Below are 115,343 nucleotides of genomic sequence, written 5' to 3'. Positions count from 1 at the left end.
AAATACTACCAAAGCAAACGGACTTCGCCCAGCCTTGTTTAAAACTCGCCCTGCGCGCCCCGTTCCATCATTTTCCACATGGTATCGCGCACCTGCATCACGGATTTGCGTAAATCGGGCGGCAGCTTGCGCCCCATTTTGATCAGCATGTCCATATTCAAGGCATAGATCCACAGCCCGTCATCCTTTTCCACCACCGTCAGGCGGCATGGCATATAAGCCGCCATGTGCGGGCTGAAATCGACCATCTGGCGCGCAATCATCGGGCTGCAGTAGGAATACACCTTGAGGAATTTTTCCGGCTTGCCCGAGCGCAGCGACAATTCTTTCGACAAATAGAATTCACCGACTGCCTTGATATTGTCTTCTGCGGCGACACTGGTGAAAGCCTGCTCCACTTCGGCTATGGTCACGCCATCCTTGACCTTGCGTTCCCAGGTAGTCGCGGCGGCGATATCACCTTCCGAGTCGACCCAGCGGCTCCAGACGCTCATCGCTTCGGCACCGGAGCCGTCTTCCGTATTATGGATAGCGCGCAGCGTACCGCACGCAGTCAAGCTGGCGAGTATGGCGGAGAGTGACAGTAGCTTGATCCAGTGACTTATTTTCATTACGGCTAATCTGACTTGCGAATCTGACTTATTGAAAGGCTGGCGCGGCAGTCTGTGCTGCATTTCGCTTCAGCAGCCGTACTATACCGCGCCTGGCGGCCATTCCCTATCAGGAAATGCAGCACGCCGCGCACAGCGACGAATTGCAAATCCTTCAGGAAGCTACCGGCTTACTGACTCAGGCCGCGTGCATCTATCTCCCAAATGCACTCCACTACATCGCGCCGGTAGCCGACATATTGCTGATACAAATTGGCAGTCGGATCACAATGTCCCGGAATCAGGAACAGGCGTTCGCCCAAGTAATCACGCGTGTCACCAGCCGCAATCTGCAGTATCCCATGCTCATCATTGGCCGCCTTATATTGCAATTGGCCACCATGATCACCCGGCCGCAGCACGGGCAAACCCGAATCCACCGCCACTCCCTTGAGGCCGACATCGCACACCGCCATGCCGGGCTTGCCGGTACTCATGACGGTACTCGCGATAAACAGGCTATGCGCCGGTTTCCAGCCGCCCTGCCAATCCTTGGAACCGTAATCACCATCCATGAAGACATAAGAGCCGGGCTGGATTTCCGTATATACGCCGCTGCTCACATCGAATTCCGCAGTGCCGGTACCGCCGCCGGTGATGACATCGCAAGCAATACCGCGTGCGGCGAGGAACTGTACATACTGTGCTGTTGCCTGTGCCGCCGTTTCTGCCGCCTGCCTGCGCTGCTCCCAACTTGCCAGATGCTGGATACCACCGTGATACGCCTGCAAGCCGCCAAAACGCAAACCTTTATGCGCGACGATACGATCCACCAGTGCCGCCAGCGCATCATTGCCCTTGACGCCGCAACGCCCCTGCCCGATATCCACTTCCGGTAATACGGTAATCGAGACACCCGCCTGCGTCGCGGCCAGCCCCAGCGCTTCCACCTGTGCCACATGATCGACGCAAACGCTCAGGCGTACGTAATTGGCCAGCTCGATCGCCATCGCCACCTTGTCGGCGCCGACGAATTCATTACTGATATGGATGCTCAACACACCCTTGGCCGCGAAAGGATAAGCCTCGCTCATTTTTTGGCAGCACACGCCGACCGCACCCAGTTCCAGTTGGCGCAATGCAATCGCCGTCGATTTATGCGCCTTCGCATGCGGCCGCAGCGCCACACCGTGGCGTCGCGCCAGTTCAGCCATGCGCTGGGTATTGGCATCAAAGGCATCCAGGTCCAGCACCAGCGCCGGTGTACTGACTGAAGAAACAGGATCGCCGATACGGGCAAAGGGGGGTGGCTTCAATGCTGAAACGTCTTTCATGGGTGCTCCTGATTAATAAGTAAGGCTTTTTCATCGATGAAATTTCCGTCTATCAACACTTCCATGAGATAGCCGGGTTTTGTACTCAAAATGCCGTTTTTGCAGCCTTGCGCAAAAAAATCAAAAAAATTTCCGCGATCCGGCATCCAGTAATTGACATTTTTTCTCAAATGTATATTGTATTCAATATTCTAAATGCATAGATCGCAAAATTTGCGCTTCCATGTTTTCGGGACAAATTAGTACGGCTGAAATGAGAAAGGCGCGCCAGACGCATGGCATTTCAGCTGAAAAACGAATTCAGATGCGGGCATCGTTGTGCGCTACTGATGCAGTAGATAGTCAAAAAATGGGCATCAACCCACATACAGGAGACAACATCATGCAGAAAAATATCATTCGCCAGCCTATGAAAGTCGGCCTCTTCCTCACCACGATGTGCTGTGCCCTCAGCGCCTCGGCCTGGGAACCGACCAAACCGGTCGAACTGGTCGTACCTTTCAGTGCCGGCGGTGCTTCCGACCAGATGGCGCGCTCGATCCAGGGCATCATCACCAAGCACAACCTGATGAAGCAACCCATCATCGTGCAAAACAAGGCCGGCGCCAGCGGCGCGGAAGGCTTGCTGGACCTGAAAGCCTCCAAAGGCGACCCGAACAAAATCATCGTCGCATCCTCGTCGATTTACACCACCCCACTCGCTACCAACCTGCCATTCAATTGGAAGGACCTGACACCGATCGCGATGATCGCGCAGGATGCATTCGTACTGTGGACCAATACCCAGGCCGGCTATAAAACGCCTATGGCTTACATCGACGATGTAAAGAAAAAGCCGGAAACCTTCAAGATGGGCGGCACCAGCTCCAAACGCGAAGATCACATGATTACCATGATGATAGAAAAGCAGACCGGTGCGAAATTCCTTTACATCCCATATAAAGGCGGCGGCGAAGCGGCAACCCAGTTGTCCGGCAACCACATCAATTCCGACACCAACAATCCTTCCGAATCCGTTTCGCAATGGCGCGCGGGTGAACACCAGGCACTGTGCGTGTTCTCGGACAAACGCATCAGCTACACCGCCAAAGTCACGGCAACCCAGGGCTGGTCCGACATTCCTACCTGCAAGGAACAAGGTTTGAACGTCAGCTATGAAATGCTGCGTATTTTCATGATGCCGGGCGGCGTCAAACCGGAACAAACTCAGTTCTACGTTGACCTGCTGCAAAAAGTCGTTGCGACCCCGGAGTGGAAAACCTATCTGGAAAAGAACGCACTCAAACCGGAGTTCGTGACTGGTGCCCAGCTCAATGCCTTCCTGACCAAGGATGAGCAGTTGCATCGCGAAATCATGAAAGACGCGGGCTTCCTGCTCACCAAGTAATTCACCGTCATCACCCTGGCCCAATGACCGGCATATCCTGCCGTCGTCGTTGGGCCTCATCACGGACTAACGAATATGAATCCTTCAGACACTCCCGCAGAAGCAGAGAGAGAGTCCTCTCCCACTGTCATTACCATCCGTAACGCAGAGATCCTGGTTGCGATTACGCTCGCTGTTGTATCCCTGGTCACAATCTGGAGTAACTATCAACTCGGCGCAGGCTGGAGTTCTTACGGCCCTGACGCCGGTTACTTCCCGCTGCGCCTCGGTGTAGTCATCCTGCTCGCCAGCATCGTCGTCCTGGTACATGCAATACGCGACAACGACCAGACCCCTTTCCTCGAAATCGCGCAGGCACGCCTGGTTGCGGTCATCCTGGTACCGCTGGTCATTTTTGTTTTTGCCATCGCCTATCTCGGCATCTACGTAGCATCCATCATCTTCATCGCTGCCTTCATGCTCTTCCTCGGCAAATTCCCGTGGTGGAAAGCGGCCAGCGTCTCGATCATCCTGATGCTGGTGTTCTTTTTTGTTTTCGAGATTCAATTCAAGGTGCCGCTGCCCAAGGGTCCGATTGAAAACTGGCTAGGCTTCTGAGGAAAAAACATGGAAGAACTTAACTCACTCATGACGGGCTTCGGCCACGTCCTCAGCTGGCACAATATTGCATTGATGTTCATCGGCATCCTGCTTGGTATCGTGGTCGGCGTACTCCCTGGTCTCGGCGGTCCGAATGGCGTTGCCATCCTGCTGCCGCTGACTTTTTCGATGAACCCGACCTCCGCCATCATCCTGCTGTCCTGTATTTACTGGGGTGCATTATTCGGTGGCGCGATTACCTCCATCCTCTTCAATATCCCCGGGGAGGCGTGGTCGGTGGCCACTACCTTCGATGGTTATCCGCTGGCACAACAAGGCAAGGCCGGACAGGCGTTAACATCCGCTTTCACCGGCTCCTGCATCGGTGCATTGTTCGGCGTTATCGTCATCACCTTCCTGGCACCGGTCGTCGCCAAGTTTGCCTTGCGCTTCGGTCCGCCGGAATTCTTTGCCGTCTACTTCCTGACCTTCTGCAGCTTCATCGGCATGGGCAAGGAACCGAAAGCAAAGATCATCATTTCGATGTGCGTCGGCTTCATGCTGGCGGCAGTCGGTATGGATACCGTCTCCGGACAGTTGCGCATGACGTATGACATCCCTGATTTGCTGCGCGGCTTCGACTTCCTGGTTGCGGTGATCGGTTTGTTTGGCGTCAGTGAAATCCTGATCACGATGGAAGAAGGCCTGGCATTCAAGGGCAAGAAAGCCTCCATCGACCTCAAGGTCGTCTTCAAGACATGGGCACAAATGCCGCGCTACTGGATGACCCTGCTGCGTTCGTCGGTCATCGGTTGCTGGCTCGGCATTACACCGGGTGGCGCCGTCGCTGCATCCTTCATGGGTTACGGCATGGCGAAGAAGCTGTCGCGCGATTCGGCATCCTTCGGCAAAGGCAATATTGAAGGCGTACTGGCACCAGAAACCGCAGCCCACGCTGCCGGCACCAGCGCACTGCTGCCTATGCTGGCACTCGGCATCCCGGGTTCTGCAACGGCCGCGGTCCTGCTCGGCGGCCTGATGATCTGGGGCTTGCAACCGGGCCCTATGCTGTTCGTTGAACAGAAGGACTTCGTCTGGAGCCTGATCGCCAGTATGTATCTCGGCAATATCGTCGGCCTGCTGGTGGTGTTGAGTACAGTACCGCTGTTCGCTGCCATCCTGCGCATTCCGTTTTCCATCATTGCGCCGGCCATCATGGTGATTTGTGCAATCGGTGCTTATACGGTGCACGGTGCCGAATTTGATATCTGGCTGATGGTGATCTTTGGTGTGATCGGCTACATCTTCAAGAAGCTGCAGTATCCGTTGGCACCACTGGTGTTGGCACTGGTACTTGGCGATCGCGCAGAAGATGCGTTCCGTCAAACCATGGTTGGCTCCAAAGGCGCGCTCGGCGTGTTCTGGGGTAGCGGCCTGGTCGGTACCGTCATGACCCTGGCAGTCATCGCCCTGGTCTGGCCTGTCATCAGCAGCATTATCAGCAACCTGCGTCAGACACGCCAAAAGCCTGCCTGATTGGTTTAATGGATAGGGAGCTACCGCTCCCTTCCAACAAACAAAAAAGCCTGGAGAGTGATCTCCAGGCTTTTTTCTTGTCAGGCCTTTTAAGTATCAGCTGTTATCAGGCAGCCTTGCCATTCGCAGCACGTGCGCTCGCATCGCGCAGATCCGCCATCACCGAGTCACGCTTGTCCAGCAAATGCTGGCGCAGGATACCCGCCAGGCGTTTGCCATCGCGCGCTTCCAGTGCCTGAATCATTTCGTCATGCTCATGGATTGCTCGATCCCACTTCTCTTCCTTGAAGTTCGACTTGAAGCGCAACGCCAGCAAGCGACGATTCACCGACAGATAAATTTGGCGCAGCATCGAATTGCGTGCTGCTTCATTGATCTTGTTATGGATAGTCTGGTTGCGGCTGTAATAACCGGGCAAATCATTTTGTGCGCGGCAGACCAGCATCGCCTGATGCAAGACCTTGATGTCGGCGATCTCGGCCGGCGAGATACGTTCGGCAGCCAACTCGCCTGACAAGGCTTCGAGGCCGCTCATCATTTCAAATGCTTCCCAGATCTCGGTGTCGTTCATCTTAGAGACGAAAGCACCGCGATTCGGCACGATATCGATCAAGCCTTCGGACGCGAGCACCTTCATCGCTTCGCGCAAAGGCGTACGCGAGATACCGAGGCGTTCACACACTTCGCGCTCATTCAGCTTCATGCCCGGCGTCAGCACACCTTCAATGATCAGGCGCTGCAAATGCTCTACCACCGCATCATGCAGGCGCTGACGTTCCATCCTTGGCAAGTCAGGACTAGTCATCGGGGTATCACTATCCATCAATGTATTTTGCATACGAAGTCCAAATTAATTTAACTCTATTTTAATCTAATTGTGTCTCTGGTGACGCAGTGCGCCATACAGCCAGGCAATAAAAGCAACATCTCTGCAAGCACAGCCCAAAGCCAATACCAGAAAAGGCTGGCACGCCATGGTGCGAGCGATTCCGCATAGCTATTCCGGCAACATAAATTTCATCTTCAGCAAATTCGTCACGTTTAACTGCAAAAGGCTTTACTAATCAAAAACCCTCTGCTAAAGTATTTTGTATGCAATATTCAATTAATGCGTAGTTTCCTTAGGAGAATGAAATGTTGAAGTTAGACTTCCACCCAGCAGGCCGCCATTTCTTGCAAATTCCAGGCCCTAGCCCGGTGCCAGACCGCATTCTGCGTGCGATGAGCCTCCCAACCATCGACCACCGCGGCCCTGAATTCGGCGCGCTGGGATTGCAAGTTCTGTCCGGCATTCAAAAGATTTTCAAAACCACCCAGCCTGTCGTGATTTACCCTGCATCCGGTACCGGTGCATGGGAAGCAGCGCTGACCAATACCCTCAGCCCTGGCGACACCGTTCTGATGTATGAAACCGGCCACTTCGCTACGCTGTGGAAAAAAATGGCCGAAGCACTCGGCCTCAAACCTGAATTCATCGGTTTGCCAGGCATCGAAGGCTGGCGTCGCGGCGTTCAGGCTGATGCCATCGAAGCACGCCTGCGTGCCGATACCGGCCATGTCATCAAAGCAGTTTGCGTCGTGCACAACGAAACCTCGACCGGCGTGACCTCGAACATCGCTGCGGTACGTAAAGCAATTGATGCAGCGGGCCACCCTGCACTGCTGCTGGTCGATACCATCTCCGGCCTCGCTGCGGCCGACTATCGTCACGATGAATGGGGCGTCGACGTCACCGTTTCCGGTTCGCAAAAAGGCTTGATGCTGCCACCAGGCATCAGCTTCAACGCAGTCTCCAAAAAAGCGATCGAAGCCAGCAAAACCGCCAAACTGCCGCGCGCATTCTGGGGCTGGACTGAAATCATCGAAATGAACAAGACCGGTTACTGGCCATACACACCAAACACCAACCTCTTGTACGGTTTGAATGAAGCGCTGGACATGATCCTGGAAGAAGGCCTGGACAATGTTTTCGCCCGTCACGACCGTCTTTCAGCCGCTTGCCGCCTGGCAGTCCAGGCCTGGGGCCTGGAAGTGCAATGTGCGGATCCGACTGTCTATTCGCCTATTCTGACCGGCGTCATGACACCGGAAGGTTTCGATGCGGATGCGATACGCAAGATTATTTACGAGCGATTCAATATGTCGCTGGGTACCGGACTGGGCAAAATGAAAGGCCGCATGTTCCGCATCGGCCACCTCGGTGAAGCAAATGACCTGAGCCTGATGGCGACCCTCGCCGGTTGTGAAATGGGCCTGAAAATCGCCGGCGTCAAACTGGCGGGCAGCGGTGTAGGCGCGGCTATGGATTTCCTGGCTGAACAAAAAATCCCGCCGCTGAAAATCGCAGCCTGATTCATTACTCGTCATTAATTACCGAGGTCAGCTCCATGCTTGCGCAACACAAGATCGTTAGCAGGCAGCATGACGGATACAGGTGTACCCGGGCGGGTATGCCTGTATCACCCCTTTCGCCATGGAATTCTCCGATGGCAGGCATCAAAGATATGACACAGCACCAACTGTGCAGCATCACCTGAATACTTATTTGTTCCAGAAAAGGACACCACGAACATGCTCGTCAAGCCTATCCACTTCGTTCCTGTAAGCGGCAGTAGTCCGAGTCCGCTGGCCAGCCGTTTGCGCAAGGAATTGCGAGGCGACGTATTGTTCAGCAAGGCAGATCGCGGCCGCTATGCCACCGATGCATCCATCTATCAAATCATGCCGATAGGCGTGGTGGTACCGCGCGACCAGGATGACCTCCTGCTGTGCCTCGACATCGCACGTTCGGAAAAAACCCCTATCCTCGCGCGTGGCGGCGGCACCAGCCAGTGCGGCCAGACGGTGGGTGAAGCACTGGTGATCGACAACAGTAAATGGCTTAATAATGTCATCGAATTCGATCCGATAGAGCGCACGATTACAGTTGAACCGGGCATCGTGCTCGACCATTTGAATGCATGGCTCAAGCCACATGGCTTGTGGTTCCCGGTCGATGTTTCTACCGCTGCTCAATGCACGATAGGCGGTATGGCAGGCAATAACTCATGCGGCTCGCGTTCGATTGAATACGGCAATATGGTGCACAACGTGCTGGCCATCGATGCGGTACTCGCCGATGGCACGCAAGCTCGTTTCGAAACACTGGAAAAGATGGCGGGCAATGCGCGCCTGCAGGAAATTACGCAAGGCTTGCGTCGCATCGCGACCCGGGAACAGGATGAGATCATCGAACGCGTACCGAAAGTATTGCGCCGCGTCGGTGGTTACAACATCGATCTGTTCGATTGCCAGAATCCGCGCGCCTACACTGATGACGGCAGTGCCAACCTGGCACATATCCTGGTCGGCTCGGAAGGCACACTGGCCTTCAGCCGCCAACTGAAACTCAAACTGTCGCCGCTGCCCAAACACAAGGTACTCGGCGTCATCAACTTCCCGACCTTTTACCAGGCGATGGATTCGGCGCAACATATCGTGAAGTTGCTGCCGACTGCAGTTGAGCTGGTCGACAGCACGATGATCAAGTTATCGCTGAACAATCCAGCCTTCCGCCCGGTGATAGAAAAAGCATTGGTCGGTACGCCGGAAGCCATCCTGTTGGTGGAATTTTCAGGTGATGACAAGGCAGCATTGGTGGAACGCCTGTCCGCCTTGTCCGACCTGATGAGTGATCTCAGCTTGCCGGGTTCGGTGGTCGATATGGTCGATGCAAACGAACAAAAATCCTTGTGGGATGTGCGCAAGGCCGGCTTGAATATCATGATGAGCATGAAAGGCGACGGCAAACCGGTTTCTTTCATCGAAGACTGCGCAGTGCCGCTGGTGCACCTGGCTGAATACACCAGCCGCCTGACTGAAGTGTTCCACAAATACCATACCGAAGGCACCTGGTACGCACACGCCAGCGTCGGCACCCTGCACGTACGCCCTATCCTCGACATGCGCCGCAACGGCGCGGCCGATATGCGCCAGATCGCCGAAGAGGCATCGGCACTGGTGCGCGAATACAAGGGCGCGTATTCAGGTGAACATGGCGATGGTTTGTGTCGTGGTGAATGGGTGTCATGGCAATACGGTCCGAAGATCAATCAGGCCTTCAGCGAAATCAAGGACTTGTTCGATCCCGACAATCGCTTCAATCCGGACAAGATCGTGCGCCCACCGAAAATGGATGAAAAAAGCAATTTCCGCTTTGCTCCCGGCTATCGCGAACTGCCACTTAAAACACAGATGGACTGGTCAGCCTGGGACGTCACACGCGATCCGGCCAGCGGTGTGGAAACTGCACCCGGCACCGGTGATGACCGCACCGGTGGTTTGGCCAAAGCGGTGGAGATGTGCAACAACAATGGTCACTGCCGCAAATTCGATGCAGACACCATGTGCCCCAGCTATCGCATTACCAAGGATGAGCGTCACGTCACGCGTGGTCGTGCCAACACCCTGCGCCTCGCAATTTCGGGCCAGCTCGGCGACGACGGCCTGGCCAGTGCCGAAGTGAAAGAAGTCCTCGACCTGTGCGTGTCTTGCAAAGGCTGCAAACGCGATTGCCCGACCGGTGTCGATATGGCCAAGGTCAAAATCGAGGCACGCGCCGCATGGGCCAATCGTCATGGCAGCACGCTACGTGAAAAAATGGTGGCCTTCATGCCGCGCTACGCACCTTATGCCAGCCGCATCGGTGGCTTGCTGGCGATCGGAGACAAACTGCCATTTGTCTCCGGCTGGCTGAAAAAGAGCCTGGGACTCGCACCGCAACGTGCTTTCCCGCGTTTCCGTACTTCCTTCCTGTCGCAACTTGGCACAGGCAGCAAGTCAACAAGCGGCAACAAGGAAGTGCTGTTGTTTGTCGATACCTTCAACAACTACATGGAACCGGAAAACGCGCGCGCGGCACAAGCAGTGCTGGAAGCGGCCGGCTACACCGTGCATTTCAATGTGAAGGAAGGCGAACGCCCGCTGTGCTGTGGTCGCACTTATCTGTCCGCCGGCCTGGTCGATGAAGCAAAGCAGGAAGCACGACGCACACTCGATGCCTTGATGCCCTACATCAATCGCGGCGTCGCCATCGTCGGCCTGGAACCATCCTGCCTGCTGTCATTGCGCGATGAATTCCTCAGCTATGGCTATGGTGAAGAAGCGAAGAAGCTCGCAAGCATGGCCTGGCTGTTTGAAGAATTCCTCGTCAATGAAAAAACGGCAGGACGCTTGCAACTGGACCTGAAGCCGCTGCCGGTCAACAAGGCCATGGTGCATGGTCACTGCCATCAAAAGGCTTTCAATGCAGTACGTCCGGTACAAACCGTGTTGCAATGGATACCGCAGCTGGATGTCGCGCTGATCGAATCATCCTGTTGCGGCATGGCCGGCAGCTTCGGCTACGAAGCGGAGCATTACGAGGCATCGCAAGCGATGGGTGAGCTGAAACTCTTCCCGGCGATACGCGCAGCGGAAGAAAACACATTGTTCGTCGCCGACGGCACCAGTTGCCGTCATCAAATTGCCGACGGGACACAGGAAAACGCCATGCACGTCGCCCGCGTGCTGGCAGACTCCTTGCGCATCCAGTAAGTCTCTACACAGCCGTCAACAAAAAGCCTGCCCGGCTTCCGGACAGGCTTTTTTCATGTCAGGCTGATAAGAAAACCGGATATATCCGGAACCAATCCTCCTCTTGCAACTCCGACAAATGTAAGCAAGCAAGATATTTCAGGGCTTTTGACATGGATCAAGCAAGCGCTTTACTGTCATCCTAGAATCAGAAAGAGCAGCGTCCCCTACCCAGCGAAGGAGTACATCATGTTCAAAAAAATCCTCATCCCTACTGACGGCTCACCACTTTCAGACAAGGCCGTCGATGCAGCCATCGAGTTTGCGCAAAAAATGGGCAGCGAACTGCTGGTACTGTCGGTCGCCGAACCTTATGTGTATATGGGCCTGATGGAGGGTGCCGGTGTATTCCCGACCGATCCGGTGATGTATGACGACAAGGTCAAGGAAATGGCGCAAAAGCACCTGGACAAGGTCGAAGCCGCTACGCGCAACAAGGGCGTCAGCTGCAAAACCGTGGTTTCCGTCGGCCTCAGCCCATATGAAGAAATCGTACGCGTTGCAGAAGAGCAAAAATGTGATGCCATCTTCATGGCCTCGCATGGCCGCAAAGGCCTGAACAAACTTTTTATCGGTAGTGAAACGCAAAAAGTGCTCGCCCACACCAGCCTGCCGGTACTGGTCCTGCGCTAAAGCACAGCTCGCACCACCCCTGCGGGGCGACACTCGTCGCCCCTGCTGTTTCCGGTCGCAACTGGCGACCCGGCTGATTTTGTCCCCGTGGTATCATTGCGCTTCGAAAAAATGCACAGGATACAGGCGTATCCACCTCTGCCAGCCAGATCGCATCTCACCTTTTTCACCCTGATCGTCGTCATCTAGCCCAGAACGGAATTAGCCATGCGGATACAAACTTTCCTGCTCAGCTGCGCCCTTGCTCTTGTGACATTAACGGCACAGGCATTCGACCGGCCCTTCCCGGACACGGTCAAACGCGGCGTGATGACACCTGCGAACTATCCGGCCATCATCATCGATGAAAAGACCCGCACCTTATCGGCCGGAGCGCGCATCTGGAACCAGGACAATATGATAGAGATGCCGTCGGCCTTGCGCGGCAGCGAATTCGCCGTGAATTACACAGAAAGTGATAGCGGTGATATTGACCGCGTCTGGATACTCACAGCAGATGAAGCGAAACGGACTTTGCCGCTGGTGCCGTTGAAGCCGCCTGTGACCAAGCCGGCGCCACTGCCGACACCTGTAACCGCAACTAAATAATTAAACCAGCAAATCAGCCACACCATGCAGAAGAAGATATACATCAAGACTTTCGGTTGCCAGATGAACGAGTATGACTCGGACAAGATGGTCGACGTCCTCAATGCCGCCGAAGGCTTGATTAAAACCGACACACCGGAAGATGCCGATGTGATCTTGCTGAACACTTGCTCGGTGCGCGAAAAAGCACAGGAAAAAGTATTCTCCGACCTCGGTCGCCTGCGTGAACTGAAATTCGCCAATCCCGATCTCGTGATCGGTGTCGGCGGTTGCGTGGCTTCACAGGAAGGCGATGCCATCGTCAAGCGTGCGCCATATGTCGACCTGGTCTTCGGCCCGCAAACCCTGCATCGATTGCCGGAAATGCTCAAGCAAAGACGTTCGACCGGCCGCTCGCAAGTCGATATCAGCTTCCCGGAAATCGAAAAATTCGACCACATGCCGCCGGCCAAGGTCGAAGGTGCAACGGCCTTCGTCTCCATCATGGAAGGTTGCAGCAAGTATTGCAGTTACTGCGTCGTGCCTTATACCCGTGGTGAAGAAGTCTCGCGCCGTTTCGAAGATGTACTGGCTGAAGTTGCCGGCCTCGAAGCGCAAGGCGTGAAGGAAATCACCCTGCTCGGCCAAAACGTGAATGCCTACCGCGGCGAAATGGCGGATGGCGAGATCGCCGACTTCGCATTGCTGATCGAATATATCGCGGAGCTGGAAGGCATAGAACGCATCCGCTTCGTCACCAGCCATCCGAAGGAATTCACGCAACGCCTGATCGATGCCTACGCCAAGGTGCCGAAGCTGGTGAATCATCTCTACCTGCCGGCGCAGCATGGCTCGGATCGCATCCTGGCAGCGATGAAGCGTGGCTACACTTCGCTGGAATACAAATCCATCCTGCGTCGCCTGCGTGAAGTGCGACCGAATATTTCGATTTCATCCGATTTCATCGTCGGCTTCCCGGGTGAAACCGATGCCGACTTCGAAGCAATGATGAAACTGATCAACGATATCGGTTACGACAATAGCTTCAGCTTTATCTTCAGTCCGCGTCCGGGCACACCTGCCGCCAACCTCGAAGACGACACCCCGCATGAAGTCAAACTGCAGCGCCTGCAACGCCTGCAGGCAGTGATTGACCAAAACACGCGTCGCTATAGCGATGAAATGGTCGGTACCGTGCAGCGCATCCTGGTGGAAGGTCCATCGAAAAAGGATCCGGATGAACTGCAAGGCCGTACCGAGAACAACCGCGTCGTCAACTTTGCCGCAGGTGCCAATGCGGCACGCCTGATCGGCCAGATGGTCGATGTCAATATCGTGCAATCCTTCGCCTATACCTTGCGCGGCGAAATCATCGTCAAGCAATAATCCAAACCCGACCTTATCGCGCCCTTACTTAACTTAACGCTTACTCAAACCACTCAGCCAATTGAAAACAAAAACTGCCGTCCAACCACTGTATTTCATCCCCGAACCGCTGGATAACAAGCGCCTCGCGCATCTGTGCGGCCCCATGGATGAAAACCTGCGGCAGATTTCCGCCGCACTCGACGTCACCATCTTCCGGCGCGGTGAAAAATTCATCGTGGGCGGCGGCAATGGTGCGCGGGCGCTGGAAATCCTGGAACAGTTTTACCAGCAGGCCGACAAGATCGTGTCGCTGGAAGAAGTACAGCTGGCACTGGTAGAGCAGCGCGCCGCACTGGCCGAACCGGAACTGGTGTTGCCGGCTGCCGCCAAACCATCGAAGAAAAAAGCGGTGGAGTCGGTGACGGATGCACCGGTTTTGAAAACCCGCCGCCATGATTTGCGCGGACGCACGCCGCATCAGATCCAGTACATCAAGGCCATCATGGAGCACGACATCACCTTCGGTGTCGGTCCGGCCGGTACCGGCAAAACCTATCTGGCCGTCGCTTGCGCGGTCGATGCACTGGAACGCGATGCAGTCAAACGTATCGTGCTGACCCGCCCTGCAGTGGAAGCCGGCGAACGCCTGGGCTTCCTGCCCGGCGACCTGTCACAAAAAATCGATCCCTATCTGCGCCCGCTATACGACGCCTTATATGATTTGCTGGGCTTCGATCGCACGCAAAAAATGTTCGAAAAGCAGGCGATTGAAATTGCGCCGCTGGCCTATATGCGCGGCCGCACGCTGAACCACGCGTTTGTGATCCTGGATGAAGCGCAAAACACCACGCCGGAGCAAATGAAAATGTTCCTGACGCGCATAGGTTTCGGCAGCAAGGCCGTGATCACCGGCGACATCACGCAAATCGATTTGCAACACAATCAAAAGAGTGGACTGGTGGAAGCCATAGACGTACTGAAAGATGTGCGCGGCCTGGCCTTTACCCGTTTCTCCAGTGCCGACGTGGTGCGTCATCCGCTGGTGGCACGCATCGTCGATGCCTATGACGGCGCCAGTCAACTTGCCAAACCCGCTGCAAAGAAAACTGTAGCCACTAAAACCACAACCAAACATGCTGCAAAAAAATAAGCTTTCCCTGTCCGTCCAATATCCGGATAAACGCCTGCAAGACATCATCACCCGCCCCAAATTGCGTAGCTGGGTGAAAGCGGCTTTGCTGGCACCGGCACAAATCACGCTGCGCTTCGTCGATGCGGCGGAAGGCAAGGACCTGAACCGCAATTATCGCGGCAAGGATTACGCCACCAATGTCCTGACCTTTGCTTATACCGAGGACGAAGACAGCGAAACCACGCAAGCCGATATCATCCTGTGCACCGATGTCCTGCAACTGGAAGCGGCCGAGCAGGAAAAGAGCGTGGAAGAGCATGCCGCCCATCTGGTGGTGCACGGCGTCCTGCATGCGCAGGGCTACGACCACGAATCGGATGAAGAAGCGGAAGAAATGGAAGCGCTGGAAATTGAAATCCTGGCCGAGCTGGGTTTCCGCAATCCTTACATCAACCTTTGATTTTATTGGCCTTGCGCGTAGGCAAGCACTCGCTTCCACGCGCCTTCCGGCGCATTTTTGGCGGTGCGCGGCATTTGTTGTATCCTAATATCCATCGCAACTACCCCCGCAACGGCTTTTCGCCATATGCAAGACATTCCCACTAGCGGCAAATCCGGCGATGCCAAACCGCATCGCTCCATATTTGAACGCCTGACCGCACTGATCGCCCCCGAACCCGAAAGTCGCTCCGAGTTACTGACCATATTGCACGATGCGCATGAGCGCAACCTGATCGATGCAGACGCGCTGGCGATGATAGAAGGCGTATTCCAGGTGTCGGAATTGTCGGCACGCGACATCATGGTGCCGCGCGCCCAGATGGATGTAGTTGATATCACCAAACCAATAGAAGAATGGCTGCCTATGGTTTTGAGCACCGCCCACTCGCGCTTCCCGGCAGTGGATGGTGAACGTGACAAGGTGGTCGGCATCCTGATGGCCAAGGATTTGCTGCGTTATTACGCGGAAGAATCCTTCGACATCCGCCGCATGCTGCGCACAGCAGTCTTTATTCCCGAATCAAAACGCCTGAATGTCCTGCTCGGCGATTTCCGCGCCAAACACAACCATATGGCGATCGTAGTCGATGAATATGGCGGCGTCGCCGGCCTGATCACGATTGAAGATGTACTCGAACAAATCGTCGGCGATATCGAAGATGAATATGACTTCGACGATGACGAAGACAATATATTGTCGATCAAGGCGGGTGAACACGGCCCGCGCTGGCGCGTCAAGGCGCTGACCGAGATCGCGCAATTCAATGAAGAAATCGGTGCTTCGTTGTTTAATCCGGATGTCGATACCATAGGCGGCTACATCGCCGATCATCTGGGACGCATGCCGCATAAGGGTGAAGTCCTGGACATAGACGATCTGCGTTTCGAAATCCTGCGCGCCGATGCGCGTCATATCCATGTCGTGCTGGTGGAAAAACTGCCGCCTGCCGTGAGTGAGGATGAGCTTGCTAGCTGATTTCGCTCCGTATCACGCCCATCCAATGCAGCACCGCCCCTCCGTGTGCCGCAATTGACTTCCTTCCGCCTGAAACCCACCCAAGCTGCCATCGCTGCCCTGCTCGCAGGGGCCTGCAATGTATTTGCCTTTGCACCCTTCGGGTTCTGGCCATTGCAAATCCTCGCGCTGGCGCTCTTGTTCCACCTGCTATTGCAGGCACAGTCGGTCAAAGCCGGCGTGCTCTTGGGTTGGCTGTATGGCTTCGGTTGGTCGGCCGTGTGCGTCTACTGGCTGTACATCAGCATGCATCAATATGGCGGCATGCCGGCACCGCTTGCCGCACTGGCAGTAGCCTTGCTGGCGCTGCTGCTGGGCGCCTTCCCGGCATTGGCGACCGGCCTCGCGACACGCTTCCGACTGGGCCACACGGTCCCCGCATGGATCATGCTCTTGCTGGTATTGCCGGCCCTGTGGATGTTTTCCGAATGGTTGCGCGGCTGGGTGCTGACCGGTTTCCCGTGGGCGATTTCCGGCTATGCGCACACCGATAGCCCGCTGACCGGTTATGCGCCGCTGATCGGTGTGTATGGACTGGGCTGGCTGGCGGCGGTGCTGGCGGCTTGCCTGGCGCTGCTGCCGGGCAAAAAAGCCGCTGCCGCCCTGTTCCTCGCCATCCTGCTGCTCGGCCTGGGCTTGAAATCCGTCAGCTGGACCACGCCGAACGGCCAGGCCATTTCAGTGCGCCTGCTGCAAGGCAATGTCCCGCAGGAAATCAAATTCGATGCTGAACAAACCAATTTAACACTGACGCTGTACGAAGACTTGATCCGCGCCGCGCCGGCCGACCTGATCGCAACCCCGGAAACCGCGCTGCCGCTGCTGGCGCATCAATTGCCGGTGGATTACCTGCCGCGCCTGGCCGAATTCGCCACCGCTTCGAATAGCCATCTCGCCATCGGCATCCCGATCAGCGATGGCCCGCAACAATATGCCAACAGCGTGATCGGGATCTCGCCGACGCCGGCCAATCGTGCCACGCCCAAGCTATATCGCTACGACAAGCACCATCTGGTGCCCTTTGGCGAATTCGTGCCTTTCGGCTTTCGCTGGTTCGTCGACATGATGCATATCCCGCTTGGCGATTTCAGCCGTGGCGATGCCTTGCAGGCCCCGTTTTCGGTCAAGGATCAATGGGTATTGCCGAATATTTGCTATGAAGATTTGTTTGGTGAAGAAATTGCCGGCCAGTTACGCGCCAGCGACGCGGCAGGTAGCCCGGTCGCATCGCTGTTGCTGAATGTTTCGAATATCGCCTGGTTCGGCGATTCGATCGCCTTGCCGCAACACTTGCAAATTTCGCAAATGCGCGCGCTGGAGACCGGTCGCCCGATGCTGCGCTCCACCAATACCGGTGCCACCGCCATCATCGGCCCGGACGGCAAGGTGCAGGCACAGCTCAAACCCTTCGAGCGCAATGTGCTGACGGCCTCGGTGCAAGGCTATCGTGGCATTACCCCGTATGTCGCCGTGGGCAATGCTTTCATCGTCTTGCTCGCGCTGGCCCTGCTGCTGGCCGCCTGGTATCTTGCGCGCAGAACCCCTAGTAGCCGCTAAAACCCGGTAAAATCTAGGGTTTTGGCAACGCTGCCCTCGCCCGCCCCGGGTGATGCAAAAATTCAAACAAGATGCTCACATTTCAACAAATCATTCTGACGCTCCAGAAGTACTGGGATGCGCAAGGCTGCGCACTGTTACAACCATACGATATGGAAGTCGGTGCCGGCACCTCCCACACCGCCACTTTCCTGCGCGCTATCGGACCTGAGCCCTGGCGTGCCGCCTATGTGCAACCGTCACGTCGCCCGAAAGACGGCCGTTACGGCGAAAACCCGAACCGCCTGCAACACTACTATCAATATCAGGTGGTATTGAAACCGGCACCGGCCAATATCCTTGAGCTCTACCTCGGTTCGCTCGAAGCACTCGGCTTTGACCTCAAGGCCAACGATATCCGCTTTGTCGAAGACGACTGGGAAAACCCGACGCTGGGCGCCTGGGGCCTGGGCTGGGAAGTCTGGCTCAACGGTATGGAAGTCACGCAATTCACTTACTTCCAGCAAGTCGGCGGCATCAACTGCAAACCGATTACAGGTGAAATCACTTACGGCCTGGAACGTCTCGCGATGTATTTGCAAGGCGTCGATAATGTGTACGACTTGCGCTGGACCGACAAGCTGTCCTATGGCGATGTCTACAAGCAAAATGAAATCGAGCAATCGACATACAACTTCGAACACAGCGATGCCGACTTCCTGTTCACCGCTTTCGGTGCGCACGAAAAGCAGGCACTGAACCTGATCGACAACAAACTGGCCTTGCCTGCTTACGAACAAGTATTGAAGGCGGCACATACCTTCAACTTGCTGGATGCACGCGGTGCCATTTCCGTCACGGAACGTGCCGCCTATATCGGTCGCATCCGTAACCTGGCGCGCAGTGTCGCGCGCAGCTACCTGGACAGCCGCGCACGTCTCGGCTTCCCGATGGCAAAACCGGAACATGCCGCCGAAGTGCTGGCCCAGATTGAGAAGGAAGCGGCATAAGTATGAGCACCAAAAATTTATTACTCGAACTCTTCGTCGAAGAACTGCCGCCAAAAGCATTGAAGAAAATCGGCGAGGCATTTGCGCAAACGCTGCAGGCATCATTGCAGGCACAAGGCTTGTTATCCGCTGACAGCGTACTGACCGCCTTCGCTTCGCCACGTCGCTTGGGTGTGCACCTGAGCAAGGTACTGGAACAAGCCGACGACAAAACCGTCATGCAAAAACTGATGCCGGCTGCAGTCGGCATCGGCGCAGATGGCAAGGCCACCCCGGCACTGCTGAAAAAATTAGCGGCATTGGGCGCGGATGAATCCGCAGTTGCAGGCCTCAAACGCGAATCCGATGGCAAGGCTGAAGTCCTGTTCTTCAACAGCGTCGTGACCGGTGTCATGTTGTCGGATGGTTTGCAAAAAGCACTGGAAGAAACCCTGGGCAAGCTGCCTATCCCCAAAGTCATGGCTTATCAATTGGCCGATGGCTGGGAAACCGTCAACTTCGTTCGCCCGGCGCATGGCCTGGTTGCACTGTATGGCGCCGATGTCCTGAATATCTCCGTACTCGGCCTGCGCGCCGGCAACACGACCCACGGCCATCGTTTTGAAGCAGGTATCGATCCGGTCTACATCCGTGATGCAGATAGCTATGCAACGCAAATCGCCGCCGAAGGTGCGGTCATTGCCAGCTTTGCCGAACGGCGCGCAGAAATCGTACGCCAGCTCGCCACTGCGGCAGCCGAAGCCGGCAGTAATCTGACCCCGATTGAAGATGAAGCATTGCTGGATGAAGTGACCGGTTTGGTCGAACGTCCGAATGTATTAATAGGCCAGTTTGAAGAAGCCTTCCTCGAAGTACCGCAGGAATGCCTGATCCTGACCATGAAGGCAAACCAGAAATACTTCCCGCTGCTCGACAGCACAGGCGGCCTCAGCAATAAATTCCTGATCGTCTCCAACATCCGTCCGGCCGATGCCAGCACCGTGATCGGCGGTAATGAACGCGTCGTGCGTCCACGCCTGGCCGATGCAAAATTCTTCTTCGACCAGGATCGTAAGAAGACCCTGACCTCACGCGTTGCCGGCCTGGATAAAGTCGTTTATCACAACAAGCTGGGTACACAGGGCGAACGCATTGCCCGCGTACGCGCCATTGCACAGGCAATCGCCGGCAAGTTGGGCGTTGATGCGCAACAGGCGGATACCGCTGCACAATTGGCCAAGGCTGATTTGCTGACCGATATGGTCGGTGAATTCCCGGAACTGCAAGGCATCATGGGCCGCTACTATGCATTGCATGACGGCTTGCCTACAGCAGTCGCAGACGCCATTGAAGACCACTACAAGCCACGCTTTGCCGGTGATGAATTGCCGCGCAATCCGGTCGGTATGGTGGTCGCACTGGCGGACAAGCTCGAAACCCTGGTCGGCCTGTTCAGCATCGGACAAGTCCCGACCGGCGACAAGGATCCGTTTGCCTTGCGTCGCCATGCGCTCGGTATCATCCGCATGCTGATCGAAGGCAAGCTGGATATCGGCATCAATGATTTGATCGCTGCTGCCGAAAAGCCATTCAATGGTTTGAGCGCAGAACATCGCAGCGCGCTGCTGAACTTTATTTTCGATCGCCTTGCCAACGCCTTGCGTGAACAGGGTTACAGCGCGCAGGAAATCGATGCCGTGCTCGCCTTGCAACCGCAGCGCCTGGCCGATGTGGCCGAGCGCCTGGCCGCAGTACGCGCGTTTGCCGCATTGCCGGAAGCGGCCAGCCTGGCCGCAGCCAACAAGCGCGTCGGCAATATCCTGAAAAAAGTGGAAGGCACGGTAGCCGCACAAGTCGATACCGCCTTGCTGAAAGAGCCTGCTGAAATCGCCTTGAACCAAACTTTGACTACGGTCAAACCGCAAGCGGAAGCAGCGTTTGCGCGCGGCGACTATACCGCTTCATTGCAGGCACTGGCCGCCTTGAGAAATCCGGTCGACGCCTTCTTTGACGGCGTCATGGTGAATGCGGAAGATGTCGCACTGCGGAATAATCGCCAGGGCTTGCTCGCTACGCTGCATCAGGCGATGAACCAGGTTGCCGATATTTCCAAACTGGCGTCCTGATTGAAACCACTTGCCTGCTTCGCCAAATTGCAGCATCGTATCGGAGATGCTGTATGCCAGCCACTCTGAAAGGTGATCCGATGAAACTGGTTATCCTCGATCGTGACGGTGTCATTAACCAGGACTCGGACACCTTTATCAAAACACCGGATGAATGGATACCCATTCCCGGTTCGCTGGAAGCGATTGCACGCCTGAACCAAGCCGATTATCGCGTGGTGGTGGCAACCAATCAGTCTGGCATTGCGCGCGGCGTCTTCAACATCATGGCGCTGAATGCGATCCATCAAAAGATGCATTCCGCCGCACAGTCGGTCGGCGCTGAAATCGATGCAGTGTTCTTTTGCCCGCATGCACAAGACGATCACTGCGATTGCCGCAAACCCAAACCCGGCATGCTGCACACCATTGCCAAACGTTACGATGTCAGCCTCAAGGGCTTACCACTCATAGGTGACTCATTACGCGACCTGCAAGCAGGCTTTGTCGTTGGCTGTGCGCCTTACCTGGTGCTCACCGGCAAAGGTGAAAAGACTCGCGAAAAAGGTGGCCTGCCACCCGGCACCACGAGTTATCCCAGCCTTGCCGCTGTGGTCGATCATTTACTGAAAGCGCCTGCGCTCAGTTACGCCGTTTAAACTATTGCTGTTATAAAAATCTGGAGACTTGATGTCACGCGCCATTTTGTTTTTGCGTTCCCTGTTGTTTGCACTGATTATGTTGGTCGCTACGCTGATCTGGGCGCCCATCTGCTTCCTGGCTGCACCGCTATCGTATAACCGACGTTACTACATCACGTCACGCTGGAATGTCTTCATCATCTGGCTGGCTAAAGTCCTGTGCGGTATCCGCTATGAAATCAAGGGCTTCGAAAACCTGCCGGACCAGCCTGTGATCCTGCTGTCCAAACATCAATCGGCATGGGAAACGATTTTCCTGTTGTGCAATATGTCGCGCCCGCTGGTATTCGTTTTCAAGAAAGAATTGCTTTACGTCCCCTTCTTTGGCTGGGCACTGGGCTTGCTGCGCATGATCCCCATCGACCGCAACAACGGCAAGGATGCCTTTGCGCAAGTCGTGGTGCAGGGCCGCAAACGCCTGGCTGATGGTCAATGGATCATCATGTTCCCGGAAGGCACACGCATCCCGGTCGGCGAACGCGGCCGCTACAAAGGCGGCGGCGCGCGCCTGGCGGTGGAAACCAATACGGTGGTCGTGCCTATTGCACTCAATCCCGGTCATTGCTGGCCGAAGAATTCCTTCATCAAAAAACCGGGCCTGGTCACGGTTTCCATCGGCAAGCCCATGTCGCCGGAAGGATTAACTGCAGTCGATTTGATGCAGCAAGTCGAAAATTGGATAGAATCTGAAATGCGGGTGATTTCGCCAGCCGACTATCCTGCTACCAGCACGCAAAAAACCGAATCCATACAATAACGGCCGACTATCCTTGAAGCTGCTACGTCAATCATCGCCGGATCCACAACAGCTCGCGCTGCAACTTGATTTCTTTTCGTCCGATTTTTCATCGCAACCGAAAGTAGATCATCCTGCACCCGAGCGTACCCCTGGCTCGCTGCTACCGAGCCTGCCGCTGTCGAATGGTGACGCGAACGCACCGATACCGCATGGCAAGCGCCGCGTGCATGTCGGCGAGCACATCCTGGATTACACACTGGTTCGCTCCAAGCGCCGCTCGATCGGCTTCATGATCGATGACGATGGTTTGCGTATCACCGCACCTAAATGGGTGACGCTGACCGAAATTGAAAATGCGATTTGCGAAAAGCAGCGCTGGATTTTTACCAAACTCAACGAGCGGCGCGAACATTCCGCACGTCGTTTGCAACCGCAAATGGAATGGCGCGATGGCGCCACCCTGCCGTACCTGGGACATGACATTACCTTGCGCATCCTCGGCACGCAGGCGGCCGGGATTGCCTACAATGCCGACACCAAAGAGCTGACGGTCTGCCTGCCCGGTGCGGCCGCCGAACGACAATTGAAAGACCGGGTACAAGGTTGGCTGCAACTGGAAGCCAAGCGGATTTTTGCCGAGCGCCTGCCAGTCTATGCAGAAAAGCTGAACGTCAGTTATCAATCCTTTGCGCTGTCATCAGCGATGACGCAATGGGGTTCTTGTACTGCGGATGGCAAGATACGCCTGAACTGGCGCCTGATCCACTTCGCGCTGCCACTGATCGATTATGTGATCGCGCATGAACTGTCGCACTTGCGCGAGATGAACCATAGCCCGCGCTTCTGGGCCACGGTGCAATCGGTCTTCCCCGAATTTGTCGCGGCGAAGAAAGCCTTGCGCGACCACGCCCCCGAGACCCTGCCGATTTTCTGATAGGTTTTGACTCATGCATGCAGGCGCATGCATGCGCTGTCACTGCCTTAAAACTTGTCGGTGCTTGCCCATTCCTTGCGTTCGATCAGTTCGACCTTATAGCCGTCCGGATCGGTCACAAAAGCAATCACGGTACTACCGCCCTTCACCGGACCTGCTTCGCGCGTCACATTCCCGCCACCGGCTTTGACTTCGGCGCAAGCCTGGTAGGCATCCGCCACACCTATCGCGATATGACCGTAAGCGGTGCCCATTTCATATTCATGCTGGCCGTGGTTATAGGTCAACTCCAGCTCCGCATGTTCCGGATTGCTGCCGTAACCGAGGTAGGCCAACGTGTATTTGTATTCGGTGTTTTCCACCTGGCGCAGCAATTTCATGCCCAGCAGCTTGGTATAAAAATCGATCGAACGTTGCAGATCGCCGACGCGCAACATGGTATGAAGAAGGCGCATGTAGTTCCTCGTGGATGAATAAAGTAAAGTAGCAATTTTATGCCTATCAGGCATAGTTTGCCCGCGGCAGCAAAGACCCGATTTTGTTTACAGGCGATTGGCCAGTGCGACGTATTGCGCCAGTGGAATTGTTTCCGGGCGCAATTGCGGATCGATGCCCACTTCCAGCAAATCGCTTTCGGTAAACATTCCCGCCAGGCAGTTGCGTATGACTTTGCGGCGTTGGGAAAAAGCTTTCAATACCACCTGTTCCAGCTTGGCCTGGTCGCAAGGCAATGGTTGCGCCAATGGAATCATGCGCACGATGGCGGACTCCACGCGTGGCGGCGGATCGAATGCGGTCGGCGGTACCACGAACATTAACTCCATGTGATAACGCCATTGCAGCATGACCGACAGGCGGCCATAGACCTTGCTGCCAGGCTCCGCCACCATGCGCTCCACCACTTCCTTTTGCAGCATGAAATGCTGGTCCTGCACATGCGGCGCCATCTCGGCGAGATAGAATAACAAAGGACTCGAAATGTTGTAGGGCAGATTACCGACTACGCGCAACTTGCTGCCGGCCGGTACCGGGATCGTCGAAAAATCGAATTGCAGGGCATCAGCCGAATGGATGATCAGGCGTTTCGGATCGAAGCTTTTCTTCAGCCGTTCCACCAGGTCGCGATCCAGTTCCACCACATGCATTTGCTGCACACCTTCCAGCAACAAGCGCGTCATCGCTGCCAGGCCCGGGCCGATTTCAACCATGGTGTCCTGCGGCTGCGGATCTATCGCGCGAATGATGTTGTAGAGGACGGTGTCGTCGGTCAGGAAGTTCTGGCCAAAGCGCTTGCGCGGAATATGTTTCATGAATTAAACGCTTCTGGCCGTATCGGGACGGCCGGTTATTTCTATCAGGAGGACGAACGCAGGTTCGAATGTGACGCTGCCGCCATCTGGGCGGCAATCCGCATCGCTTCCAGCATGCTGCCGTGGTCGGCCTGTCCCAAGCCGGCAGCTGCCAGGTCAAGTGCAGTGCCGTGATCCACGGAAGTGCGTATCAGTGGCAAGCCCAAAGTAATATTCACGCCGAGGCCGAAGCTCGCGTATTTCAGTACCGGCAAACCCTGGTCGTGGTACATCGCCAGCACGCAATCCGCATCTTCCAGATATTTTTGCTGGAACAGCGTATCCGCCGGATACGGACCGCGCACATCAAAACCTTTGGCTTGTGCAGCTTGCAGTACCGGTGTGATAACTTCGATTTCTTCGCGTCCCAGATAACCGCCTTCGCCCGCATGCGGATTGAGGCCGGCAACTAGGATGCGCGGTTGAGCGATACCAAACTTATTTTGCAAATCTGCGTGCAGGATATCGAGGATGCCGGCCAGGCTATCGATGGTGATGGCCGCAGCAACATCCTTCAAAGCCAGATGCGTCGTTGCCAGCGCGACACGCAAAGGCTGCGGCGTCGCATTCGTAGCAAGCATCATCACCACTTGCGCGGTATTGGTTTTATCGGCCAGGTATTCGGTATGGCCGGTAAATGGCACACCGGCGTCGTTGATCGTACTTTTTTGCAATGGAGCGGTAACGATTGCATCAAACCAGCGCTGCTGTGCACCTTCAATGCCGATATCCAGTGTCTGCAATACATAGCGGCCGTTTTGCGCATCCAGCTTGCCGGGCACCACATGTGCCGCGAGCGGACAATCGATGACGGCGATCTGGTCGCGGGAAAAATCCGGCACACCGCTATTGCGTACAGCCTGCAGCGACAGCGCAGACAAACGTATCGCAGGATTGATAGCGGCCGCTGTCATCGCCAGAAATGCGGCATCACCTATTAGGATGCTTTTTACATCGGCACGCAATTCCCATGCAGCCCTGATTGAAATTTCAGGGCCTATACCGGCAGGCTCGCCACTTGTGATGGCGATGGTCGGTCGCTTACTCACGGCATGGGAACAGCGAAGCTGTCATTGTTATTGATCATCCATACGGTATTCGACATAAGCGCGATCACGCACCTGGCGCAACCAATCCTGCGTCGCTTCTTCCACTTTTTGTTCACGTATCGCCTGGCGTGCAATCATGCGTTGACGCTCTTGTGACACATCATCGCTCTTGCGCTCGGTGACCAGAATCAAATGGTAACCAAACGGCGATTCTATCGGCTCGCTGACCTGGCCGATCGGCAATGCGTCCATCGCACGCTCAAATTCCGGCACGGTATCACCAGGATAAATCCAGCCCAGGTCACCACCTTTTGCTGCCGAAAAATCATTCGAATACAACTTCGCCAATTCTTCGAAAGTGGCGGCCTTGTTGTCCAGGCGCTGCTTCAATTCAAGCAGCTTACGACGCGCTTCCGCTGCCGATACAACCTGATTCACCTTGATCAGGATATGGCTGGCGTGCGTTTGTTTTACTGCGGCCGGAGCAGGCGCAGCAGGTCCGCCACTTCCATCGGCACGCAATACACTCTGTGTACGGCGACCGAGCAACTTCAGGATATGGAAGCCATTGCCGCTTTTTACGATGGGTGCAATCTGGCCATCCTGTAGATTCGCTGTCGCATCAACAAACAACTGCGGCAGACGCTCTGCACTGCGCCAACCCAATTCGCCGCCGGTCAAACCATCGGTGCCATCGGAATAAGCAGTCGCCAGCTTGGCGAAATCAGCACCTGCCGCCAATTGCGCAACCACTTCATCCGCACGACGCTTGCTATCAGCCAATTGCTTCTGCGTGGCATTTTCCGGCACGCGGATCAGGATTTGCGCAATGTGTAATTCCTGTGGTGCAGTTGCCGCAGGTGCATTGTGCGCAGCCATATAGGCGTCGATCTCTGCATCCGATATCTGTACCTTGTTATCTACTTCACGTTCGCGCAAGCGCTGGATCGCCATCTCATCGCGAATTTCATTGCGGAATTTCGAATACACCAGGCCATCTTCTTCCAGGCGCTTGCGGAATTCCGGCATGCTCAATTTATTTTGCTCGGCAATACGTCCCATCGCACGATCCAGCATGGTGTCATCGATCTTGATGCCGGTTTCTTTCGCTTGTTGCAATTGCGCGCGCTCAACAATCATCCGTTCCAGCAGTTGACGCTGCAATTGTTCGCGTGGTGGCAAATTGCCGCCCTGGCTTTGCAAGCGACCCTCGATCATCTTGTAACGCTCAAGGAAATCGTAGCGTGTGATCACTTCATTATTTACCACGACGATGATGGCATCGGCCAGGCGCGGCTGCGCGGCAGCCTGGCCTTGTGCCTGCGCAGTGGCCATCACGCCGCCAGTCAGACCCAATAAAATCAACGCATGCTTCGCATATTGAAACGATTTTTGAATAGTAAACATAGGACGGATATGACTCATGATTTAACTTAGTATTTCGCTTCTTAGTAACTACTAGGGTTGGGAGTATTTCCCAATGTCTGATAACCAGGAATACTGGTACGCAAAGCTTCCATAGGATCGGAGCCCAACCTGGTCAAACCGCTTAACTCAAGCTGGAAAAAGAGCGTGGAATTTGATTTGCCGGTAGCGGTAGGCAAACGTTGTGCGACCACGCGGAAGATCCAGCAATCTGCTTTGTATTCAAGACCCAGCAAGCCCTCGGACAGACCACGCGCCGGTGGGGCAGTCAATGGAGCAAAACCAGGACGGTTAGCATAATCGTTAGGCAAAGAATAATTCAAGCGGCCTACGCCATACCAACGGTCAGCTATCGGCCATTGCCCGGATACGTCAACCTGGCGCAAGGCATTCGGCACGTCGACACGGTAGGTCAGGTTCAATACCTTCTTTGGTTCCGGCCGCCAACTCATACCCGCATTGCCGCGACTAACGGTTTTTTGATTGGCGCTGTATTGCAAATTACCTTCCGTTTTCAAGGTATCGGAAATTTGGAAGCTGCCGGAAGCCAGCAAATCAGGCTTGCTCTTGCCCGGCGGAGTAGTCAACGTGACTCTTTGATCTTCAAAATAATACCTTTGCGCCAATGCCACACGTAAACGCTCAGCACCGCTGTCCTCGATGTAACGTGAGACCATCGCGGCAGTCAACTGGTTCGCATCACTGATCCGGTCATTACCGATAAAACGATTTTCACTAAAAATCTGCGCGAAACTCAAATCCGCTTCTGCGGTATCAAAGACCGGGAACTGGCTTTGATCGCGGTAAGGGGTTTTCACATAGAACAAGCGTGGTTCCAGCGTTTGGGTTGCTGCTTTGCCGAAAAGATCAGTCTCACGTTCAAATACCAAGCCACTATCCAACGAAAAAGTTGGCAATGCGCGGCTGTATTTGGAATTGATATTGGTAAGCGGATCCTGCACATTATATGCAGCAGCATTCAACGACACCTTCGGCGTAATAAAATAACTAGGACGAACTATCGGGTAAGAAATACTCGGATTGACGACGTAACGTTCGCCACGCACCATATCCGGATGCCAGAAACGCGTGGCCTCCAGGGTTGCTTTCCAATCGAAGCCGTTCACATCCTGTCGCGCCGCATTCAAAGTGAATTGCGGCAATCTGTCATAAGGACGGGTAATAGGCGAAGCCGGGTCTTGCAAGACCTGATAATTCGATGCACGTGCCGTCGCATTCCAAAAGGTCTGGGAATAGTTAAAGTACAGATCGCGCAATAAAAGCCGCTGTGTACTGATAGCCAGATTTCGCGAAAAATCGCTGGGGTAATTATTGTCTGATGCAGAATTGATATTCCAGGCAAAGGCAGCCTGGTCATTGATATTTTGCGTATGTTTCGATGCTATCGACCAGCGGTTCGTATTGGTCTGGCTATCATTCGGCAGGAATTCCGCTTTGGTCTCGCCCGCATACATGCGATCCATATAGCGCGCATCCGCGCCCAGCATCATGCCGCGACGAGCGATATACCTTGGCGTCAATGTCAAATCGCGATTCGGTGCGATATTGAAATAGTATGGTACCGCCACCTCAAAACCACCCGTGCTGGTGGTGCCTTGTGTCGGCGCCAGGAAACCGGATTTGCGCGCGCCGGACAAAGGGAAGGACATCGATGGTGCACCGATAATAGGTACACCCTTGAAATAAATAATCGGTGCTTCCGCATCACCAACTTCACGTCCGGTATCCAGTCGCAAAGTATTTGCCTTCAGGTACCAGTCAGGATTCGGGCCTTCGCACGTGCTATAAGTCCCGTCCGTAATCAATGCCCGGTCTTCCGATTCGAAATCAATCCGTTCCGCCTTGCCCTGTCCATTGCTTTCCAGCATATGGTAAGTTGGATTCGTGACATAACCGACGCCCGAATCCATCTTCAGCCGCATCTTGTCGCCGGTATAACGGTCACCAAAACGCTTCATCCGGATATTTCCGCTTAACTCAACTTCGTCATCCGCAGCCCAGTAAGTAGCATGGTCGGAATTGACGATGGTCTCGCCGCGGATAATTTCAACATCCCGCTCCAGTACCAGCTCCCGATCCGGACGCCCGGTCATTTGCTCCGAGCTGATCCGTGTTTCCTCCGCACGGTCTCCCGCTTTGGCTGGCTTATCGTTGGTTTGTGCCACAGCAAAGGACGGCACGGAAGCCGTCGTTATCACTGCGACCACGGTTGAGAACAAGCGCTGAGGGCGGCGTAAAGGGAAAGGCCAGGTCATGAAAATATAGTTTTGAGTACCATCGCTGGCGATTTTTCGAATTTAATCCCTTATTATATGGGAACTCACCGCCCATCAACCGGATTACCTAGGCTTGCTTCATGTCTTTACATACAACACCTGCTTCCGCTGACGACTTGCGTCTGCCGGAACTGAACAAATGGCTCGCCTCCTTACCAGCCCCCGCCCTCAAACTGGATACGCTACGCCCGGCTTCCTCGGATGCAAGTTTTCGCCGCTATTTCCGCATAGATAGCCCCGACGGCGCGACTTTTATCGTGATGGACGCCCCGCCGCCACAGGAAGATGTACGGCCTTTTATCCATGTTGCCGGGGTTTTTGGCGAAACCGGCGTATCAGTGCCGGCCATTCTGGCACAGGATATAGAGCAGGGTTTCCTGTTGCTGAGCGACCTCGGCTCCACCACCTATCTGCAATTGTTAAATCCGGATAATGCTCATAAGTTGTATATCGACGCCATTGATGCGCTGGTACACCTGCAAATCCATAGTAAACCAGCCGTTTTACCCGAATATGACCGCAGCCTCCTGTTGCGCGAGCTGATGCTGTTTCCGGAATGGTATGTCGGCAAGCATCTCGGCCTGACCATGACGGAAAAGCAAACCGCCTCACTGAATCAGGTGTTCGAGCTGCTGCTGGCGAATAACCTGGCGCAGGCGCAAGTCTATGTCCACCGCGACTACCATTCACGCAACCTGATGGTCCTGACGCAGGGCAATCCCGGCATCCTGGATTTCCAGGATGCGGTGTTCGGTCCTATCACCTACGATCTGGCTTCACTGCTACGTGACGCCTATATCCAGTGGGACGAAGAAATCGTGCTGGACTGGGCCATCCGTTACTGGGAACGTGCGAAACGCGCCGGCCTGCCGGTCAATCCGGATATCGACGCCTTCTATCGCGATTTCGAATTCATGGGCTTGCAGCGCCACCTGAAAATACTCGGCATCTTCGCCCGCCTGTATCACCGCGACGGCAAGGATGCGTACCTGAAAGACCTGCCACTGGTGATGGAATACACGCGCAAAGTGGCCTATCGATACAAAGAGCTGGCACCTTTGGTGAAACTGCTGGATGAGCTGGAAGACAAAGCACCGCAAGTCGGCTATACCTTTTAAACAGCTGTCAGCAACATCAGCCCCGTACTCCCCGGCCTGCAGGCAGCCCCTGGCTACGCAGGCCACTCCTGGAACTATTAGCGAAATGCGAACACCATGAAAGCGATGATATTCGCAGCCGGGCGTGGCGAAAGAATGCGCCCGCTCACAGATACCTGCCCCAAACCCCTGCTCACGGTGCGTGGACGTCCTTTGATCGTCTGGCATATCCTGAACCTGGTGCGTGCAGGCATCACCGATATCGTGATCAATCACGCACACCTCGGCAATTTGATAGAAGAAACGCTCGGTGATGGCACCCAATTCGGTGCCCGCATCAGTTACTCAGCCGAAGGCACTGCACTGGAAACCGCCGGCGGCGTTGCCAAGGCACGCCATCTGCTCGGCGACGAACCCTTCCTTGCCCTTGCAGCCGACATCTACTGCCCCCACTTTAATTTTGAGCAAGTAAAAACCGTACTGGAAGACGCCGATGTCTGGGGTAATCCCTATCCGGTCGACCAGCGCGATGTGGCCTGGCTGTACCTGGTAAAAAATCCGGCGCATCACCCGCAAGGCGACTTTGCCTTAAACAGCTTTTCCGTTGCCAATGAAGGCGAGCCGAAACTGACTTTTTCCGGCATAGGCGTATATCGCCCGTCGATGTTCGATGCAATTGCCGCCGGTGAATCCGCCAAACTGGTCACCTTGCTGCGCGAGTACGCAGCCCGCGGCCAGGTTGGTGGCGAGCTGTATCATGGTGACTGGACTGACGTAGGTACGGCGGAACGATTGGCAGAACTGAATGCACCTTTGACAGGACATTACAAATGAAACCCTATAGCGATAGACGCGCGTCACTGATTGCACAAATGCAGACCAAGGGCGGTGGCATTGCCATCATCCCGACCGCCCCCGAAGTCATGCGCAATCGCGATGCAGACTATCCGTATCGACACGATAGCTACTTCTATTATTTATCCGGCTTTACTGAACCGGAAGCCGTCATCGTGCTGGTCGCCGGCACAAAGAATCAGGCGATCCTGTTCTGCCGCGAAAAAAATATGGAACGTGAAATCTGGGATGGTTTTCGTTATGGTCCCGATGTCGCACGCAGCACTTTCGGTTTCGATGCAGCCTATCCGATAGAAGCGCTGGATACCGAACTACCCAAGCTGATGGCGAATGCTCCCGCCCTGTTTTACGCACTCGGTAGCGACAGCAAACTCGATACACAGGTACAGGGCTGGTTGCAAAGCGTTCGTGCACAGGCGCGTGCCGGCGTCACACCGCCGAATGCTGCCTACGATATACACGTATTGCTGGATGAAATGCGCCTGATCAAGGATGCAAATGAAATCGCCATCATGCAACGTTCAGCGGATATCGCCGCTGCTGCACACAGGCGTGCTATGCGCATTTCGCGTCCGGGCTTGCGTGAATATCACCTGGAAGCGGAAATCCTGCACGAGTTCCGCAACAACGGTTCGCAGTTTCCGGCTTACGGTTCCATCGTCGCCACCGGTGCCAATGCCTGCGTACTGCACTATCGCGCCAGCGATGCTGAACTGAAGGATGGCGACCTGGTCCTGATCGATGCCGGTTGTGAACTGGATAGCTACGCTTCGGATATCACGCGTACCTTTCCGGCCAACGGCAAATTCAGCAGTCCGCAAAAAGAATTGTATGAAATCGTGCTCGCATCGCAAGACGCTGCGTTTGCAGAAACACGTCCGGGCAAACGCTTCATGGATGGCCACGATGCAGCCGTCAAAGTGCTGGCGCAAGGCATGCTGGACACCGGCCTGCTCGATCGCAACAAGGTCGGTTCGCTCGATGATGTGATCGCAAATCGCGCTTATAGCCAGTTCTATATGCATAGAACCGGCCACTGGCTGGGCATGGATGTACATGACGTCGGCGAGTACCGCGATGCTGCAACTGCAGGTGCGGACAAACCATGGCGCACCTTGCAAGAGGGTATGGTGTTGACGGTTGAACCGGGCATCTACGTACGCCCGGCAGAAGGCGTACCGGAAAAATACTGGAACATCGGCATACGCATAGAAGATGATGCGCTGGTAACGGCAAATGGTTCACACATCCTGAGCGCAGCCGCACCAAAAACCGTGGCCGATATTGAAGCCTTGATGAAGCATTGATGCGATTGCCATGCAGACTGATTTCGACATTGCCATTTGCGGTGCCGGGCCGGTAGGGCTGGCGCTTGCAGCGCTGCTGGTCCAACAGGGCAGGCAAGCCGAACGCATCGCATTGATAGATGCAAAAACCATAGAACAAAGCGCGCAAGACCCGCGTTCGATTGCGTTGTCCTATGGCAGTCAGCAATTACTGGAACGTATAGGCGCATGGCCGATTGCAGCCACCGCCATCCATCAGATCCATGTGTCGCGACGCGGTCATTTCGGCCGCACCCTGATAGACAAGGCTGAATACAATCTGCCTGCGCTAGGACACGTCACGCGTTATGGCGCTATCGTTTCTGCCTTGCATGCTCAAGTCCTTGCAACAGGCGTCAACATGATCCGTCCGCATACGGTGACCAGCCTCACGGAAGACGATGGCATGGTGCTGCTGAATTTCACCGACCATGCCCCGCTCTCCGCACAGCTCGTGGTGCAGGCTGAAGGTGGCATCTATAACGAACAAAGCAAAAAGACCCTGCATCGCGACTACCAGCAAACTGCCATCGTCGCCCACGTCAGTACCGATGCAGCGATACCGCATCGCGCCTTTGAACGTTTCACGGATGAAGGGCCGCTGGCGCTGTTGCCACAGGAAGATGGCTACGCCCTGGTGTGGTGTGTGCGGCCGAAAACCGCCGATTACCTGCTGACTTTATCGGACACTGCATTCCTGCAAGAACTGGGACCTGCCTTCGGTACACGCCTGGGGAATTTCACGGCTTGCAGCAAACGCAATGCCTTTCCGCTCGGCCTGAATGCAAAACCAGAGACCTCGGAACGACTGATCGCCATCGGCAACGCCGCGCAAACCTTGCATCCGGTCGCCGGCCAGGGATTGAACCTCGGCTTGCGCGATGCAGCGGTACTGGCCCAACTGCTGGGCACGCATACGCTGCCGGAAGCATTAAGCAAATTTGCGGAAAAACGGCGCACGGATCGCAACGCCACCATACATTTGACCGACCTCATGGCCCGCATCTTTGCCGACAATGCGCGTGGCATCGTGTCGCAAACGGCACTTGGAGTGACTTTGGGCCTGGTGGATGCGATCCGGCCGGCCAAGAAATTCCTCGCGGAGCAAATGATGTTTGGTCGTCGCCCCTGAGTCGAGCAAGGCCGAATAAGCACATATGAGCAGAAAGACAATACGTTTTATTGTCAATTAATACACAAAATAGATATTTAGATTTCCGCCGGGCATACAATTTGCATTGTTGATATCGTCATAGTCATAGGCGGACATATCCAAAATGCGAGTCGAATTGCAAAAAGTGCGATCTCTCCTTAAAATGCTGGAAATGCGTCATATTTATGTGCTTTTACTCTTAGTATCTTTGCCACTCCAATGGGTGTGGGCAAATTCGGTCGCTTGTCGAACCGAGGCACAGTCGTCTTCAGCATATTCGAGCACCAGCACCAAGCCGCAAATGGGTACTGCGCTGCACAAAATCAGTTCAGAGCAAGCGCAAGCACTGGGCCACGACCAGCAAAGCCCACCATTGCCTCAATCTATCTTTATTGAAGAACCCACCGTCGAAAGTGAAATGGCGCGCTGGGAGTTCGAAGTAGAGGGAGAATTTGGCAGTGCAGCACAAATGCTTGCACCTGATTGGGGCGACACAGCGGATAACCTGTCTTGCCGCCCTCCTGGCCACAATTTCAACTCGGCAGCACAAACCGCAGATCCGTATGAAGCGGATCTTCCCCTGCCGCTGTCATTAGCCTGCCTGACATTGGGCGACACTATTTTCGTAGCGCAACAACACCCTCCTCTCCCGGTGCCTATCGTCCGCACCGAGCGTCCGCCTATCCAGGCGATCTGACAAGTTAATCTTTCCGGGACGGCTGCTTTGGCCGTCCGCATGTCGTGCGGCATTTCGTCCGCGGCATGTACTCGCTTTAACTAAAATCATGAAACCTATCACACTACTTATTACGTCAGTGTGGCTGGCTGGCATGTGGTCGCCCGCGATCGCCGCCCAGCCCTATACACTGGAACAATTATTGTCCTTGGCCTCCCAGGGCAACAAAGGGGTGCAAGCCGCCGCCGCCGGCGTCGAAGCTGCGCGTGCCGGCGTCACTACGGCTGGCGCATTCCCAAATCCCGAAGTCGAATACACCAGCGGCCGCGTATCCGCACGCGTCCCTGGCGCCGCTACCGGTAACGGCCAAACGGTCTCCATCACGCAGCGCCTCGATTTGCCGAGCCAACGCTTCCTGCGCCAGGAAGTCGCGCGCAAAACAGTGAGCGCAACGATCGCCGGTCAAGATGTATATGCGGCCGAACTGGTGGCCAAGGTCAAGCTCGGCTACTACGAAACACTACGGCGCCAGGCTGAATTTGAAGCAGCACAGGAAGACCTGGCGCTGACGCAACAGTTATATGACCGCGCCCAAGTCCGGGTCGATGTCGGCGAAGCGCCGCGCTATGAAGCCATCCGGGTCTCGACCGAACTGCTGAATGCACAAAAGAATAGCCACAGCTCCCTGCTGCGGGCGAACCAGGCCAAGTCCTCGTTACGTCAACACGTGGGCGACATTTTGCCGGCCAGTTTTGCCATCGCCGGCTCCATGGGCAACGTCCCGCATATGGCACCGCTGAACACCCTGCGCCAAACCATGCTGAGCAATAATCCGGAACTGGCACAGTACCGGATGGAACTGCAACGCGCGTCAGTGGCGGTCGATTACCAGCGCTCCCTGCGCCTGCCTTCAATCGCATTGAAAGCGATCTCCAATCGCGATCCCGAAGTGCGTGACACGCAATTCGGCGTGGTCATGAGCATTCCCTTGTGGGACCAGAATCGCGGCCCGATCAATGAAGCCAGCGCCAGTGCGATGCGCGTGCGCTACCTGCTGGAAGCACGTGAATTCGAACTGACCCAACAGCTCGACTCCGCGTATCAACAATCGCAGATTGCCGCCTCACAAGTCGAAGCACTTGAGTCCGGCATCGTACGCCAGGCCGAAAGCGCTTTGCGTGTAGCGGAAGCTGCTTACCGTTATGGCGAACGCGGCATCATCGATTACCTCGATGCACAGCGTGCATTACGTACCGCGCGCAATGACCTTATCGCCGCCCAATTTGATCTGCAAGTAGCCGCTATCGAAATCGAGCGGCTGTTAGCCAATTCTTCTACAGGTAACAAACCATGATGCCCCGAATCTCTTCCACCGCCACACTGATCGCGCTGTGCCTGACCCTGGCCGCCTGTGGTGACAAGGCCAAACCACAAGCCGAAGAACCTGCAAAAAAAGTTGATCCCAACGTCGTTATAGCGCCGGAAGCGCTACGTGAACGCGTCAAGATCGGCACCGTTGGCGTCGCACCTTTCAGTGACGTACTGCGTGTCCCCGGCCTCATCGATTTTGATCGCCAGCGTATGGCACGCATAGGCGCACCGGTCACAGGCCGCATCACCGACATCAGTGCCAACCTCGGTCAAAGCGTGAAACCGGGTGACGTACTGGCACGCCTGCACAGTACTGAACTGGGCAGCGCGCAACTGGCATATCTGAAAGCCCGCGCGCAAGCCGAGCTGCAACAAAACAATCAGACGCGTGCACGCCAATTGTTTGCCGCTGATGTCATCGGTAAAGCTGAATTGCAACGACGTGAAAACGAATCTGCAGTCGCTGCAGCAGAGTCGCGTGCCGCCGCCGAACAACTGAAAGTACTCGGCATGTCCTCCTCTGCTATCGCACGTATGGCGCAAAGTGGCGAGATCAGTTCGTATGCACCCGTTGCGTCAACCTTGAATGGTTCCGTGGTGGAACTCAAGGTCTCGCCTGGCCAGGTGGTACAGCCAGCCGATGCCTTGTTCACGGTTGCTGACTTGTCACACGTATGGGCAGTTGCGGAAGTTCCTGAACAACAGGCGGATATGGTTGCAGTTGGCCAGACGGTCGATATTGAAGTACCTGCACTGGGCAATCTCAAGTTGTCGGGCAAGCTGATTTACGTCGGACAAATCGTCGATCCGGCGACACGGACCGTACATGTACGCACCGCGATCGACAACAAGGATGGCCGACTGAAACCTGCAATGCTGGCCACGATGTTGATTGCGAGCCGCCCGACCGAGCAACTGGTGATCCCGGCTGCCGCGGTCGTACGTTTCGAAAATGTAGACCTGGTCTATGTTGAAACCCAACCGGGCCATTTCCGCGCTACCAAGGTAAAACTGGGGCAGTCAAACAACGACACACTCGTGGTGGCGTCCGGGCTGAAAGCAGGTGATCGCATTGCCGTAGATGGCGCGTTCCACCTCAACAACCAGCGTACCGGTATCGCACAGGAGTAATGCCATGTTAGAGAAGATAGTTCGCGGTGCCCTGGCACAGCGACTGATTATTGTCGTCCTGGCTGTGATTGCCCTGATAGTGGGTATCGATGCCATGCGTAAGTTATCGGTCGACGCTTTCCCTGACGTTACCAACGTTCAGGTACAGATTGCTACCGACGCCACTGGTCGTTCGCCTGAAGAGGTCGAACGCTTTGTGACCGTTCCGATTGAAATTGCTATGACCGGCTTGCCCGGCATAGAAGAAATGCGTTCGCTCAACAAACCTGGTTTGTCGCTGATCACGCTGGTCTTCACCGATGCCACCGATGTGTACTTCGCGCGGCAACTGGTGATGGAACGTCTGATCGAGATCAGCGCACGTATGCCGACCGGCGTGACACCTGTATTGGGTCCGGTCTCTACCGGTCTCGGCGAGGTCTACCAGTACACGCTCGACAAACCCGATGATGGTGATCGTGAATTGACGCAGAAGGAGTTGACCGAAAGACGTATCGTGCAGGACTGGATGGTGCGACCACTGCTGCGTTCGATTCCGCAAGTCGCCGAAATCAACTCGCAAGGTGGCTACGTCAAGCAGTATCAGGTGCTGGTCAATCCTGATCGCATGGCCCACTACGGCATCTCGCTCAAGCAAGTGTATGAGGGGCTGGCACGCAACAACGCCAACTCAGGCGGTGGCATCTTGCCGCACTATGCGGAGCAATACCTGATCCGAGGTGTGGGCCTGATCGAGAATCTGGATGACATTAGCAACATCGTCTTGAGTGAATCCAACGGCACACCGGTGTATATCCGCGATCTGGCACAAGTCACCCTGGGGCACGATGTGCGTTATGGTGCGCTGGTCAAGAACGGGGTCACTGAATCCGTCGGCGGTATCGTGATGATGATGCGTGGTGGTAATGCGAAGGAAGTGGTATCACGCATCAAGGACCGGGTTGCAGAAATCAACAAGGCAGGCATGTTGCCAGATGGCTTGCAGATCGTGCCGTATTACGATCGTAGCGAACTGGTGGATGCCGCTTTGTGGACCGTCGCCAAAGTGCTGCTGGAAGGTGTCGCGCTGGTGGTTGTGATCCTGCTGGTGTTCCTCGGTGATATACGCTCGTCGGTGATCGTGGTCGCTACCTTGATACTGACGCCATTACTCACCTTCTTCGTCATGAACCAGTTCGGTATCTCGGCGAATCTGATGTCGCTGGGGGGGCTTGCTGTCGCGATCGGGCTCATGGTGGATGGCTCGGTGGTGGTGGTCGAGAATGCCTTCGGCCATCTGGGTCGACCCAATAAGTACGGTAAGCGCAAGGTACACATTATCCTGAAGGCAGTGGTTGAAGTGGCGACACCGGTAGTATTCGGTATCGGCATCATCATCCTGGTGTTCCTGCCCTTGATGACCTTGAAGGGGATGGAGGGCAAGATGTTTGCGCCACTAGCCTTCACCATTGCGATCGCGCTGGCAATTTCGCTCTTGCTGTCGCTGACACTGACGCCGGTGCTGACTTCTTATCTGCTCAAGGGTGGTGCCGAGCATGATACGCGTCTGGTCGGCTTCCTCAAGAAGCACTATCTGCGCATGCTCGACTGGGTACTGGCGAATGCCAAGAAAACCGTGCTGTTTTCGGTGCTGGCATTTGCTGCAGCAGTTGCCATGTTGCCGCTGCTGGGGACAGCTTTCATTCCTGAGATGAAAGAGGGATCACTGGTACCGGGTATCAATCGTGTGCCGAATATTTCGCTGGAAGAATCCATCGCGCTGGAGAAACAGGCGATGGGCATCATCATGAAAGTACCCGGTGTGAAGTCGGCGATTTCTGGTGTTGGTCGTGGTGAAAGCCCGGCTGATCCGCAAGCGCAAAATGAGTCGACGCCGATTGTCAGCCTGAAGCCACAAGATGAATGGCCGGATGGCTGGAATCAAGACACGATCGCGGCAGAAATTAAGAAACGACTGGAAGTTATACCAAGTGCGCAAATCATCATGGCTCAGCCTATCTCTGATCGGGTCGATGAAATGGTGACCGGCGTGCGTTCCGACGTCGCAGTCAAAGTGTTCGGCGAAGACCTGGATCGCTTGCTGGCAAAAGCCCATGAAATTGCACGTGTGGCTGAAACAGTAAAAGGTGCGCGCGACATCCGGGTCGATCGTGTGAGTGGACAGCAGTATCTGTCCATCAATATCGACCGCCAAGCCATTGCACGTTACGGCTTGAACGTCTCCGATATCCACGATGTCATCGAAGTAGCCATCGCTGGCAAAACGGCGACCGACATCTACGAAGGCGAACGTCGCTTCTCGGCAGCAGTCCGTTTGCCTGCAAGCTTCCGCGGCAACGTGCAAGCGATCAAGCAAATCATGTTGACCACACCAAATGGCGCACGTGTTCCACTCGATAGTCTGGCCAAGATCGAAGTGCGTGATGGCCCGGCGCAAATCAGCCGCGAAGGCGGTAAACGTCGGGTGGTGGTGGCGATCAACGTACAGGATCGTGATTTGGGTGGCTTCGTAGCCGAGCTGCAACAGGTAGTGCAAGGCAAGATCCAACTGCCGCCTGGCTATTACCTCGAATGGGGTGGTCAGTTCCAGAATATGGAACGCGCATTGGGTCACTTGGCATTCATCGTACCGGCTACAGTAGCGGCGATTTTCTTCCTGCTATTCCTGCTGTTTAAATCGGTGCGTTACGCGACGCTCATCATCACCGTTCTGCCTTTCGCTTCGATCGGCGGCATTGTTGGCCTCTTTGTGACCGGCGAGTATTTGTCGGTACCAGCCTCGGTCGGCTTTATCGCCTTGTGGGGTATTGCGGTGTTGAACGGGGTGGTGATGGTGTCGTACATCAAAAAGCTGCGCACTGAAGGCTTGAGCATAGCCGAGGCCGTAGTAGAAGGTGCGACCCAGCGTTTCCGTCCAGTCATGATGACGGCGACCGTGGCGATGTTGGGACTGGTGCCCTTCCTGTTCGCAACCGGTCCGGGTTCGGAAGTACAGCGTCCGTTGGCAGTGGTGGTGATCGGTGGTTTGATCACATGTACCCTGCTGACTCTGCTGGTACTGCCGACTCTGTATCGCTGGTTTGATGAGGAAGAACGAGAGGCCTGATAGACCATCCGGAGCTGGCCTTGCCGCTGCAGGCAAAGCCAGGATTCCCAACCGAATACTAGGAGTCAGACTATGAAAGAAATCAAAGCCATCATCCGTCCGGTACGTCTGGACGATGTGCGTCAAGCGCTGGGACAGGTCACGGGATTTCCCGGCATGACGATCACTCAGGTGGAGGGTTGCAGTTCACCGGCACGGCATCAACCGCAAAACTTTAAGGAAGAACTGCTCGACTATTCACCTAAGGTTCGTATTGATATTGTGATTGATGACCAATACGCGGACGCGGTATACGCAACGATTAAAAGTGCAGCATCCACCAAACATATCGGTGACGGCATCGTCTGGATGAATACGATAGATCAGTTCGATTACATCTGGCAGCCAGAGAGTTGAACTTGCAACAGTGAATTGCAATGACGAAATAAAAAAGCCCGCATATGCGGGCTTTTTTACGCAGTTCAGCCTAAGCTAAGACAGCAATATCGGGTATAGCTAAACTGAATCAGACGCCTACTTCGGCACGCTGGAATTCAGCCCAGTTGACGCTGGATGCTTTTTTTGCACCACCATTGGTCATGGTTTCATAGCAACGTTCTTTAGTCGCCTGAATTGCATCGATCAGGAAGTCCGCGTCATATACCTTGAGCAAATGCGATTGGTGCGTTTCCATATACTTCTTGATGCGATCCCGTTCACACGACATACGCTGCAACGCATGGAATGTTTCATCATCCCAGTGCCAGCTCAGGCCGAGCTCATAGAAAGCTGCATTGTAAGCGGCAAGATGGCATTCAACTGCTGCACCAATCGGACATTGTTCAAGTACGGAACTGATCATTGCACTTCTCCTTCTGTATGTGCACGTCACTGCGGAATCCAGTCTGACGACCTTTTCGCAGACTTCGAACGTATCGTAAAGGCTAAAAACGATTAGTGATAGTTAAAGTATTTAATAACAATCATTACTTATTGTTTATGGATTGATTCCGGGGAAATCAGCTATTTCCAGCTTTATGGCGATTCTTGACAGTAGTCATAGGCAAATTCCGCGCCGGCAGGATATCGTTACGCCTTGGCCCAATACCGGCCTGGTCTGCAATCCGCAGCGCTCAGTCGCAGTCACGCTCGCAGGCATACAACAGCAATATCTCGGGATTGATCGCGACATGAAAGTCATCGTTTTGGGTTCGGGCATCATAGGGACGGCCTCTGCCTGGTTTTTGAATAAAGCCGGACACGAAGTCACCGTCATCGAACGCCAGCCCGGCGCCGCACAGGAAACCAGTTTTGCCAACGGCTGCCAGATCTCGGTCTCGCATGCCACTCCATGGGCGAACAAAGGTGCGCCGCTGACCATACTCAAAGCACTGGGCAAGGAAGACGCGCCGCTGTTATATCGCTTTCGTGCCGAATGGCTGCAGTGGAAGTGGGGCATGAATTTCCTGCGCGAATGCACACCGCAACGCACCGTGCGTAACATCCACCAGATTGTTGCGATTGCCGAGTACAGCCGCCAGACACTGCAAGCCGTCCGCAAAGAAGTTGATATTGATTACGATTGCCTGACACGCGGCATCCTGCACTTCTACACCCAGCAAAAAGACTTCGATGAATCACTGGCATCGGCCAGCGTGATGCGCGAACTCGGTTGCCCGCGCGAACCGCTGACGGCGGAACAGGCGGTGCAACTGGAACCGGCATTGGCACATATCCGCAAGCAGATCGTCGGTGCCGACTTTACCGAAACCGATGAATCCGGTGACATCTATAAATTCACCACCGGCCTGGCACGCAAGGCACAGGAGCGCGGCGTCCACTTCGAATTCAACACGACGGTGACACGCCTGATTACCGAAGGCACAGGCGCTGCAGCACGCGTGACCGGGGTTGAAGTTATCAATCCGGAAGGGCGTCACCTGACCTTGCATGCAGATGCATTCGTGATGGCGATGGGAAGTTTTTCGGTACCCATGCTCAAGCCTTTGGGTATCAATCTGATGATCTATCCGGGCAAAGGATATTCGGCGACCTACCCGATTGTGAATCCGGACCTGGCCCCTACGGTGTCACTGATAGATGATGGCTACAAACTGGTACTGTCGCGTCTCGGCGATAAACTGCGCGTGGCAGGCACCTGTGAATTCAACGGTTACTCACGTGAACTGAATGCGACCCGTTGTGAGGCGATTACGCGCAGGACGCGCGAACTGTTTCCGGACGCCTGTGACTATTCAAACCCGGCTTACTGGGCTGGTTTGCGGCCGTTAACGCCGTCGAATGTGCCGTATATAGGCAAGACCAAATTCAGCAACCTGTATTTGAACACCGGCCATGGTTCACTTGGCTGGACCATGGGTTGTGGCTCCGGAAGAGCCATCGCCGACATTATCTCCGGCGTCCAGCCTGAAGTGAATTTTGCGTTTACCGGGATGGCAGCACGCAAGTCGCATGCTCAAGGGCTAGCGGTGACAGAACAGGATCAGCAAGCCGCCTGAGCAAACCCACTGCCACTTCATCAGGCGTTTTCCGCAACCGCCAGATCATCAAAAATGATTCTGTCCGCACCGCTCAGCAGCAGGAAATGCTTGCCGCTGCAGCGTGCGAGCAAAGACATATTCAGGCGCTCTGCGACCATATGTCCCATCTGGGTAGCACCCGAGCGTGACAGCAAAAACGGTATCCCCATTTGCGCCCCCTTCATCACCATCTCTGACGTCAGGCGACCGGTGGTATAGAAGATTTTGTCAGCGCCGGACACATCATCGAACCACATCTTGCCGGCAATGGCATCGACCGCGTTATGGCGGCCTACATCCTCAACAAAATGAATCAATTCGCCGCTGGCGGAAAACAATGCGCAGCTGTGTACCGAGCCGGCTTGTTTATACACGGAGCGATGTACACGTATCGTCTCTATGATTTTGTACAGGGTGGATTGCATCAGGCGCGCATCGGCAGGCAGCGTGATCGAATCAATTTCATCCATCAAGCCACCGAATACGGTGCCTTCGCCGCTCCCGGTCGTGACCGTATATTTGGCGGTACGCTCTTCGATATTGTCTATGCCATTGCGCGTAACGACTGCCGCTGCATCGACATCCCAATCGACCTGCACCGAGAGGATATCTTCGATATTCTTGATAAAGCGCTGATTGCGCAGATAGCCCAGTGTCAGTGCTTCCGGCGCTCCGCCCAGGGTCATCAATGTCACCAGCTCGCGCTTATCCACATAGATAGTCAACGGCTGTTCGGCCGGTATCGCAATAGTCGACGCGCGACCACGCTCATCCATGACTTCCACTTCATGGGTCAGCTTGCGGACGGCATTGGATAAAACTGGACGAGCACTCATAGGACAAATACACTGGTGAAAAACATAAAACGATTACCCGGATTATCTCATCACTGGGTGACTCCCGTGCGCTTATAGCACCCGATGAGCGCAAGCATCCGGCAGTACAGGTATCATGAAGGCAAGTTTACTTACCTGCCCTCGCATGACGCATCCTGCCCACCCTCATTCCGCATGAGCATATTTGTACTGAGCCTGGTGCTGTTTGCCGCGTTGCTGCACGCGTCCTGGAACGCATTATTGAAGAGCAGCGCCGATCCACTGGGTGCGCTGGCGGTCATGACCATAGGCTCCGGGCTGGCAGCCCTGCCCCTGATACTCTATCTGCCGCTACCCTTGCCGGAAAGCTGGCCCTACATCGCCTTGTCCGCCGTACTGCATACGGCTTATAACCTGTTCCTGATACGCGCCTACCGTATCGGCGACTTCAGCCAGTCCTACCCTATCGCACGCGGCTCATCACCATTGCTGGTCACGCTCGGTGCCGCACTGTTGGTCGGCGAACAAATGAGCTGGATGACACTGCTTGGTGTGATCCTGATTTCAGTCGGCATCATCAGCCTCGCGCACATCAGGAACCGGCTCCATCTTGCCGGGCCTGTCGCCGCGTTTACGACTGGCGCTTTCATCGCCGCCTACACCATTACCGACGGCCTGGGCGCTCGTGCGGCGGGTAACGCCTTGTCGTATTGCGGCTGGCTGTTCGTACTCGACAGCATACCGCTGCTCCTGATCTACCTGCGCCTGCACAAACGCCTGCCGATGGCATTCGGCAGCAAGGAAACCTGGGTGGCATTGGGCGGTGGCCTCATGTCCTTACTCGCCTACGGCATTGTGATCTGGGCCGTAACACTGGCACCTATGGGTACCGTATCTGCACTGCGTGAAACCTCGGTTTTGTTTGCAGCACTGATCGGCTGGCTCTTCCTCGGCGAGAAACTAAGCATGCGCCGGATATTGTCCTGCCTGCTTATTACCGTCGGCGCCATCATATTGGGCTTGCACCTGTAAACCTCGTTAGCCAAATAAAAACCGGCACTTGCTGCAAGAGCAAGTGCCGGTTTATTTTTACGCCAAGCCAGTTGGCGTAACAGTCTTAGTTGACTGCCAGGCTATTCGTCAGATTAACCAAAGCCTGACCACCACCGTAGCTGGTTTGCACCGGAGCAGCACCACCGAGGGTAATGCGGATTGCGCAGTATTTAAACTCTGGAATCTTGCCGAACGGATCCAGCGCAGCATTCGTCAGACGGTTAATCGCCGCTTCGTAGTAGCAGAACGGTACGAATACCGCACCACGTGGCGAACCATCATCAGCACGGGCATACAGGGAAACTTCACCGCGACGCGATTGCAGCGTGATGATGTCGCCTGGCTTGCCGCCCATGTTTGCCAGATCCAATGGGTGGATCAGCGCGATTGGATCAGGTTCGATCGAATCCAGCACGGTGGCACGACGGGTCATACTGCCGGTATGCCAGTGTTCCAGTTGGCGACCTGTGATCAGGACCATTGGATATTCCGGATCAGGACGTTCAGCCGCAGGAATGATATCTGCAGGGACGAAACGTGCACGACCGGATTCACGTGGGAAGCTGTCCACGAACACAACCGGCTCGCCTGGATCGCCTTCTTTTTCGCATGGATAGGTCACGGAGTCTTCACGCTCCAGACGATCCCATGTGATACCGGCAATGCTAGGCATGGTGTGGCGCATTTCGTCGAACACTTCCGACACATGCTTGTACTGCCAATCCAGGCCCAGGCGATTTGCCATTTGCTGGATGATCCACAGATCCTGCTTGGCTTCACCTGGTGGGTTCAAGGCTTGACGGCCCATCTGCACGGTACGGTCGGTATTCGTGAAGGTACCGGTTTTTTCCGGGAACGCACTTGCAGGCAAGATGACGTCAGCCAGATACGCGGTTTCGGTCAGGAAGATATCCTGTACGACCAGGTGGTCCAGCGCTGCCAATGCTTCACGTGCGTGGTTTGCATCCGGATCCGACATCGCAGGGTTTTCACCTTGCACGTACAGGCCGCGGATTTTGCCGTCGGTGATCGCATGCATGATCTCAACCACGGTCAGGCCTGGTTCCGGATCCAGTAAATCAACCGACATATTCCATGCTTTTGCGAAGTTCGCACGGATCTTCGGATCGCTCACGCTTTGGTAATCCGGATACACCATAGGAATCAGGCCGGCGTCGGAAGCACCTTGCACGTTGTTTTGACCGCGCAATGGATGCAGACCTGTACCTGGACGACCGATTTGACCGGTCATCAGTGCCAATGCGATCAGGCAGCGTGCATTGTCGGTACCGTGGATATGCTGCGATACGCCCATGCCCCACAAGATCATCGAACCTTTCGATGTTGCGTACAGACGTGCAACATAACGCAGGGTTTCTGCATCGATACCGCAGATAGGCGCCATCAATTCAGGTGTGTAGCCTTCAACGTTTTTGCGCAGTTCTTCGTAACCGATGGTACGGCTTTCGATAAATTCTTTATCGACCAGGCCTTCAGTCACGATGACGTTCATCATCGCGTTCAGCATGGCGACGTCGGTATCCGCCTTGAATTGCATGAAGCGATGCGCGATACGCGACATCTCGGTACGACGTGGGTCGCAGACGATCAGCTTGGTGCCGTTGCTGACTGCATTCTTGATCCAGGTAGCAGCGACAGGATGGTTCACGGTCGGGTTCGCACCAATGATGATGACCACTTCGGCCTTGGTCACGTCCATCACTGGATTCGATACCGCGCCCGAACCGATACCTTCGAGCAAAGCAACAACTGAAGATGCATGGCACAAGCGTGTGCAGTGATCGACGTTATTGCTGCCGAAGCCGGTACGTACCAATTTCTGGAACAGGTAAGCTTCTTCGTTACTACCTTTGGCCGAGCCGAAACCAGCCAGCGATTTCTTGCCGTGGGTGTCGCGGATTTTTGCGAAGTTGCCACCAGCCACTTCCAGCGCCTCTTCCCATGTCGCTTCGCGGAATACTTCCATGACGCGATCCGGATCCATGATGAAGTCGCCACTCTTAGGCGCATCAGCACGACGGATCAGCGGTTTGGTCAGGCGGTGTGGATGGTTTGCATAATCGAAACCGTAACGACCTTTGACGCACAGGCGCTCACGGTTGGCAGGACCATCGCGGCCTTCTACGTAGAGGATCTTGTTGTCTTTGATGTTGTAAGTCAGTTGGCAACCGACGCCGCAGTATGGGCAGACGGAGTCAATCTGTTTATCAGGGACGTTCAACGCGACATCACGGGCCGGCATCAGTGCGCCGGTCGGGCATGCCTGTACGCATTCGCCGCAAGCGACGCAAGTGGACGCGCCCATCGGGTCATCCATATCGAATACGATCTTCGCATGGTCACCACGGAATGCGAGGCCGATCACGTCGTTTTCCTGTTCGTCACGGCAAGCGCGCACGCAACGGGTACATTGGATACATGCGTCCAGGTTAACGGCGATAGCAGGATGCGAGTAGTCATAAGCGACTTTTGCACGTGCTTCGAAACGTGGTTTGCCGACGCCCATTTTCGCAGCCCATTCGTCCACTTCATTGTGGCGCGTATAGTCGGCTTCCGGCATATCGGACTGCAACAGCTCCAATACCAATTTTTGCGATTTCACTGCACGTTCGCTTTCGGTATTTACTTTCATACCGTTAGTCGGGTTACGGCAGCAGGAAGGTGCCAATACGCGTTCGCCATTGATTTCAACGACGCATGCGCGGCAGTTACCTGCTGTGTCCATACCTTCTTTAAAGCAAAGGTGCGGGATTTCAATGCCTTCGCGCTTGGCGACGGTCAAGATCGTATCGGTTGCACGGCCGGTTACTTCACGACCATTCAACTCAAACGTAACTGTAGGCACTTCGAGTTGTGCCAATTCGCTTCGGGTAATTGCGTTCATTATCTATTCACCTTAATCCGGGGCTACTTGCTTAAGCCAACTCATGCGGGAAGTACTTGACGACACAGTCGATAGGATTAGGCGCAGCCTGACCCAAACCGCAGATCGACGAATCACGCATCACTTGCGACAGATCTTCCAGCAAACCGACGTCCCACTTCGGCTTCTTGATCAACTCGGCTGCCTTGGCGGTACCGACGCGGCATGGTGTGCACTGGCCGCAGGATTCATGTTTGAAGAAGTCCATCATGTTGCGTGCTGCCTGTACTGCAGTATCTTTATCCGACAGGACGATAACCGCAGCCGAACCGATGAAACAGCCGTATGGTTGCAAGGTATCGAAATCGAGTGGAATCGTGTTCATCGACGCCGGCAGGATACCGCCCGATGCACCACCTGGCAGGTAGCCGTAGAAGGTTTGACCTTCCAGCATGCCGCCGCAGTGTTCGTCGATCAATTCCTGGATCGTGATACCGGCCGGAGCCAGTTTGACGCCCGGGTTTTTCACACGGCCGGAAACCGAGTACGAACGCAAACCTTTACGACCGTTACGGCCATGCGAAGTGAACCACTCGCCGCCTTTTTCCAGGATGTCGCGCACCCAGTACAGGGTTTCAAAGTTGTGTTCCAGTGTTGGACGACCAAACAAACCGACTTGCGCCACATAAGGTGGACGCAGGCGCGGCATACCGCGCTTGCCTTCAATCGATTCGATCATCGCGGATTCTTCACCGCAGATGTAAGCACCGGCGCCACGACGCAGGAAGATTTCCGGCATGTTGGCGATAGGCGGATTGGCTTTCAGTTTTTCCAGTTCCGCTTCCAGCATGGTGCGGCAACCGTGGTATTCGTCACGCAGGTAAATATAGATAGTCTGAATGTCGACTGCCCATGCAGCGATCAGCATGCCTTCGAGGAAACGATGCGGATCTTTTTCCAGATAGACGCGATCCTTGAATGTACCTGGTTCGCCTTCATCGATGTTGACTGCCATCAGGCGTGGACCTTTTTCGCCACGCACGATGCGCCATTTGCGACCGGATGGGAAACCTGCGCCACCCAGACCACGCAGGCCCGAATCTTCCATGGTTTTGATAACGGACTCAACATCACGCTCACCGGAAACACATTTTTTCAGCAGCGCATAGCCGCCTTCATTTTGATATGCGGAGAAGTCAGTGATGCTGCCCTCTGCCTGCACGATTTCTTTTTTCTCTACGGCTGCTTGTACCGCTTCGCAACTTGCGTTGATGATCGGATTCTGCCCAACCACTGCAACCGGAGCCTGTTCACAACGACCGACGCAAGGTGCGGCAATGACGCGTACTTCCTTGCCCAGGATCTTAGGCAATTTCGCCAACAGGTCTTTTGCACCAGCCATTTCACATGACAAGCCGTCGCATACGCGAACGGTCAATGCCTGCGGTGCAATGTCGCCTTCTTTAACGATATCGAAGTGATGGTAGAAGCTCGCTACTTCATACACTTCGGTTTGGGCCAGACGCATTTCTTGCGCCAGCGCAGCCAGGTGGCTGGAAGCCAGATGACCGAATTTATCCTGGATTTTGTGCAGATGTTCAATCAGCAGGTCAGCCTGGCGCGACTCGTCGCCCAGCAGTTCGCGTACTTCAGCCAATGCAGCAGGGTCGACCCGACGGCCTTTAGGCGCTTGACGCTTGCGTTCCTTCGTATTGACTACTTCTTGCACTGCAATTGGAATGACTTTGTGGTTCATGATTGTTCCTAATCAGCTTAAATACCCTGACAGTTATCAGGGTCTTCTCATCGTGTCGTTCTTTGCTACGCTTTACCGCATCGCGAAGGCCCGTCTTTCTGCTTCAGACCGCTCGACTTCCGCCATCTAATTCACTACCTATTTCTGCCCGCCGCGATCGCTTCAATTCAAGCAATCGTTGTTGCACGCATTCCGTCCGAATCAAATTCCTGCGCATCGAAAGAACGCGAGCAGCAAACCATGGCCTCCGCCTTCATTGGAAACGTACTTACCAACGATGCTTATGCTCAGGTTTGCCTATTCATTTACTCCTGAAGAAGCACATATATGCTTTTTTTAGCATAACTAAGCACTTTTCAGATGGGCGTATCTTATCGACGCGCCCCCACCTCCGGCATTGACCAAGGTCAATTTTTCACATGATCTAGAGTACATATGCACTCACCGGCCACAAAACCCAGGGAAAAATCCTTCTTCTTCCTTTATTTTCACCGTAAAAGGAATCATTCTCATCTGAATGAGGCCTTTTTTGCTCATTTCCGAGCCGCCAGAGCAAAATTATACCTCGCCCTCTTTAAGACCACATCATCGGCTGAAATAAACATATAGTAAGTCGCGCCACCATCCTTGCAAGGCAAACAGATATGCTCTGAACGACACAAAAGCGCCAGGCAATAAAAAAAGCCCCTCCCGTGAGGGAGAGGCTTTTTGCAAAACGGTCTTCGTAGACCGTTTTAGATTTGCGCTTTAGATTTGAATTACGAGATGACTTTTTCTGCACGCAAAGCTGCGATGTCTTCAGCGCTGTAGCCGAGCTGACCCAGAACTTCTTCTGTATGCTCACCCAGCAATGGCGAACGTGTCACATCGGTAGGGCTGTCCGACAGTTTGATCGGGTTACCGACTGTCAGGTATTTGCCGCGTACTGGATGATCCACTTCAACGATGGTGCCGGTTTCACGCAGCGACGGCTCTTCAGCGATTTCTTTCATCGACAGGATCGGACCGCAAGGGATATCGAACTTGTTGAGGATATCCATGGCCTCGAACTTGGTCATGGTCTTGGTCCACTCTTCGACCGTTGCGAAGATGTTTTTCAAGTGTGGCAAGCGCGATGCTGGTGTTGCGTATTCTGGATCTGTCAGCCATTCCTCTTTACCGATCACTTTGCAGATCGGTGCCCATACTGCACCTTGCGCGATGAAGTAGATGTAGGCGTTAGGATCGGTTTCCCAACCTTTACATTTCAGGATCGAACCTGGTTGGCCGCCACCCGATGCATTACCGGCGCGTGGCACGGAATCACCAAACGGAGTATCCGGATATTGTGGGTACTCTTTCATGACGCCGGTGCGTTCCAGACGCTGTTGATCGCGCAGCTTGACGCGGCACAGGTTCAACACTGCATCTTGCATAGGCGCCAAAACTTTTTGGCCGCGACCGCTTGCATGACGTTGCAACAAAGCTGCCAGGATACCCAGCGCCAGATGCAGGCCGGTACCGCTGTCGCCGATTTGCGCGCCGGTCACCATTGGTGGACCGTCATCAAAACCGGTGGTGGAAGCCGAACCGCCGGCGCATTGCGCGACGTTTTCGTACACTTTGCAGTGCTCGTATGGGCCAGGACCAAAACCCTTGACCGAGGCAACGATCATTTTTGGATTGAGTTCGTTAATACGTTCCCAGGTGAAGCCCATGCGATCCAATGCGCCAGGTGCGAAGTTCTCCACCAGTACGTCGCATTCCTTGATCAGTGTCTCGAGGACTGCTTTCCCTTTCGGGTTTTTTGTATCGAGTGTGATCGAACGCTTGTTGTGGTTGAGCATCGTGAAATAGAGGCTGTCTGCCTCAGGGATGTCACGCAATTGACCGCGTGTAGCATCGCCTTCACCTGCACGTTCAACCTTGATAACATCCGCGCCAAACCATGCCAGCAACTGGGTACATGTCGGGCCTGATTGCACGTGTGTGAAATCAAGAATGCGATAGCCGCTTAATGCCTTACTCATCAACTACTCCTATCTTTTACAAAAAAACGCGAGCAAGTCATGCCGACTCGCGCAGTACCTAGACAATAAAAATTTATTTGCACATCGTTTGAGTCATCATATCCGGGGCATACACACCAGGATCTACCCGGATAGAGATGACTGCGGACTTACGTGTTGTCTGCATTGCCTCATGCGCGCGCTGTAACGCGCCTGCAATGTGCGATGGATCGAGGACTCCTCGTCATCATCTGATAACACGCCATTTCCTTTTCCCGGATTACGTGGACGAACCGCTTGTGCCGATATCGTCACGACATCACCACCATCACCGATGTAGATAGTGTCTTTGCCGGGGAATTCATTCATTACATACGCAACACAGATACAGCGGGGAGCGGCTCAGTCTGAACAGCCGCATCAAGCTACCGCGGCCATTGCTTTAACCGTCGGCAAGGCTGGCACCCATGTTTTACGTTTTGCTTGCGCCTATCTGTAGCCAGGGCCCGATATCGCTTGCAGCACAATCCGCAAGGATAGCATCCGGACCGGCCAGCAGTCCAAATTGCCCCCGCGTTTTTCTCTGCTGTACGATAGTCCAGCCCTATCCGGACTATTTTTTGCAAATCCTGCCCAGGCGCTGTCACCAATCATTCCGGATACGGCATGAGCCCCGGCGACCTGGCCACTGCAACCTTCTTCTGTAAGGTATCTTTGAAAACCCTTGCTATAGGCTTTTAGAGATACCCTGCCAACTCCGCATTAGCTATAGCTAATACAAGTGGCCGTATCATATCGACCCGCTCGCGCTTCCATCATTGACCCCGGTCAATTTTCACAGCATGATATGCGCGCCATCCAAGCTTCCCTGCCCGACTGATTTGTTGCGGCCGCTTCCAAGCATGTAGTGCATCATTTTCAGCATCTTCCTGCCCGTTTATCGCCGCTCCAAACACATCATCCCTGCGCTGCTGTTAAGCGCAAATCTGTACACCCCCGGCACTCGCATACCGCAGCGCAACATGAGCTGCAGCAACAGTTGTCGACATCGCCATTACGTCATATGCGCAGACGAAAAAAAACGGCGTCCATAAGGACGCCGTTTTTACTTACTAAAACGAGTTTAAGGAATTCTTAAACTGCTTTAGCAGCGTGCAATGCAGCGATCTGCTCTTTGGAGTAACCCAGTTGAGCCAGAACTTCATCAGTGTGCTCACCCAACAATGGCGAACCAGTGATTTCTGGTTTCATATCGGAGAATTTGATTGGGCTACCAACGGTGAGGTATTTTTCACCACGGTCTTTGTGCTCAACTTCAACGATCGAACCGCTTTCGCGCAACGATTTGTCTGCAGCCAATTCTTTCATCGACAGAACTGGTGCGCATGGGATGTCGTACTTACGCAGAATGTCGACAGCTTCAAATTTGGTTTTGTCTTTGAGCCATTCTTCGATAGTTGCGAAGATGTCGAAAATCTTGTCTTGACGAGCTTCTGCAGTTTTGTATGCAGGATCATCAACCCATTCTTCTTTACCCAATGCTTTACAGATTGGCGCCCAAGCGTGACCTTGGATGGTGAAGTAGATGTATGCGTTAGGATCGGTTTCCCAACCTTTACATTTCAGAACCCAGCCTGGCTGACCGCCACCGCCAGCGTTACCGCCGCGTGGTACTACGTCAGTGAATTTGCCGTGTGGGTACTGTGGATACTCTTCCAGGTAACCGATTTTGTCCAGACGTTGTTGATCGCGCAGTTTAACGCGGCACAGGTTCAGAACAGCATCTTGCATCGACACTGCAACTTTTTGGCCTTTACCGGTTTTTTGACGACCCATCAGAGCTGTCAAGATACCGATTGCCAGGTGCATACCGGTGTTGGAGTCACCCAAAGCAGCTGCCGAAACAGTTGGTGGGCCGTCCCAGAAACCAGTGGTCGAAGCAGCGCCGCCAGCACATTGGGCAACGTTTTCGTAGACTTTCAAGTCTTCGTAGTGGTGGCCATCGCTGAAGCCTTTAACCGACGCCATGATCATGCCTGGGTTCAATTCTTGAACACGTGCCCAAGAGAAGCCCATACGATCCAAAGCGCCTGGACCAAAGTTCTCAACCATTACGTCGGATTCTTTGATCAGCTTTTCCAAAACTTCTTTACCTTCTTGAGTTTTGGTATCCAGTGTCAGCGAACGCTTGTTGCTGTTCAGCATCGTGAAGTACAGAGCATCTTTACCTGGGATGTCGCGCAATTGCGAACGGGTAACGTCGCCAGAACCTGGACGCTCAACTTTGATAACGTCAGCACCGAACCAAGCCAACAGCTGCGTACATGCAGGACCAGCTTGTACGTGGGTGAAATCGATGATCTTAACGCCTGCTAATGGTAATGTTTGACTCATGATTGGTAGATTTCCTTATCAATCGTTTAACTTGACTCCTGAAATCAGAATACTTTCAGGAAGTGAAAAACCACTCAGAGAGTTCTGAGTGGAATCGCGCCATTTACATGGCTTTAATCCAATACTACTTGGAGTTCTTTAACGTTCTAGTCTAGTGCCGCAGCACAAGCAGTGTCAAGTGCATGGCACGGTCGCACTACTCTGACCGTGCCACACAAAGCCATGACTTGCGCCTTGGCCTATTCCAGTATTACTTCTTCTTACCGATCGTGCTGACGATGTTCAGGTTACCGATACGGCCGGATTCAACACCAGCTGCTGGATCGATAATCGCATCGATGATGGTTGGCTTGCCCGATTTCAGCGAAGCTTCCAGTGCTTTGGTCAACTCTTCTGGAGTTTCAGCACGAACACCTTCGCCGCCCAGGGCGATACTGAATTGGTCGTACTTGGTTTTCGGATTGAAAATCATGCACGATACTTGGTGTTCTGGGTTCGCTTCGTCACCGCGGTAGATACCGCCGTTGTTCATGATGATGACGGTTACTGGCAGGTTGTAACGGGTGATTGTTTCGTATTCCATTGCGCTGAAACCGAATGCGCTGTCGCCGCAAATTGCAACGACTGGTTTGCCGGTTTCTACTGCAGCTGCAACAGCCGAACCCATACCGATACCCATTACGCCCCATGTACCTGTATCCACACGTTTGCGTGGCAGGTATTGGTCGATGACCATACGTGCGTTGTCGAGGGTGTTTGCACCTTCGTTAACCAGGGTGATGTCTGGGTAGTTTTTCAACACGTCACGGATTGCGCCGAGCGAGTTGAAGTAGTTCATGACTGGAGTAGCTGTGCTCAGTTTGGTAGCCAGTTTAGCTTTGGTGCCGGTAGCACGTTCAGCAATAGCGCCCATCCATTCTGCTGGTTTGGTCATGCCTTTCAGGCCAGCGCGCAATGCGTTGACGCAAGACTCGATGTCACCGATCAGTGGTGCAGCGATAGGTACGTTGCTGTCGATTTCGTTAGCTTGGATATCGATTTGTACGAATTTCTTCGCACCGCCCCATGTTTTGCCTTTGCCGTGTGCCAGCAACCAGTTCAGACGCGCGCCGATCAGGACAACAACGTCGGACTCTTGCAGAACCATCGAACGAGCAGCAGCTGCGCATTGTGGGTGAGTATCGGATACCAGACCTTTTGCCATCGACATAGGTGTGAATGGGATACCGGTTTCTTCGATCAGTGCTTTGATGTCTGCGTCGCATTGAGCGTAAGCAGCACCTTTGCCGAGCAGGATCAATGGCTTTTTAGCGCCTTTGATCAGTTCAACAGCGCGCGAAACAGCCGATGGTGCCGGCAGTTGTGCTGGAGCTGGGTCAACTGGAACGAACAACGATTTTTGGCCTTCTTCAGCGCTCATGGTGGTGCTGAACAGACGTGCTGGGATGTCCAGATATACGCCGCCTGGACGACCCGACAATGCGGTACGGATTGCACGAACAACTGCAACGCCGATGTCTTCGGTACGGTTGATACGGAACGAAGCTTTGCAATGTGGACGAGCGATGTTCAACTGATCCATTTCTTCGTAGTCGCCTTGTTGCAGGTCGACGATTTCACGTTCCGAAGAACCGGAAATCAGAATCATTGGGAAGCAGTTGGTGGTCGCGTTAGCCAGTGCGGTCAAACCGTTCAGGAAGCCAGGTGCGGAAACAGTCACGCAAACGCCTGGTTTTTTGGTCAGGTAACCAGCTACCGAAGCTGCATAACCTGCATTTTGTTCGTTACGGAAGCTGAAGAACTTGTTACCACGGGCTTGCCACATACGACCGATTTCGGTAACTGGGATGCCGAGCAGACCATAGATGTTGGTGATGCCGTTCATTTCCAGCGCTTCCATCAGCAGATGGAAGCCGTCTGTCAGCTCTACGCCTTCTGCTACTTCTTGAATGTCGTTTTTCATAATGAAATGTTCTCTTCGTTAATTTCAATAAAGGTTGAGCAGTCTTGCCCAATACCGTGGTTGCCGTGCTCTTGCCGCGGCTAGTTGTTACACTTGTAAGGCACCTCTAAAAACCAGACCGGTTGGTTTTTAGAGATACCCTTCAGTCAACGCTTTTATGCATAGACCATCCAAGTGGGCGTATCATATCGATCTGCCTGCGCTTCGATCATTGACCCCGGTCAATTTTCATCGCATGATATCGACCCCGCCCACCCTTCTGTCTTTTATATCTATATATCTTGTAAATGCCGACCGTAGATAACCACCCGGAACGAAATGTCATTCGTGTTCAGCTCAAGCAAAATCTTGTCTTAAAAGACATGACTGAGAGCGAATGGGCGGAGCTGGAACCGCATTTGCTCGTTGTAGATTGCCCTAAAGGCGACTTCTTGCTGCACCAGGGCGTCCATGAAATGGAACAGTATTTCATTCTGGACGGCATCCTGAAGCGCGTTGTTACCAATCAGCAAGCAAAGGAAATGATTCTGCGTTTTGCTGATGAACGTAGCATGGAGACAAGTTATGCGGCGTGGCGACTCAAAACCCCGACTCCTTACAGTATTATCTGTGTGACAAAAGCACGCGTAGTGAAGTTGCCTTTACTACAATGGATCGCCTTCATCGACAAGCATGAACACATCAAGCAGGCGTTCGAACATGACGTCATGCTGCTGATGAGCGAAATCATGGCGCACACCATCACCCTGCACTTACTCGACGCTCCTGGCCGCGTACAGCGCTTCGTACGCAAGCATCCGGAGCTGTTTGATCGCATCCCGAAGAAAGAGTTGGCGTCTTACCTGAATCTTTCGCCGGAAACCCTGAGTCGACTCAAACATCAAGGGAAAATCTGACCCCATAGTCAAATGAGGTCAGGGCTGCAGTAAATCTATACTACAAAACCATAAAATCAATACTTGCCGGAAGAATACAGTTTCGAATTAGCCATCAGGCGCAACTGGTTATCCACACTCTTCACCCCCGGCACTGCTGTCGCCACTTTCTCTGCCGCAACGTGCTCGTCTGCATGCAGCACGATCCCGCTTAATACAACACGACCTGCATCCGCCTCAATAGTCACTCTGACATCACTGGTTGCAACCGCACTGCGCAAAGCCGCCCGTACATGGGCTTCAAGCGTCATGTTTTGCAGCGCCGCTTGTGACGCCTTGGTTTCCTTGAACTCCGGCCGCGTAGTCAAATTCAGGATTTGCGATACGCAACTCTCGATCGACAGGCGATCAGTATTCAACACTAGGTCGTAGAGCACAGGATCGCCCCAGGTGACGCCGAATTGCTGATGCATACGCGCAGCATGCGCCGCATCGCTACGGCGGATTTCTGCTTCGGCAAAATCCGCATCATCGGTTTCCAGGTGGCCCATCAACCATTCGACGCGCTTCTTCATCGAACGCGTAATGCGCACCGTCACCACATGCGGCACCGAACGCAGCAAACAGGTTGCCCCCCAACCGCGCAACACCACATTGCCCTTGTTCGCCAATTCGAACACTTCTTCCGCGGTATAAATCGCCATGCCCTCTTCATCTGCCGTCAGGCGATCGACAAAGCCGGCCTTGCCTTCGCGCAAGCGGCGAATCACGCTTTTGCTCATATCCATCTTTTCGGCAAGATGCTCTATCACTTCATGGCGCATCACTGCGAGGTTTTGTGTCTGCGCAAGATGCACTGCTACATCCTTGGCAAGCGAACCCATTTCCTGCGTCATTGCGATCACTGGCATAGCTGTCTCCTTGGTTATGGTGAGGACTACATGCTCGGTCTATCAATAAATACTTCGCTTCAGGCCGACTACCTGATCTGGCAGGGTAACCATACCATCAAAACCGCGGCCCAAAAACAACGATGCCCCACGAGGCTATTCACCGCGTGGGGCATACAAGATCAGATCAGCATGAGAGCCTGATCATTCGACATCCCGTTGTGCGGGACGCCGGATCAAAGATATTACACAGGCCTATCAATCTACTGGACGCTCATCAGCGAACTCGTCAACTTTTGGTGGACGAACTTTTGCGATCAGGCGCGAGATCAGTGGCCAGAACAACATGATCAATGCCAGGCCGGTGATGGTGCCTACCAGTGGGTTGGAGAACATGACCGATACTTCGCCTTGCGATGTCAACATCGCTTGACGGAAGGAATCTTCAGCCTTGTCGCCCAGGACCAGAGCCAGGACCAACGGAGCCAGTGGGTAATCAAGTTTCTTGAACAGATAACCAATGACACCGAATACGATCATCAACCAGATATCGAACATCGCGTTGTGGACGGTGTAAGCACCGATCGCGCAAATCACGATAATCACTGGAGCGATGATCGAGAATGGAATACGCAGGATCGAAGCAAACAGTGGCACTGTGGTCAACACAACCAGCAGACCAACCAGGTTACCCAGATACATACTGGCGATCAGGCCCCACACGAAGTCTTTTTGCTCAACGAAGAGCAATGGACCAGGTTGCAGACCCCAGATCAGCAAGCCGCCGAGCAGAACCGCTGCTGTTGGCGAACCTGGGATACCCAGTGCCAGCATCGGCAGCAATGCAGCTGTACCGGCAGCATGCGCTGCAGTTTCAGGAGCAACCACGCCTTCGAGCTCACCGGTACCGAACTTGGAACCGTTCTTCGACATTTTCTTGGCCAGACCGTAAGCCATGAACGATGCAGGAGTCGCGCCACCTGGTGTAACACCCATCCAGATACCAACCAGCGAGCTGCGTACCGAAGTAACCCAGTATGCCGGCAGTTTTTTCCAGGTTTGGAATACGACTTTTGGATCGATCTTCGCGGACTTGCCGGAGAACGCCAGGCCTTCTTCCATCGACAACAGGATCTCACCGATACCGAACAAACCGATAACAGCGATCAGGAAGTCGAAGCCGCGCATGAATTCTTCGAAGCCGAAGGTCAAACGCAACTGACCGGTCACAGTATCCATGCCGACTGCAGCCAGCGCGAAGCCGAGTGCCATCGAAGCCAGGATCTTGAACGGCGAACCCTTACCCATACCAACGAAGCTACAGAAGGTCAGCAGATAAACCGAGAAGAATTCCGGAGGACCGAAACGCAGCGCGAATTTAGCAACCAGTGGAGCCATGAAGGTGATCATGACAACAGCAACGAACGCACCGATGAATGAAGAAGTGAATGCGCCGGTCAGAGCTTCACCAGCATTCCCTTTTTGCGCCATCGGATAGCCGTCGAAGGTCGTCGCAACAGACCACGGCTCCCCGGGAATGTTGAAGAGGACGGATGTAATCGCACCGCCGAACAACGCACCCCAGTAGATACAGGACAACATGATAATTGCAGATGTCGGAGACATCGAGAACGTAAGCGGCAGCAGAATCGCTACACCGTTTGCGCCACCCAGGCCAGGTAATACGCCGATCAAAACACCCAATACAATGCCGATAACCATCAGCAAGAAATTCATTGGGGTCATGATGACCGCGAACCCGTGAAATAATGAATTAATTTCTTCCATTTTACTTAAAACTCCTTGAATTCCAATCTAACTCGTTAGCTAGCACATCGATGCAATCGACATGCACAAGCTCTAGTAACCGAGGAAGCTCAAAAGATCGATAGACCCTTTGTACAGGGGCACTTTGAACCACACTTCAAACATCAAGAAGAAGACTGTATTGACGGCCAGTGCAGCAATAATCGCCTTGACTGGCGAGAACTTACCGAGAAGAACCATGAACAGTGCGATGTAGACGGCGGAGGAAACATAGATACCGAAAACCTGGATCGCGCCAACATAAATGATTGCTGGGATCAAGACTTGCAGTACGCGCTTCAGCTGCTCGCTATCGACAAATACTTCCGTGTTTTTTTCTTTACCAAAGAGGGATTGAAAAAGTGTGCCCAGTCCCGAGATACAAATAACGAGGCCGATATAGAACGGGAAGTAACCCGAACCAGGACCGTCTGTGGTCCACTCTGCACCTAGGCCCCAGCTTGAAACAACAACTGTAATACCCAGCAACAGCAGCAGAGCAGCTACAACTGCCTCGACAACATAAGTGGCAACGCCAGTGCGAACGCCACCGCTGGATTCTGAATTCTGATCCATGAGGAATGCTCCTGAAAATTTTTACAATGTAGTTGGGACAGGCGAGCAGAAGCCAGCACTACCGTTAGCCGGTAGCGCTGCTTGCTGCCTCTTACTGCCTATATCCCGATGTTGATTACTTCTTCGCCATGAAGCCGGCTTCTTGCATCAGAGTAGCGTGCTGCTTCTCTGCTGCTTCCAGCCAGACTTTGAAGTCGTTACCAGTTTTGAAGGTCGTGTTGAACGCGCCTTTTTCCATGTAGTCTTTCCATTCAGGTGTTTCACGCACCTTCTTGAACAGGTCCACATAGAATGCCAGTTGATCAGGTGTTACACCTGCTGGCATAAAGATACCGCGCAACATGGTGTAGTCGGTAGGGATACCGGCTTCTTTACATGTTGGGATGTCGTTCCACGATTGAGTTTCGGTAACCTTGGTTTTGTACGGCATACGCTCATGATCGAATACGCATTGCGCTTTCAACTTACCTGCACGCCATTGCGAAACTGCTTCGATAGGATTGTTAACCGTTGATTGCAAGTGGTTACCAACCAACTGCACTGCAACTTCACCACCGCCTTTGAATGGGATGTAGATGAATTTGGTGCCGGTTGCTTTTTCCAGGCCAACAGTAATGATTTGATCTTCCTGTTTGGAACCTGTACCGCCCATTTTGAATTTATTAGGGCCGGCTGCTTTTACCGCATCGATGTACTCTTTTGCGGATTTGTATGGCTGTTCTGCATTGGTCCACAGAACGAATTGATCCAGTGCCAACATCGCTACTGGAGTCATGTCACGCCAGTTGAACGGAACACCGGTAGCCATAGGCGTGGTGAACAGGTTCGACAAGGTGATAATGATTTTGTGCGGATCGCCTTTGTCATTTTTAATGCCAAGGAAGCCCTCAGCACCGGCACCACCCGATTTATTGACGACGATCAGCGGTTCTTTCATCAATTTGTTTTTGATGATCACGCCTTGGATCAGACGAGCCATTTGGTCAGCGCCACCGCCTGTACCTGCTGGAACTACGAATTCGACTGGCTTGGTTGGTTCCCAAGCGGCGAATGCTGGAGTTGCAGCGAGAGCTACTGCGGCAAATGCACCGGCTGTTGCCATTGCCATGCCGCTTTTCGAATGCGAAATGAAATCCTTGATCATTGCTTGTCTCCTGTTAATAATAATTTTACCTACGGTACTACTTGCCGCGTCAGGGTGCCTTGTGAGCACTAGCACCGTGCGGCCAACGATGCCTTCTACGTAACTTGAAGTTACTTTCGTTTTCCGAGGATAGTGTGACCATTCCTCCAAAAACTTCTTGACCTAGGTCAAGTTTCCGGACCGCGACCTCCTTTGATCGCGTCACTTGTTTGCTATCCGAGCCACTCTCGCGAGTTAATGAGATACATATACGGCCTCCTTTAACCATACCTGCATCACAACGAACATCTTTCAACGTGCCTGTCTTATTTACGGCTATCAGTGAACGATATTTCTTTGCTCTGATCCAAACACTGCATTTTTGATTGCATTGCGACATCAATTCATCGCTTTGCATCAGTGTGCCATCCTTAGGGCGTAAGTTGGTGAAAAATTTATATACGTATTTATACGTATTTCTTTTCATTTTCTTGAGTTTGCGAGAACTCGGCCCAGCTTTCCTTGATGCCGGTTAAGAATTAACATTTTTAATGCATTAAGACCTATCTTGCCGCACATCCCGCCCGTTACACCCGTCAAAACCGCTTGTACACAAGAAAAAAGCCCATGAAGATCAATATATCTTCATGGGCTTCATCATCTTATCGATGGCGCAAACGTTGAATTAAGCGACTTTTTGCAGTTTGACCTGCCCGGTCTCTTCATTCATGGTCTTCGCCAGCAATTTGACCAAGGCATATACCGTATCAATGTGCGGTGTAGGGGTTTCAGTCAAACGACCCAGCTCTGCAACTGAACCTACCAATGCATCGATCTCTGGATCGCGGCCGGCTTCTACGTCTTGCAACATCGATGTTTTGTGTTTGCCGACTTTTTCTGCACCGGCGATACGCTTCTCGAGCGTGACGCGGAATTCGATGCCGAGTTTGTGCGCGATGGTTTGCGCTTCGGTCATCATTGCAGCAGCCAGTTCACGCGACAGCGGATATTGGCAAATGTCTTGCAGTGTCGAGTGCGACAGCGCGCTGATCGGGTTGAATGTCAGGTTGCCCCACAATTTCAACCAGATTTCCGAACGGATGTTGTCCAATACTGGCGATTTGAAGCCAGCGTTGGTAAAGCATTCCGATACGCGGGTTGCGCGTTCGCTGGTCGAACCGTCGAGTTCGCCGATAGGGAAACGATCACCTTCGATGTGCTTGATGACGCCTGGCGCGATCAATTCCGATGCCGGGTACACGACGCAGCCAAGCACGCGATCCGCAGGAATCTTGGCAGTGATCTTGCCGGTTGGGTCTACGCTTTCTACGCGTGTACCAGCCAGCTTGCCACCGTGCTTGTGGAAGTACCAGAATGGAATACCGTTCTGCATCGTCACGATGACAGTCTCTGGTCCGATCAGTTTTGGCAGGTCGTCAGCGATGGCTTCGAGTTGATGCGCCTTCATAGCCAAAACGATAACGTCTTGATGACCGGCTTCGTCGTAGTTGTTGGTTGCCTTGACGTTGGATGCGATGTGTTCGGAACCATCGTGCATGATCAGCTTGGCGCCGTTTTTGCGGATGGCTTCCAGATTCGCGCCACGAACGATGAAAGTAACATCTTCACCTGCCAACGCCAGCTTCACGCCAACGTAACCACCAATAGCACCTGCCCCAATAATTGCAATTTTCATATCAATACCTCGCCACTATTATTTAAAATCATTTGTGAGCTTGCCAATGCCGGCAATCTCAACTTCCACGACGCTACCTGGCTTCATCGAGCCGACACCTACCGAGGTGCCGCACAAGATGATGTCGCCCGGGAACAGCGTCATATCGGCGGAAATCATGCTGACCAATTGCTGCGTGGAGAAACGCATATCGCTAATTGGATAGTTTTGACGAACATCGCCGTTGAGGACAGTTTTAACAACCAGTGTGGTCGGATCCAGGTCGGTGGCAATCGTTGGGCCGAATGGGCAGAAGGTATCCAGACCTTTTGCGCGCACCCATTGTGCAAACGATTCATCACGATTCAGGATAGTTGCAACGGTAACGTCGTTGGCAACGGTATAACCAAATACATAATCCATCGCGTCCGCTTCCGACACTGCTTTAGCAGTTTTGCCGATAACGATACCAAGCTCGCCTTCGAACACGACTTTGTCGTCTGTAGGCGGCTTCTGGATGGTTTCACCCGGGTTCAGGTAGGAGTTAGGTGCCTTGATCAGGTACAGCGGCTCTGCTGGATCTGCCAGGTTCAATTTCTTCGCCAGTTCGTGGAAGTTGTTCCACATGGCGATGATTTTGGTAGGTTGTGCCGGCATCAGGACTTTAACGTCATTGATATTCAACACGGTGTCTGTTTTAACCGGGTTAGCGTACATGTCGCCGGTATGAACCTGAATGTTGTCGCCTTCAAGCGTACCGAACTGAGTGTTACCTGCGTGACTAAACCGTACCCAACGTTTTGACATTTTTTGCTTTCTTAAGATTTCGAAACTTGTACTGTCAGCAAAGGCAAGCAGCAGAGGCAGACCAGCGCCATGGCGCGATCACATTCCGGTGCGCATAGCGCACTTGCTGCATTTACTTCATTTGCATTTGCCAACTATCTCTAAAGCAAACACCGGGTATTTGCTGTAGGGATAACACTCCCCATGCATGGGGAGTGTCAGTACTACTTATTACAGAACCGATTTCAACAAACGGCCCATTTCAGCTGGATTGCGCGTGACTTTGATGCCGCACGCTTCCATCACAGCCAGTTTCTCTTGCGCTGTACCTTTGCCGCCGGAGATGATCGCACCAGCATGGCCCATACGTTTGCCTGCAGGAGCGGTAACACCAGCGATGAAGCCGACAACCGGTTTTTTCATGTTGTCTTTGATCCAGCGTGCGCAGGTTTCTTCTGCGTCGCCACCGATTTCACCAACCATGATGACTGCGTCGGTGTCAGGATCGTCATTGAACATGCGCAGCACGTCGATGTGCTTCAAACCGCTGACTGGATCGCCGCCGATACCAACCACGGTCGATTGACCCAGGCCGAATTCAGCCAGTTGACCAGCTGCTTCGTAGGTCAATGTGCCGGAACGCGAAACCACGCCGATACGGCCTTTCTTGTGGATGTGACCTGGCATGATGCCGATCTTGATTTCATCAGGTGTAATCAAGCCTGGGCAGTTAGGTCCGAGCAACAGGGTTTTCTTGCCTTCCATGCGTTGCTTGGTGCGGATCATGTCGCGTACCGGGATACCTTCGGTAATGCAGATAACCAGATCAACGCCGGCATCAACAGCTTCGTCGATTGCAGCGGCAGCAAACGGAGGCGGAACATAGATAACCGAAACGGTTGCACCTGTTTCAGCTTTCGCTTCAGCGACGGAACCGTAGATAGGCACGCCTTCGAACGATTCGCCTGCTTTTTTAGGGTTCACACCTGCTACGAAACAGTTTTTACCGTTTGCGTATTCGATACACATCTTGGTATGGAACTGACCGGTTTTACCAGTGATACCTTGGGTGATAACTTTAGTGTCTTTATTGATCAGGATTGACATGCTTATTTCCCCTGTGCTGCGTTGACGACTTTTTCAGCCGCTTCAGCCATGTTGTTTGCCGTGATGATAGGAAGACCCGATTCAGCCAGGATCTTCTTGCCCAGTTCTTCATTGGTACCAGCCATACGAACGACCAGTGGAACTGTCAGATCAACTTGTTTTGCTGCAGCGATCACGCCTTGCGCAATCACGTCGCACTTCATGATGCCGCCGAAGATGTTAACCAGGATCGCCTTGATGTCCGGGTTCTTCAACATGATCTTGAATGCTTCAGTTACTTTCTCAGTCGTAGCACCACCGCCTACGTCGAGGAAGTTGGCTGGCGAACCGCCGTACAGCTTGATGACGTCCATGGTTGCCATAGCCAGACCAGCGCCGTTCACCAGGCAGCCGATATTGCCGTCGAGCGAGATGTAGGTCAGGTCGAATTTCGATGCTTCGATTTCAGCTGGATCTTCTTCGTCCAGATCGCGCATTTCCTGGATTTCAGGATGACGGTACATGGCGTTCGAATCGAAGTTGAATTTCGCGTCGAGTGCAACGATACGGTCGTCGCCGGTTACGATCAACGGATTGATCTCAGCCAGCGATGCATCGGTTTCGTCGAATGCTTTGTACAGGCCTTGCATGAATGCACGTGCCTGGCCGATCGAACCTTCCGGTACGCCGATTTTGCGGGCGATGTCATCAGCCTCGCTATCGAGCAAACCTTTGACTGGATCGATGAATACCTTGTGGATTTTCTCAGGAGTGTGTTCAGCGACGTGCTCGATGTCCATGCCACCTTCGCTGGATGCCATCAGGGCAACGCGTTGGCTACCACGGTCAACAACCATACCGACGTACAGTTCTTTTTTGATGTCTGCGCCTTCTTCGATCAGCAAACGCTTAACCAGACGGCCTTCAGGACCGGTTTGGTGTGTTACCAGCGTCATGCCGAGGATGTCGTTTGCGTATTTACGCACTTCATCCAGCGATTTTGCGACCTTGACACCACCGCCTTTGCCACGGCCACCTGCGTGAATCTGTGCCTTCACAACCCAAACTTTACCGCCGAGTTTTTCTGCAGCCTGAACAGCTTCATCTACGGAAAAACAGGGGAAACCTTTTGGTGTCGTAACACCGTACTTACGCAGTATTTCTTTTCCTTGATACTCGTGGATATTCATGATCGTCCTTGTTGATAATCAATTTTTGGCAGCTTTACGCTGCGATAAATTTTCTTTTGCTTGAATCCACGCAAAAACCGTCGATGCTCCCAGCAAAAAAGCTGCTATTTTAACTGCTGCTATATCGAAATTAACGGTGACGTGGATTGTCCGAGAAGAGTATCCCGTTATCCTTGACCACGGTTAAGATTCGATACTTGCCGCACCATAATCGACCATACTTATGCAAAAATCGATTAAGAAAACGGCGATCGCGCGAAGATTAATTCGCTATCAGTTACAACAAATGGAGTGAGCTGCAAATTTGACGCGGCGCAACATCGAACCGATAGATTGATGTACACAGTCAAATTGCCTTGCATCCACTGCGATTGCGTCAGGTCATGACACAATCCACAAGGATACCGTGCTCAAACGCCTACTTCGCCCCGTTGAAACTCAGCCCAGTTCACCGAGCGTGTTACGCGGGTTCCAGAGGCAGTCATGGTTTCATAGCAGCGTGCTTTGGCGGCTTGAATTGCTTCGACCAGGAAATCGGCTTCATACACTTTCAGGAGATGCGCTTGGCAAGTTTCCAGATAATGTTGAAGACGCTTGCGACCACCTGCGGCGACGGCAAGATCATCGTCGGTGTTCGCATCCCAATACCAGCTCAAGCCGAGTTCGTAAAACGCTGCGTTATAAGCGTTACGATGTAGATCCGCTGCATCATCTGCAGAATATTGATCCAACGCGGCTGTGAACATAGTAAGTCTCCTGTCTAAATTTTGGTACTCATTTAGCGTTGTTTTCTAAACTTAAATGCATCTTAGGGGCAAAAAATGATTAGGCATAGTTAAAGTATTTAATCATAATGATTCCTTTTAGCTTATACATCGACTATTCCTGCCATGAAGAACGCGACACTCCGGCAATTGAAGGTTTTTGAGACGGTTGCCCGCCATCTGAGCTTTTCGCGCGCTGCGGAAGAGCTGCACCTGACGCAACCGGCCGTTTCCACCCAGGTCAAGAAGCTGGAAGAACACGCCGGCCTCGCCCTGTTCGAGCAACTCGGCAAGAAAATCTACCTGACGCCCGGCGGCTCGGAGCTGCTGCATTACAGCCGCACCATCATCCAGCAGTTCCAGGAAGCGGAAGATGCGATGACCCAGTTCAAGGGCATCACCGGCGGCAAGCTGAACGTGGCCGTTATCAGCGCCGGCGATTACTTCTTCCCGCGCCTGCTGGTGGAGTTTGCGCGCAGCCATCAGGGTGTGACGCTGAACCTGTCGGTACATAACCGTGAAGGTTTGCTGAACCAGATGAGCAGCAACCTGACCGATATTGCGATTATGGTGCGTCCGCCGACCGATATGGACACCATCAATGAAGCCTTTGCACCGCATCCTTACGTGATCGTGGCAGCACCGGATCACCCCCTGGTATCGCAGAAAAACATTCCAATGAGCAGGCTGATGCAGGAACCGTTCGTAGTACGTGAAAAAGGTTCGGATACCTGGCATTCAATGGAGGACGGCTTCGGCGAACGTATCAACGACATCAACGTCGCGATGGAAATCCGCAGTACCGAGACCATCAAACAAGCGGTGATTGCCGGCATGGGCGTGAGCTTCCTGTCCGCCCATACCATCAGCCTGGAATTGCAAGCCGGTAGCCTGGCCGTGCTGGACGTAGAAGGCTTCCCGGTCATGTTGAACTGGTATATCGTGCACCGGAAAAACAAGCGCCTGCCGCCGGTCGCACAAGCCTTTAAAAACTTCCTGCTGACCGAAGGACCGGAACTGATCGAACGCCTGATCCGTTACAACCCGAAACCTGGCAAGCAGTTGAGCAACCTGCCGCCGAAAGCATTGGGCAAGAACAAAAAGTAATTCCTTTCATCGCCCATGAAAAAAGCCCGCTAGTCTCTGCAGACTGGCGGGCTTTTTTATCGCGTATAGCGCTGTTTATACCTTCAAAATAATTTTGCCGATGTGTGTGCTGGTTTCCATCAGCGCATGCGCTTGTGCTGCTTCTTCCAATGGGAAGGTTTGGTAGATGACCGGTTTGATCTTGCCTGCTTCGATCAGCGGCCACACACGTTCACGCAATTGTTTCGCAATCGCAGCCTTGAATGCCACCGGACGCGGACGCAAAGTCGAACCCGTAATCGTCAGGCGACGCAACAGGATTTGACCCAGGCTGACTTCTGCCTTGTTGCCACCCAGCAGCGCGATGAAAACGAGACGGCCGTCATCCGCGAGGCAGCGGATTTCACGCGACACGTAATCACCACCGACCATATCGAGAATCACATCGACACCTTTGCCACCGGTCGCAGCTTTGACTACTTCGACAAAGTCTTCAGTCTTGTAATTGATGCCGCGTTCGGCCCCCATCACTTCGCAAGCGCGGGCCTTGTCATCGCTGCCAGCGGTTGCAAACACGCGATGACCAAGCGCCTTGGCGATCTGTATCGCCGTGACGCCGATACCGGAGGTACCACCTTGCACCAGCAAGGTTTCATCACCGCTCAGACCGACGCGGTCAAACACATTGCTCCAGACTGTAAAGAATGTTTCTGGCAGTGAAGCGGCTTCGACTGCATCCAGGCCTTTAGGAATAGGCAGGCATTGCTCGACCGGCGCCGTGCAGTACTCGGCGTAACCACCACCCTGTGCCAGCGCGCAAATCATGTCGCCGATTTTGAAACCACTACCCGCCAGGTCACCGCCGACGATTTCACCGGCCACTTCCAGGCCTGGCAAATCCGACGCGCCCTTAGGCACAGGGTAATTACCCGTGCGTTGCAGGACGTCAGGACGGTTAATACCAGCGGCATGTACTTTGATCAACACTTCGCCAGCCTTGGGCTCAGGCATGGGACGCTCGCAAAGCTTCAAGACATCTGGTGGGCCTGGCTGAGTAATCTCGATCGCGCGCATGGTAAATCCTTTAATTGTGTAGACGTTGAAGGCAGCAAGGATATTCGATAATCGATTTATCTGCCAATCCCATGCGCAAATCGCTGCAACCTCGTTAAACCACGCGTCCGGCCATCGGTGACGATGGGGAAGCGGCGAATTTACGGGCGATACGACCTGCCAGGTAAGCATTGCGTCCGGCTTCTATACCCAGTTTCATTGCATGCGCCATGCGTACCGGATCTTGCGCACCGGCAATCGCGGTGTTCATCAGCACGCCATCGCAACCCAGTTCCATCGCAATCGCGGCATCCGAAGCGGTACCGACACCCGCATCGACGATGACCGGGACTTTGCTTTGTTCGATGATGAGCGACAAATTCCACGGGTTGAGGATGCCCATGCCGGAACCGATCAAGGACGCCAGCGGCATGATGGCGGCACAACCGATATCTTCCAGCATGCGCGCCTGGATCGGATCATCGCTGCAATAGACCATCACATCAAAGCCATCCTTGACCAGCGTTTCTGCTGCTTTCAGGGTTTCCGGCATATTCGGGAACAGGGTCTTTTCATCGCCCAGTACTTCGAGCTTGCAGAGCTTGTGGCCGCCGAGGATTTCACGGCCCAGTTGCAAGGTGTAAACCGCATCAGCGGCGTTGTAGCAACCGGCCGAGTTCGGCAACAAGGTGTATTCGGATGGCGGCAGCACATCGAGCAGGCTCGGTGCATTCGGGTCTTGCCCGATATTGACGCGGCGAATCGCGACGGTGACGATTTGTGCGCCGCTGGCTTCGCTGGCAGCGCGGGTCTGTTCGAGGTCTTTGTATTTACCGCTGCCTACCAAGAGGCGGGAGCGATAAGTGGTGCCGGCGATCGTCAGTTGCTCGTCGGCGAAATGTGGACTACTCATGGTGTAACTCCTCTGGAATACCTAAACAGCAAATAAAAGGCAAGCTCGCGCTTGCCTTCTATTTGCTTCATTCATTAACCGCCACCTATGGCGCGCACGATATCAATGGAGTCCGTCGCCAGCAAACGACGTTGCGGCCAATCGCTATCCGACAGGACTTCGCGATTGATGGCGACGGCTATGGCCTTGCCGGTCAAGGACAAGGATGCCACCAGGTCGCTCACGGTGGAGCCGTCCTCGACCTGATATGCGCTGCCATTCAGCTGTAGCGTGATCATCATTGCTTTTGATAAATCTCGGCACCACTCTTCACGAACTCGATTGCCTTCACTTCCATGCCCGCTTTCAAAGCCTGGATTTCCGTGATGCCCTGCTTCGCTGCATAGTCACGCACTTCCTGAGTGATTTTCATCGAACAGAAATGCGGGCCGCACATCGAGCAGAAATGCGCGACCTTGGCTGAATCCTTGGGCAAAGTTTCATCATGGAATTCGCGCGCCTTGTCCGGATCCAGACCGATGTTGAACTGGTCCTCCCAACGGAATTCGAAACGCGCTTTCGACAAGGCATTGTCACGAATCTGCGCACCGATATGACCTTTCGCCAGATCGGCGGCATGTGCAGCGATTTTGTAAGTGATGATGCCGTCCTTGACGTCGACCTTGTTCGGCAAACCGAGATGCTCTTTCGGCGTGACATAGCAAAGCATCGCCGTACCATACCAACCGATCTGCGCCGCACCGATACCGGAAGTAATGTGGTCATAGCCCGGTGCAATATCGGTCGTCAACGGCCCCAGCGTATAGAACGGCGCTTCATGGCATTGTTCCAGTTGCAGGTCCATGTTTTCTTTGATCAGGTGCATAGGGACATGACCAGGACCTTCGATCATCACTTGCACATCATGCTTCCATGCGATCTGCGTCAGCTCTCCCAGCGTTTTCAATTCACCCAGTTGCGCTTCATCATTCGCGTCATAGATGGAACCCGGACGCAAGCCATCGCCCAGGCTGAAGGACACGTCATAGGCTTTCATGATTTCGCAGATGTCTTCGAAGTGTTCGTACAGGAAAGATTCCTTGTGATGTGCGAGACACCACTTCGCCATGATGGAACCGCCACGCGACACGATGCCGGTCATGCGCTTCGCCGTCAGTGGCACATAGCGCAGCAAGACACCGGCATGGATGGTGAAGTAATCGACGCCCTGCTCTGCCTGTTCGATCAGCGTGTCGCGGAAAATTTCCCAGGTCAGGTCTTCGGCCTTGCCATTTACCTTTTCCAGCGCCTGGTAAATCGGCACGGTACCGATAGGCACGGGCGAGTTGCGGATAATCCATTCGCGTGTTTCATGGATGTGTTTGCCGGTCGACAGATCCATTACATTGTCGCCGCCCCAACGTATCGCCCAAGTCATTTTTTCGACTTCTTCACCGATCGAAGAAGTGACCGCCGAGTTACCGATATTCGCGTTGATTTTGACCAGGAAGTTACGCCCTATGATCATAGGTTCGATTTCCGGGTGATTGATGTTGGCTGGAATGATGGCGCGGCCGCGCGCGATTTCACTGCGCACAAATTCTGCAGTGATCTCTTGTGGAATCGCAGCACCGAACGATTGCCCCGGGTGCTGACGTCCCATCAACTCGGCCAGCTTCTCACCTTTAGGACCGGATTTTTTCAGTTCTTCCAGGTAGGCGCGACGATTCATGTTTTCACGGATCGCAACGAATTCCATTTCCGGCGTGATGATGCCCTGACGTGCGTAGTGCATTTGCGAGACGTTTTTACCAGCCAATGCACGACGTGGTTTGCGATGCAGGTTGAAACGCAACTCGGCCAGCTTCGGATCGTTCAGGCGTTCTATCCCGTATTCCGACGTCGGGCCTGGTAGTTCTTCCGTGTCATTGCGTTCGAGTATCCACGGCAGGCGCGGCGTATCCAGGCCGGAACGTATATCTATCTTCGCCGCAGGGTCGGTGTAAGGACCCGAGGTGTCATACACATAGATGGGTGGGTTCTTTTCAAAACCGAACGAAGCTGGCGTATCGGACTGCGTAATCTCACGCATAGGCACGCGGATGTCGGGACGCGAACCTTCGATATAAATTTTGCGGGAATTCGGCAGCGGCTGGATTGCTGCTTCGTCTACTGTCGCAGTGGCGGACAGGAATTTGGGATTGGCATTCATTTTGGCTCCTTGGCTAACTACAGTGGCTTGGAGCCAGCTCAGGAGGTTTCGAGGACAGCTATCGTTTCAAGGAGGGCATCGTGGGGCGATGCAATGCGGATTCCTGATGCGACATCGTTCTCGTTAGCTTCCCTTCGCTGGCATTATCCAGATCAGGTTCAAGGGTTTTTCTCACCCGGCGGGATGCGGTATGCATCTGCCTAGGACCCCTAGCTTTTTACTTCTACAACGGGTGCAACAAACTACAACGCGAGTCTATGCAATAAAACGACTACGTCAATTGACCCGGGTCAAACTTTTACATCTGACATGAATGGCTTGCTTGCCTACCGGAAAACAAACCATTCATGTCAGTTCTGGAAAACGGCAAGGATGCTGTTTTCCAGAAACTGTTACAACTCAGCTATTACTTAACTGTTGCGATGTGCAACAAGTTGGTTGTACCCGATTCACCGAATGGCAAGCCAGCCGAGATAGCGATGTAATCACCCTTCTTGGCAAAACCTTCATGCACAGCGGCCGCCACTGCTTCGCTGACCATATCATCAACAGACTTAACATCCTGGCCACCAACGATCGAGTGGATACCCCAAACCCATGCCAGACGACGTGCGGTCTTCAGTTCTGGAGTGATGCTCAGGATCGACGTGGTCGGACGTACACGCGCAGCGCTCATGCTGGTGCTGCCGGATTTTGTGTATGTCACAGTAGCGACAGCTTTGATCGCAGCCGTGGTGTCACGCAAGGCGTTGCAAATTGCATCTTCCGCGGTTGGACGTGGTGTCACTTGCTGTGCATCCAGCAGTGTGCGGTAGACCGGATCGCTTTCCACTTCCTTGATGATGCTGTCCATCATTTGAACGGCACGAACAGGGTTCTTGCCGCTGGCCGATTCCGCAGACAACATCACGGCATCTGCGCCTTCATAAATGGCGTTGGCTACGTCCGATGCTTCTGCACGGGTTGGCATAGGCGATTCGGTCATCGATTCCAACATGTGTGTTGCAACGATAGTTGGACGGCCGTATTTACGCGATACACGGATGATTTCTTTCTGAGCGCGCGGCACTTGCGAGATCGGCAGTTCAACACCCAAATCACCACGAGCAACCATGACGGAGTCAGAAGCTTTGCAGATCGCATCGATGTCGAGCATTGCTGCTGGTTTTTCGATCTTCGATTGAATCAGAGCGCGGTCGCCGATGATCTTGCGTGCATCTTCGATATCGGAAACTTGTTGCACGAACGACAGAGCTACCCAGTCCACGCCCAACGACAATGCGAATTCCAGATCAACCAGATCTTTCGGTGTCATTGCAGGGATAGGCAGAATTGCGTCTGGCACGTTGACGCCTTTGCGGTTCGAAATCTTACCGCCGGTAGTCACACGTGTGACGATGCGGTCACCCGAGTTGCTTTCGATCGAAACACGAATTTTGCCGTCATCGAACAACAGGTTTTGACCAGCTTTGACAACTTCGAACAGTTCAGGATGTGGCAGGTAAACGCGTGTTGCATCACCTGGAGTCTGATCGCGGTCGAGCACGAATTGCGAACCTTCAGCCAACACAGCGGAATCGCCATTGAAGGTACCCAGACGAATCTTCGGACCTTGCAGATCGCAGAGGATGGCAACCGGACGGCCGTATTTGGTTTCCAGGCTACGCACGATTTCGTGACGTGCGCGGTGATCTTCGTGCGAACCATGGCTGAAGTTGAAGCGGAACATGTCCACTCCAGCTTCAAACAATGCGCTGATGGTTTCCAGATCGCCACTTGCTGGGCCCAGGGTAGCAACGATTTTTGCTTTACGATTACGTCTCATGACAGATCTTCTTCTTAAATGAAAAATGAAAAATGAATACCGCTATGACTGGATCACAGACACAGCGGGAAAATAAATTACAAAATCAGGATGGCCCGGAAGTCATTCACGTTGGTACGTGTCGGACCACTGACGATCAGGTCACCGAGTGCACTGAAGAAACCATAACCATCGTTGTTCTCCAACATGGCTTTGGCATTCAGGCCTTGCTCAGCGGCACGGGTCCATGAATCTGGTTGATAGATGGCACCGGCGTTGTCTTCCGAACCATCGATACCATCGGTGTCGCATGCCAACGCATGTATACCGGCAGTACCTTGCAGGGACACTGCCAGGCTCAACAGGAATTCTGCATTGCGGCCGCCACGACCTTTGCCGCGTACGGTGACAGTCGTTTCACCGCCGGACAGGATGACGCACGGCTTGGCAAACGGCTGGCCATATTTCGCAACCTGCTTGGCCAACGCTGCATGCACCATACCGACGTCGCGCGACTCACCTTCAAGGTCATTGGACAGGATGTAAGGCGTGATACCGGCAGCGCGCGCTTTGGCCGCAGCGGCTTCCAGTGCATGCTGTGCGGTTGCCATCACATGGTGTTCATTGCGTGCGAAACGCGGATCACCCGGCTTCGGTGTTTCACCAGCGCCGGATTCGAGATGCTTCAGGATATTGTCCGGAATTTCGATGCCGTATTTTTTCAGGATCGCCAGGGATTCCGCACAAGTCGTCGGATCAGGCAGGGTAGGACCGCTGGCGATCACACCAGGATCATCGCCCGGCACATCGGAGATCAGCAGCGTCACGACACGTGCCGGGGCACATGCCAACGCCAGGCGACCACCTTTGATGGCGGACAGGTGCTTGCGCACACAGTTCATTTCGGAAATCGTTGCGCCGCTTTTCAGCAGGGCTTTATTCAATGCTTGCTTTTGCTCAAGCGTAATGCCTTCACCCGGCAAGCTCAGCAAGGCGGAACCGCCGCCAGTGATCAGGCACAAAACCAGATCATCTTCGGTCAAACCCTTGACCAGTTCCAGCATACGGCCAGCTGCCTGACGGCCAGCTTCATCCGGGACCGGATGTGCCGCTTCTACTACTTCAATTTGTTTGCAGTCAGCGCCGTGACCATAACGCGTCACGATCAAGCCTTCTACTTTGCCTGGCCACGTATCTTCAACTACCTTGGCCATTGCTGCAGCACCTTTACCGGCGCCAATCACCAGGGTACGACCCTTGGCAGATTGTTTAGGCAGATAGGCAGGCATGCACTTCTGTGCGCTCACGGCCTCAACTGCGGTGGCATACAGGTCATTCAAAAACTGACGTGGATCAATCGACATGGGGCAAGCTACTTTTAAAAATTTTGAATCAAACCGGCATTGCACCTGAATGCAATGCCGGCAGCAGTACTCAAATCAGTCGAACGAATTACGCCTTGGCGATTTCGTGGTTCGACATGATTTCGATCGCGCGGCACAGTGCCGAGTGATCCAGACCGCTCATGCCATTTGCTGCGCATGCGTTCATCAATTCCTGGGTGTTTGCAGTGTTAGGCAACGATACGCCCATTGCTTTTGCACCTTGCAATGCCAGGTTCAAATCTTTTTGATGCAGTTCGATACGGAAGCCTGGGTTGAATGTACGTTTAACCATACGTTCACCGTGTACTTCCAGAATACGCGAGTTAGCAAAACCGCCCATCAGAGCCTGACGGACTTTTGCTGGATCTGCGCCTGCTTTCGATGCGAACAACAGGGCTTCGGAAACAGCCTGGATGTTCAATGCAACGATGATTTGGTTTGCTACTTTGGTGGTTTGACCGTCGCCGTTGCCGCCAACTAGGGTGATGTTTTTACCCATCAGTTCAAACAAAGGTTTGACTGTGTTGAACGCTGCTTCCGAACCGCCGACCATGATGGTCAGTGAAGCTGCTTTAGCACCGACTTCACCGCCGGATACTGGTGCATCCAGGTATTCGCAACCCAGTGCATTTACTTTTTTCGCGAATTCTTTGGTAGCGATAGGCGAGATCGAGCTCATGTCGACCACGATTTTGCCTTTAGCCAGACCAGCCGCAACACCGTTTTCTGCGAACAGAACTGCGTCCACGTGCGGGGTATCCGGCACCATGGTGATGATGATGTCTGCGCTCTTGGCAACTTCAGCGCCCGATTTGCAAACTGTTGCGCCGCCGTCGATCAATTCTTGTGCTGGTGCTTTTTGATCATGCAAAAACAGTTGGTGACCACCCTTTTGCAGGTTCAGCGCCATTGGTGCGCCCATGATACCCAAACCAATAAATCCAACTTTTGCCATGACTGACTCCTGATTATATTTAAGTGTGAACTACGTACTCAGTAAAAATACTAAGCGGCCCGATGTCGGACCGCTCAGTATGCTTAGAGACGCTACATTATAGGCCGTGCGCTGCGCGCCAGCCCAATCCTTCTACCGTACCAGCTTTAGGCTTGTACTCACAACCGATCCAGCCCTTGTAACCAATTTCGTCCAGGAACTTGAACAGGAAGGTGTAATTGATTTCGCCTGTACCTGGTTCAAAACGACCTGGATTGTCTGCCAGTTGCAGATGAGGAATAACCGCGAGGTTGTTCTTCATCGTGTTGGCCAACTCACCTTCCATGCGTTGCATGTGATAGATGTCGTATTGGAAAAACAGGTTGTCGGAACCGACTTTGGCAATGATGTCCAGAGTCTGTTTCGTACCGGTCAGGAAGAAACCCGGGATATCGAATGTGTTGATCGCTTCGATCAACAGTGGGATACCTTCAGCTTTCAATTTAGCAGCCGCATATTTCAAGTTCGCAACCAGGGTTGCTTCTGCTTGTTCATGCGTTACGCCTGTAGGCACGATACCGGACAGGATGTTGACCTGTTTGGTACCGAGCACTTTGACGTATTCAATTGCTTTGTCCACGCCGGCTTTGAATTCTTCTACGCGATCCGGATGGCAAGCGATACCACGCTCACCACCAGCCCAGTTACCGGCTGGCAGGTTATGCAACACCATTTCCAGGTTGTTTTCTTTCAATTTCGCTGCGACATCAGCCGCAGGGAAATCGTATGGAAACAAGAATTCAACGCCTTTGAAGCCATTCTTTGCAGCTTGTTCAAAGCGGTCCATGAATGGAACCTCATTGAACAGCATCGTCAGATTAGCAGCAAGTTTCGTCATCTTAAGCACCCTTAACGTCGAGGATTTCTTCGAATTCGTTGATCGCGTTGATCTCGGTACCCATCGCGATATTGGTTACGCGTTCGAGGATGATTTCAACAACGACTGGTACCTTGAATTCTTTGATCCACTCTTGCGCTTTTTTCAGTGCAGGAGCGATGTCGTCAGGGTTGTAGACGCGAATTGCTTTGCAGCCCAGACCTTCGGTAACTTTAACGTGATCAACACCGTACGAAGCGTTTTCGGTCGAGTTGATGTTGTCGAATGCCAGCGATACGCAGTAGTCCATTGTGAACATACGTTGTGCTTGACGGATCAGGCCCAGGTAGGAGTTGTTCACCAGAACGTGGATGTATGGCAGGTTGAATTGCGCGCCTGCAGCCAATTCTTCGATCAGGAACTGGAAGTCGTAATCGCCTGTGATAGCAACGATTTCGCTGGTTGGATCAGCAGCCCGGACACCCAGGGCAGCTGGGATAGTCCAGCCCAATGGACCTGCTTGACCGCAGTTGATCCAGTTACGTTCTTTGTACACGTGCAGGAATTGACCCGCAGCGATTTGCGACAGACCGATGTTCGAAATGTAGCGTGCGGTTTTGCCGAACACTGCGTTCATTTCTTGGTAAACACGTTGTGGTTTGATCGGTGTTACGTCGAAATCCGTTTTACGCAACATGGTGCGTTTGCGTTCTTGGCACTCAGCCAACCATGCATCACGGTTTTTCAGTTTGCCGGCAGCTTTCAATTCTTTCGCTACTTCGATCATCAGTTTCAGTGCTGCGCCAGCGTCAGAAGTGATGCCGAGGTCTGGACCAAACACGCGACCGATTTGTGTCGGTTCGATGTCGATGTGTACGAATTTACGGTCTTTGGTGAAAACGTCGATCGAACCGGTGAAACGGTTAGCCCAACGGTTACCGATACCGAATGCGAAGTCCGAAGCCAACATGGTCGCGTTACCGTAGCGGTGCGATGTTTGCAGGCCAACCATACCAACCATCAGCGGGTGATCGTCAGGTACTGTGCCCCAGCCCATCAGGGTAGGAACGACAGGAACATTGACCAGCTCAGCGAATTCGAGCATCAACGGGGTTGCGTTTGCATTGATAACGCCGCCGCCGGAGATCAGCAATGGGCGCTCTGCAGCGTTCAACATTGCGATTGCAGCTTCGATTTGCTTGCGAGTTGCTTGTGGTTTGTACACTGGCAATGGTTCGTACAGATCTGGATCGAATTCGATTTCAGCAACTTGTACGTCGAATGGCAAATCGATCAGCACAGGACCTGGACGGCCGGAGCGCATGATGTGGAATGCTTGTTGGAATACTTGTGGAACCAATGCTGGTTCACGAACCATAACCGACCATTTGGTCACTGGTTTCGAGATCGATTCGATATCAACAGCCTGGAAGTCTTCTTTGTGCAAACGTGCACGTGGCGCTTGACCAGTAACGCACAGGATAGGAATCGAGTCAGCGATAGCCGAGTACAGACCGGTAACCATGTCTGTGCCGCCTGGACCCGAAGTAGCCAGAGCAACACCGATATTGCCGGACTTGGCACGGGTGTAACCCTCAGCCATGTGGGTCGCGCCTTCTACGTGACGCGCCAGAATGTGTTTGATGGTGCCTTGCTTTTGCATGGCGGAGTAAAACGGATTGATCGCTGCGCCTGGAACGCCGAAGGCTTGATCAATACCCTCTTTTTGCATTACCCAAACTGCTGCTTGGGCTGCTGTCATCTTTGCCATTACATAATCTCCATTGAAATGAAATTTTCCTAAGCTGCATAGTAATTCATGTGGATTACTTTTAGAATAGGACTATTAATTAACCAATTAAATACTTCAGGTATCGAATGGACAAGCTCAAACAGATCGAAGCATTTGTGATGGCGGTCGAGCATAACAGCTTTGCCGCGGCGGCTTTAGCCTTGCAGGTCACGCCTGTGATGGTCGGGCGCCGCATTGATACCCTGGAGAAACGCCTCGGCGTCCGCCTGCTGCATCGCTCCACCCGGCGCCTGGCCCTGACGGAAGAAGGCTCAGTATACCTCGAGCACTGCCGCAAGATGCTGAGCGAACTGGAACACGCGGAAAGCGCGCTGTCCGCCGGCCATAACAAGGTTACCGGGCATTTGATCGTTTCCGCCCCGGCCTCCTTTGGCCGCCAACACGTCGCACCTTACGCCCAGGAATTCCTGGAAGCGCATCCCGGCCTCAAAATGTCATTCAACCTGACCGATCGCGTCGTTGATCTGGTGCAAGAGGGTTACGACATGGGTATACGGATCGGCGGCAATATCGACCCCAACTTCGTGGCCATCAAACTTGCCGCCAATAAACGTGTGGTGTGCGGCACGCGGGAATACTTCAAAAAACACGGCAAACCCAAGACACTGGACGATCTTGCTAATCATAATTGCCTGTCCTTCAATCTTCAAGGTGGACAGCAACGCGGCTGGTATTTCAATTACCGCGGCAAAACCGTCTCAGTGCGCACCCAGGGCAGCCTGGACTGCAACGACGGTGAATTGCTGCATCGCTGGATGACGGAAGGCCTGGGCATCGCCTGGCGCTCCGTATGGGAAATCCAGAGCCAGCTGGAGAGCGGCATGCTGGAAACAGTGCTCGACGATTACGCGATCCCTGAGTACGACATCATGGCGGTCTATCCGCAGCAGCGGAATGTACCGGCCAAGGTGCGCCTCTTCATCTCACATCTGAAGGCCATGTATAGCCAGCCGGGTTATTGGAGCAGGTAAGCACACACTGACTTACGCCTCCTTGCAGCACCCATAAAAAAAGCCCGCATCAGCGGGCTTTTTCATCAACATCAGCTTGCTATCAGGCAGCAGCTTTCAAAGTTGTCAGGACGTCGTCCAGCATCTTCTTCGCATCACCAAACAACATGCGGTTGTTTTCTTTGTAGAACAATGGGTTATCAACACCAGCATAACCGGAAGCCATCGAACGCTTCATGACGATCGAAGTTTCTGCTTTCCAGACCTCGAGCACTGGCATACCAGCGATCGGGCTGTCCGGATCTTCCTGCGCATCCGGGTTCACGATGTCATTCGCACCAATCACCATCACGACGTCTGTATCAGGGAAATCTTCGTTGATTTCATCCATTTCCAGCACGATGTCGTAAGGCACTTTAGCTTCAGCCAGCAACACGTTCATGTGACCAGGCATACGACCTGCAACCGGGTGGATCGCAAAACGTACCTTGGTGCCTTTAGCGCGCAACAGCTTGGTGATTTCGTTCACGGTGTGCTGTGCTTGCGCCACTGCCATGCCGTAACCAGGCACGATGACCACGCTTTTTGCTTCACGCAGCAGTTCTGCCGTTTCTTGTGCCGAAACAGGGGTCGCTTCACCAACCTGCTCTTTCACAGCGCCGCCAGCCTTCGGAGCACCGCCACCGAAACCACCGGCGATCACGCTGAAGAAGTTACGGTTCATCGCCTGGCACATGATGTACGACAGAATCGCACCGGAAGAACCGACCAGCGCACCAGTCACGATCAGCAAATCGTTGCCGAGCATGAAACCGGTAGCCGAAGCAGCCCAGCCAGAGTAGCTGTTGAGCATCGAGACCACGACCGGCATATCAGCACCACCAATTGCCATCACCATGTGTACGCCAAACAGCAAGGCAATCACGGTCATGATGATCAATGGTGTCATGCCGCTGGCAACGTCAGGGGCATTCACGAACTCACGACCAAACCAGATCACCAGCAACAAGCCGATCAGGTTGATGAAGTGACGTGCCGGCAACAGCAATGGCTTGCCGCCGATTTTGCCGTTCAGTTTGCCGAACGCGATCAGGGAACCCGAGAACGTTACCGCACCGATGAAGATACCAACGTAGATTTCAACTTGATGGATAGCCTTCTCAGCGCCTTCCAGATGGATGGACGGATCGATGTAGCTGGCAAAACCAACCAGTGCAGCGGCCAGACCGACGAAGCTGTGCATCAATGCAACCAGCTCCGGCATTTCGGTCATTTTGACCTTCTTGGCAGCGTACAGACCGATCACACCGCCGACCAGCAGCGCCAGGATGATCCATGCATAGCCGTCTGCAGTAACGCGTGGGCCAAAGATGGTAGCGAGCACCGCGATGCCCATACCGATCATGCCGTACAAGTTACCGCGGCGCGATGTTTCCGGATGCGACAAGCCACCCAGGCTGAGGATGAAGAGAATGGTTGCTCCGATGTAGGAGACAGTAGCCAGATTTGCAGACATAGGGGTCTCCTTAATTCTTACGGAACATATCAAGCATGCGACGGGTGACAGCAAAGCCACCGAACATGTTGATTGCGGTCAAAGCGATGCCAGCAGCGGCGAGGCACTTAATCAGCAACTCGGGACGCGCCATGCCATCAGCCAACGGAGGAGCCACCTGTACCAGCGCACCGATCACGATGATCGACGAGATGGAGTTGGTAACGCTCATCAGAGGCGTGTGCAATGCCGGGGTAACATTCCAGACCACCATGTAACCAATGAAGCAACCCAGTACGAACACGGTCAAGTGACCGAGGAAAGCGGTAGGCGCACCCATGCCTATCAACGCAAACAACAGCGTTGCGAAGACAAACATTGTGACCACCCGCTTAGGTGAGGAAACAGTGGTGCTTGGGCCATGACCGTGCGCAGGAGCAGGTGCCTGCACTGGCTTGGCAACCGGAGCAGCCACTGGCTTCGGCGGTGGCGGCGGCCAGGTGATATTGCCGTCCTTGATGACGGTCAGTCCACGAATGGCTTCGTCTTCCATATTGACGTTGATGATGCCGTCAGTCGTCTTTTTACCTTCAGCGTCCTTGCACAGCTCTTCGGTCAGGCGCAGCAGGTTAGTTGAGTACAGCGTACTGGCCTGCTTAGGCAAACGGCTCGGCAAGTCTGTGTAACCAACGATGGTCACGCCATGTTTTACTACAACCTTGCCGGGTTCTGTCAGTTCGCAGTTACCACCCTGCTCGGCCGCCATATCGACGATCACGCTGCCGGGTTTCATCGACTGAACCATTTCGGCGGTTATCAGTTTCGGAGCCGGTTTGCCAGGGATCAGCGCGGTGGTGATGATAATGTCGCATTCCTTGGCCTGCTGGGCATACATCTCACGCTGCGCAGCCTGGAAACCTTCGGACATGACCTTGGCATAGCCGCCGCCGCCCGAACCTTCTTCGTCATAATCGACCTTAACGAATTCGCCGCCCAGCGATACCACTTGATCGGCCACTTCGGCACGGGTATCGTTGGCGCGCACGATGGCGCCCAGGCTGGCAGCCGTACCGATCGCAGCCAAACCGGCCACGCCAGCACCTGCGATAAATACTTTTGCAGGAGGAACCTTGCCTGCAGCCGTGATCTGGCCGTTGAAGAAACGACCGAAGGCATTCGCAGCCTCGATGACGGCGCGATAGCCACTGACACCGGCGGTGGAGGTCAAAGCATCCATCTTCTGCGCGCGCGACAGCGTGCGTGGCAGCGAGTCCATAGCCAACACGGTGACACGCTTGGCGGCAAGCTGCTGCATCAATTCAGGATTCTGTGCCGGCCAGATGAAGCCGATCAGGGTGCTGCCTTCGCGAATCAGACCGACTTCTTCGGCACTTGGAGCGCGCACCTTAAAGACGATATCGGACGTGGACCACAAGTTGGCAGCGCCTTGCACGATCTGTGCACCGGCGGCGCGGTAGGTATCGTCGCTGAAGTTGGCGTCGTCACCAGCACCAGATTCCACACTGACGGAAAAGCCAAGTTTGATTAGCTTTTCGACGACTTCTGGCACAGTCGCCACCCGTTTTTCCCCGGGGAATGACTCCCGTGGCACCCCTATAACTAAAGACATATAACATCTCTCATAGTTTGTTTAAATTCTGTATCGCCGCGATCAGCAAATGGATAAAAACCCGGTTCTAGCTGCCCTGAACGGCGCGACCGGGTTTCTAAATTGTTACGACTACTAATCGCTATTTCTTCAGTCCGGCGAATTTATTCTTTTCATCAACGAAGACAATCTTCGGTACATAAGTCTCGACTTCTTCGTCTGTCATCGAACCGTAAGTGCAAATAATCAGCAAATCACCCAATTGCGCGCAGCGTGCGGCAGCACCGTTGAGCGAGATTTCGCCGCTACCTTTGGCGCCCTTGATGGCGTAGGTGGAGAAACGCTTGCCGTTATTAATGTTGTACAGCTCAATTTTTTCGCCGACACGAATGTCAGCGGCAGTCAGCAGGTCTTCGTCAATACCGCACGAACCCTCGTAATGCAGGTCAGCCTGAGTCACCGTTACACGGTGGATTTTTGACCTGAGCATGATACGTTGCATTTTTATTCCGTTTCGTTACTTAAAACTTTGCCTCGACGCCAAAGCCCGGCGAAGGCAAATCTATTAATGTGTAGTTCCTGGCACTGCGCTTCCACGGTATGTGAGGCAGTAAACCATATGTTCCTGCAGCGGAATTCCCGCTCAGCGGCAGGGTATTTACCCGGGTCGGGCTAGCGCCTGCCAACTTCCGTAGGGGTTTTACAAGGAAGCGAACTGATAAGCATAAGGCCAAATGCCCAGCATAGCAAAGACAAAAATTGAGCAATCTTGACCTGACTCATTTTATTACAATATTTTCTGCCGGGGAAACATTGCGGGCAACTTTCCCGGGTGCGCGCTAAAATAGCGGGTTATTCCGAGGGACCATATGCCTGATATCTGGAAACCATCTGTTACTGTTGCTGCCATCATCGAGCGTGATGGGCACTTCCTGCTGGTAGAAGAAGAAACCAGTGAGGGCGTTCGTTTCAACCAGCCGGCCGGCCACCTGGACCCGCACGAATCGCTGGAAGAAGCAGTTGTACGCGAAACCCTGGAAGAAACCGCACACGACTTCACCCCTACCGCCCTGGTCGGCATGTATATGTCGCGCTATGTTTCTGCGCGCACCGGGCATGATGTCACTTATTTAAGCTTCACTTTTTGCGGCGAAGTCGGCGCAAAACACGACCAGCCGCTGGATGTCGGCATCCTGCGCGCGGTCTGGATGAGCTATGACGAGCTGGTCGCAAGCCGGGAAAAACATCGTAGCCCCTCGGTATTGCAACGAGTCGATGACTATCTGGCCGGCAAGCGCGCCCCGCTGTCGCTGCTGATCACGCATCCATCCGTCTATGAGGTAATTGAAAATGGCTAAAAAACGCGTCGTCATCGGCATGTCCGGCGGTGTTGACTCGTCTGTTTCAGCCTGGCTCCTGAAAGAACAAGGTTACGAAGTCATCGGCCTCTTCATGAAGAACTGGGAAGACGATGACGATTCTGAATACTGCTCGACACGCCAGGACTGGATAGATGCAGCCAGCGTGGCTGACGTGGTCGGCGTCGACATCGAAGCAGTCAATTTCGCTTCCGAGTACAAAGACCGTGTCTTTGCCGAATTCCTGCGCGAATACCAGGCCGGCCGTACGCCGAATCCGGATGTACTGTGCAATGCCGAAATCAAATTCAAGGCCTTCCTCGATCACGCCATGCTGCTCGGCGCCGATATGATCGCCACCGGCCACTATGCGCGCGTACGTGAAGTGACGTCCGGCCCGGATGCCGGACGCGTCGAATTATTGAAAGCGGTCGACGCCAGCAAGGATCAAAGCTACTTCCTGCACCGCCTGAATCAAGCCCAGCTGGCCAAGACCCTGTTCCCGCTCGGCGAAATCCGCAAGACGGAAGTGCGCAAGATTGCAGAACAGTTACAGTTGCCGAACGCGACCAAGAAAGACTCCACCGGTATTTGCTTCATCGGTGAACGTCCGTTCCGTGAATTCCTGAATCGCTACCTGTCTTATCAACCGGGACCGATGAAAACACCGGAAGGCGTCATCGTTGGCGAACATGTAGGTTTGAGTTTCTACACGCTGGGGCAGCGCAAAGGCATAGGCTTGGGCGGCATGAAGTCGCACAAAAACACCGACGGCAATAGTGAACCCTGGTATGTGGCGCGCAAGGATGTCGCGACCAACACGCTATATATAGTGCAAGGACACGATCACCCCTGGCTGCTGTCATCAGAATTAAGCGCCGGCCAGATGAGCTGGGTTGCCGGCAGCCCGCCGAACGAAGAACTGGTATCTGCCAAAACACGGTACCGCCAGGCCGACGTCGCCTGCAGCCAGCATAGCGATGCAGATGGTTTCTCACTCGCATTCGCCACGCCACAATGGGCCGTCACACCGGGTCAATCGGCCGTGCTTTACCAGGGGGATGTCTGCCTGGGCGGCGGCATCATCAATACTTCTGCAGTTCCTGCTTAGTTACGAGCCTTCCCTGGATAACAACTCATCCAGGGCAAGCGTTCTACTCCGTTGCCGACGATTGCCGTGGCAACACCCCTGATAAATATGTGGGAGCGTTGTACACTGTCCCGCAATTGATCTGCCACGCGGCAGGCATTCTGTCTGGAGAAAAAATGCGTTTGTTCCCGATCGGCTATCTCGCCCTCGTAGTCTCCGGACTCCTTTTCATCCTCTCACTGCTCTTTACACCGCAACACGATAACGCCTGGTGGCTGGTCGCGCTCTTTGGCTTCCTGACCGTGGTCGGCATCAGCGATGTACTGCAAGCCAAACGCGCGGTACTGCGCAACTACCCTATCCTCGGGCACTTTCGCTATATGCTTGAATCAGTACGTCCCGAAATACGCCAGTACTTCCTGGAAGACGATGCCGCGCCAAATCCTTTTTCGCGCAACCAGCGTTCGCTGGTGTATCAGCGCGCCAAACAGGCGATCGATAAGCGCCCGTTCGGTACGCAGATGGATGTCTACCAAAGCGACTACGAATGGATCAATCATTCGATTGCACCAGCCAAAGTCGGATCGCACGATTTTCGCATCACGATCGGCGCAGAGCGTGCGCAGCCATACTCGGCGAGTATCTTCAACATCTCTGCAATGAGCTTTGGTGCACTATCGGCGAATGCGATACGCGCCCTCAATCAAGGTGCGCAAAAAGGTGGCTTCATGCATGACACCGGCGAAGGCAGCATCAGCCGCTATCACAAGCCGGAGAATCCAAACGATGCCGGCGGCGACCTGGTGTGGGAGATAGGCTCGGGTTACTTCGGCTGCCGCAATGACGATGGCAGTTTTTCAGCAGAGAAATTCGCACTCAATGCGCAACTGCCGCAAGTGAAGATGATAGAAGTGAAGTTATCGCAAGGTGCCAAGCCAGGTCATGGCGGAGTTTTACCCGGTGCCAAGGTCTCGGTAGAGATTGCCGCCGCACGCGGCATACCGCTGGGCATCGATTGCGTGTCACCGTCGTCCCATTCGGCCTTCGACTCGCCTATCGGCCTGCTGCAATTCATAGAACAACTGCGTAATCTCTCCGGCGGCAAACCAACCGGCTTCAAACTGGCGGTCGGCCATCCATGGGAATTCTTCGGCATCGTGAAAGCGATGCTGGCGACCGGCATTACGCCCGATTTCATCGTGATCGATGGCGGCGAGGGTGGCACCGGTGCGGCACCGGTTGAGTTCACCGATCATGTCGGCGTACCGCTGCAGGAAGCGCTGCTGCTGGCGCATAACACACTGGTGGGTGCCAAACTGCGCGACAAGGTCAAGATAGGCGCATCCGGCAAGATCGTCAGCGCCTTCGATATCGTGCGTACCCTGGCACTGGGCGCGGACTGGTGCAATTCGGCACGCGGCTTTATGTTTGCACTCGGCTGCATACAATCACAAAGCTGCCATACCGATCGCTGCCCGACCGGCATCGCAACCCAGGACAATCTGCGGCAGCGCGCATTGGTCGTGCCGGACAAGGCCGAGCGTGTCGCCAATTTCCATCGCAATACATTGAAAGCACTGGCGGAATTAATTGCTGCAGCTGGCCTGCATCATCCGTCAGAACTCAAACCACATCACCTGGTGCGCCGTGTATCGGCCAATCAAGTCAAACTCGCCTCTGCACTGCTGCCTTATCTAGAATCCGGCCAGTTGCTGAGCGAAGCAAATCCGGAACGTGAGTTGCCGGAAGTGTTCGGCAAGTACTGGCCTATCGCGCAAGCTGAGTCCTTCAGCCCGATACACTAATCCCCTTCCTTTATCTGCGGCAATCAAGAGCATTGCCGCAGGATTCCCCCCTGTTAAGAATCCGTTTAATTCCGCCTGCGCGATATCCAGCAGGCAACTTTCCTCGCCCGGATCGCCACAAATTCCATCTATCTTGACCCCGGTCAGTCAAAGCCGAGCGAAAAAACTTGCAATCTCTCGCCAAATGTCCAATAATCTAAACACGAATTGTTCTCATTTACATGAAAAGGTTGAACATGGCGATCTCGGCACCACGTGAAGCACTGGAAAACAATCCTGCTCTACGTAATAACGCTGCAATGGAACAGCCAATAACTCGCATTAATAGTCGCGATTTGTTCCGGCAAATGCGTGAAGTGGAAATAGCACACGAAGGGCGAATTTACCGCCTCCGTTTAACGCAGTTGAATAAATTGATTTTGACGGCATAACTAGCAGCATCGATTTGCAACTGAGCCAGCCCGTGCGCAACATTGCACCAGCCAGCCAAACCAACCCAAAAGGAGAGTTTGATGGCAATCGAAAAAGCGCAGCAGGCCTTACAGGAGCCTAACGCAGCACCGGCACAACCGGAGTTACTCGTTTCAGCAGTTTTACATTTGATGTCGCATTACACCGCGAATAATCAAGAAAGCAGTTCGTGCATCAAGCTGGCCTCGGTTATAGAGCGACACTTGAAGGCACTGGCCGATTTGCCCGATCTGGCGCCAGTGTTACGAGCGACCTGCCAGCAGTTATCAGAACAATGGGCAATGGTGGTGGAGCGAGCGATGCCGCCGCCGGAGAAATTCAAGTTGTTTACGCGTCTTGTTGCTGGAGCGCGTGTGAATTAAGAACAAAACGCCGGGCAACCGGCGTTGAACACATTAAGAACTGTCGTTTTTTGTATTTTTAACCTACAAAGAAAGTCACACGAGGCATCGATGATTGTTTGTGTTTGCAGCAATATTTCCGAAAGGAAAATTCGTCAGGCAGTTGATAACGGCACAACTTCGATGTCGCAATTGCGCAATGATCTGGATTTAGGCACCTGTTGTGGCAAATGCCACTCCTGTGCCAAACGCGTGCTGCGCGAATGCCTTGCCGACGCTCGCCCAACTCAAACTATAATGTTTCACCCTAACGCATTGGCCGCATAAGCATTTTCTTTATGAACGCAATAACAACCCAGTCGTCAGCTCCGCTTTTACCGCCTCACATATCACAGCAACTCAGACGATTCGGGCCTCTGATCGCTATCATTGCGATCCACATCGCTTTGTTCTACGCGCTACGTAGTGGTCTGGTCCACCAGGTCGCCAAGGTATTGCCGCGTGAAATTTTTGCCGATTTCATCACTGAACAGCCAGCACCTGCACCTGCACCAAAACCAGCAGAGCCAAAAACAGTGCCGGTCGTGAAGAAACAGTTAACCCGCCCGACACCCAAGCCGGTCGTGACTGAAGCACCATCGCCACAAGCCATTACCGAAAACGTCGCGCCGTCACCACCATCGAATGAGCCACCGTCGCCGCCTGCACCTGCCGCACCGTCTGCGCCATCGGTACCAGCGACACCAAAATTGATTTCCGGCGTTTCCTACATCAATGCACCGCGCCCGGTTTACCCACCGCTGGATGCACGCATGGGTAATGAAGGCACCGTCACATTACGTGTGCTGATCAATGAAAAAGGTCGCGCCGAAAAAGTAGAAGTTCAAAAATCTTCAGGCTCATTGCGCATGGACGATGCAGCACGGGATGCCGTGATGCGCGCATTATTCAAGCCTTATTTGGAAGACGGGAGACCAGCTCCTGCCTTCGCTATCGTACCAATTAATTTCACGCTAAATAGATAAGAAGGAATCATCATGGAAGTCAGCCCGTACGGTTTAGAAAGTCTGTGGTCGCAAGGTGACTTTGTCACCAAAGGCGTCGCAGTATTGCTGGTCGCTATGTCGATCGCGTCGTGGTACGTCATCGCCACCAAAGCACTGCAATTGATGCAGTATCGCCGCGCTGCACGTGCTGCCGGCCACGAGTTCTGGGATGCCACCAGCCTGACAGAAGGCACAGCCACCCTGGGTAACGGCAATCCATTTGCCGACATCGCTGAAGCAGGCGTTACCGCCATGCGTCACCATGAAGCGCACAAAGGCCACTTGCACGATCAATTGTCGGTCAGCGACTGGATCACGCTGTCCCTGCGTCAAGCGATTGATGAAACATCGGCCAAATTGCAAAGCGGCATGGCAGTGCTGGCATCGGTCGGTTCCACCGCGCCGTTCGTCGGCCTGTTCGGTACCGTTTGGGGTATCTATCACGCGCTGGTTGCCATCGGTACTTCGGGTCAAGCCAGTATCGATAAAGTTGCCGGCCCGGTCGGTGAAGCGCTGATCATGACCGCACTCGGTCTGGCTGTCGCGATTCCTGCAACCTTCGGCTACAACGCACTGGTTCGCGGCAATAAATCGGTCATCGCCAAAATGAATAAATTCGGCTTCGACCTGCATGCATTGTTCGTCACCGGCTCCCGCGCCAATGACACCAATACACCAGGTGCAAGCGGCGCCAAACTGGTTGCCGTCGGAGGTGCATGATGGCAATGGGATCCTTGTCGGATGAAGACGACTTCAATCCAGAGATCAACACCACGCCGCTAGTCGACGTGATGCTGGTATTGCTGATCATCTTCATCATGACCATCCCGGTGATGAATCACGCAGTGAAGCTCGATCTGCCACACGCAGCAAACCAGCCTAACGACGTCAAACCGGAAACCATCAATGTATCGATTGATGCGGCAGGCCAGGTTTACTGGAACAATGAAATACTGGATCAATCGCAAATGCTGTCACGCATTGCAGATGCGGCCAAAGTAACACCACAACCAGAATTGCATTTGCGCGCCGACCGTCTCACGCCTTACGAGAAAGTCGCGCAAGTCATGGCAGCAGCACAGTCAGGCGGACTGACCAAGATGGGCTTCGTCACCGAAGCACCGAAGTAAGCAGTACCGGTTTGCGGGCAGTCCCAATCCTGCCTTTACAGACCGAAAAAGAACGCGCTCAGCATCTCGCTGCAGCGCGTTTTTTCTTGCCCCGTTCCGCACCGCAAACAAATCAGGCAACTCCCCGCAAAGCCGCGCCCAGCTTCGCTTTCGCAATCGAAACACGAATGATTCCAGTTAGCAAAATGAAGGCAAAATGACCATAAATTGGACATCCTGGGCTATCATGTGCGTTCTTTGCTGACCGGCGCTTTGACAATTGATCGTCAGATGCGCAACAGCCCGTCTTCCACATCACTTTCGAGGCCGCCATGAAAGGTGACAGCAATATCATCAAGCTGCTCAATGCACAGCTTACAAACGAACTGACCGCAATCAACCAATACTTCCTGCATGCACGCATGTACAAGCACTGGGGTTTTGAAAAAATTGCAAAGAAAGAATACGAAGAGTCCATCGGCGAAATGAAACATGCCGACAAATTGATCGATCGCATCCTGATGCTGGATGGCTTGCCTAACCTGCAAGCACTGCACAAGCTGATGATCGGTGAAAACACGCCGGAAATGCTGGGCTGCGATTTGAAACTGGAAAAGCTGGCGCAAAAAACCGTCAAAGAAGGCATCGCAGCATGCGAAGCCAGCGGTGACTATGTATCGCGCGAACTGTTCCAATACATCCTGGACGATACCGAAGAACATATCGACTGGCTGGAAACCCAACTCGACCTGATCGAAAAAGTCGGTATCCAGAACTATCTGCAAGCACAAATGATCAGCGAGTAATTCGCCGTTCAGGTAATACTGTCGATAGCGATATCGACATCAGAAAAGGACGTTCGCTGCGTCCTTTTTTCATTTCAAGAATCATCCCAGCTCCTTCCTGATCGCAAGGCCTCCTTCCCGCGCTATTATCGACGCCCCTGCAAACTAGCTAGTTCGACATGGCAATAGCGAATGTCGATCAAGCTGCTCTTACATTATTTTTTGAGGTTTGAATGAAAGGTGACAGCAATATCATCCGGCTGCTGAATGCGCAGCTCACCAACGAACTGACTGCGATCAACCAATACTTCCTGCATGCACGCATGTACAGGCACTGGGGCTTCGAGAAGATCGCGAAAAAGGAGTTGGAAGAATCGATCGGCGAAATGAAACATGCCGACAAATTAATCGACCGCATCCTGATGCTGGATGGCCTGCCGAATTTGCAAGCACTGCATAAGCTGCTGATCGGTGAAAACATCCAGGAAATGCTGGAAAGTGATTTGCAATTGGAAAGGCTGGCGCAAGCAACCGTCAAGGAAGGCATAGCCGCCTCGGAAACCAATGGTGATTATGTATCGCGCGAACTGTTTCACTACATCCTCGACGATACGGAAGAACACATCGACTGGCTGGAAACCCAGCTCTCGCTGATCGAGACGATAGGCCTGCAGAATTATTTGCAAGCGCAAATGATTAGCGACGAATAGGTAGATATTCGACTACTTAAAGAAAAAAGGGACGCCTATGCGTCCCTTTTCCAATGTGCAGCGTGCTTACTTGGTCGGTACCGTTTCCTTGAAGGAAGGACGTTCCGACAGTTTTTCCAGCAGCTTTTCCAGGTTTGGATAGTCGGTACGCCATGTGATCTCAGGGAAGCGGAAAGACAGCCATTCCAATACGCAACCTACCGCCACGTCAGCCAGCGTGTACTGGTTCCCGGCGCAAAAGGCGGTGTCCTTCAAGCCTACCGACATCGCCTTCAAGCCATCGTGTACCTTCTTGCTTTGGCGGTCTATCCAGGCTTGGCTACGTTGTTCTGCAGGGCGCAAGGTGTGCTCAAGGCGCAATAGCATCGCGGCATCGGCCACACCATCGGCCAGCGCTTCCCAGCATTTGACTTCGGCGCGTTCGCGACCATTTGGTGGAATCAGCTTGCCAACCGGCGTCAGCGTATCCAGGTATTCGACGATCACGCGTGAATCAAACATCGCGCCGCCATCTTCCATCACCAGGCACGGCACTTTGCCGAGCGGATTGGATTCTTGTATCGTGGTTTCGGCACCCCACACGTTTTCAAGAACGAAATCATAATCGATCTTTTTTTCCAACATGACAACACGTACTTTACGTACGTAAGGGCTGGCGAGAGAACCAATCAGTTTCATAGATGCTTTACTTCTAAAATCGGAAGGCGATTATAACATCGGCCCCAGGCGAAAACCCGCCATCTCCCACCTCACATAGATGGCGCTTTCGGGCTATAGGGGCGCTGAAGTGGTAGAATGTCGTCTTCCTCAATTTATGCCGTTTTTTGTATTTTCGGCAGCTTTTTCAATCACGTCATAGCGCTTGTCGCCCCTCATCATGCCTCTTTCCACGCTCTCAGCCCTGTCTCCACTCGATGGCCGTTACGCCAGCAAAACCGATAAATTGCGCCCTATCCTGTCCGAATCAGGCTTCATGCACCATCGGGTAAAAGTGGAAATTGCATGGCTGCAAGCATTGTCTGCTGCCGGTTTTGCTGAAATCAAACCGTTTTCGGCCAGCGCCAATGCCTTGCTGAACAAGCTGACCACCGATTTCACCGAAGCCGATGCACAACGCATCAAGGATATCGAAGCCGTTACCAACCATGACGTGAAAGCTGTCGAGTACTGGCTGAAGGAACAGGTCAAGGACGTACCGGAACTGGTCGCGGCAACGGAATTCATCCACTTCGCCTGCACTTCCGAAGACATCAACAATACCTCGCACGGCATGATGCTCAAGGCCGCACGCGATACGGTGCTGGTACCAGCACTGCAGGGCCTGATCAGCAAACTGACACAACTGGCACATGACAACGCTGCGCTGCCGATGATGTCGCGCACCCACGGCCAGCCGGCCAGCCCGACTACGCTCGGCAAGGAAATGGCAAACGTGGTGGCACGCCTGAAGCGCGCAGTTGAGCGCATAGCTGCAGTTGAAATCCTCGGCAAAATGAATGGTGCCGTCGGCAACTTCAATGCGCACTTGTCGGCTTACCCGAATACAGACTGGCAAGCGTTCTCGAAAGAAGTGATCGAGAAGCGCCTGGGCCTGACTTTCAATCCATACACGATCCAGATCGAACCGCATGACTATATGGCGGAATTGTTTGATGCGATCGCACGCACCAACACCATCCTGCTGGATTTGAACCGCGACATCTGGGGCTACATTTCCCTCGGTTACTTCAAGCAATCGACCAAAGCCGGCGAAATCGGTTCTTCGACCATGCCGCACAAGGTCAACCCGATCGACTTCGAAAACTCCGAAGGCAACCTGGGCATGGCCAATGCCGTACTGAAACACATGGCAGAGAAGCTGCCGGTGTCGCGCTGGCAGCGTGACCTGACCGACTCCACCGTCTTGCGCAATATCGGTGTCGGCTTCGGTTATGCACTGCTCGCTTATGACAGCTGCCTGCGCGGCCTGAACAAGCTGGAAGTCAATCCGGTCCGTATTGCACAAGACCTGGATGAAACATGGGAAGTACTGGCGGAACCGGTGCAAACCGTGATGCGCCGTTATGGCATCGAAAATCCATACGAGCAATTGAAGGATTTGACCCGCGGCAAGGGTATTTCGAAGGAAGCGCTGCAGGAATTCATCGCCACCCTGGCGATTCCGCAAGAAGCCAAGGATCACTTGCTGGCGATGACACCGGCAAACTACATCGGCTACGCCACCAAACTCGCCAAAGAGATCTGACTAGTGTCCCAGCCACTGGAGCCTATTAAAACAGGCTTCAGCACGCTGGGAATTATTTTGCTATATTAGTTCTAATTTGAACTAATAAGCAAAACACTATCTATGCGCCGCTACACCCTGACTGCAATCGCGCTGCACTGGCTCATGGCGATCCTGATCATCGCCGCCTTCCTGCTCGGCCTGACCATGGTCGACATTCCCGGGCTTACCCCCACCAAACTCAAATACTTTTCCTGGCATAAATGGCTGGGCGTGACCGTCTTTGGCCTTGCTTGCTTACGTTTGCTGTGGGCCCTGAGCCATCCGGCACCGGCACACCCGCCCAGCATGGCGGACTGGCAAAAGAAGGCTGCGCGCGTTTCGCACGGCCTGATGTATGTCCTCATCTTCGCGGTACCGCTATCGGGTTATTTTTACAGCCTGGCAGCAGGTGTGCCGGTGGTCTACCTGGGCATAGTACCGTTGCCTGTCTTTATCGGCCCTGACCAGGAATTGAAGGCCTTGCTCAAGCAAGTGCATTACGCCTGCAATGTCACCCTGCTTATCGTTTTTTTCCTGCATATACTGGCAGTCATCAAGCATCAACTCATAGACCGCGACCGCACGCTGCAACGCATGCTGCCGTGAATTCATTTTTACCGAAAGGATTACCCATGTTCGTTCGCTCCATCTCCGGCAAAACCACACGCTGGCTCGCCATTGCCGGCATTTTCCTGGCACTTCCTGCGCTTGCCGCCACCGCACTTAAAACAGACCCGGCCAAAAGCAAAGTCACTATCGTTTTCAAACAATTGAATGTGCCGGTTGAGGCGACCTTCAAGAAATTCAACGCGCAAATCACTTATGACGCGGCCAAACCAGAAACCTCCAAAGCCAACGTCGATATCGACGTCAACGGCTTCGATCTCGGCGATCCGGAATACAACCGTGAAGTATTGAAAAAAGAATGGTTTAACGCCGCCCAATTCCCGAAAGCGACCTTTGTTTCCAGCCAGATCAAACCTGGTGCAGCAGGCAAACTTGATGTCACCGGCAAGCTCACCATCAAGGGTAAAACCAGCGATGTCAGCTTCCCGCTCACCGTCAAAAAAGAAGGCAGCAACCAAGTCTTTGAAGGTGTATTACCGATCAAACGCCTGACCTACAACATCGGTGAAGGTGAATGGAAAGACACCAGCATGGTGGCTGATGAAGTCACGATTAAATTCCGTGTCGTCACGGCGCAATAGCAGTTCCCGTAGCACCCCAAATAAGAAGTAATTAATTAGCCCACACAACCCAGGAGTTATTTGAATGAAATCCAAACTTGCACTGATCTGTTTGCTGGCCGCTGGCGCGAGCTCTGCATTTGCACAAACTTATACAATCGATCCTAGCCACACCTATCCTAGCTTTGAAGCTGACCACATGGGCATTTCGGTATGGCGTGGCAAGTTCGAAAAAACCAGCGGTACCGTGGTACTGGACCGTGCGGCAAAAACCGGTTCGCTGGAAATCGTGATCGATACCAACTCGATCGACTTCGGCCATGCGAAGATGAATGAACATGCGAAAAGCAAAGATATCTTCAACGTCGAAAAATTCCCTACCGCCACCTACAAAAGCAAATCGATCAAGTTCGATGGTGACAAGCCGGTTTCGGTTGATGGCGAGCTGACCCTGTTGGGCGTGACCAAACCAGTCACCCTGAACATCAACAAATTCAAATGTATCCAGCACCCTATGCTGAAGCGTGAAGTGTGTGGCGCCGATGCATCTGCTGAATTCAAACGTAGCGATTTCGGCCTGAACTACGCTTTGAACTACGGCTTCTCGCCTGACGTCAAACTGGCGATCCAGGTTGAAGCCGTCAAAGCAGACTGATTAAGTCAAGCGATTGTGCAATCACAAAAGCCGGCGTTATACTGCGTCGGCTTTTTATTTTGATGGGTAGCGACTGGCTTTATGGCTGAACGATATTTACGCAGCATTCGTCTTCTGGCCGAGTGCTTTCATGCATTCGAACGCCAGTCGGGCGCCAATATCCGTTGCCGCACCGGGCTGACGCCATCCCAATTCGATATCATCGCCACCCTGGGCAATACCTGTGGCATGAGCTTCAAAGAGTTGGGTGAAAGAACCCTGATCACCAAGGGTACGCTGACCGGCGTGATAGACCGGCTGGAAGAAAAAGGCCTGGTAGCACGCGTCACCCAGATCGAAGACAGACGCAGCACCCTGGTCAAGCTGACCGCTGCCGGCGACGCTGAATTCAAGCGCGTATTCAGCCAGCAAATCGCCTTCGGCAAGCAATCATTCGTCAATTACGACGCACAGGACTTCGATGCATTGGACAAGGAATTGACCAAGCTGCATGCCAACCTGACCGGGAAAGAACCAAAACAAAAATATTGAGTACTTACTCATGGACATAAAAAAAGCCGGCAGATGCCGGCTTTTTTATTATGCGCAGTGCTTAAACCACAGCACCATCATGTTCGTCTTTTTCCTTGACCGGCTTCAGCAAGTCTTCACGCTTCACACCCAGCCACATCGCCAGCGCAGCAGCAACGAAGACCGAAGAGTAAATACCGAAGCAGATACCGATGGTCAGTGCCAGTGCAAAGTAATGCAGGGTAGGACCGCCGAAGAACAGCATGGACAAGACCATTAACTGGGTCGAGCCGTGGGTAATCACGGTACGGGAAATCGTACTGGTAATCGCATGGTTCAGTACGTCGGCAGTTGCCATTTTTCCGAAGCGGCGATCACGGAAGGTTTCACGCACGCGGTCAAATACCACCACCGATTCATTGACCGAATAACCGAGTACCGCCAGCACCGCCGCCAACACTGTCAGCGAGAATTCCCACTGGAAGAAAGCAAAGAAGCCGAGAATGATCACCACGTCATGCAAGTTAGCCAGGATCGCCGATACCGCATACTTCCATTCGAAGCGAATCGCGAGATAGATCATGATGCCGATCACCAGCATGCCCAGCGCCATCAGGCCATCATGCGTCAACTCGTCCCCGACCTGCGGTCCGACGAACTCGACACGCTTCAGCTCCACCGTGCTGTCCTGCGCTTTCAGGGCGCCAATCACACGTTCGCTGATTTGCGCCGAATCGGCGTTTTTCTGTACCGGCAAACGGATCAATACGTCTTGTGCAGTACCGAAGCTTTGCACTTGCATATCGACATAGCCAAGGTCGGTCAACTTGCCGCGCACGCCTTCGATGTCGGCCGGCTGCGAGTAGGTGACTTCCATTACCGTACCACCGGTAAATTCAATCGACAGATGCAAACCCCGGTGCAACAAGAAGAATACGGCAGCGACAAACGTCAGCGCGGAAATAACGTTGAAGATCAACGCATGGCGCATGAACGGGATATCTTTTTTGATGCGGAAAAACTCCATCACTTCCCTCTCAGTGCGACCGCCTGTCGCTTAAGTCATCAGGCGGTCTGTCTAAATACAATTCAAATAGCTGCAACTTAGCTACATCCGAAACGCCGCTCCGGCGCTTCGCATTTCAATATCAGTCTGCAGGTTTCCAGACCTGGCCGATGGATACTGTTGTCAGTTTCTTCTTGCGGCCGTACCAGAGATTAACCACGCCACGTGACACAAACACGGCGGAGAAAATCGAAGTCAAAATCCCCAGGCAGTGCACCACGGCGAAGCCACGCACCGCACCGGAACCGAAGATCAGCAGCGCCAGGCCGGCAATCATGGTGGTGACGTTGGAATCAAGAATGGTCGCCCATGCACGTTCAAAGCCCATCGAAATCGCTGTTTGCGGTGAATGCCCGGCACGCAACTCTTCGCGTATCCGCTCATTAATCAGCACGTTGGCATCAATCGCCATACCCAGTGTCAGCGCAATCGCGGCGATACCCGGCAGTGTCAAGGTTGCCTGCAACAAGGACAACAAGGCAATCAGCAACATCAGGTTGACCGCCAGCGCAAACACGCTGAAGAAACCGAATGCACGGTAGTAAATGATCATGAAGATGCCGATGGCGATGAAACCGTACAGCGTGGCATCAAAGCCCTTGGTAATGTTTTCAGCACCAAGTTGCGGTCCGATCGTACGTTCTTCGATGATTTCCATCGGTGCCGCCAGCGAGCCAGCACGCAACAGCAGAGCGAGGTCGCTGGCTGCTTCGGCCGAACCCATGCCGGTGATCTGGAAGCGTGCGCCCAGTTCGTCGCGAATAGTCGCAACGGTCAGGACTTCACCCTTGTTCTTTTCAAACAGCACAATCGCCATTGCCTTGCCGACCCGGGTACGGGTTGCTTCACGCATGCGACGACCACCGTCGCCGTTCAGGTCGATGCTGACCGAAGGCTGGTGGTTTTGATCGAAGCTGGCCGAAGCGCTGGAAATGTATTCACCGGTAATGATCGGATCCTTGTACAGGACGACAGGTGCGTTCTTGCCGACTTTGAACAGTTCTGAACCGAATGGAATCGCGGCAGTTTCTTCGGTACCGCGGGTGACTGTTTCATCCACCAGGCGAACTTCCAGCGTTGCTGTTTTACCGATGATGTCCTTGGCGCGCGATACGTCTTGCACACCCGGCATTTGTACTACGATACGATCCGCACCCTGGCGCTGGATCAGCGGCTCGGTCACACCCAGTTCATTCACACGCTTGGACAGGGTAGTGATGTTTTGCTGGACTGCGTCTTCTACCGTTTGTTTCAATGCTGTCGGGTTCAATGCACCCACCAGCTTCAGGTCTTCACCGCTACCGGCATCGGTCAGTACCAGTTCGCGCAATTCATTGCTCAGTACGGTACGCGCCTTGTTACGGGTATCTGCATCACGGAACAGGATTTCCACATTGTCACCACTACGCGCAATACCGGCATGGCGGATATTTTTGTCGCGCAGGATGCTGCGGGCGCTGGCTTGCAAACCGAGCACGCGCTTGTTCATCACCGCTTTGGTATCAACTTGCATCAGGAAGTGCACACCACCGCGCAAATCAAGGCCGAGATACATAGGTGCCGCATTCAGGCTTTGCAACCAGCCTGGCGTATTCGGCAACAGATTGAAAGCCACCAGATAGGTCGGATCTTCCGGATCGGTGTTCAAATCTTTTTCCAGTATGCCCTTGGCCTTGAACTGGATATCGGTATTAGGGAAACGAACACGGACGGTACCTTGCGTACCTATCGTTTCATAGACTATCCCGTCGTATTGGATACCGTCTTTTTTCAGGGCCTGCTCGACCTGACTCATCAGGGAGCTGTCCACCTTGACGGTGGCTTTGGCACTGCTGATTTGTACCGCTGGCGACTCGCCGAAGAAGTTCGGCAGGGTATACAACACACCCAACAGCAGTGCGACAGCGATAATAATGTACTTCCAGAGGGGATAGCGATTCATATTGATTCAGGGTTCGGGGTGGAACGTCAGACAAAAATCAACCCCACGTCCGACCAGCGGAGGTGGGGTGTTTAACCCATTACAGCGATTTGATCGTACCCTTAGGCAACAAGGTAGTCACTGCGCTTTTTTGAATCACGATCTCGGTACCGTCTTGCACTTCCAGCGACAGGTAGACATCGGAAACCTTGGTGATCTTGCCCAGTACACCGCCTGCTGTTACGACTTCATCGCCACGTGTTACGGCTTCAATCATCGCCTTGTGTTCTTTTTGACGTTTCATCTGTGGACGTATCATCAGGAAGTACAGCACAACGAACATCAGGATGATAGGCACGAATTGGGTCAGGTTGCCCAGGACGCCGCCAGCGGCAGTTGCAGCGTAAGCGTTGGAAATAAACACGGGTATGCTCCAGGTTGTAATAATGGTTGAATAAATATGGGTCGGTTATTTTAGCACTGGAAAATCGCTTTTCCGGTGCTGACTGATTTTCATTAAAGAAAGATCAGCTTCCGCGTGCACGATCCGCATGGAATTGGACCACAAAGAGCTGGAATCGCCCTTCGCTGATCGCTTCCCGCATCTCGCGCATCAGGTCCAGATAGTAGTGCAAGTTATGTATCGTATTCAGTCTGGCACCCAGAATTTCGCCGGTACGATGCAAATGATGCAAGTAAGCACGGGAAAAATTGCGGCAGGCATAGCAGGAACAGCTTTCATCCAGCGGTTTCTTGTCATCCTTGTAACGCGCATTCTTGATCTTGATATCGCCAAAGCGGGTAAACAACCAGCCGTTACGAGCATTGCGCGTAGGCATCACGCAATCGAACATATCTATCCCGCTCGCCACACCTGCCACCAGGTCTTCCGGCGTTCCGACACCCATCAGGTAATGCGGCTTGTTCGCCGGCAGGCGCGGACCGACGTGTTCCAGCACGCGCATCATGTCTTCCTTCGGTTCACCGACCGACAGGCCGCCGATCGCCACACCGTGGAAATTCAATTCTTCCAGGCCGGCCAGCGATTCATCCCGCAGGTTTTCAAACATGCCGCCCTGCACGATACCGAACAAGGCATTCGGGTTTTCTTCGCGCTTGAACTCATCCATCGAGCGTTTCGCCCAGCGCAGCGACATGCGCATCGACTTGGCTGCTTCTTCGGTGGTGGCCGGACGGCCGTCGATTTCGTATGGTGTGCATTCGTCGAACTGCATCACGATGTCGGAATTCAGCACGCGCTGGATCTGCATCGACACTTCCGGCGACAGGAATAATTTATCGCCGTTGATAGGCGACGAAAAATGCACGCCTTCTTCGGTGATCTTGCGCATCTCACCCAGCGAAAACACCTGGAAACCACCGGAATCAGTCAGGATAGGTTTGTTCCAACCCATGAATTCATGCAGGCCGCCGAACTTGGCGATGATGTCATTGCCCGGGCGCAGCCACAGGTGGAAGGTATTGCCGAGGATGATTTGCGCATCGATCTCATTCAATTCCAGCGGTGACATCGCCTTCACCGAGCCATAGGTACCGACCGGCATGAAGATAGGCGTTTCTATCACGCCATGGTTCAGCGTCAGTTGGCCGCGACGCGCATTGCCGTCGGTTTTAAGTAATTTGAAATTTAACATGTGGGCATTCTGGTCAAAAACATCGCATCGCCGTAGCTGAAGAAACGATAACGTTGGGAAATGGCGTGTTGGTAAGCAGCACGTATGGTGTCATAACCGGCAAAGGCCGACACCAGCATCAGCAGTGTCGACTTCGGCAAATGGAAATTGGTAATCAGGCGCGTGACCGTTTTAAAGGTATAGCCTGGCGTAATAAACAAGCGCGTATCGGCGCTGCCTGCCTGCAGCACACCGCTTTGTGAAGCCGATTCCAGCGCGCGCATGCTGGTAGTACCTACCGCCACGATATTGCCACCTGCAGCCTGTGTGGCTTTGACCAAGTCCACGGTTTGCTGCGAGATGGTGTACCACTCGCTATGCATATTGTGCTCGGCCAGGTTTTCATTGCGTACCGGCTGGAAAGTGCCAGCACCCACGTGCAAGGTTATGTAAGCGAGCTTTACGCCTTTCGCGGTCAGTGCATCCAGCAAGGCCTGGTCGAAGTGCAAACCGGCAGTCGGTGCCGCGACCGCACCCGGCGTCTTTGCGTAGACAGTCTGGTAACGCGTTTCATCGTAGGCATCAGCCGCATGTTCGATATACGGCGGCAAAGGCAGACGGCCATGTGCCTCGATCAGCTCGAAGACATCGTCGGGGAATTGCAATTCATAAAACTCACCGGCGCGCTCACCGACGATGACATCGAAAGCATCGGCCAGGCGGATACGCATGCCAACCGTGGGGGACTTGGAGGCACGTATCTGCGCATGTACATTGCGCTGGTCTATCACGCGCTCAACCAGTACTTCAACCTTGCCGCCGGTTTCCTTGACGCCAAAGAAACGTGCCTTCAACACGCGCGTGTCATTGAATACCAACAAATCGCCGGGTGACAGCAAGTCGACGATGTCGGAAAAATTGCGATCCGTCATTTGTTCGGGAAGTACTTGCAGCAAGCGCGAAGCACTACGTTCGGCCAGGGGTGTTTGCGCAATTAATTCTTGCGGCAAATCGAAATCGAAATCGGAAAGTGAATACATACAGCTATTGAGGTTTGAAAACGTCGTTAAAAATGCCATGCATATCGCATGACGGCTTCGGTTTTACTGTCCGAGGTGTGACGCAGACAAATTTGTTTGCAGCAATCGCGCGGCAGAACTGCTATGGTTGCAATGCTTGCAGTCTCGGCCTTACATGTGTTGCCACACGCAAGACACATGAAGTCATCGCAAAACCTGCTATTTTACGCCCTGCCGCCCATTTTCGGCCCGATATGCCTGTACTGAAGAAAAAGCCCGCCACTGTTGCCAAAAAGACTAGCAAAACGACCAAGTCGGCGGCACCCACACGCGCGGAGAAAATCGACGACAAACTGATCAAGCTCGGCCTGCGCTCCGACATGGATAAGGTCTTGCATTTGCCGATGCGCTACGAAGACGAAACCGAGATCAAGAGCATCGGCGAAGCCGGTTTCATTTTCGGCCGTTCGGTACAAGTCGAAGGCGTCGTGACTTCCTGTGAAGTCGCCTTCCGGCCACGCCGCCAGCTGGTCGTGACCATCTCCGACGACACCGGCCAGCTGGTGATGCGCTTCCTGAATTTTTACGGCAGCCAGGTCAAGCAAATGGCCGAAGGCAATCGGGTGCGCGCCCGCGGTGAAGTGCGACATGGCTTCTTCGGTGCGGAAATGGTGCACCCCAGCTACAAGATGGTGCTCGAAGGTGCGCCGTTGCCCGCCGCGCTGACACCGGTTTATCCGGCTGGTGAAGGCCTGTCGCAAACCATACTGCGCAAGACCATCATGGACGCGATGACGCGCATCGAATGGCGCGATACGCTGAACGACAAGCTGCGTGGCGAACTCGATTTGATGTCTTTCGAACCGGCGGTACGCCTGTTGCACAATCCGCCGCCCGATATCGATGAAAGCGCATTGGCGGATCGTTCACATGCGGCCTGGGTGCGGATGAAATTCGACGAATTGCTGGCACAGCAGTTATCGATGAAGCGCGCGCAAATGGCACGTCGCGCCAAAGGTGCAGCCGTGCTGCCGACCATAGGCAAGCTGTCGAAAGCCTTCCTCAAGCAATTACCGTTTTCACTGACCGGCGCACAACAACGCGTACTGGAAGAAATCCGCGCCGACCTCAAGCAATCCTTCCCGATGCAGCGCCTGTTGCAAGGTGATGTAGGCAGCGGCAAAACCGTAGTCGCCGCATTGGCTGCAGCACAAGCGATAGACAGTGGCTTCCAGGCAGTATTGATGGCGCCGACCGAAATCCTGGCCGACCAGCACTTCCGCAAAATCGCCGGCTGGATGGAACCGCTGGGTGTGAACGTCGCCTGGCTGACCGGCAGCCTGAAGAAAAAAGAAAAGCTGGAAGCCAAGGAACGTATCGAAGCCGGCACCGCACAACTGATCATAGGCACGCATGCGCTGATCCAGGAAGATGTGCAGTTTGCCAAACTCGGACTGGTCATCGTCGATGAACAACATCGCTTCGGCGTCGGTCAGCGCCTGGTACTGCGCAACAAGGGCGTGGATATTAATGCGAGCGCGCAGCAGCAAACCATCCCGCACCAATTGATGATGTCCGCCACGCCTATCCCGCGCACGCTGGCAATGACCTATTACGCCGACCTCGAAGTCTCGGTCATTGATGAACTGCCGCCGGGACGCACACCCATCGTGACACGCGTCATCGACCAGAACCGTCGCGATGAAGTAATCGAACGCGTGCATGCCGCCGCACTGGAAGGGCGCCAGGTGTACTGGGTCTGCCCGCTGATCGAAGAATCCGAAGCATTGCAATTGCAAACCGCGACCGATACGCATCAAACCCTGGTTGAAGCCTTGCCGGATTTGCAGGTCGGGCTGGTGCATGGACGCATGAAGCCGGCCGAGAAACAGCAAGTGATGGATGCCTTCACACGCGGCGAGATTCACTTGCTGGTTGCCACTACCGTGATTGAAGTCGGCGTCGACGTACCGAATGCTTCGCTGATGGTGATCGAGCATGCAGAACGTTTCGGCCTCTCGCAATTGCATCAATTGCGCGGCCGCGTCGGACGTGGTTCGGCCGCCAGTGTCTGCCTGCTGCTCTACCAGGGACCGCTCGGAATGATTGCCAAGCAACGCTTGCGCATCATGCGCGAATCGACCGATGGCTTTGAAATTGCGCGCAAGGACCTGGAAATACGCGGTCCCGGTGAATTCCTCGGGGCGCGTCAATCGGGCCAGGCCATGCTGCGTTTTGCCGACCTGGAAACCGATCAATGGCTGCTTGATCGCGCCCGCGACCTGGCGCAAACCCTGCTGCGCGACGACATGGCGACAGTCGATGCACATCTGGCGCGCTGGCTGGGCGCACGTGAGGACTACCTGAAGGTATAGAATAAGCCCTTAGGCTCAGCATAAACTCAGGTATCGACCCGAAGGCAAAGACTCCATCATGACGCTTACCGAACTCAAATACATAGTTGCCGTCGCACGCGAAAAGCATTTCGGCCACGCGGCAGAAGCCTGCTTCGTCGCACAACCGACCTTATCCGTCGCCATCAAGAAACTGGAAGATGAGTTGGGCGTCACCCTGTTCGAACGCGGTGGCAGCGAAATTTCGATGACGCCCCTGGGTGCGCAAATCGTGGCGCAGGCTGAACGCGTACTGGAACAGACCGCCGCCATCAAGGAAATCGCGAAACAAAACAAGGACCCGCTGGTCGGCCCGTTCCGCCTCGGCATTATTTACACGATCGCGCCCTACCTGTTGCCGCCGCTGGTCAAGACCATCATAGAACGCGTGCCGCAAATGCCGCTGGTGTTGCAAGAAAATTTCACCGTCAAATTACTGGAACTATTGCGCCAGGGTGAACTGGATGCGGCCATCGTTGCGCTGCCATTCCCGGATCAGGGCTTGCTGGTGCAACCGGTGTATGACGAACCCTTTGTCGTTGCCGTACCCAAGCACCACAAGTGGGCCAATCGTGACAGCGTCAGCACCGATGACCTGAAATCGGAAACCATGCTCCTGCTCGGCAACGGCCACTGCTTCCGCGACCAGGTATTGGAAGTCTGTCCGGAAATGTCGCGCTTCTCGACTTCCGGCGACGGCATCGCCCGCACCTTCGAAGGCTCTTCGCTGGAAACCATACGCCATATGGTGGCGTCCGGCATCGGCATCACGGTCTTGCCACAAGCATCGATCCCCGATATGCAAGCCAAGGACGGCATGCTGCGCTACATCCCGTTTACACAACCCGGTCCTTCACGCCGCGTCGTGCTGGTCTGGCGCAAAAGCTTTACCCGTGGTGCCGCGATCGAAGCCGTGCGACAAGCCTTGCTGTCTTGCGACCTGCATGGTGTCACCATGCTGCCCGATGAACCACTATCCGAAGCCTGATGCATTTGCATCGGCTGGTTTTCCTTCTCCTGTATAAGAAACACTGTTAGATGAATCGCCTCCAACTGTACTTCCGCCTGATCCGCCTGCATAAACCTATCGGCATTTTGCTGCTGCTATGGCCCACCCTGTGGGCGTTGTGGATGGCCTCGGACGGCAAGCCGGACTGGACGCTGGTCGCCATCTTTACGCTGGGTACGGTCCTGATGCGTTCCGCCGGTTGTGCTGTCAACGACTACGCGGATCGCGATTTCGACAAACATGTACAACGCACGGTGGACCGGCCGATCACCAGCGGCAAAATCAAACCGTATGAAGCGTTGCTGGTCGCGCTGGTATTGACCCTGCTCGCCTTTGCGCTGATCTGGCCGCTCAATACGCTGACCAAGCAATTGTCGATAGCAGCTGTCATCATTGCTGCCACCTATCCGTATTTCAAACGCTTCTTTGCCATCCCGCAGGCTTACCTTGGCATTGCTTTCGGCTTCGGCATCCCGATGGGTTTCGCCGCCGTGCAAAATACAGTGCCGGCCGCTGCGTGGTGGCTGCTGGTGGCGAATGTCTTTTGGTCGGTGGCCTACGATACTGAGTATGCGATGGTCGATCGTGAGGATGACCTGAAACTGGGCATGAAAACCTCAGCCATCACCTTCGGCCGTTACGATGTGGCCATCATCATGTTTTGCTATGCGATGACGCTGGGCATCATTGGTGTCGTCGGCTGGCAATTCGGTTTGCGTATCTGGTTCGTCGCCGGCCTGCTGTTGGCGGCGGTATGTGCGGTGTATCACTACACACTGATACGCAGCCGCGAACGTGCCGGCTGCTTTGCCGCTTTCAACCACAACAATTGGCTGGGCGGCGCCATCTTTGGCGGTGTCGCACTCGACTATCTGCTGCGCTGATTACAAGCCCACACCATGTCGACCATCCCACCCAATGCAAACGCGACCGACGAAGCCAAAGTCAAACGCTATTTGCCCTGGGTGGTAGCAATTGCACTGTTCATGGAGCAGCTCGATTCAACCATTATCAATACCGCCGTACCGTCGATGGCGGCCAGCCTGCATGTCACGCCACTCAGCCTGAAGGCAGTCGTCAGTTCCTACATCCTGGCACTGGCGGTCTCCATTCCTATCAGCGGCTGGATGGCGGATCGCTTCGGTACGCGCCGCGTCTTCAGCGTCGCAGTCGGCCTGTTTACCTTTTCTTCCATCCTGTGCGGTTTGTCGGTGAACGTCCCCATGCTGGTAGCAGCGCGTATCCTGCAGGGCTTCAGCGCCGCGATGATGATGCCGGTCGGACGCCTGACCGTGATCCGCACCTTCCCGAAATCCGAACTGCTGGCGGCGATGAATTTTGTCATCATCCCGGCTTTGATCGGCCCCTTGCTGGGACCGACAGTAGGCGGTTTGATCGTGCACTGGCTGCCGTGGCAGGCGATCTTCTTCGTCAATGTACCGATAGGCCTGGCAGCGCAGTGGATGATCCATCGCCATATGCCGGACTACCGTTCGGATTCGCCACGCCCGCTGGATGTCATCGGCCTCGTGCTGTTCGGCTCCGGCGTTGCCCTGCTGTCGTGGATCCTGGAAATCTTTGGCGAACACTATCTGGATGCAACGTCCACCACCATCCTGTTCATCATTTCGCTGGCCCTGCTGGGTACCTATGTTTTGCACGCACGGCGCACGCTGCATCCGCTATTGCAACTGGCATTGTTCAAAACGCGCACCTTCCGCGTCTCCGTGGTCGGCGGTTTTATCACGCGCCTCGGTGTAGGCGGCCTGCCGTTCCTGTTGCCGCTGCTGTACCAGCTCGGGCTCGGCCTGCCCGCGTGGCAGTCAGGGCTGATGATGATGCCGACCGCCGCCGCCGCGATGGCGATGAAACTGATTTCAGTGCGGGTGCTCGGTCACTTCGGTTATCGCAAGGTTTTGATCGTCAATACCGTGATGATAGGCATCACGATTTCCCTGTTTTCCATCATCACACCGAACACGCCTGTCGCCGTGATCCTATTACTGGGGCTGGCCCAAGGCTTCTTCAATTCGCTGCAATTCTCCAGCATGAATTCGATGGCTTACTCGGATATCAATCCGGAAGACTCCAGCATGGCCAGTACAATCGCCAGTTCGATGCAGCAAATGTCGATGAGTTTCGGCCTCGCCTTCGGTTCGATTATCGCGGCCTGGTACCTGGGTGATTTGCCGCAATCCGACCGCGCCGCCGTCGGCAATGCCCTGCACCATGCATTCCTGACATTAGGTGGATTAACCATCATTTCATCGTTGTCGTTCTGGACCCTGCGGCCCAACGATGGCGAGAGTGTCAGCAAGGCACACACGACAAGCTAAACCGAAAATTTCATTCAACGATTAACTCAGGAGCAGACTATGGAACGCAAGCGTGTAGGCATCGTTATTTTTGATGATGTGGAAGTCCTGGATTTTTGCGGCCCGTTTGAAGTCTTTTCCGTCACACGCATCAACACCGAGCGTCGCCGCGAAGAACCTTCGCCGTTCGAAGTGGTACTGGTGGCCGAACATGACAAGACCATCGTTACTACCGGCGGCATGCGTGTATTGCCGGACACGACCTTCGCACAGTGTCCGCCACTGGATATCCTGCTGGTGCCTGGCGGTTGGGGCACACGCAAGGAAATGCACAATCCGGCGCTGCTGTCCTTTGTCACCGAACGCGCCGCACAGGTGGAAACCCTGACTTCAGTTTGCACCGGTGCACTGGTGCTGGGCAATGCCGGCTTGCTGGATGGTTTGCGCGCCACGACGCACTGGCGTTCACTGGACTGGATGCAGGAGCTGTTCCCGAAGGTCACGGTGGATTCCGTGTCGCAGGTGGTCGAACAAGGCAAGGTGCTGACTTCTGCCGGCATCTCGGCCGGTATCGATATGGCTTTGATCGTGGTGCAACGTTACTGCGGTGAAGAGGTAGCGCGCGCGACTGCACGCCATATGGAATATCCATTCCCTGAATCGTCGGTCCGGCGTGTTCCGTTGCTACCCACAACATAAAGCAATCTGATTCATGCTCATACGCCCTGAACAAGCTACTGACGCCACTGCCATCGAAGCATTGACACGCGCTGCATTCGCCGACCATCCGCATAGCGATCAATGCGAACACTTCATCATTGCCGCTTTACGTGCAGCAGGCGCACTCCCGATATCGCTGGTGGCAGAGGTTGAAGGTGAAGTCGTCGGCCACGTCGCATTTTCACCGGTCGATATCTCGGATGGCAGTCAAAACTGGTATGGCCTGGGACCGGCATCGGTACTGCCAGGATGTCAAAATCAGGGGATAGGCAAGGCACTGATAGAAAACGGCCTGGCTCTATTGCGCGCAGATAAAGCCCGGGGCTGCGTCGTGGCAGGTGATCCCGCCTATTACCAGCGCTTTGGCTTCAGATCTCATGAAACACTGTCCTACCCTGGCTTGCCGGCTGAATATTTTATGGCTTTGCCGTTTCAGGCTGAATTGCCGAGCGGAACAGTCAGCTACCATCCGGCATTCTCCGCCCAGGCATAAAAATGCCGCTGGCGATAACAGACGGAAACATCTGGTAACACGCCTTACCAAAGCATGCTGGATGCAAACGTCGTTTTCATGTGTAATCAATGTGCGGCATGCCAACGCTGATACAGCAGTGGATATTGCCAGGCACATTCGCCACTACAAGGAGCAGAGATGAACAGTAAAATAATTATTTCGTCGATCATGACGGTGACTCTGTTGGCCAGCAGCGCCGCATTCGCGCAAGGCTATAACGGCGGCGGTGATCGCGGTCACAACGAACAAATGCAAAGAGGCGGCCCGGGGAACGACCACGGCAAGCCCGGCAATAATAAATACGGCGATAAACATGGAAACAAGCACGACGGCAGGCACGATAACCGTCGCTCCGTGCATCATGACGGCCGTGGTGCCGGACCAAACCACAATTACTACAAAGGCGGCCATCTGCCACGTGAATACCGTGGCCACCAATACGTAGTCAACGACTGGCGCGGTCATCACCTGTCGGCTCCACCGCGTGGTTATAACTGGGTACAAACCGGCGGTGATTATGTGCTGATCGCAATTGCCACCGGCGTCATCGCACAAATCATCCTCGGCAATTAATTCCAGCTGTCGCGTTTAACGCTGCTGATATGAAAAGAGGCCGGATGTTTGCAAAAACATCCGGCCTCTTCACATCTGAACCCCTTACTTAGTCCTGGCCGAATTCCTCACCCAGCGCCTGCCCACGTGCCGCCGCTGCTTTCATTGCATTGATGATCGATTGTTTGACGCCACTGGCTTCCATGCTGCTCAAAGCCGCATAAGTAGTGCCGCCCTTGGACGTCACGCGTTCACGCAATACCGCGACCGGATCACTGGCTTGTGCCGCCAGTTGGGCGGCGCCGACAAAAGTCGAAATAGCGAGTGCATTACCCTGCTCTGCGGTCAGGCCCATTTCCTGCGCGGCCTGCTGCATCGCTTCGATAAAGTAAAACACGTAGGCTGGTCCGCTACCGGATACAGCGGTCACCGGATCTATCAGTTTCTCGTCATCCAGCCAAACCGTTTCACCCACTGCCCGCATGATGGCATCGGCCGCTGCACGCTGCTCCTTGCTCACACCTTCGGTGGCAACCATACCGGTAATGCCCTTGCCGATCAGTGCCGGCGTATTCGGCATCGTACGCACAATCGCGTTGTGTCCTTTCAGCCAGCGCGACAAATCAACCGCGCGTATACCCGCGGCAATCGACAGCACCAGTTGCCCCTTGATATGCGGCACCAGTTGCGCCACCACACCTTTCATCTGCTGCGGCTTGACCGCCAGCACGACGACATCGCTGGCAGCCAGCGTCGCATCGATCTCGGATGAGGTCTTGATACCGAACTGCTGTTGCAATTTCGCCAGCGAATCGGCATTGATATCGACCACATGGATATTGCCTGCCGCAGTCAATTTTCCGGCGAGGCCGCCGATTAAAGCGGCAGCCATATTGCCGCCGCCAATGAAACTGATTTTCAAATTATTTTGCATATTCCCTTGTACCAAAAATTGCGGAACCTATCCGCACTATCGTTGCACCTTCGGCGATCGCTGCATCCATATCGCCGGACATCCCCATGGATAATGTATCCAGTTTTAATCCTTCCGCACGCAACTGATCAAGCAAAGCATGCATTTGCCTGAACGGTGCACGTTGTTGTTCTGCATCACCGACCGCTTCCGGAATCGCCATCAAGCCGCGCAGGTATAGTCGGGGCAAGGCTGAAATCGCCTGCGCCACAGCCAGCGTTTCGGATGGTAAAACCCCGCTTTTACTGGCCTCGCCACTGATATTCACTTGCAAACAAATATTCAGTGGCGGCAGATGCGCCGGCCTTTGTTCCGACAGGCGCTGGGCGATTTTTTCCCGGTCGACCGAATGCACCCAGTCGAAGTGTTCGGCGATGGGGCGGGTCTTGTTACTCTGGATAGGGCCGATGAAGTGCCATTCCAGCTGCAAATCCGGGCGTGCAGCCTTTACTTCGGCGATCTTTTCCAGTGCTTCCTGCAGGTAGTTTTCACCAAAAGCACCCTGTCCGGCCTCGGCCGCGGCAATCACCGCATCCGCGCCAAAGGTCTTGGATACCGCCAGCAATTCCACGCCGTGTACATCGCGTCGGGCGCTGTTCGCGGCGTCGGTGATCCGCTGACGCACAGCTTGCAAGTTTTGGCGTATTACAGACATAATCAAAGTTCTTTAAAGCATTAGTTAAGCGTCACCATAACATCGGTACGCGTACCGGGCGGTCACACTGTGTTTCGCCTCTTGCTTTCGCATTTTTGTAGCAGGCTCAGGGATTATAAATGGACATTTCAGAACTACTCGCGTTCTCCGTCAAGAATAAAGCATCCGATCTGCATTTATCAGCCGGCCTGCCGCCGATGATCCGCGTCCACGGCGATGTCCGCCGTATCAATTTGCCGCCGCTGGAGCACAAGGATGTGCACGGCATGATTTATGACATCATGAACGATGGCCAGCGCAAAGTGTATGAAGAACGGCTGGAAATCGACTTTTCCTTCGCCATCCCCGGCCTGGCCCGCTTCCGCGTCAACGCCTTCAACCAGGATAGGGGCGCTGCCGCCGTACTGCGTACCATCCCATCCAAGATCCTGAGCCTGGAAGATTTGAATGCGCCGAAGATTTTCGCCGAGCTGGCATTGAAACCACGCGGCCTGGTCCTCGTTACCGGTCCGACCGGCTCCGGTAAGTCGACCACACTGGCGGCGATGGTCAACCACGTCAATGAAAACGAATACGCGCACATCCTGACCATCGAAGACCCGATTGAATTCGTGCACGATTCAAAAAAATGCCTGATCAACCAGCGCGAAGTCGGCCCACATACCCACTCCTTCGAAAACGCCTTGCGCTCGGCGCTGCGGGAAGATCCGGACGTGGTACTGGTCGGCGAATTGCGCGACCTGGAAACCATACGCCTGGCACTGTCTGCCGCTGAAACCGGCCACCTGGTATTCGGCACCCTGCATACCTCGTCCGCTGCCAAGACCATAGACCGTATCATCGATGTCTTCCCCGGCGATGAAAAGGAAATGGTCCGTGCGATGCTGTCCGAATCGTTGCAAGCCGTCATTTCGCAAACCCTGCTCAAAACCAAGGATGGCAGCGGCCGTATTGCCGCGCATGAGATCATGCTGGGTACACCGGCCATCCGTAACCTGATCCGCGAAGCAAAAATCGCACAGATGTATTCGGCCATCCAGACCGGATCAAATGTCGGCATGCAGACGCTGGACAGCAACCTGACCGAACTGGTGAAACGCAATGTGATTTCCAATGCGGCTGCACGTGCCGCAGCCAAGACGCCGGATAACTTCCCAGGATGAAGGCGAGGTTGCGCAAAGCATGCTTTGCGCCGCCTGAATCGGAGCAGCTTGCAAGCTGCGGGGTGGAAATGCAGCACAGCTTACGCCGGTGTAAAAAATAGACTAAAAGAGAGTCACTATGGAACGCGATCAAGCCACTAAATTCATGTACGACTTGCTGCGCCTGATGCTGAGCAAGAACGGCTCCGATCTTTTTATCACCGCCGACTTCCCGCCTGCATTCAAGATCGACGGCAAGATGACGCAAGTCTCCAACCAGCCGCTGACCGCCGCCCATACGATTGAATTGGCACGTGCCATCATGAGCGACAAGCAGGCAGCCGAGTTCGAAGCGACCAAGGAATGCAATTTCGCGATCAGTCCCGGCGGCATCGGTCGTTTCCGTGTTTCTGCCTTTGTACAGCAGGGCCGGGTCGGCATGGTGGTACGTACCATCACCACCGCCATCCCCAGCATAGAAGCACTGGGCGTGCCGGAGACCCTGAAAGATATCGTGATGACCAAGCGCGGCCTGGTGATCATGGTCGGCGCTACCGGTTCCGGCAAATCAACTACGCTGGCGGCGATGATAGGCCACCGCAATGAACACAGCTTCGGCCACATCATCACGATCGAAGATCCGGTCGAATATGTCCATCCGCATAAAAACTGCGTCATCACACAACGTGAAATCGGCGTCGATACCGATGGCTGGGGCGTGGCACTGAAGAACACGCTGCGCCAGGCACCCGATGTTATTTTCATCGGCGAGATTCGTGATCGTGAAACCATGGACTATGCGATCGCCTTTGCCGAAACCGGCCACCTCTGCCTCGCCACCATGCATGCAAACAGCTCGAACCAGGCACTGGATCGCATCGTCAACTTCTTCCCGGAAGAACGTCGCCAACAGTTGTTGATGGATTTGTCGCTGAATTTGAAGGCCATGATTTCACAACGCCTGATCCCGCTGAAAGATACCAAGGGCCGCTGTGTCGCTGTCGAGATCATGCTGAACTCGCCACTGGTTTCTGATTTGATCTTCAAGGGCGATGTACATGAAATCAAGGAAATCATGAAGAAGTCGCGCGAACTCGGCATGCAGACTTTCGATCAAGCCTTGTTCGATTTGTATGAAGCCGGCAAGATTTCTTATGAAGATGCTTTGCGCAACGCAGATTCGGTCAACGATTTGCGCCTGTCCATCAAACTCAATGGCAAGGAAGCGCAGAATCGCGATTTGAGCAAAGGTACCGAACACCTGGGGATAGTATGAGCAATGTCTATGACTTCAAGGCTGACAGCCTGGCCGGTGCATCGGTCGACCTGGCGCAATATCGCGGCAAGGTGCTGCTGATCGTCAATACCGCCAGCAAATGCGGCTTCACGCCACAGTACCAGGGTCTGGAAGCGGTGTACCAGCAGTTTCGCGATAAAGGCGTGGAAGTACTGGGCTTCCCGTGCAATCAGTTCGGCGGCCAGGAACCCGGCGATGCCGAAACCATAGGCGCATTCTGTGAAAAAAATTACGGCGTGAATTTTCCGCTCTTTGCCAAGATCAATGTGAATGGCGACGACGCCGATCCTTTATTCAAATACCTGAAGCACGCAGCACCAGGCTTGCTCGGCAGTGAAGCGATCAAATGGAATTTCACCAAATTCCTGGTGCGCAAGGATGGCACGGTATTCAAGCGCTATGCGCCGCAAACCAAACCGGAAGAATTGGTAGACGACATTAATAAACTGCTGGCGGAATAAACTTTCGCTGCAAATAAAAACGCTGGCAATACCGTGAGGTAAGCCAGCGTTTTTTATTGCAGGAGCATTGCTTAGTGCGTTGCTGTCAGCGCGCTATCAATCAACTCTATCCAGTGTTTGACCGGTGTATCGGTACCGGATTGCAGGTGCGTCAGGCAACCGATATTGGCCGAAACTATCATCTCTGCCTTGGTCTCTGCCAGCTTGGCCAGTTTGTTGTCACGCAGTTGATACGACAGCTCCGGCTGCATAACCGAGTAAGTACCTGCAGAACCACAGCACAGATGGCTATCGCCACATAACTGCACATCCACGCCGACCGCACGCAATACGCCTTCAACCTTGCCACGGATTTGCTGGCCGTGTTGCAGGGTGCAAGGCGGATGGTAGGCCACGCGTTTCGAAATCTTGCCGTTCAATTTGCCTTCCAGTTCAGCTTCAAAGGCCGGCATGATTTCACTCAGATCTTTCGTCAAACCCGAGATCACGGCGGCTTTTTCTGCATAGGCAGGGTCGGCCTCCAGCAAATGACCGTAATCCTTGACGGTCGCACCGCAACCGGAAGCGGTCATGACTATCGCTTCAGCGCCGGCTTGCACCAGTGGCCACCATGCATCGATATTGCGACGCATATCATCCAGGGCGCCGTCGTGATCATTCAGGTGATGCCGGATCGCGCCACAGCAACCGGCTTTCGGTGCCACTACCAATTGCACACCGAGCGCATCGAGTACGCGCGCAGTCGCGGCATTGATATTGGGCGACATGGCAGGTTGCACGCAACCGTCGAGCAAGAGCATTTTGCGTGCATGGGCACGGGTCGGCCAGCTGCCGGCGTTTTCGCGGCGCGGCACTTTGTTTTGCAGGGCTTGCGGCAATAGCGGACGGAACAGCTGGCCGGTTTTCATCGCCGGTGTGAACAACCATTTGCGCGGTAACAATTCCTTCAATGCAGTACGTTTCAGTTTTTGCGAGAACGAATACGGAACCTGGTCTTCCACCACCTTGCGACCGATATCAATCAGGCGACCATACTTCACGCCGGATGGACAAGTGGTTTCGCAATTGCGGCAAGTCAGGCAGCGATCCAGATGCAACTGTGTTTTCGCAGTCGGCTTCTTGCCTTCCAGTACTTGCTTGATCAGATAGATACGACCACGCGGGCCGTCCAATTCATCGCCCAGCAACTGATAGGTCGGGCAAGTGGCGGTACAAAATCCGCAATGCACACAGCTGCGCAGAATCGCGTCAGCCTCATGGCCTTCGCGGGTATCTTTGATGAAATCGGCTAAGTTGGTTTGCATTGATTCCTACAATCTTCTGAAAGTCTTGCTACGGTAGCGGCAATTAATACTGCGCGTACATACGACCCGGATTGAAAATACCGTCCGGGTCAAAATTATTTTTCATGTTTTGATGGATACGACCCAGTGCCGGTGGCAGCGGATGGAATACACCCACCTCTTTGTCGCCGCCACGGAACAAGGTCGCATGACCGCCAGCCAGTGCAGCCGCGGCACGGATGGTCTCGGCACTTTCAGTGGTACGCAGCCAGCGCTGTGCGCCACCCCATTCGATCAGTTGCTGTCCATTCAGCGCGATAGGCGCAGTCGTCGACGGTACGGACAAACGCCACAGCACATCCGATTGTGTAAAGAATTCATTGCTTTGCTCACGCATCGCGATCCAGAAATCATCGCCATCGACTTCTGCGCCGCCTATGGTTTGCTGCGCCGCCGCCAGTGCCGCTTTGGCACCGGACAAACGCAGCATCAGCGCGCCGTCACACCAGGCACTGGCAGAGATAGGCAAAGGCTGGCCACCCCATTCATTCAAACGGCGAATCGCATCCTTTTCATCCATTTCGAGACGCAAGCTAGTTTGCGCATACGGCTTCGGCAATACCTTGACCGATACTTCCAGCAACAAACCCAGGGTGCCGAGGGAACCGGCCAGCATGCGCGATACATCGTAGCCGGCGACGTTCTTCATC

103 protein-coding genes and 1 riboswitch (1 of these 104 running past the window's edge) are annotated in these 115,343 nt (G+C 54.0%); of the genes, 57 read left to right on the top strand and 46 right to left on the bottom strand.

Annotation, left to right across the window (positions count from 1 at the left end; all coding sequences use genetic code 11):
- Positions 1 to 38: 38 nt before the first annotated feature.
- A complete protein-coding gene (locus ACFQPC_RS17640) occupies positions 39 to 611 on the bottom strand; it encodes a DUF302 domain-containing protein (protein WP_382273136.1) in 573 nt (190 codons plus the stop codon).
- 170 nt (positions 612 to 781) lie between these two features.
- Positions 782 to 1,924, bottom strand: a complete 1,143-nt coding sequence (locus ACFQPC_RS17635) for a DSD1 family PLP-dependent enzyme (RefSeq protein WP_382273135.1) — start codon at positions 1,922 to 1,924, stop codon at positions 782 to 784.
- Between the two features lie 382 nt (positions 1,925 to 2,306).
- Between ACFQPC_RS17635 and ACFQPC_RS17630 the strand changes: the two genes are divergently transcribed.
- From ACFQPC_RS17630 to ACFQPC_RS17620, 3 genes are all read left to right on the top strand, one after another.
- Positions 2,307 to 3,311: a Bug family tripartite tricarboxylate transporter substrate binding protein gene (locus tag ACFQPC_RS17630; RefSeq protein WP_382273134.1), complete on the top strand. Its 1,005-nt coding sequence runs from the start codon at positions 2,307 to 2,309 to the stop codon at positions 3,309 to 3,311.
- 75 nt (positions 3,312 to 3,386) lie between these two features.
- On the top strand, positions 3,387 to 3,908 hold the full coding sequence (locus ACFQPC_RS17625) for a tripartite tricarboxylate transporter TctB family protein (RefSeq protein WP_012078304.1): 522 nt from the start codon (positions 3,387 to 3,389) through the stop codon (positions 3,906 to 3,908).
- Positions 3,909 to 3,917: 9 nt separating this feature from the next.
- A complete protein-coding gene (locus tag ACFQPC_RS17620; protein WP_382273133.1) occupies positions 3,918 to 5,426 on the top strand; it encodes a tripartite tricarboxylate transporter permease in 1,509 nt (502 codons plus the stop codon).
- 106 nt (positions 5,427 to 5,532) lie between these two features.
- On the opposite strand, the gene ACFQPC_RS17615 is transcribed toward ACFQPC_RS17620, so the two are convergent.
- Entirely contained in the window at positions 5,533 to 6,264 is a 732-nt protein-coding gene (locus ACFQPC_RS17615; protein ID WP_382273132.1) for a GntR family transcriptional regulator, read from the bottom strand.
- Positions 6,265 to 6,560: 296 nt separating this feature from the next.
- On the opposite strand from ACFQPC_RS17615, the gene ACFQPC_RS17610 reads away from it, so the two are divergent.
- The 14 genes from ACFQPC_RS17610 (at position 6,561) to ACFQPC_RS17545 (ending at position 23,259) form a co-directional block, all read left to right on the top strand.
- On the top strand, positions 6,561 to 7,778 hold the full coding sequence (locus ACFQPC_RS17610) for a pyridoxal-phosphate-dependent aminotransferase family protein (RefSeq protein WP_382273131.1): 1,218 nt from the start codon (positions 6,561 to 6,563) through the stop codon (positions 7,776 to 7,778).
- 219 nt (positions 7,779 to 7,997) lie between these two features.
- A complete protein-coding gene (locus ACFQPC_RS17605; protein WP_382273130.1) occupies positions 7,998 to 11,000 on the top strand; it encodes an FAD-binding and (Fe-S)-binding domain-containing protein in 3,003 nt (1,000 codons plus the stop codon).
- A 228-nt stretch (positions 11,001 to 11,228) separates the two neighbouring features.
- Positions 11,229 to 11,672 (top strand): universal stress protein, encoded by a 444-nt coding sequence (locus ACFQPC_RS17600; RefSeq protein ID WP_382273129.1) that lies wholly within the window; start codon positions 11,229 to 11,231, stop codon positions 11,670 to 11,672.
- A 207-nt stretch (positions 11,673 to 11,879) separates the two neighbouring features.
- Positions 11,880 to 12,260 carry a hypothetical protein gene (locus tag ACFQPC_RS17595; RefSeq protein ID WP_382273128.1) on the top strand — a complete coding sequence of 127 codons (381 nt, stop codon included), beginning with the start codon at positions 11,880 to 11,882 and terminating at the stop codon, positions 12,258 to 12,260.
- Positions 12,261 to 12,284: 24 nt separating this feature from the next.
- Entirely contained in the window at positions 12,285 to 13,625 is a 1,341-nt protein-coding gene (gene miaB / locus ACFQPC_RS17590) for a tRNA (N6-isopentenyl adenosine(37)-C2)-methylthiotransferase MiaB (protein ID WP_382273127.1), read from the top strand.
- 61 nt (positions 13,626 to 13,686) lie between these two features.
- On the top strand, positions 13,687 to 14,757 hold the full coding sequence (locus ACFQPC_RS17585) for a PhoH family protein (RefSeq protein WP_382273126.1): 1,071 nt from the start codon (positions 13,687 to 13,689) through the stop codon (positions 14,755 to 14,757).
- The gene (gene ybeY, locus ACFQPC_RS17580) at positions 14,741 to 15,199 is read left to right on the top strand and encodes an rRNA maturation RNase YbeY (protein ID WP_382273125.1); all 459 of its coding nucleotides are present in this window, start codon (positions 14,741 to 14,743) and stop codon (positions 15,197 to 15,199) included. The genes ACFQPC_RS17585 and ybeY overlap by 17 nt, the downstream gene beginning before the upstream one ends.
- Positions 15,200 to 15,325: 126 nt before the next feature.
- Positions 15,326 to 16,216: an HlyC/CorC family transporter gene (locus ACFQPC_RS17575; protein ID WP_382273124.1), complete on the top strand. Its 891-nt coding sequence runs from the start codon at positions 15,326 to 15,328 to the stop codon at positions 16,214 to 16,216.
- Between the two features lie 45 nt (positions 16,217 to 16,261).
- Positions 16,262 to 17,812, top strand: coding sequence for an apolipoprotein N-acyltransferase (lnt, locus tag ACFQPC_RS17570; protein ID WP_382273123.1), 1,551 nt, complete (start codon positions 16,262 to 16,264; stop codon positions 17,810 to 17,812).
- A 71-nt stretch (positions 17,813 to 17,883) separates the two neighbouring features.
- Positions 17,884 to 18,801, top strand: a complete 918-nt coding sequence (gene glyQ / locus ACFQPC_RS17565; RefSeq protein WP_012078291.1) for a glycine--tRNA ligase subunit alpha — start codon at positions 17,884 to 17,886, stop codon at positions 18,799 to 18,801.
- Positions 18,802 to 18,803: 2 nt separating this feature from the next.
- Positions 18,804 to 20,906 carry a glycine--tRNA ligase subunit beta gene (gene glyS, locus ACFQPC_RS17560; RefSeq protein WP_382273122.1) on the top strand — a complete coding sequence of 701 codons (2,103 nt, stop codon included), beginning with the start codon at positions 18,804 to 18,806 and terminating at the stop codon, positions 20,904 to 20,906.
- A gap of 80 nt (positions 20,907 to 20,986) precedes the next feature.
- Entirely contained in the window at positions 20,987 to 21,544 is a 558-nt protein-coding gene (gene gmhB / locus ACFQPC_RS17555) for a D-glycero-beta-D-manno-heptose 1,7-bisphosphate 7-phosphatase (protein ID WP_382273306.1), read from the top strand.
- A gap of 31 nt (positions 21,545 to 21,575) precedes the next feature.
- Entirely contained in the window at positions 21,576 to 22,343 is a 768-nt protein-coding gene (locus tag ACFQPC_RS17550; protein ID WP_382273121.1) for a lysophospholipid acyltransferase family protein, read from the top strand.
- 13 nt (positions 22,344 to 22,356) lie between these two features.
- Positions 22,357 to 23,259: a M48 family metallopeptidase gene (locus ACFQPC_RS17545; RefSeq protein ID WP_382273120.1), complete on the top strand. Its 903-nt coding sequence runs from the start codon at positions 22,357 to 22,359 to the stop codon at positions 23,257 to 23,259.
- A gap of 47 nt (positions 23,260 to 23,306) precedes the next feature.
- Here ACFQPC_RS17545 and gloA read toward each other — a convergent pair whose 3' ends face one another.
- The 5 genes from gloA to ACFQPC_RS17520 form a co-directional block, all read right to left on the bottom strand.
- A complete protein-coding gene (gloA, locus tag ACFQPC_RS17540; RefSeq protein WP_382273119.1) occupies positions 23,307 to 23,714 on the bottom strand; it encodes a lactoylglutathione lyase in 408 nt (135 codons plus the stop codon).
- 87 nt (positions 23,715 to 23,801) lie between these two features.
- Positions 23,802 to 24,569 (bottom strand): 16S rRNA (adenine(1518)-N(6)/adenine(1519)-N(6))-dimethyltransferase RsmA, encoded by a 768-nt coding sequence (gene rsmA, locus ACFQPC_RS17535; RefSeq protein ID WP_382273118.1) that lies wholly within the window; start codon positions 24,567 to 24,569, stop codon positions 23,802 to 23,804.
- A gap of 44 nt (positions 24,570 to 24,613) precedes the next feature.
- Entirely contained in the window at positions 24,614 to 25,657 is a 1,044-nt protein-coding gene (gene pdxA / locus ACFQPC_RS17530) for a 4-hydroxythreonine-4-phosphate dehydrogenase PdxA (protein ID WP_382273117.1), read from the bottom strand.
- Positions 25,658 to 25,684: 27 nt separating this feature from the next.
- Positions 25,685 to 27,064, bottom strand: a complete 1,380-nt coding sequence (locus tag ACFQPC_RS17525) for a peptidylprolyl isomerase (protein ID WP_382273116.1) — start codon at positions 27,062 to 27,064, stop codon at positions 25,685 to 25,687.
- 41 nt (positions 27,065 to 27,105) lie between these two features.
- Positions 27,106 to 29,358 carry an LPS-assembly protein LptD gene (locus ACFQPC_RS17520; protein WP_382273115.1) on the bottom strand — a complete coding sequence of 751 codons (2,253 nt, stop codon included), beginning with the start codon at positions 29,356 to 29,358 and terminating at the stop codon, positions 27,106 to 27,108.
- 101 nt (positions 29,359 to 29,459) lie between these two features.
- Between ACFQPC_RS17520 and ACFQPC_RS17515 the strand changes: the two genes are divergently transcribed.
- The 9 genes from ACFQPC_RS17515 (at position 29,460) to ACFQPC_RS17475 (ending at position 40,489) form a co-directional block, all read left to right on the top strand.
- Complete coding sequence (locus tag ACFQPC_RS17515; RefSeq protein WP_382273114.1) at positions 29,460 to 30,497, top strand: aminoglycoside phosphotransferase family protein; 1,038 nt, start codon at positions 29,460 to 29,462, stop codon at positions 30,495 to 30,497.
- Positions 30,498 to 30,593: 96 nt separating this feature from the next.
- Positions 30,594 to 31,310 (top strand): N-acetylmuramate alpha-1-phosphate uridylyltransferase MurU, encoded by a 717-nt coding sequence (murU, locus tag ACFQPC_RS17510; protein ID WP_382273113.1) that lies wholly within the window; start codon positions 30,594 to 30,596, stop codon positions 31,308 to 31,310.
- Positions 31,307 to 32,638 (top strand): aminopeptidase P N-terminal domain-containing protein, encoded by a 1,332-nt coding sequence (locus tag ACFQPC_RS17505; RefSeq protein WP_382273112.1) that lies wholly within the window; start codon positions 31,307 to 31,309, stop codon positions 32,636 to 32,638. Before murU ends, ACFQPC_RS17505 begins: the two co-directional genes overlap by 4 nt.
- A 10-nt stretch (positions 32,639 to 32,648) precedes the next feature.
- On the top strand, positions 32,649 to 33,788 hold the full coding sequence (locus ACFQPC_RS17500) for a UbiH/UbiF/VisC/COQ6 family ubiquinone biosynthesis hydroxylase (protein ID WP_382273111.1): 1,140 nt from the start codon (positions 32,649 to 32,651) through the stop codon (positions 33,786 to 33,788).
- 145 nt (positions 33,789 to 33,933) lie between these two features.
- Positions 33,934 to 34,506, top strand: coding sequence for a hypothetical protein (locus ACFQPC_RS17495; RefSeq protein ID WP_382273110.1), 573 nt, complete (start codon positions 33,934 to 33,936; stop codon positions 34,504 to 34,506).
- A gap of 88 nt (positions 34,507 to 34,594) precedes the next feature.
- Positions 34,595 to 35,839 carry a TolC family protein gene (locus ACFQPC_RS17490; RefSeq protein ID WP_382273109.1) on the top strand — a complete coding sequence of 415 codons (1,245 nt, stop codon included), beginning with the start codon at positions 34,595 to 34,597 and terminating at the stop codon, positions 35,837 to 35,839.
- On the top strand, positions 35,836 to 36,987 hold the full coding sequence (locus ACFQPC_RS17485) for an efflux RND transporter periplasmic adaptor subunit (RefSeq protein WP_382273108.1): 1,152 nt from the start codon (positions 35,836 to 35,838) through the stop codon (positions 36,985 to 36,987). Before ACFQPC_RS17490 ends, ACFQPC_RS17485 begins: the two co-directional genes overlap by 4 nt.
- A gap of 4 nt (positions 36,988 to 36,991) precedes the next feature.
- Positions 36,992 to 40,093 carry an efflux RND transporter permease subunit gene (locus tag ACFQPC_RS17480; RefSeq protein WP_382273107.1) on the top strand — a complete coding sequence of 1,034 codons (3,102 nt, stop codon included), beginning with the start codon at positions 36,992 to 36,994 and terminating at the stop codon, positions 40,091 to 40,093.
- A 72-nt stretch (positions 40,094 to 40,165) separates the two neighbouring features.
- A complete protein-coding gene (locus ACFQPC_RS17475; protein ID WP_382273106.1) occupies positions 40,166 to 40,489 on the top strand; it encodes a P-II family nitrogen regulator in 324 nt (107 codons plus the stop codon).
- Positions 40,490 to 40,598: 109 nt separating this feature from the next.
- Here the strand turns inward: ACFQPC_RS17475 and ACFQPC_RS17470 are convergent, their stop codons facing one another.
- Positions 40,599 to 40,934, bottom strand: coding sequence for an HAD family hydrolase (locus ACFQPC_RS17470; protein WP_382273105.1), 336 nt, complete (start codon positions 40,932 to 40,934; stop codon positions 40,599 to 40,601).
- 328 nt (positions 40,935 to 41,262) lie between these two features.
- Between ACFQPC_RS17470 and ACFQPC_RS17465 the strand changes: the two genes are divergently transcribed.
- Positions 41,263 to 42,591 carry a D-amino acid dehydrogenase gene (locus ACFQPC_RS17465; protein ID WP_382273304.1) on the top strand — a complete coding sequence of 443 codons (1,329 nt, stop codon included), beginning with the start codon at positions 41,263 to 41,265 and terminating at the stop codon, positions 42,589 to 42,591.
- 20 nt (positions 42,592 to 42,611) lie between these two features.
- Here the strand turns inward: ACFQPC_RS17465 and ACFQPC_RS17460 are convergent, their stop codons facing one another.
- Complete coding sequence (locus ACFQPC_RS17460; protein WP_382273104.1) at positions 42,612 to 43,448, bottom strand: formate dehydrogenase accessory sulfurtransferase FdhD; 837 nt, start codon at positions 43,446 to 43,448, stop codon at positions 42,612 to 42,614.
- 174 nt (positions 43,449 to 43,622) lie between these two features.
- Between ACFQPC_RS17460 and ACFQPC_RS17455 the strand changes: the two genes are divergently transcribed.
- Positions 43,623 to 44,459 carry an EamA family transporter gene (locus ACFQPC_RS17455; protein ID WP_382273103.1) on the top strand — a complete coding sequence of 279 codons (837 nt, stop codon included), beginning with the start codon at positions 43,623 to 43,625 and terminating at the stop codon, positions 44,457 to 44,459.
- A gap of 85 nt (positions 44,460 to 44,544) precedes the next feature.
- Here ACFQPC_RS17455 and fdhF read toward each other — a convergent pair whose 3' ends face one another.
- From fdhF to oxc, 5 genes are all read right to left on the bottom strand, one after another.
- Positions 44,545 to 47,385: a formate dehydrogenase subunit alpha gene (gene fdhF, locus ACFQPC_RS17450; RefSeq protein ID WP_382273102.1), complete on the bottom strand. Its 2,841-nt coding sequence runs from the start codon at positions 47,383 to 47,385 to the stop codon at positions 44,545 to 44,547.
- 31 nt (positions 47,386 to 47,416) lie between these two features.
- Positions 47,417 to 49,120, bottom strand: a complete 1,704-nt coding sequence (locus tag ACFQPC_RS17445; RefSeq protein ID WP_382273101.1) for an NADH-ubiquinone oxidoreductase-F iron-sulfur binding region domain-containing protein — start codon at positions 49,118 to 49,120, stop codon at positions 47,417 to 47,419.
- 758 nt (positions 49,121 to 49,878) lie between these two features.
- Entirely contained in the window at positions 49,879 to 51,129 is a 1,251-nt protein-coding gene (gene frc / locus ACFQPC_RS17440; protein WP_382273100.1) for a formyl-CoA transferase, read from the bottom strand.
- 1,113 nt (positions 51,130 to 52,242) lie between these two features.
- Positions 52,243 to 53,502 carry a formyl-CoA transferase gene (gene frc, locus ACFQPC_RS17435; RefSeq protein ID WP_382273099.1) on the bottom strand — a complete coding sequence of 420 codons (1,260 nt, stop codon included), beginning with the start codon at positions 53,500 to 53,502 and terminating at the stop codon, positions 52,243 to 52,245.
- Positions 53,503 to 53,752: 250 nt separating this feature from the next.
- On the bottom strand, positions 53,753 to 55,465 hold the full coding sequence (gene oxc, locus ACFQPC_RS17430) for an oxalyl-CoA decarboxylase (RefSeq protein ID WP_382273098.1): 1,713 nt from the start codon (positions 55,463 to 55,465) through the stop codon (positions 53,753 to 53,755).
- Positions 55,466 to 55,752: 287 nt separating this feature from the next.
- Between oxc and ACFQPC_RS17425 the strand changes: the two genes are divergently transcribed.
- The gene (locus tag ACFQPC_RS17425; protein WP_382273097.1) at positions 55,753 to 56,361 is read left to right on the top strand and encodes a Crp/Fnr family transcriptional regulator; all 609 of its coding nucleotides are present in this window, start codon (positions 55,753 to 55,755) and stop codon (positions 56,359 to 56,361) included.
- A gap of 56 nt (positions 56,362 to 56,417) precedes the next feature.
- Here the strand turns inward: ACFQPC_RS17425 and ACFQPC_RS17420 are convergent, their stop codons facing one another.
- From ACFQPC_RS17420 to ACFQPC_RS17380, 9 genes are all read right to left on the bottom strand, one after another.
- Complete coding sequence (locus ACFQPC_RS17420; protein WP_382273096.1) at positions 56,418 to 57,251, bottom strand: cytidylate kinase family protein; 834 nt, start codon at positions 57,249 to 57,251, stop codon at positions 56,418 to 56,420.
- A gap of 237 nt (positions 57,252 to 57,488) precedes the next feature.
- Positions 57,489 to 59,018 carry a tripartite tricarboxylate transporter permease gene (locus tag ACFQPC_RS17415; protein WP_382273095.1) on the bottom strand — a complete coding sequence of 510 codons (1,530 nt, stop codon included), beginning with the start codon at positions 59,016 to 59,018 and terminating at the stop codon, positions 57,489 to 57,491.
- A 72-nt stretch (positions 59,019 to 59,090) separates the two neighbouring features.
- A complete protein-coding gene (locus ACFQPC_RS17410; protein WP_382273094.1) occupies positions 59,091 to 59,612 on the bottom strand; it encodes a tripartite tricarboxylate transporter TctB family protein in 522 nt (173 codons plus the stop codon).
- A gap of 115 nt (positions 59,613 to 59,727) precedes the next feature.
- Positions 59,728 to 60,756: a Bug family tripartite tricarboxylate transporter substrate binding protein gene (locus tag ACFQPC_RS17405; RefSeq protein ID WP_382273093.1), complete on the bottom strand. Its 1,029-nt coding sequence runs from the start codon at positions 60,754 to 60,756 to the stop codon at positions 59,728 to 59,730.
- 664 nt (positions 60,757 to 61,420) lie between these two features.
- Positions 61,421 to 62,431 (bottom strand): 2-dehydropantoate 2-reductase, encoded by a 1,011-nt coding sequence (locus tag ACFQPC_RS17400; RefSeq protein ID WP_382273092.1) that lies wholly within the window; start codon positions 62,429 to 62,431, stop codon positions 61,421 to 61,423.
- An 18-nt stretch (positions 62,432 to 62,449) separates the two neighbouring features.
- Complete coding sequence (locus ACFQPC_RS17395) at positions 62,450 to 63,217, bottom strand: fumarylacetoacetate hydrolase family protein (protein WP_012078257.1); 768 nt, start codon at positions 63,215 to 63,217, stop codon at positions 62,450 to 62,452.
- 210 nt (positions 63,218 to 63,427) lie between these two features.
- Positions 63,428 to 64,303: a succinate--CoA ligase subunit alpha gene (gene sucD, locus ACFQPC_RS17390; protein WP_012078256.1), complete on the bottom strand. Its 876-nt coding sequence runs from the start codon at positions 64,301 to 64,303 to the stop codon at positions 63,428 to 63,430.
- A gap of 2 nt (positions 64,304 to 64,305) precedes the next feature.
- Positions 64,306 to 65,472 (bottom strand): ADP-forming succinate--CoA ligase subunit beta, encoded by a 1,167-nt coding sequence (gene sucC, locus ACFQPC_RS17385; RefSeq protein ID WP_012078255.1) that lies wholly within the window; start codon positions 65,470 to 65,472, stop codon positions 64,306 to 64,308.
- A 410-nt stretch (positions 65,473 to 65,882) separates the two neighbouring features.
- Positions 65,883 to 66,218 carry an HAD family hydrolase gene (locus tag ACFQPC_RS17380; RefSeq protein ID WP_382273091.1) on the bottom strand — a complete coding sequence of 112 codons (336 nt, stop codon included), beginning with the start codon at positions 66,216 to 66,218 and terminating at the stop codon, positions 65,883 to 65,885.
- 144 nt (positions 66,219 to 66,362) lie between these two features.
- Between ACFQPC_RS17380 and ACFQPC_RS17375 the strand changes: the two genes are divergently transcribed.
- Positions 66,363 to 67,343 carry a LysR family transcriptional regulator gene (locus ACFQPC_RS17375; RefSeq protein WP_382273090.1) on the top strand — a complete coding sequence of 327 codons (981 nt, stop codon included), beginning with the start codon at positions 66,363 to 66,365 and terminating at the stop codon, positions 67,341 to 67,343.
- 75 nt (positions 67,344 to 67,418) lie between these two features.
- Here the strand turns inward: ACFQPC_RS17375 and ACFQPC_RS17370 are convergent, their stop codons facing one another.
- The 9 genes from ACFQPC_RS17370 to gcl form a co-directional block, all read right to left on the bottom strand.
- Entirely contained in the window at positions 67,419 to 68,396 is a 978-nt protein-coding gene (locus ACFQPC_RS17370; RefSeq protein WP_382273089.1) for an NAD(P)H-quinone oxidoreductase, read from the bottom strand.
- A 94-nt stretch (positions 68,397 to 68,490) separates the two neighbouring features.
- The gene (locus ACFQPC_RS17365) at positions 68,491 to 69,288 is read right to left on the bottom strand and encodes a thiazole synthase (RefSeq protein WP_382273088.1); all 798 of its coding nucleotides are present in this window, start codon (positions 69,286 to 69,288) and stop codon (positions 68,491 to 68,493) included.
- A gap of 74 nt (positions 69,289 to 69,362) precedes the next feature.
- The gene (gene thiS / locus ACFQPC_RS17360; RefSeq protein WP_382273087.1) at positions 69,363 to 69,569 is read right to left on the bottom strand and encodes a sulfur carrier protein ThiS; all 207 of its coding nucleotides are present in this window, start codon (positions 69,567 to 69,569) and stop codon (positions 69,363 to 69,365) included.
- Entirely contained in the window at positions 69,566 to 71,479 is a 1,914-nt protein-coding gene (thiC, locus tag ACFQPC_RS17355; RefSeq protein WP_382273086.1) for a phosphomethylpyrimidine synthase ThiC, read from the bottom strand. The genes thiS and thiC overlap by 4 nt, the downstream gene beginning before the upstream one ends.
- A 112-nt stretch (positions 71,480 to 71,591) precedes the next feature.
- Positions 71,592 to 71,700, bottom strand: a riboswitch (TPP riboswitch).
- Positions 71,701 to 71,885: 185 nt separating this feature from the next.
- Positions 71,886 to 73,304 carry a pyruvate kinase gene (gene pyk / locus ACFQPC_RS17350; RefSeq protein WP_382273085.1) on the bottom strand — a complete coding sequence of 473 codons (1,419 nt, stop codon included), beginning with the start codon at positions 73,302 to 73,304 and terminating at the stop codon, positions 71,886 to 71,888.
- Between the two features lie 77 nt (positions 73,305 to 73,381).
- A complete protein-coding gene (locus tag ACFQPC_RS17345) occupies positions 73,382 to 74,647 on the bottom strand; it encodes a glycerate kinase type-2 family protein (RefSeq protein ID WP_382273084.1) in 1,266 nt (421 codons plus the stop codon).
- A gap of 88 nt (positions 74,648 to 74,735) precedes the next feature.
- Positions 74,736 to 75,623 carry a 2-hydroxy-3-oxopropionate reductase gene (gene glxR, locus ACFQPC_RS17340; protein WP_175626989.1) on the bottom strand — a complete coding sequence of 296 codons (888 nt, stop codon included), beginning with the start codon at positions 75,621 to 75,623 and terminating at the stop codon, positions 74,736 to 74,738.
- Positions 75,624 to 75,720: 97 nt separating this feature from the next.
- On the bottom strand, positions 75,721 to 76,500 hold the full coding sequence (gene hyi, locus ACFQPC_RS17335) for a hydroxypyruvate isomerase (protein WP_382273083.1): 780 nt from the start codon (positions 76,498 to 76,500) through the stop codon (positions 75,721 to 75,723).
- A 1-nt stretch (position 76,501) separates the two neighbouring features.
- Positions 76,502 to 78,250, bottom strand: a complete 1,749-nt coding sequence (gcl, locus tag ACFQPC_RS17330) for a glyoxylate carboligase (RefSeq protein ID WP_012078244.1) — start codon at positions 78,248 to 78,250, stop codon at positions 76,502 to 76,504.
- 107 nt (positions 78,251 to 78,357) lie between these two features.
- On the opposite strand from gcl, the gene ACFQPC_RS17325 reads away from it, so the two are divergent.
- Positions 78,358 to 79,263, top strand: a complete 906-nt coding sequence (locus ACFQPC_RS17325; RefSeq protein WP_382273082.1) for a LysR family transcriptional regulator — start codon at positions 78,358 to 78,360, stop codon at positions 79,261 to 79,263.
- Between the two features lie 82 nt (positions 79,264 to 79,345).
- On the opposite strand, the gene pntB is transcribed toward ACFQPC_RS17325, so the two are convergent.
- The 3 genes from pntB to panD all read right to left on the bottom strand — a co-directional run bounded on the left by pntB (position 79,346) and on the right by panD (position 82,848).
- Entirely contained in the window at positions 79,346 to 80,758 is a 1,413-nt protein-coding gene (gene pntB / locus ACFQPC_RS17320) for a Re/Si-specific NAD(P)(+) transhydrogenase subunit beta (protein ID WP_382273081.1), read from the bottom strand.
- A 10-nt stretch (positions 80,759 to 80,768) separates the two neighbouring features.
- Positions 80,769 to 82,367 (bottom strand): Re/Si-specific NAD(P)(+) transhydrogenase subunit alpha, encoded by a 1,599-nt coding sequence (locus ACFQPC_RS17315; RefSeq protein WP_382273080.1) that lies wholly within the window; start codon positions 82,365 to 82,367, stop codon positions 80,769 to 80,771.
- Between the two features lie 121 nt (positions 82,368 to 82,488).
- Positions 82,489 to 82,848 carry an aspartate 1-decarboxylase gene (gene panD / locus ACFQPC_RS17310; RefSeq protein WP_012078240.1) on the bottom strand — a complete coding sequence of 120 codons (360 nt, stop codon included), beginning with the start codon at positions 82,846 to 82,848 and terminating at the stop codon, positions 82,489 to 82,491.
- A gap of 367 nt (positions 82,849 to 83,215) precedes the next feature.
- Here panD and ACFQPC_RS17305 point away from each other — a divergent pair, with 367 nt between their 5' ends.
- The 11 genes from ACFQPC_RS17305 to bfr (ACFQPC_RS17255) all read left to right on the top strand — a co-directional run bounded on the left by ACFQPC_RS17305 (position 83,216) and on the right by bfr (ACFQPC_RS17255) (position 91,061).
- Positions 83,216 to 83,704 carry an NUDIX hydrolase gene (locus ACFQPC_RS17305; protein WP_382273079.1) on the top strand — a complete coding sequence of 163 codons (489 nt, stop codon included), beginning with the start codon at positions 83,216 to 83,218 and terminating at the stop codon, positions 83,702 to 83,704.
- Positions 83,697 to 84,815, top strand: a complete 1,119-nt coding sequence (gene mnmA, locus ACFQPC_RS17300) for a tRNA 2-thiouridine(34) synthase MnmA (RefSeq protein ID WP_382273078.1) — start codon at positions 83,697 to 83,699, stop codon at positions 84,813 to 84,815. Before ACFQPC_RS17305 ends, mnmA begins: the two co-directional genes overlap by 8 nt.
- Positions 84,816 to 84,970: 155 nt before the next feature.
- Positions 84,971 to 86,599, top strand: coding sequence for an FMN-binding glutamate synthase family protein (locus tag ACFQPC_RS17295; RefSeq protein ID WP_382273077.1), 1,629 nt, complete (start codon positions 84,971 to 84,973; stop codon positions 86,597 to 86,599).
- Between the two features lie 236 nt (positions 86,600 to 86,835).
- Positions 86,836 to 87,030, top strand: coding sequence for a hemin uptake protein HemP (gene hemP, locus ACFQPC_RS17290; protein WP_041296325.1), 195 nt, complete (start codon positions 86,836 to 86,838; stop codon positions 87,028 to 87,030).
- 81 nt (positions 87,031 to 87,111) lie between these two features.
- Entirely contained in the window at positions 87,112 to 87,432 is a 321-nt protein-coding gene (locus ACFQPC_RS17285; RefSeq protein ID WP_012078232.1) for a hypothetical protein, read from the top strand.
- 90 nt (positions 87,433 to 87,522) lie between these two features.
- A complete protein-coding gene (locus ACFQPC_RS17280; RefSeq protein WP_012078231.1) occupies positions 87,523 to 87,738 on the top strand; it encodes a (2Fe-2S)-binding protein in 216 nt (71 codons plus the stop codon).
- Positions 87,739 to 87,749: 11 nt separating this feature from the next.
- Positions 87,750 to 88,436 (top strand): energy transducer TonB, encoded by a 687-nt coding sequence (locus tag ACFQPC_RS17275; RefSeq protein WP_382273076.1) that lies wholly within the window; start codon positions 87,750 to 87,752, stop codon positions 88,434 to 88,436.
- 12 nt (positions 88,437 to 88,448) lie between these two features.
- Positions 88,449 to 89,177 (top strand): MotA/TolQ/ExbB proton channel family protein, encoded by a 729-nt coding sequence (locus ACFQPC_RS17270; RefSeq protein ID WP_012078229.1) that lies wholly within the window; start codon positions 88,449 to 88,451, stop codon positions 89,175 to 89,177.
- Entirely contained in the window at positions 89,177 to 89,587 is a 411-nt protein-coding gene (locus ACFQPC_RS17265; RefSeq protein WP_382273302.1) for an ExbD/TolR family protein, read from the top strand. The genes ACFQPC_RS17270 and ACFQPC_RS17265 overlap by 1 nt, the downstream gene beginning before the upstream one ends.
- 311 nt (positions 89,588 to 89,898) lie before the next feature.
- The gene (gene bfr / locus ACFQPC_RS17260) at positions 89,899 to 90,372 is read left to right on the top strand and encodes a bacterioferritin (protein WP_012078227.1); all 474 of its coding nucleotides are present in this window, start codon (positions 89,899 to 89,901) and stop codon (positions 90,370 to 90,372) included.
- Between the two features lie 212 nt (positions 90,373 to 90,584).
- Positions 90,585 to 91,061 (top strand): bacterioferritin, encoded by a 477-nt coding sequence (gene bfr, locus ACFQPC_RS17255; protein WP_382273075.1) that lies wholly within the window; start codon positions 90,585 to 90,587, stop codon positions 91,059 to 91,061.
- A gap of 66 nt (positions 91,062 to 91,127) precedes the next feature.
- Here the strand turns inward: bfr (ACFQPC_RS17255) and ACFQPC_RS17250 are convergent, their stop codons facing one another.
- Entirely contained in the window at positions 91,128 to 91,739 is a 612-nt protein-coding gene (locus tag ACFQPC_RS17250; RefSeq protein ID WP_382273074.1) for a glutathione S-transferase N-terminal domain-containing protein, read from the bottom strand.
- 199 nt (positions 91,740 to 91,938) lie between these two features.
- Here ACFQPC_RS17250 and purB point away from each other — a divergent pair, with 199 nt between their 5' ends.
- The 5 genes from purB (at position 91,939) to ACFQPC_RS17225 (ending at position 95,700) form a co-directional block, all read left to right on the top strand.
- Complete coding sequence (gene purB / locus ACFQPC_RS17245; RefSeq protein WP_382273073.1) at positions 91,939 to 93,306, top strand: adenylosuccinate lyase; 1,368 nt, start codon at positions 91,939 to 91,941, stop codon at positions 93,304 to 93,306.
- Positions 93,307 to 93,408: 102 nt separating this feature from the next.
- Entirely contained in the window at positions 93,409 to 93,933 is a 525-nt protein-coding gene (locus ACFQPC_RS17240; RefSeq protein WP_012078223.1) for a cytochrome b, read from the top strand.
- Positions 93,934 to 93,959: 26 nt separating this feature from the next.
- Entirely contained in the window at positions 93,960 to 94,535 is a 576-nt protein-coding gene (locus tag ACFQPC_RS17235; RefSeq protein ID WP_382273072.1) for a YceI family protein, read from the top strand.
- Positions 94,536 to 94,599: 64 nt separating this feature from the next.
- On the top strand, positions 94,600 to 95,169 hold the full coding sequence (locus ACFQPC_RS17230; protein ID WP_012078221.1) for a YceI family protein: 570 nt from the start codon (positions 94,600 to 94,602) through the stop codon (positions 95,167 to 95,169).
- An 81-nt stretch (positions 95,170 to 95,250) separates the two neighbouring features.
- Complete coding sequence (locus ACFQPC_RS17225) at positions 95,251 to 95,700, top strand: MarR family winged helix-turn-helix transcriptional regulator (RefSeq protein WP_382273071.1); 450 nt, start codon at positions 95,251 to 95,253, stop codon at positions 95,698 to 95,700.
- A gap of 61 nt (positions 95,701 to 95,761) precedes the next feature.
- Here ACFQPC_RS17225 and secF read toward each other — a convergent pair whose 3' ends face one another.
- The 5 genes from secF to queA form a co-directional block, all read right to left on the bottom strand.
- Positions 95,762 to 96,706 carry a protein translocase subunit SecF gene (gene secF, locus ACFQPC_RS17220; RefSeq protein WP_382273300.1) on the bottom strand — a complete coding sequence of 315 codons (945 nt, stop codon included), beginning with the start codon at positions 96,704 to 96,706 and terminating at the stop codon, positions 95,762 to 95,764.
- A gap of 121 nt (positions 96,707 to 96,827) precedes the next feature.
- On the bottom strand, positions 96,828 to 98,687 hold the full coding sequence (gene secD, locus ACFQPC_RS17215; RefSeq protein WP_382273070.1) for a protein translocase subunit SecD: 1,860 nt from the start codon (positions 98,685 to 98,687) through the stop codon (positions 96,828 to 96,830).
- 79 nt (positions 98,688 to 98,766) lie between these two features.
- Positions 98,767 to 99,090 carry a preprotein translocase subunit YajC gene (gene yajC, locus ACFQPC_RS17210; protein ID WP_124575624.1) on the bottom strand — a complete coding sequence of 108 codons (324 nt, stop codon included), beginning with the start codon at positions 99,088 to 99,090 and terminating at the stop codon, positions 98,767 to 98,769.
- 103 nt (positions 99,091 to 99,193) lie between these two features.
- Complete coding sequence (gene tgt, locus ACFQPC_RS17205; RefSeq protein WP_382273069.1) at positions 99,194 to 100,321, bottom strand: tRNA guanosine(34) transglycosylase Tgt; 1,128 nt, start codon at positions 100,319 to 100,321, stop codon at positions 99,194 to 99,196.
- Entirely contained in the window at positions 100,315 to 101,340 is a 1,026-nt protein-coding gene (gene queA / locus ACFQPC_RS17200; protein WP_382273068.1) for a tRNA preQ1(34) S-adenosylmethionine ribosyltransferase-isomerase QueA, read from the bottom strand. The genes tgt and queA overlap by 7 nt, the downstream gene beginning before the upstream one ends.
- Before the next feature lie 233 nt (positions 101,341 to 101,573).
- Between queA and recG the strand changes: the two genes are divergently transcribed.
- From recG to ACFQPC_RS17165, 7 genes are all read left to right on the top strand, one after another.
- Positions 101,574 to 103,694 (top strand): ATP-dependent DNA helicase RecG, encoded by a 2,121-nt coding sequence (gene recG, locus ACFQPC_RS17195; protein ID WP_382273067.1) that lies wholly within the window; start codon positions 101,574 to 101,576, stop codon positions 103,692 to 103,694.
- Positions 103,695 to 103,752: 58 nt separating this feature from the next.
- Entirely contained in the window at positions 103,753 to 104,700 is a 948-nt protein-coding gene (locus tag ACFQPC_RS17190; RefSeq protein WP_041296324.1) for a LysR substrate-binding domain-containing protein, read from the top strand.
- A gap of 50 nt (positions 104,701 to 104,750) precedes the next feature.
- Positions 104,751 to 105,605, top strand: a complete 855-nt coding sequence (gene ubiA, locus ACFQPC_RS17185; RefSeq protein ID WP_382273066.1) for a 4-hydroxybenzoate octaprenyltransferase — start codon at positions 104,751 to 104,753, stop codon at positions 105,603 to 105,605.
- 15 nt (positions 105,606 to 105,620) lie between these two features.
- Positions 105,621 to 107,057: a DHA2 family efflux MFS transporter permease subunit gene (locus ACFQPC_RS17180; RefSeq protein WP_382273065.1), complete on the top strand. Its 1,437-nt coding sequence runs from the start codon at positions 105,621 to 105,623 to the stop codon at positions 107,055 to 107,057.
- Between the two features lie 39 nt (positions 107,058 to 107,096).
- Positions 107,097 to 107,735 carry a DJ-1/PfpI family protein gene (locus tag ACFQPC_RS17175; RefSeq protein ID WP_382273064.1) on the top strand — a complete coding sequence of 213 codons (639 nt, stop codon included), beginning with the start codon at positions 107,097 to 107,099 and terminating at the stop codon, positions 107,733 to 107,735.
- A gap of 13 nt (positions 107,736 to 107,748) precedes the next feature.
- Positions 107,749 to 108,249, top strand: coding sequence for a GNAT family N-acetyltransferase (locus ACFQPC_RS17170; RefSeq protein WP_382273063.1), 501 nt, complete (start codon positions 107,749 to 107,751; stop codon positions 108,247 to 108,249).
- A 159-nt stretch (positions 108,250 to 108,408) separates the two neighbouring features.
- On the top strand, positions 108,409 to 108,843 hold the full coding sequence (locus tag ACFQPC_RS17165; RefSeq protein WP_382273062.1) for an RcnB family protein: 435 nt from the start codon (positions 108,409 to 108,411) through the stop codon (positions 108,841 to 108,843).
- Between the two features lie 88 nt (positions 108,844 to 108,931).
- Here the strand turns inward: ACFQPC_RS17165 and proC are convergent, their stop codons facing one another.
- Together proC and ACFQPC_RS17155 are read right to left on the bottom strand one after the other, a co-directional pair.
- The gene (gene proC / locus ACFQPC_RS17160) at positions 108,932 to 109,756 is read right to left on the bottom strand and encodes a pyrroline-5-carboxylate reductase (RefSeq protein WP_382273061.1); all 825 of its coding nucleotides are present in this window, start codon (positions 109,754 to 109,756) and stop codon (positions 108,932 to 108,934) included.
- A complete protein-coding gene (locus ACFQPC_RS17155; protein ID WP_382273060.1) occupies positions 109,746 to 110,450 on the bottom strand; it encodes a YggS family pyridoxal phosphate-dependent enzyme in 705 nt (234 codons plus the stop codon). Before ACFQPC_RS17155 ends, proC begins: the two co-directional genes overlap by 11 nt.
- Positions 110,451 to 110,569: 119 nt before the next feature.
- Between ACFQPC_RS17155 and ACFQPC_RS17150 the strand changes: the two genes are divergently transcribed.
- The 3 genes from ACFQPC_RS17150 to ACFQPC_RS17140 all read left to right on the top strand — a co-directional run bounded on the left by ACFQPC_RS17150 (position 110,570) and on the right by ACFQPC_RS17140 (position 113,350).
- Entirely contained in the window at positions 110,570 to 111,613 is a 1,044-nt protein-coding gene (locus ACFQPC_RS17150) for a type IV pilus twitching motility protein PilT (protein WP_382273059.1), read from the top strand.
- A 118-nt stretch (positions 111,614 to 111,731) separates the two neighbouring features.
- A complete protein-coding gene (locus tag ACFQPC_RS17145; RefSeq protein ID WP_012078204.1) occupies positions 111,732 to 112,868 on the top strand; it encodes a PilT/PilU family type 4a pilus ATPase in 1,137 nt (378 codons plus the stop codon).
- Entirely contained in the window at positions 112,865 to 113,350 is a 486-nt protein-coding gene (locus ACFQPC_RS17140; RefSeq protein WP_382273058.1) for a glutathione peroxidase, read from the top strand. Before ACFQPC_RS17145 ends, ACFQPC_RS17140 begins: the two co-directional genes overlap by 4 nt.
- A 71-nt stretch (positions 113,351 to 113,421) precedes the next feature.
- Here ACFQPC_RS17140 and glcF read toward each other — a convergent pair whose 3' ends face one another.
- Both glcF and glcE read right to left on the bottom strand, forming a co-directional pair.
- Positions 113,422 to 114,654 (bottom strand): glycolate oxidase subunit GlcF, encoded by a 1,233-nt coding sequence (glcF, locus tag ACFQPC_RS17135; protein ID WP_382273057.1) that lies wholly within the window; start codon positions 114,652 to 114,654, stop codon positions 113,422 to 113,424.
- A 43-nt stretch (positions 114,655 to 114,697) separates the two neighbouring features.
- Positions 114,698 to 115,343: the 3' portion of a glycolate oxidase subunit GlcE gene (gene glcE, locus ACFQPC_RS17130; RefSeq protein ID WP_382273056.1), read on the bottom strand. 410 nt of this gene lie beyond the right edge of the window; the window shows 646 of its 1,056 coding nt (coding positions 411-1,056); its start codon lies beyond the right edge, outside the window; the stop codon is at positions 114,698 to 114,700.

This window comes from Herminiimonas glaciei (assembly GCF_042664955.1).
GTDB classification, from domain to species: domain Bacteria; phylum Pseudomonadota; class Gammaproteobacteria; order Burkholderiales; family Burkholderiaceae_D; genus Oxalicibacterium; species Oxalicibacterium glaciei.
Note: the sequence above shows the minus strand (reverse complement) of the source record. Positions and strands in the feature narration are given on the sequence as shown.

Excerpts from the sequence above, each read along its gene's own strand:
- ACFQPC_RS17640 (WP_382273136.1), bottom strand. The coding sequence starts at position 611 with ATGAAAATAAGTCACTGGATCAAGCTACTGTCACTCTCCGCCATACTC.
- ACFQPC_RS17635 (WP_382273135.1), bottom strand. The coding sequence starts at position 1,924 with ATGAAAGACGTTTCAGCATTGAAGCCACCCCCCTTTGCCCGTATCGGC.
- ACFQPC_RS17630 (WP_382273134.1), top strand. The coding sequence starts at position 2,307 with ATGCAGAAAAATATCATTCGCCAGCCTATGAAAGTCGGCCTCTTCCTC.
- ACFQPC_RS17625 (WP_012078304.1), top strand. The coding sequence starts at position 3,387 with ATGAATCCTTCAGACACTCCCGCAGAAGCAGAGAGAGAGTCCTCTCCC.
- ACFQPC_RS17620 (WP_382273133.1), top strand. The coding sequence starts at position 3,918 with ATGGAAGAACTTAACTCACTCATGACGGGCTTCGGCCACGTCCTCAGC.
- ACFQPC_RS17615 (WP_382273132.1), bottom strand. The coding sequence starts at position 6,264 with ATGCAAAATACATTGATGGATAGTGATACCCCGATGACTAGTCCTGAC.
- ACFQPC_RS17610 (WP_382273131.1), top strand. The coding sequence starts at position 6,561 with ATGTTGAAGTTAGACTTCCACCCAGCAGGCCGCCATTTCTTGCAAATT.
- ACFQPC_RS17605 (WP_382273130.1), top strand. The coding sequence starts at position 7,998 with ATGCTCGTCAAGCCTATCCACTTCGTTCCTGTAAGCGGCAGTAGTCCG.
- ACFQPC_RS17600 (WP_382273129.1), top strand. The coding sequence starts at position 11,229 with ATGTTCAAAAAAATCCTCATCCCTACTGACGGCTCACCACTTTCAGAC.
- ACFQPC_RS17595 (WP_382273128.1), top strand. The coding sequence starts at position 11,880 with ATGCGGATACAAACTTTCCTGCTCAGCTGCGCCCTTGCTCTTGTGACA.
- miaB (WP_382273127.1), top strand. The coding sequence starts at position 12,285 with ATGCAGAAGAAGATATACATCAAGACTTTCGGTTGCCAGATGAACGAG.
- ybeY (WP_382273125.1), top strand. The coding sequence starts at position 14,741 with ATGCTGCAAAAAAATAAGCTTTCCCTGTCCGTCCAATATCCGGATAAA.
- ACFQPC_RS17575 (WP_382273124.1), top strand. The coding sequence starts at position 15,326 with ATGCAAGACATTCCCACTAGCGGCAAATCCGGCGATGCCAAACCGCAT.
- glyQ (WP_012078291.1), top strand. The coding sequence starts at position 17,884 with ATGCTCACATTTCAACAAATCATTCTGACGCTCCAGAAGTACTGGGAT.
- glyS (WP_382273122.1), top strand. The coding sequence starts at position 18,804 with ATGAGCACCAAAAATTTATTACTCGAACTCTTCGTCGAAGAACTGCCG.
- gmhB (WP_382273306.1), top strand. The coding sequence starts at position 20,987 with ATGAAACTGGTTATCCTCGATCGTGACGGTGTCATTAACCAGGACTCG.
- ACFQPC_RS17550 (WP_382273121.1), top strand. The coding sequence starts at position 21,576 with ATGTCACGCGCCATTTTGTTTTTGCGTTCCCTGTTGTTTGCACTGATT.
- gloA (WP_382273119.1), bottom strand. The coding sequence starts at position 23,714 with ATGCGCCTTCTTCATACCATGTTGCGCGTCGGCGATCTGCAACGTTCG.
- rsmA (WP_382273118.1), bottom strand. The coding sequence starts at position 24,569 with ATGAAACATATTCCGCGCAAGCGCTTTGGCCAGAACTTCCTGACCGAC.
- ACFQPC_RS17525 (WP_382273116.1), bottom strand. The coding sequence starts at position 27,064 with ATGTTTACTATTCAAAAATCGTTTCAATATGCGAAGCATGCGTTGATT.
- ACFQPC_RS17520 (WP_382273115.1), bottom strand. The coding sequence starts at position 29,358 with ATGACCTGGCCTTTCCCTTTACGCCGCCCTCAGCGCTTGTTCTCAACC.
- ACFQPC_RS17515 (WP_382273114.1), top strand. The coding sequence starts at position 29,460 with ATGTCTTTACATACAACACCTGCTTCCGCTGACGACTTGCGTCTGCCG.
- murU (WP_382273113.1), top strand. The coding sequence starts at position 30,594 with ATGAAAGCGATGATATTCGCAGCCGGGCGTGGCGAAAGAATGCGCCCG.
- ACFQPC_RS17505 (WP_382273112.1), top strand. The coding sequence starts at position 31,307 with ATGAAACCCTATAGCGATAGACGCGCGTCACTGATTGCACAAATGCAG.
- ACFQPC_RS17500 (WP_382273111.1), top strand. The coding sequence starts at position 32,649 with ATGCAGACTGATTTCGACATTGCCATTTGCGGTGCCGGGCCGGTAGGG.
- ACFQPC_RS17495 (WP_382273110.1), top strand. The coding sequence starts at position 33,934 with ATGCGAGTCGAATTGCAAAAAGTGCGATCTCTCCTTAAAATGCTGGAA.
- ACFQPC_RS17490 (WP_382273109.1), top strand. The coding sequence starts at position 34,595 with ATGAAACCTATCACACTACTTATTACGTCAGTGTGGCTGGCTGGCATG.
- ACFQPC_RS17485 (WP_382273108.1), top strand. The coding sequence starts at position 35,836 with ATGATGCCCCGAATCTCTTCCACCGCCACACTGATCGCGCTGTGCCTG.
- ACFQPC_RS17480 (WP_382273107.1), top strand. The coding sequence starts at position 36,992 with ATGTTAGAGAAGATAGTTCGCGGTGCCCTGGCACAGCGACTGATTATT.
- ACFQPC_RS17475 (WP_382273106.1), top strand. The coding sequence starts at position 40,166 with ATGAAAGAAATCAAAGCCATCATCCGTCCGGTACGTCTGGACGATGTG.
- ACFQPC_RS17470 (WP_382273105.1), bottom strand. The coding sequence starts at position 40,934 with ATGATCAGTTCCGTACTTGAACAATGTCCGATTGGTGCAGCAGTTGAA.
- ACFQPC_RS17465 (WP_382273304.1), top strand. The coding sequence starts at position 41,263 with ATGAAAGTCATCGTTTTGGGTTCGGGCATCATAGGGACGGCCTCTGCC.
- ACFQPC_RS17460 (WP_382273104.1), bottom strand. The coding sequence starts at position 43,448 with ATGAGTGCTCGTCCAGTTTTATCCAATGCCGTCCGCAAGCTGACCCAT.
- ACFQPC_RS17455 (WP_382273103.1), top strand. The coding sequence starts at position 43,623 with ATGAGCATATTTGTACTGAGCCTGGTGCTGTTTGCCGCGTTGCTGCAC.
- fdhF (WP_382273102.1), bottom strand. The coding sequence starts at position 47,385 with ATGAACGCAATTACCCGAAGCGAATTGGCACAACTCGAAGTGCCTACA.
- ACFQPC_RS17445 (WP_382273101.1), bottom strand. The coding sequence starts at position 49,120 with ATGAACCACAAAGTCATTCCAATTGCAGTGCAAGAAGTAGTCAATACG.
- frc (WP_382273100.1), bottom strand. The coding sequence starts at position 51,129 with ATGAGTAAGGCATTAAGCGGCTATCGCATTCTTGATTTCACACACGTG.
- frc (WP_382273099.1), bottom strand. The coding sequence starts at position 53,502 with ATGAGTCAAACATTACCATTAGCAGGCGTTAAGATCATCGATTTCACC.
- oxc (WP_382273098.1), bottom strand. The coding sequence starts at position 55,465 with ATGAAAAACGACATTCAAGAAGTAGCAGAAGGCGTAGAGCTGACAGAC.
- ACFQPC_RS17425 (WP_382273097.1), top strand. The coding sequence starts at position 55,753 with ATGCCGACCGTAGATAACCACCCGGAACGAAATGTCATTCGTGTTCAG.
- ACFQPC_RS17420 (WP_382273096.1), bottom strand. The coding sequence starts at position 57,251 with ATGCCAGTGATCGCAATGACGCAGGAAATGGGTTCGCTTGCCAAGGAT.
- ACFQPC_RS17415 (WP_382273095.1), bottom strand. The coding sequence starts at position 59,018 with ATGGAAGAAATTAATTCATTATTTCACGGGTTCGCGGTCATCATGACC.
- ACFQPC_RS17410 (WP_382273094.1), bottom strand. The coding sequence starts at position 59,612 with ATGGATCAGAATTCAGAATCCAGCGGTGGCGTTCGCACTGGCGTTGCC.
- ACFQPC_RS17405 (WP_382273093.1), bottom strand. The coding sequence starts at position 60,756 with ATGATCAAGGATTTCATTTCGCATTCGAAAAGCGGCATGGCAATGGCA.
- ACFQPC_RS17400 (WP_382273092.1), bottom strand. The coding sequence starts at position 62,431 with ATGAAAATTGCAATTATTGGGGCAGGTGCTATTGGTGGTTACGTTGGC.
- ACFQPC_RS17395 (WP_012078257.1), bottom strand. The coding sequence starts at position 63,217 with ATGTCAAAACGTTGGGTACGGTTTAGTCACGCAGGTAACACTCAGTTC.
- sucD (WP_012078256.1), bottom strand. The coding sequence starts at position 64,303 with ATGTCAATCCTGATCAATAAAGACACTAAAGTTATCACCCAAGGTATC.
- sucC (WP_012078255.1), bottom strand. The coding sequence starts at position 65,472 with ATGAATATCCACGAGTATCAAGGAAAAGAAATACTGCGTAAGTACGGT.
- ACFQPC_RS17380 (WP_382273091.1), bottom strand. The coding sequence starts at position 66,218 with ATGTTCACAGCCGCGTTGGATCAATATTCTGCAGATGATGCAGCGGAT.
- ACFQPC_RS17375 (WP_382273090.1), top strand. The coding sequence starts at position 66,363 with ATGAAGAACGCGACACTCCGGCAATTGAAGGTTTTTGAGACGGTTGCC.
- ACFQPC_RS17370 (WP_382273089.1), bottom strand. The coding sequence starts at position 68,396 with ATGCGCGCGATCGAGATTACTCAGCCAGGCCCACCAGATGTCTTGAAG.
- ACFQPC_RS17365 (WP_382273088.1), bottom strand. The coding sequence starts at position 69,288 with ATGAGTAGTCCACATTTCGCCGACGAGCAACTGACGATCGCCGGCACC.
- thiS (WP_382273087.1), bottom strand. The coding sequence starts at position 69,569 with ATGATGATCACGCTACAGCTGAATGGCAGCGCATATCAGGTCGAGGAC.
- thiC (WP_382273086.1), bottom strand. The coding sequence starts at position 71,479 with ATGAATGCCAATCCCAAATTCCTGTCCGCCACTGCGACAGTAGACGAA.
- pyk (WP_382273085.1), bottom strand. The coding sequence starts at position 73,304 with ATGAGACGTAATCGTAAAGCAAAAATCGTTGCTACCCTGGGCCCAGCA.
- ACFQPC_RS17345 (WP_382273084.1), bottom strand. The coding sequence starts at position 74,647 with ATGTCGATTGATCCACGTCAGTTTTTGAATGACCTGTATGCCACCGCA.
- glxR (WP_175626989.1), bottom strand. The coding sequence starts at position 75,623 with ATGGCAAAAGTTGGATTTATTGGTTTGGGTATCATGGGCGCACCAATG.
- hyi (WP_382273083.1), bottom strand. The coding sequence starts at position 76,500 with ATGACGAAACTTGCTGCTAATCTGACGATGCTGTTCAATGAGGTTCCA.
- gcl (WP_012078244.1), bottom strand. The coding sequence starts at position 78,250 with ATGGCAAAGATGACAGCAGCCCAAGCAGCAGTTTGGGTAATGCAAAAA.
- ACFQPC_RS17325 (WP_382273082.1), top strand. The coding sequence starts at position 78,358 with ATGGACAAGCTCAAACAGATCGAAGCATTTGTGATGGCGGTCGAGCAT.
- pntB (WP_382273081.1), bottom strand. The coding sequence starts at position 80,758 with ATGTCTGCAAATCTGGCTACTGTCTCCTACATCGGAGCAACCATTCTC.
- ACFQPC_RS17315 (WP_382273080.1), bottom strand. The coding sequence starts at position 82,367 with ATGTCTTTAGTTATAGGGGTGCCACGGGAGTCATTCCCCGGGGAAAAA.
- panD (WP_012078240.1), bottom strand. The coding sequence starts at position 82,848 with ATGCAACGTATCATGCTCAGGTCAAAAATCCACCGTGTAACGGTGACT.
- ACFQPC_RS17305 (WP_382273079.1), top strand. The coding sequence starts at position 83,216 with ATGCCTGATATCTGGAAACCATCTGTTACTGTTGCTGCCATCATCGAG.
- mnmA (WP_382273078.1), top strand. The coding sequence starts at position 83,697 with ATGGCTAAAAAACGCGTCGTCATCGGCATGTCCGGCGGTGTTGACTCG.
- ACFQPC_RS17295 (WP_382273077.1), top strand. The coding sequence starts at position 84,971 with ATGCGTTTGTTCCCGATCGGCTATCTCGCCCTCGTAGTCTCCGGACTC.
- hemP (WP_041296325.1), top strand. The coding sequence starts at position 86,836 with ATGGCGATCTCGGCACCACGTGAAGCACTGGAAAACAATCCTGCTCTA.
- ACFQPC_RS17285 (WP_012078232.1), top strand. The coding sequence starts at position 87,112 with ATGGCAATCGAAAAAGCGCAGCAGGCCTTACAGGAGCCTAACGCAGCA.
- ACFQPC_RS17280 (WP_012078231.1), top strand. The coding sequence starts at position 87,523 with ATGATTGTTTGTGTTTGCAGCAATATTTCCGAAAGGAAAATTCGTCAG.
- ACFQPC_RS17275 (WP_382273076.1), top strand. The coding sequence starts at position 87,750 with ATGAACGCAATAACAACCCAGTCGTCAGCTCCGCTTTTACCGCCTCAC.
- ACFQPC_RS17270 (WP_012078229.1), top strand. The coding sequence starts at position 88,449 with ATGGAAGTCAGCCCGTACGGTTTAGAAAGTCTGTGGTCGCAAGGTGAC.
- ACFQPC_RS17265 (WP_382273302.1), top strand. The coding sequence starts at position 89,177 with ATGGCAATGGGATCCTTGTCGGATGAAGACGACTTCAATCCAGAGATC.
- bfr (WP_012078227.1), top strand. The coding sequence starts at position 89,899 with ATGAAAGGTGACAGCAATATCATCAAGCTGCTCAATGCACAGCTTACA.
- bfr (WP_382273075.1), top strand. The coding sequence starts at position 90,585 with ATGAAAGGTGACAGCAATATCATCCGGCTGCTGAATGCGCAGCTCACC.
- ACFQPC_RS17250 (WP_382273074.1), bottom strand. The coding sequence starts at position 91,739 with ATGAAACTGATTGGTTCTCTCGCCAGCCCTTACGTACGTAAAGTACGT.
- purB (WP_382273073.1), top strand. The coding sequence starts at position 91,939 with ATGCCTCTTTCCACGCTCTCAGCCCTGTCTCCACTCGATGGCCGTTAC.
- ACFQPC_RS17240 (WP_012078223.1), top strand. The coding sequence starts at position 93,409 with ATGCGCCGCTACACCCTGACTGCAATCGCGCTGCACTGGCTCATGGCG.
- ACFQPC_RS17235 (WP_382273072.1), top strand. The coding sequence starts at position 93,960 with ATGTTCGTTCGCTCCATCTCCGGCAAAACCACACGCTGGCTCGCCATT.
- ACFQPC_RS17230 (WP_012078221.1), top strand. The coding sequence starts at position 94,600 with ATGAAATCCAAACTTGCACTGATCTGTTTGCTGGCCGCTGGCGCGAGC.
- ACFQPC_RS17225 (WP_382273071.1), top strand. The coding sequence starts at position 95,251 with ATGGCTGAACGATATTTACGCAGCATTCGTCTTCTGGCCGAGTGCTTT.
- secF (WP_382273300.1), bottom strand. The coding sequence starts at position 96,706 with ATGGAGTTTTTCCGCATCAAAAAAGATATCCCGTTCATGCGCCATGCG.
- secD (WP_382273070.1), bottom strand. The coding sequence starts at position 98,687 with ATGAATCGCTATCCCCTCTGGAAGTACATTATTATCGCTGTCGCACTG.
- tgt (WP_382273069.1), bottom strand. The coding sequence starts at position 100,321 with ATGTTAAATTTCAAATTACTTAAAACCGACGGCAATGCGCGTCGCGGC.
- queA (WP_382273068.1), bottom strand. The coding sequence starts at position 101,340 with ATGTATTCACTTTCCGATTTCGATTTCGATTTGCCGCAAGAATTAATT.
- recG (WP_382273067.1), top strand. The coding sequence starts at position 101,574 with ATGCCTGTACTGAAGAAAAAGCCCGCCACTGTTGCCAAAAAGACTAGC.
- ACFQPC_RS17190 (WP_041296324.1), top strand. The coding sequence starts at position 103,753 with ATGACGCTTACCGAACTCAAATACATAGTTGCCGTCGCACGCGAAAAG.
- ubiA (WP_382273066.1), top strand. The coding sequence starts at position 104,751 with ATGAATCGCCTCCAACTGTACTTCCGCCTGATCCGCCTGCATAAACCT.
- ACFQPC_RS17180 (WP_382273065.1), top strand. The coding sequence starts at position 105,621 with ATGTCGACCATCCCACCCAATGCAAACGCGACCGACGAAGCCAAAGTC.
- ACFQPC_RS17175 (WP_382273064.1), top strand. The coding sequence starts at position 107,097 with ATGGAACGCAAGCGTGTAGGCATCGTTATTTTTGATGATGTGGAAGTC.
- ACFQPC_RS17170 (WP_382273063.1), top strand. The coding sequence starts at position 107,749 with ATGCTCATACGCCCTGAACAAGCTACTGACGCCACTGCCATCGAAGCA.
- ACFQPC_RS17165 (WP_382273062.1), top strand. The coding sequence starts at position 108,409 with ATGAACAGTAAAATAATTATTTCGTCGATCATGACGGTGACTCTGTTG.
- proC (WP_382273061.1), bottom strand. The coding sequence starts at position 109,756 with ATGCAAAATAATTTGAAAATCAGTTTCATTGGCGGCGGCAATATGGCT.
- ACFQPC_RS17155 (WP_382273060.1), bottom strand. The coding sequence starts at position 110,450 with ATGTCTGTAATACGCCAAAACTTGCAAGCTGTGCGTCAGCGGATCACC.
- ACFQPC_RS17150 (WP_382273059.1), top strand. The coding sequence starts at position 110,570 with ATGGACATTTCAGAACTACTCGCGTTCTCCGTCAAGAATAAAGCATCC.
- ACFQPC_RS17145 (WP_012078204.1), top strand. The coding sequence starts at position 111,732 with ATGGAACGCGATCAAGCCACTAAATTCATGTACGACTTGCTGCGCCTG.
- ACFQPC_RS17140 (WP_382273058.1), top strand. The coding sequence starts at position 112,865 with ATGAGCAATGTCTATGACTTCAAGGCTGACAGCCTGGCCGGTGCATCG.
- glcF (WP_382273057.1), bottom strand. The coding sequence starts at position 114,654 with ATGCAAACCAACTTAGCCGATTTCATCAAAGATACCCGCGAAGGCCAT.